Source organism: Bradyrhizobium sp. 63_E2_N1_3 (genome assembly GCF_052076005.1).
Classification (GTDB): Bacteria; Pseudomonadota; Alphaproteobacteria; order Rhizobiales; family Xanthobacteraceae; genus Bradyrhizobium; species Bradyrhizobium barranii.
This window is the reverse complement of the sequence record NZ_CP197235.1, coordinates 228,711-341,566: the sequence shown is the minus strand read 5'-3', so window position 1 is coordinate 341,566 and position 112,856 is coordinate 228,711. Positions and strand designations below refer to the sequence as shown.

At 62.7% G+C, this 112,856-nt stretch carries 105 protein-coding genes, 1 tRNA gene and 4 pseudogenes (2 of these 110 cut by a window edge); 60 read left to right on the top strand and 50 right to left on the bottom strand.

The window, feature by feature from the left end; all coding sequences use genetic code 11:
* On the top strand, positions 1-599 hold the 3' portion of the coding sequence (gene tnpC, locus AB7531_RS01570; RefSeq protein WP_441280281.1) for an IS66 family transposase. It extends 973 nt beyond the left edge of the window; the window shows 599 of its 1,572 coding nt (coding positions 974-1,572); its start codon lies beyond the left edge, outside the window; the stop codon is at positions 597-599.
* 1,577 nt (positions 600-2,176) lie between these two features.
* On the opposite strand, the gene AB7531_RS01565 is transcribed toward tnpC, so the two are convergent.
* The 3 genes from AB7531_RS01565 to AB7531_RS01555 form a co-directional block, all read right to left on the bottom strand.
* Positions 2,177-4,561, bottom strand: a complete 2,385-nt coding sequence (locus AB7531_RS01565) for a DUF5906 domain-containing protein (protein ID WP_441279863.1) — start codon at positions 4,559-4,561, stop codon at positions 2,177-2,179.
* Complete coding sequence (locus tag AB7531_RS01560; RefSeq protein WP_441279862.1) at positions 4,558-4,815, bottom strand: helix-turn-helix transcriptional regulator; 258 nt, start codon at positions 4,813-4,815, stop codon at positions 4,558-4,560. Before AB7531_RS01560 ends, AB7531_RS01565 begins: the two co-directional genes overlap by 4 nt.
* Before the next feature lie 891 nt (positions 4,816-5,706).
* The gene (locus tag AB7531_RS01555) at positions 5,707-6,570 is read right to left on the bottom strand and encodes an aldo/keto reductase (RefSeq protein WP_441279861.1); all 864 of its coding nucleotides are present in this window, start codon (positions 6,568-6,570) and stop codon (positions 5,707-5,709) included.
* A 1,071-nt stretch (positions 6,571-7,641) separates the two neighbouring features.
* Here AB7531_RS01555 and AB7531_RS01550 point away from each other — a divergent pair.
* The 3 genes from AB7531_RS01550 to AB7531_RS01540 are packed head-to-tail and all read left to right on the top strand — an operon-like array spanning position 7,642 to position 10,585.
* Positions 7,642-8,373, top strand: coding sequence for an NADPH-dependent F420 reductase (locus AB7531_RS01550; protein ID WP_441279860.1), 732 nt, complete (start codon positions 7,642-7,644; stop codon positions 8,371-8,373).
* Complete coding sequence (locus AB7531_RS01545; protein WP_441279859.1) at positions 8,370-9,680, top strand: NTP/NDP exchange transporter; 1,311 nt, start codon at positions 8,370-8,372, stop codon at positions 9,678-9,680. The genes AB7531_RS01550 and AB7531_RS01545 overlap by 4 nt, the downstream gene beginning before the upstream one ends.
* Positions 9,665-10,585: an aldo/keto reductase gene (locus tag AB7531_RS01540; RefSeq protein ID WP_441279858.1), complete on the top strand. Its 921-nt coding sequence runs from the start codon at positions 9,665-9,667 to the stop codon at positions 10,583-10,585. Before AB7531_RS01545 ends, AB7531_RS01540 begins: the two co-directional genes overlap by 16 nt.
* A 467-nt stretch (positions 10,586-11,052) precedes the next feature.
* Here AB7531_RS01540 and AB7531_RS01535 read toward each other — a convergent pair whose 3' ends face one another.
* The gene (locus tag AB7531_RS01535; RefSeq protein ID WP_441279857.1) at positions 11,053-11,427 is read right to left on the bottom strand and encodes a hypothetical protein; all 375 of its coding nucleotides are present in this window, start codon (positions 11,425-11,427) and stop codon (positions 11,053-11,055) included.
* 284 nt (positions 11,428-11,711) lie between these two features.
* On the opposite strand from AB7531_RS01535, the gene AB7531_RS01530 reads away from it, so the two are divergent.
* The gene (locus tag AB7531_RS01530) at positions 11,712-11,927 is read left to right on the top strand and encodes a hypothetical protein (RefSeq protein ID WP_441279856.1); all 216 of its coding nucleotides are present in this window, start codon (positions 11,712-11,714) and stop codon (positions 11,925-11,927) included.
* A gap of 5 nt (positions 11,928-11,932) precedes the next feature.
* A pseudogene (locus AB7531_RS01525) lies at positions 11,933-12,170 on the top strand (hypothetical protein).
* 14 nt (positions 12,171-12,184) lie between these two features.
* Here the strand turns inward: AB7531_RS01525 and AB7531_RS01520 are convergent.
* A complete protein-coding gene (locus tag AB7531_RS01520; protein ID WP_441279855.1) occupies positions 12,185-12,352 on the bottom strand; it encodes a hypothetical protein in 168 nt (55 codons plus the stop codon).
* A gap of 874 nt (positions 12,353-13,226) precedes the next feature.
* On the opposite strand from AB7531_RS01520, the gene AB7531_RS01515 reads away from it, so the two are divergent.
* Positions 13,227-13,448 carry a hypothetical protein gene (locus tag AB7531_RS01515; RefSeq protein ID WP_441279854.1) on the top strand — a complete coding sequence of 74 codons (222 nt, stop codon included), beginning with the start codon at positions 13,227-13,229 and terminating at the stop codon, positions 13,446-13,448.
* A 90-nt stretch (positions 13,449-13,538) separates the two neighbouring features.
* Here the strand turns inward: AB7531_RS01515 and AB7531_RS01510 are convergent, their stop codons facing one another.
* Together AB7531_RS01510 and AB7531_RS01505 are read right to left on the bottom strand one after the other, a co-directional pair.
* Positions 13,539-13,916 (bottom strand): response regulator, encoded by a 378-nt coding sequence (locus AB7531_RS01510; protein WP_441279853.1) that lies wholly within the window; start codon positions 13,914-13,916, stop codon positions 13,539-13,541.
* An 80-nt stretch (positions 13,917-13,996) separates the two neighbouring features.
* Complete coding sequence (locus tag AB7531_RS01505; protein WP_441279852.1) at positions 13,997-14,359, bottom strand: PRC-barrel domain-containing protein; 363 nt, start codon at positions 14,357-14,359, stop codon at positions 13,997-13,999.
* Between the two features lie 220 nt (positions 14,360-14,579).
* Between AB7531_RS01505 and AB7531_RS01500 the strand changes: the two are divergent.
* Positions 14,580-14,774: pseudogene (locus AB7531_RS01500) on the top strand (hypothetical protein).
* An 11-nt stretch (positions 14,775-14,785) separates the two neighbouring features.
* Here AB7531_RS01500 and AB7531_RS01495 read toward each other — a convergent pair.
* The 4 genes from AB7531_RS01495 to AB7531_RS01480 form a co-directional block, all read right to left on the bottom strand.
* Positions 14,786-15,007, bottom strand: coding sequence for a hypothetical protein (locus AB7531_RS01495; protein WP_211395629.1), 222 nt, complete (start codon positions 15,005-15,007; stop codon positions 14,786-14,788).
* 295 nt (positions 15,008-15,302) lie between these two features.
* On the bottom strand, positions 15,303-15,767 hold the full coding sequence (locus tag AB7531_RS01490) for a hypothetical protein (RefSeq protein WP_441279851.1): 465 nt from the start codon (positions 15,765-15,767) through the stop codon (positions 15,303-15,305).
* Positions 15,768-15,888: 121 nt separating this feature from the next.
* Positions 15,889-17,088 (bottom strand): OpgC domain-containing protein, encoded by a 1,200-nt coding sequence (locus AB7531_RS01485; RefSeq protein ID WP_441279850.1) that lies wholly within the window; start codon positions 17,086-17,088, stop codon positions 15,889-15,891.
* Positions 17,089-17,131: 43 nt separating this feature from the next.
* Positions 17,132-18,535, bottom strand: a complete 1,404-nt coding sequence (locus tag AB7531_RS01480; protein ID WP_441279849.1) for an invasion associated locus B family protein — start codon at positions 18,533-18,535, stop codon at positions 17,132-17,134.
* A 775-nt stretch (positions 18,536-19,310) separates the two neighbouring features.
* Here AB7531_RS01480 and AB7531_RS01475 point away from each other — a divergent pair.
* From AB7531_RS01475 to AB7531_RS01445, 7 genes are all read left to right on the top strand, one after another.
* The gene (locus AB7531_RS01475) at positions 19,311-22,571 is read left to right on the top strand and encodes an ABC transporter substrate-binding protein (protein ID WP_441279848.1); all 3,261 of its coding nucleotides are present in this window, start codon (positions 19,311-19,313) and stop codon (positions 22,569-22,571) included.
* A 218-nt stretch (positions 22,572-22,789) separates the two neighbouring features.
* A complete protein-coding gene (locus AB7531_RS01470) occupies positions 22,790-23,092 on the top strand; it encodes a twin-arginine translocation signal domain-containing protein (RefSeq protein WP_441279847.1) in 303 nt (100 codons plus the stop codon).
* Positions 23,093-23,237: 145 nt separating this feature from the next.
* A complete protein-coding gene (locus AB7531_RS01465) occupies positions 23,238-24,572 on the top strand; it encodes an IS5 family transposase (protein WP_441279846.1) in 1,335 nt (444 codons plus the stop codon).
* The gene (locus AB7531_RS01460; RefSeq protein ID WP_441279845.1) at positions 24,520-24,936 is read left to right on the top strand and encodes an aconitase X swivel domain-containing protein; all 417 of its coding nucleotides are present in this window, start codon (positions 24,520-24,522) and stop codon (positions 24,934-24,936) included. The genes AB7531_RS01465 and AB7531_RS01460 overlap by 53 nt, the downstream gene beginning before the upstream one ends.
* 47 nt (positions 24,937-24,983) lie before the next feature.
* Entirely contained in the window at positions 24,984-25,544 is a 561-nt protein-coding gene (locus AB7531_RS01455; protein ID WP_441279844.1) for an aconitase X, read from the top strand.
* A gap of 375 nt (positions 25,545-25,919) precedes the next feature.
* Positions 25,920-27,965 (top strand): ATP-binding protein, encoded by a 2,046-nt coding sequence (locus AB7531_RS01450; RefSeq protein WP_441279843.1) that lies wholly within the window; start codon positions 25,920-25,922, stop codon positions 27,963-27,965.
* A 74-nt stretch (positions 27,966-28,039) separates the two neighbouring features.
* Positions 28,040-30,256: a restriction endonuclease gene (locus AB7531_RS01445; RefSeq protein ID WP_441279842.1), complete on the top strand. Its 2,217-nt coding sequence runs from the start codon at positions 28,040-28,042 to the stop codon at positions 30,254-30,256.
* 80 nt (positions 30,257-30,336) lie between these two features.
* On the opposite strand, the gene AB7531_RS01440 is transcribed toward AB7531_RS01445, so the two are convergent.
* Both AB7531_RS01440 and AB7531_RS01435 read right to left on the bottom strand, forming a co-directional pair.
* Entirely contained in the window at positions 30,337-31,617 is a 1,281-nt protein-coding gene (locus AB7531_RS01440; RefSeq protein WP_441279841.1) for a hypothetical protein, read from the bottom strand.
* 354 nt (positions 31,618-31,971) lie between these two features.
* Positions 31,972-32,046 (bottom strand) — tRNA-Gly (locus tag AB7531_RS01435).
* 274 nt (positions 32,047-32,320) lie between these two features.
* Between AB7531_RS01435 and trxA the strand changes: the two genes are divergently transcribed.
* Both trxA and AB7531_RS01425 read left to right on the top strand, forming a co-directional pair.
* The gene (gene trxA / locus AB7531_RS01430; RefSeq protein WP_063980302.1) at positions 32,321-33,244 is read left to right on the top strand and encodes a thioredoxin; all 924 of its coding nucleotides are present in this window, start codon (positions 32,321-32,323) and stop codon (positions 33,242-33,244) included.
* 103 nt (positions 33,245-33,347) lie between these two features.
* On the top strand, positions 33,348-34,025 hold the full coding sequence (locus AB7531_RS01425; RefSeq protein ID WP_063980301.1) for an LON peptidase substrate-binding domain-containing protein: 678 nt from the start codon (positions 33,348-33,350) through the stop codon (positions 34,023-34,025).
* 168 nt (positions 34,026-34,193) lie between these two features.
* Here the strand turns inward: AB7531_RS01425 and AB7531_RS01420 are convergent, their stop codons facing one another.
* The 3 genes from AB7531_RS01420 to AB7531_RS01410 form a co-directional block, all read right to left on the bottom strand.
* Complete coding sequence (locus tag AB7531_RS01420) at positions 34,194-34,787, bottom strand: cytochrome b/b6 domain-containing protein (RefSeq protein WP_084794915.1); 594 nt, start codon at positions 34,785-34,787, stop codon at positions 34,194-34,196.
* A 44-nt stretch (positions 34,788-34,831) separates the two neighbouring features.
* Complete coding sequence (locus AB7531_RS01415) at positions 34,832-35,110, bottom strand: PepSY domain-containing protein (protein WP_028150199.1); 279 nt, start codon at positions 35,108-35,110, stop codon at positions 34,832-34,834.
* Positions 35,111-35,326: 216 nt separating this feature from the next.
* Complete coding sequence (locus AB7531_RS01410; protein WP_063980300.1) at positions 35,327-35,677, bottom strand: hypothetical protein; 351 nt, start codon at positions 35,675-35,677, stop codon at positions 35,327-35,329.
* Positions 35,678-35,783: 106 nt separating this feature from the next.
* Here AB7531_RS01410 and AB7531_RS01405 point away from each other — a divergent pair, with 106 nt between their 5' ends.
* Together AB7531_RS01405 and AB7531_RS01400 are read left to right on the top strand one after the other, a co-directional pair.
* The gene (locus AB7531_RS01405; protein WP_063980299.1) at positions 35,784-36,314 is read left to right on the top strand and encodes a TetR/AcrR family transcriptional regulator; all 531 of its coding nucleotides are present in this window, start codon (positions 35,784-35,786) and stop codon (positions 36,312-36,314) included.
* A gap of 122 nt (positions 36,315-36,436) precedes the next feature.
* Positions 36,437-36,634 (top strand): Trm112 family protein, encoded by a 198-nt coding sequence (locus AB7531_RS01400; protein ID WP_011083431.1) that lies wholly within the window; start codon positions 36,437-36,439, stop codon positions 36,632-36,634.
* A gap of 138 nt (positions 36,635-36,772) precedes the next feature.
* Here the strand turns inward: AB7531_RS01400 and AB7531_RS01395 are convergent, their stop codons facing one another.
* On the bottom strand, positions 36,773-37,993 hold the full coding sequence (locus tag AB7531_RS01395; RefSeq protein ID WP_063980298.1) for a ubiquinone biosynthesis hydroxylase: 1,221 nt from the start codon (positions 37,991-37,993) through the stop codon (positions 36,773-36,775).
* A 216-nt stretch (positions 37,994-38,209) separates the two neighbouring features.
* On the opposite strand from AB7531_RS01395, the gene tesB reads away from it, so the two are divergent.
* Complete coding sequence (gene tesB, locus AB7531_RS01390; protein ID WP_063985977.1) at positions 38,210-39,073, top strand: acyl-CoA thioesterase II; 864 nt, start codon at positions 38,210-38,212, stop codon at positions 39,071-39,073.
* A gap of 37 nt (positions 39,074-39,110) precedes the next feature.
* Here the strand turns inward: tesB and AB7531_RS01385 are convergent, their stop codons facing one another.
* Entirely contained in the window at positions 39,111-40,022 is a 912-nt protein-coding gene (locus AB7531_RS01385) for a DUF4339 domain-containing protein (RefSeq protein ID WP_063980297.1), read from the bottom strand.
* A gap of 239 nt (positions 40,023-40,261) precedes the next feature.
* On the opposite strand from AB7531_RS01385, the gene AB7531_RS01380 reads away from it, so the two are divergent.
* The 12 genes from AB7531_RS01380 to xth all read left to right on the top strand — a co-directional run bounded on the left by AB7531_RS01380 (position 40,262) and on the right by xth (position 52,217).
* Positions 40,262-40,600: a P-II family nitrogen regulator gene (locus AB7531_RS01380; protein WP_008142802.1), complete on the top strand. Its 339-nt coding sequence runs from the start codon at positions 40,262-40,264 to the stop codon at positions 40,598-40,600.
* Positions 40,601-40,733: 133 nt separating this feature from the next.
* Positions 40,734-42,035 (top strand): ammonium transporter, encoded by a 1,302-nt coding sequence (locus tag AB7531_RS01375; protein ID WP_063980296.1) that lies wholly within the window; start codon positions 40,734-40,736, stop codon positions 42,033-42,035.
* 43 nt (positions 42,036-42,078) lie between these two features.
* Positions 42,079-42,393 (top strand): ArsR/SmtB family transcription factor, encoded by a 315-nt coding sequence (locus AB7531_RS01370; RefSeq protein WP_014490770.1) that lies wholly within the window; start codon positions 42,079-42,081, stop codon positions 42,391-42,393.
* Positions 42,390-42,746 carry an SRPBCC family protein gene (locus tag AB7531_RS01365; protein WP_063980295.1) on the top strand — a complete coding sequence of 119 codons (357 nt, stop codon included), beginning with the start codon at positions 42,390-42,392 and terminating at the stop codon, positions 42,744-42,746. The genes AB7531_RS01370 and AB7531_RS01365 overlap by 4 nt, the downstream gene beginning before the upstream one ends.
* Positions 42,747-42,788: 42 nt before the next feature.
* Positions 42,789-43,391 (top strand): ATP-dependent Clp protease proteolytic subunit, encoded by a 603-nt coding sequence (locus AB7531_RS01360; RefSeq protein WP_038932646.1) that lies wholly within the window; start codon positions 42,789-42,791, stop codon positions 43,389-43,391.
* A gap of 392 nt (positions 43,392-43,783) precedes the next feature.
* Positions 43,784-44,122, top strand: coding sequence for a P-II family nitrogen regulator (locus tag AB7531_RS01355; RefSeq protein WP_008142813.1), 339 nt, complete (start codon positions 43,784-43,786; stop codon positions 44,120-44,122).
* 37 nt (positions 44,123-44,159) lie between these two features.
* Positions 44,160-45,608, top strand: coding sequence for an ammonium transporter (locus AB7531_RS01350; protein WP_063980294.1), 1,449 nt, complete (start codon positions 44,160-44,162; stop codon positions 45,606-45,608).
* A 216-nt stretch (positions 45,609-45,824) separates the two neighbouring features.
* Entirely contained in the window at positions 45,825-46,229 is a 405-nt protein-coding gene (locus tag AB7531_RS01345; RefSeq protein ID WP_063980293.1) for a GFA family protein, read from the top strand.
* A gap of 362 nt (positions 46,230-46,591) precedes the next feature.
* Complete coding sequence (locus tag AB7531_RS01340; protein WP_063980292.1) at positions 46,592-47,806, top strand: aminotransferase class I/II-fold pyridoxal phosphate-dependent enzyme; 1,215 nt, start codon at positions 46,592-46,594, stop codon at positions 47,804-47,806.
* A gap of 9 nt (positions 47,807-47,815) precedes the next feature.
* A complete protein-coding gene (locus AB7531_RS01335) occupies positions 47,816-50,296 on the top strand; it encodes a DNA translocase FtsK (RefSeq protein WP_063980291.1) in 2,481 nt (826 codons plus the stop codon).
* Between the two features lie 150 nt (positions 50,297-50,446).
* Entirely contained in the window at positions 50,447-51,199 is a 753-nt protein-coding gene (locus tag AB7531_RS01330; RefSeq protein WP_063980290.1) for an outer membrane lipoprotein carrier protein LolA, read from the top strand.
* A gap of 202 nt (positions 51,200-51,401) precedes the next feature.
* Entirely contained in the window at positions 51,402-52,217 is an 816-nt protein-coding gene (gene xth / locus AB7531_RS01325; RefSeq protein ID WP_014490778.1) for an exodeoxyribonuclease III, read from the top strand.
* 14 nt (positions 52,218-52,231) lie between these two features.
* On the opposite strand, the gene AB7531_RS01320 is transcribed toward xth, so the two are convergent.
* Positions 52,232-52,678, bottom strand: a complete 447-nt coding sequence (locus AB7531_RS01320) for a cyclic nucleotide-binding domain-containing protein (protein WP_063980289.1) — start codon at positions 52,676-52,678, stop codon at positions 52,232-52,234.
* Positions 52,679-52,737: 59 nt separating this feature from the next.
* Complete coding sequence (locus AB7531_RS01315; RefSeq protein WP_007598630.1) at positions 52,738-53,424, bottom strand: response regulator transcription factor; 687 nt, start codon at positions 53,422-53,424, stop codon at positions 52,738-52,740.
* 204 nt (positions 53,425-53,628) lie between these two features.
* On the opposite strand from AB7531_RS01315, the gene AB7531_RS01310 reads away from it, so the two are divergent.
* Positions 53,629-54,198, top strand: coding sequence for a L,D-transpeptidase family protein (locus AB7531_RS01310; RefSeq protein ID WP_063985976.1), 570 nt, complete (start codon positions 53,629-53,631; stop codon positions 54,196-54,198).
* Positions 54,199-54,204: 6 nt separating this feature from the next.
* Positions 54,205-54,990 carry a 2-keto-4-pentenoate hydratase gene (locus AB7531_RS01305; protein WP_063980288.1) on the top strand — a complete coding sequence of 262 codons (786 nt, stop codon included), beginning with the start codon at positions 54,205-54,207 and terminating at the stop codon, positions 54,988-54,990.
* Between the two features lie 182 nt (positions 54,991-55,172).
* Here the strand turns inward: AB7531_RS01305 and AB7531_RS01300 are convergent, their stop codons facing one another.
* Positions 55,173-55,862, bottom strand: a complete 690-nt coding sequence (locus AB7531_RS01300) for a YggS family pyridoxal phosphate-dependent enzyme (protein WP_063980287.1) — start codon at positions 55,860-55,862, stop codon at positions 55,173-55,175.
* 109 nt (positions 55,863-55,971) lie between these two features.
* Here AB7531_RS01300 and AB7531_RS01295 point away from each other — a divergent pair, with 109 nt between their 5' ends.
* Complete coding sequence (locus tag AB7531_RS01295; RefSeq protein ID WP_063980286.1) at positions 55,972-57,675, top strand: diguanylate cyclase domain-containing protein; 1,704 nt, start codon at positions 55,972-55,974, stop codon at positions 57,673-57,675.
* Here the strand turns inward: AB7531_RS01295 and AB7531_RS01290 are convergent.
* Positions 57,672-58,718 carry a GGDEF domain-containing protein gene (locus tag AB7531_RS01290; protein WP_187387855.1) on the bottom strand — a complete coding sequence of 349 codons (1,047 nt, stop codon included), beginning with the start codon at positions 58,716-58,718 and terminating at the stop codon, positions 57,672-57,674. The two genes, AB7531_RS01295 and AB7531_RS01290, sit on opposite strands and share 4 nt — an antisense overlap.
* Before the next feature lie 191 nt (positions 58,719-58,909).
* Between AB7531_RS01290 and leuS the strand changes: the two genes are divergently transcribed.
* The 3 genes from leuS (at position 58,910) to holA (ending at position 63,231) form a co-directional block, all read left to right on the top strand.
* Complete coding sequence (gene leuS / locus AB7531_RS01285) at positions 58,910-61,534, top strand: leucine--tRNA ligase (protein ID WP_063980285.1); 2,625 nt, start codon at positions 58,910-58,912, stop codon at positions 61,532-61,534.
* The gene (gene lptE / locus AB7531_RS01280; RefSeq protein ID WP_028150179.1) at positions 61,521-62,072 is read left to right on the top strand and encodes an LPS assembly lipoprotein LptE; all 552 of its coding nucleotides are present in this window, start codon (positions 61,521-61,523) and stop codon (positions 62,070-62,072) included. The genes leuS and lptE overlap by 14 nt, the downstream gene beginning before the upstream one ends.
* 130 nt (positions 62,073-62,202) lie before the next feature.
* Positions 62,203-63,231, top strand: a complete 1,029-nt coding sequence (gene holA, locus AB7531_RS01275) for a DNA polymerase III subunit delta (protein ID WP_063980284.1) — start codon at positions 62,203-62,205, stop codon at positions 63,229-63,231.
* 265 nt (positions 63,232-63,496) lie between these two features.
* Here the strand turns inward: holA and AB7531_RS01270 are convergent, their stop codons facing one another.
* From AB7531_RS01270 to hemJ, 7 genes are all read right to left on the bottom strand, one after another.
* Positions 63,497-64,384 (bottom strand): ParB/RepB/Spo0J family partition protein, encoded by an 888-nt coding sequence (locus AB7531_RS01270; protein ID WP_063980283.1) that lies wholly within the window; start codon positions 64,382-64,384, stop codon positions 63,497-63,499.
* A gap of 137 nt (positions 64,385-64,521) precedes the next feature.
* Positions 64,522-65,376, bottom strand: a complete 855-nt coding sequence (locus AB7531_RS01265) for a ParA family protein (RefSeq protein WP_063980282.1) — start codon at positions 65,374-65,376, stop codon at positions 64,522-64,524.
* A gap of 30 nt (positions 65,377-65,406) precedes the next feature.
* A complete protein-coding gene (gene rsmG / locus AB7531_RS01260) occupies positions 65,407-66,177 on the bottom strand; it encodes a 16S rRNA (guanine(527)-N(7))-methyltransferase RsmG (RefSeq protein WP_063980281.1) in 771 nt (256 codons plus the stop codon).
* 9 nt (positions 66,178-66,186) lie between these two features.
* Complete coding sequence (gene mnmG, locus AB7531_RS01255) at positions 66,187-68,067, bottom strand: tRNA uridine-5-carboxymethylaminomethyl(34) synthesis enzyme MnmG (RefSeq protein WP_063980280.1); 1,881 nt, start codon at positions 68,065-68,067, stop codon at positions 66,187-66,189.
* A gap of 703 nt (positions 68,068-68,770) precedes the next feature.
* Entirely contained in the window at positions 68,771-70,129 is a 1,359-nt protein-coding gene (mnmE, locus tag AB7531_RS01250; RefSeq protein ID WP_063980279.1) for a tRNA uridine-5-carboxymethylaminomethyl(34) synthesis GTPase MnmE, read from the bottom strand.
* A 318-nt stretch (positions 70,130-70,447) separates the two neighbouring features.
* Entirely contained in the window at positions 70,448-71,713 is a 1,266-nt protein-coding gene (rho, locus tag AB7531_RS01245; protein ID WP_045004625.1) for a transcription termination factor Rho, read from the bottom strand.
* 247 nt (positions 71,714-71,960) lie between these two features.
* Positions 71,961-72,395: a protoporphyrinogen oxidase HemJ gene (hemJ, locus tag AB7531_RS01240; RefSeq protein WP_063980278.1), complete on the bottom strand. Its 435-nt coding sequence runs from the start codon at positions 72,393-72,395 to the stop codon at positions 71,961-71,963.
* 459 nt (positions 72,396-72,854) lie between these two features.
* Between hemJ and AB7531_RS01235 the strand changes: the two genes are divergently transcribed.
* From AB7531_RS01235 to dnaQ, 4 genes are read left to right on the top strand one after another with little or no spacing between them, the layout of a single operon-like run.
* A complete protein-coding gene (locus tag AB7531_RS01235; protein WP_028150170.1) occupies positions 72,855-73,694 on the top strand; it encodes a pyruvate, water dikinase regulatory protein in 840 nt (279 codons plus the stop codon).
* Positions 73,695-73,702: 8 nt separating this feature from the next.
* The gene (locus AB7531_RS01230) at positions 73,703-74,311 is read left to right on the top strand and encodes a Maf family protein (protein ID WP_063980276.1); all 609 of its coding nucleotides are present in this window, start codon (positions 73,703-73,705) and stop codon (positions 74,309-74,311) included.
* A gap of 23 nt (positions 74,312-74,334) precedes the next feature.
* Entirely contained in the window at positions 74,335-74,934 is a 600-nt protein-coding gene (gene coaE / locus AB7531_RS01225; RefSeq protein WP_063985974.1) for a dephospho-CoA kinase, read from the top strand.
* 27 nt (positions 74,935-74,961) lie between these two features.
* On the top strand, positions 74,962-75,678 hold the full coding sequence (dnaQ, locus tag AB7531_RS01220) for a DNA polymerase III subunit epsilon (protein WP_063985973.1): 717 nt from the start codon (positions 74,962-74,964) through the stop codon (positions 75,676-75,678).
* Here dnaQ and secB read toward each other — a convergent pair.
* A complete protein-coding gene (gene secB / locus AB7531_RS01215; protein WP_028150166.1) occupies positions 75,675-76,160 on the bottom strand; it encodes a protein-export chaperone SecB in 486 nt (161 codons plus the stop codon). The two genes, dnaQ and secB, sit on opposite strands and share 4 nt — an antisense overlap.
* Positions 76,161-76,573: 413 nt before the next feature.
* On the opposite strand from secB, the gene AB7531_RS01210 reads away from it, so the two are divergent.
* Genes AB7531_RS01210 through AB7531_RS01200 form a run of 3 tightly spaced genes read left to right on the top strand, consistent with a single transcriptional unit; the run spans position 76,574 to position 79,399 of the window.
* Entirely contained in the window at positions 76,574-77,281 is a 708-nt protein-coding gene (locus tag AB7531_RS01210; RefSeq protein WP_063980275.1) for a Tim44/TimA family putative adaptor protein, read from the top strand.
* Positions 77,259-78,812, top strand: a complete 1,554-nt coding sequence (gene mltA, locus AB7531_RS01205) for a murein transglycosylase A (RefSeq protein WP_441279840.1) — start codon at positions 77,259-77,261, stop codon at positions 78,810-78,812. Before AB7531_RS01210 ends, mltA begins: the two co-directional genes overlap by 23 nt.
* Positions 78,809-79,399, top strand: coding sequence for a Smr/MutS family protein (locus AB7531_RS01200; protein WP_063980273.1), 591 nt, complete (start codon positions 78,809-78,811; stop codon positions 79,397-79,399). Before mltA ends, AB7531_RS01200 begins: the two co-directional genes overlap by 4 nt.
* On the opposite strand, the gene AB7531_RS01195 is transcribed toward AB7531_RS01200, so the two are convergent.
* The 5 genes from AB7531_RS01195 to hslV all read right to left on the bottom strand — a co-directional run bounded on the left by AB7531_RS01195 (position 79,396) and on the right by hslV (position 83,755).
* Positions 79,396-80,520, bottom strand: coding sequence for a hypothetical protein (locus AB7531_RS01195; protein WP_063980272.1), 1,125 nt, complete (start codon positions 80,518-80,520; stop codon positions 79,396-79,398). The two genes, AB7531_RS01200 and AB7531_RS01195, sit on opposite strands and share 4 nt — an antisense overlap.
* A 203-nt stretch (positions 80,521-80,723) precedes the next feature.
* Positions 80,724-82,028, bottom strand: a complete 1,305-nt coding sequence (gene hslU / locus AB7531_RS01190; RefSeq protein WP_063980271.1) for an ATP-dependent protease ATPase subunit HslU — start codon at positions 82,026-82,028, stop codon at positions 80,724-80,726.
* Positions 82,029-82,077: 49 nt separating this feature from the next.
* Entirely contained in the window at positions 82,078-82,695 is a 618-nt protein-coding gene (locus AB7531_RS01185) for a DUF2585 domain-containing protein (RefSeq protein WP_063980270.1), read from the bottom strand.
* Positions 82,692-83,177, bottom strand: coding sequence for a GNAT family N-acetyltransferase (locus AB7531_RS01180; protein WP_063980269.1), 486 nt, complete (start codon positions 83,175-83,177; stop codon positions 82,692-82,694). The genes AB7531_RS01185 and AB7531_RS01180 overlap by 4 nt, the downstream gene beginning before the upstream one ends.
* A gap of 17 nt (positions 83,178-83,194) precedes the next feature.
* Entirely contained in the window at positions 83,195-83,755 is a 561-nt protein-coding gene (gene hslV, locus AB7531_RS01175) for an ATP-dependent protease subunit HslV (RefSeq protein ID WP_028150159.1), read from the bottom strand.
* 190 nt (positions 83,756-83,945) lie between these two features.
* Here hslV and hisB point away from each other — a divergent pair, with 190 nt between their 5' ends.
* From hisB to coaA, 7 genes are all read left to right on the top strand, one after another.
* The gene (hisB, locus tag AB7531_RS01170; protein WP_028150158.1) at positions 83,946-84,539 is read left to right on the top strand and encodes an imidazoleglycerol-phosphate dehydratase HisB; all 594 of its coding nucleotides are present in this window, start codon (positions 83,946-83,948) and stop codon (positions 84,537-84,539) included.
* 65 nt (positions 84,540-84,604) lie between these two features.
* Positions 84,605-85,135, top strand: a complete 531-nt coding sequence (locus AB7531_RS01165) for a DUF2628 domain-containing protein (RefSeq protein ID WP_063980268.1) — start codon at positions 84,605-84,607, stop codon at positions 85,133-85,135.
* The gene (gene hisH / locus AB7531_RS01160) at positions 85,132-85,782 is read left to right on the top strand and encodes an imidazole glycerol phosphate synthase subunit HisH (protein ID WP_063980267.1); all 651 of its coding nucleotides are present in this window, start codon (positions 85,132-85,134) and stop codon (positions 85,780-85,782) included. Before AB7531_RS01165 ends, hisH begins: the two co-directional genes overlap by 4 nt.
* Positions 85,779-86,516, top strand: a complete 738-nt coding sequence (hisA, locus tag AB7531_RS01155; RefSeq protein ID WP_063985972.1) for a 1-(5-phosphoribosyl)-5-[(5-phosphoribosylamino)methylideneamino]imidazole-4-carboxamide isomerase — start codon at positions 85,779-85,781, stop codon at positions 86,514-86,516. The genes hisH and hisA overlap by 4 nt, the downstream gene beginning before the upstream one ends.
* A gap of 10 nt (positions 86,517-86,526) precedes the next feature.
* Positions 86,527-87,300, top strand: coding sequence for an imidazole glycerol phosphate synthase subunit HisF (gene hisF / locus AB7531_RS01150; RefSeq protein WP_063980266.1), 774 nt, complete (start codon positions 86,527-86,529; stop codon positions 87,298-87,300).
* A 79-nt stretch (positions 87,301-87,379) separates the two neighbouring features.
* Positions 87,380-87,700 (top strand): phosphoribosyl-ATP diphosphatase, encoded by a 321-nt coding sequence (locus tag AB7531_RS01145; RefSeq protein WP_028150153.1) that lies wholly within the window; start codon positions 87,380-87,382, stop codon positions 87,698-87,700.
* 25 nt (positions 87,701-87,725) lie between these two features.
* Positions 87,726-88,682 carry a type I pantothenate kinase gene (gene coaA / locus AB7531_RS01140; protein WP_028150152.1) on the top strand — a complete coding sequence of 319 codons (957 nt, stop codon included), beginning with the start codon at positions 87,726-87,728 and terminating at the stop codon, positions 88,680-88,682.
* A 273-nt stretch (positions 88,683-88,955) separates the two neighbouring features.
* On the opposite strand, the gene AB7531_RS01135 is transcribed toward coaA, so the two are convergent.
* The 3 genes and pseudogenes from AB7531_RS01135 to AB7531_RS01125 form a co-directional block, all read right to left on the bottom strand.
* Positions 88,956-91,190, bottom strand: coding sequence for an ATP-binding protein (locus AB7531_RS01135; RefSeq protein WP_084794914.1), 2,235 nt, complete (start codon positions 91,188-91,190; stop codon positions 88,956-88,958).
* A 119-nt stretch (positions 91,191-91,309) separates the two neighbouring features.
* Positions 91,310-91,783: a hypothetical protein gene (locus tag AB7531_RS01130; RefSeq protein WP_063980265.1), complete on the bottom strand. Its 474-nt coding sequence runs from the start codon at positions 91,781-91,783 to the stop codon at positions 91,310-91,312.
* A 110-nt stretch (positions 91,784-91,893) separates the two neighbouring features.
* Positions 91,894-93,345, bottom strand: a pseudogene (locus AB7531_RS01125) (YifB family Mg chelatase-like AAA ATPase); the annotation flags it as partial.
* A 249-nt stretch (positions 93,346-93,594) separates the two neighbouring features.
* Between AB7531_RS01125 and AB7531_RS01120 the strand changes: the two are divergent.
* Complete coding sequence (locus tag AB7531_RS01120; RefSeq protein WP_441279839.1) at positions 93,595-95,256, top strand: recombinase family protein; 1,662 nt, start codon at positions 93,595-93,597, stop codon at positions 95,254-95,256.
* A gap of 8 nt (positions 95,257-95,264) precedes the next feature.
* On the top strand, positions 95,265-96,200 hold the full coding sequence (locus AB7531_RS01115) for a ParB/RepB/Spo0J family partition protein (protein WP_441279838.1): 936 nt from the start codon (positions 95,265-95,267) through the stop codon (positions 96,198-96,200).
* Between the two features lie 661 nt (positions 96,201-96,861).
* Here the strand turns inward: AB7531_RS01115 and AB7531_RS01110 are convergent.
* On the bottom strand, positions 96,862-97,422 hold the full coding sequence (locus AB7531_RS01110) for a type II toxin-antitoxin system VapC family toxin (protein WP_441279837.1): 561 nt from the start codon (positions 97,420-97,422) through the stop codon (positions 96,862-96,864).
* A gap of 134 nt (positions 97,423-97,556) precedes the next feature.
* On the opposite strand from AB7531_RS01110, the gene AB7531_RS01105 reads away from it, so the two are divergent.
* On the top strand, positions 97,557-98,423 hold the full coding sequence (locus AB7531_RS01105) for a hypothetical protein (RefSeq protein WP_441279836.1): 867 nt from the start codon (positions 97,557-97,559) through the stop codon (positions 98,421-98,423).
* 179 nt (positions 98,424-98,602) lie between these two features.
* On the opposite strand, the pseudogene AB7531_RS01100 reads toward AB7531_RS01105, so the two are convergent.
* Positions 98,603-98,704: pseudogene (locus tag AB7531_RS01100) on the bottom strand (ATP-binding protein); the annotation flags it as partial.
* 226 nt (positions 98,705-98,930) lie between these two features.
* Between AB7531_RS01100 and AB7531_RS01095 the strand changes: the two are divergent.
* Both AB7531_RS01095 and AB7531_RS01090 read left to right on the top strand, forming a co-directional pair.
* Complete coding sequence (locus AB7531_RS01095) at positions 98,931-99,176, top strand: PilZ domain-containing protein (RefSeq protein WP_027534981.1); 246 nt, start codon at positions 98,931-98,933, stop codon at positions 99,174-99,176.
* A 79-nt stretch (positions 99,177-99,255) separates the two neighbouring features.
* Entirely contained in the window at positions 99,256-100,029 is a 774-nt protein-coding gene (locus tag AB7531_RS01090; protein ID WP_063980259.1) for a tetratricopeptide repeat protein, read from the top strand.
* Positions 100,030-100,059: 30 nt separating this feature from the next.
* On the opposite strand, the gene AB7531_RS01085 is transcribed toward AB7531_RS01090, so the two are convergent.
* The 7 genes from AB7531_RS01085 to rsmI all read right to left on the bottom strand — a co-directional run bounded on the left by AB7531_RS01085 (position 100,060) and on the right by rsmI (position 107,188).
* A complete protein-coding gene (locus AB7531_RS01085; protein WP_063980258.1) occupies positions 100,060-101,352 on the bottom strand; it encodes an AAA family ATPase in 1,293 nt (430 codons plus the stop codon).
* The gene (locus AB7531_RS01080) at positions 101,349-102,083 is read right to left on the bottom strand and encodes a CpaD family pilus assembly protein (protein WP_441279835.1); all 735 of its coding nucleotides are present in this window, start codon (positions 102,081-102,083) and stop codon (positions 101,349-101,351) included. Before AB7531_RS01080 ends, AB7531_RS01085 begins: the two co-directional genes overlap by 4 nt.
* A 52-nt stretch (positions 102,084-102,135) precedes the next feature.
* Positions 102,136-103,653, bottom strand: coding sequence for a type II and III secretion system protein family protein (locus tag AB7531_RS01075; protein WP_063980256.1), 1,518 nt, complete (start codon positions 103,651-103,653; stop codon positions 102,136-102,138).
* A 13-nt stretch (positions 103,654-103,666) separates the two neighbouring features.
* Positions 103,667-104,482, bottom strand: coding sequence for a Flp pilus assembly protein CpaB (gene cpaB, locus AB7531_RS01070; protein ID WP_063980255.1), 816 nt, complete (start codon positions 104,480-104,482; stop codon positions 103,667-103,669).
* 415 nt (positions 104,483-104,897) lie between these two features.
* Positions 104,898-105,842 (bottom strand): glutathione synthase, encoded by a 945-nt coding sequence (gene gshB, locus AB7531_RS01065; protein ID WP_063980254.1) that lies wholly within the window; start codon positions 105,840-105,842, stop codon positions 104,898-104,900.
* 10 nt (positions 105,843-105,852) lie between these two features.
* Positions 105,853-106,251 carry a YraN family protein gene (locus AB7531_RS01060; RefSeq protein ID WP_063980253.1) on the bottom strand — a complete coding sequence of 133 codons (399 nt, stop codon included), beginning with the start codon at positions 106,249-106,251 and terminating at the stop codon, positions 105,853-105,855.
* The gene (gene rsmI, locus AB7531_RS01055) at positions 106,238-107,188 is read right to left on the bottom strand and encodes a 16S rRNA (cytidine(1402)-2'-O)-methyltransferase (RefSeq protein ID WP_063980252.1); all 951 of its coding nucleotides are present in this window, start codon (positions 107,186-107,188) and stop codon (positions 106,238-106,240) included. Before rsmI ends, AB7531_RS01060 begins: the two co-directional genes overlap by 14 nt.
* A gap of 339 nt (positions 107,189-107,527) precedes the next feature.
* On the opposite strand from rsmI, the gene AB7531_RS01050 reads away from it, so the two are divergent.
* Positions 107,528-108,763, top strand: coding sequence for a penicillin-binding protein activator (locus tag AB7531_RS01050; RefSeq protein ID WP_063980251.1), 1,236 nt, complete (start codon positions 107,528-107,530; stop codon positions 108,761-108,763).
* Between the two features lie 101 nt (positions 108,764-108,864).
* Here the strand turns inward: AB7531_RS01050 and hemW are convergent, their stop codons facing one another.
* From hemW to rph, 3 genes are read right to left on the bottom strand one after another with little or no spacing between them, the layout of a single operon-like run.
* The gene (gene hemW, locus AB7531_RS01045; protein ID WP_063980250.1) at positions 108,865-110,019 is read right to left on the bottom strand and encodes a radical SAM family heme chaperone HemW; all 1,155 of its coding nucleotides are present in this window, start codon (positions 110,017-110,019) and stop codon (positions 108,865-108,867) included.
* Positions 110,006-110,641: an RdgB/HAM1 family non-canonical purine NTP pyrophosphatase gene (rdgB, locus tag AB7531_RS01040; protein ID WP_063980249.1), complete on the bottom strand. Its 636-nt coding sequence runs from the start codon at positions 110,639-110,641 to the stop codon at positions 110,006-110,008. The genes hemW and rdgB overlap by 14 nt, the downstream gene beginning before the upstream one ends.
* Before the next feature lie 11 nt (positions 110,642-110,652).
* Complete coding sequence (gene rph / locus AB7531_RS01035) at positions 110,653-111,366, bottom strand: ribonuclease PH (protein WP_014490830.1); 714 nt, start codon at positions 111,364-111,366, stop codon at positions 110,653-110,655.
* A gap of 168 nt (positions 111,367-111,534) precedes the next feature.
* Here rph and hrcA point away from each other — a divergent pair, with 168 nt between their 5' ends.
* Both hrcA and grpE read left to right on the top strand, forming a co-directional pair.
* Positions 111,535-112,623 (top strand): heat-inducible transcriptional repressor HrcA, encoded by a 1,089-nt coding sequence (gene hrcA / locus AB7531_RS01030; protein ID WP_063980248.1) that lies wholly within the window; start codon positions 111,535-111,537, stop codon positions 112,621-112,623.
* Positions 112,624-112,719: 96 nt separating this feature from the next.
* A protein-coding gene (grpE, locus tag AB7531_RS01025) for a nucleotide exchange factor GrpE (protein WP_063980247.1) crosses the window boundary here: on the top strand, positions 112,720-112,856 show its beginning. 469 nt of this gene lie beyond the right edge of the window; the window shows 137 of its 606 coding nt (coding positions 1-137); its start codon is at positions 112,720-112,722; the stop codon falls past the right edge of the window.

Below are 112,856 nucleotides of genomic sequence, written 5' to 3'. Positions count from 1 at the left end.
CCAATCGCAAGGGCGGCCCGATCATCGAGGCCGCGTGCTGGGCGCACGGCAGGCGCAAGTTCTTTGATCTGGCGCGGCTCAGCAAGGCGCCGATCGCGGCCGAGGCGGTCAAGCACATCGATGCCCTGTTCGCCATCGAGCGCGAGATCAACGGTCTTGCTCCGCAGGAGCGCCTGCGTGTGCGCCAGGAGCGTAGCCGCCCCCTGATCGTCGAGCTGCAGGCGTGGTTGCGCGAGCAGCGCGCCAAGCTCTCCCGGAACAACGACACGACCAAGGCGATCAACTACTGCCTCAGCCGCTGGGATGCATTTAGCCGCTTCCTGGATGACGGACGGCTTTGCATGTCGAACAATGCTGCCGAGCGTGAGCTACGGGCGGTCGCCGTGGGGCGAAAAAATTGGACCTTCGCTGGGTCCGACGAGGGCGGCCGGCGTGCGGCTGCCATCTACAGCCTCATCGCCACCGCAAAGCTCAACGACGTCGACCCGCAGGCTTGGCTTGCCGACGTGCTGGCGCGCCTACCGGATCACTCTGCCAAGCGCATTGACGAACTGCTGCCTTGGAATTGGCAGTCTCAAAGCGTCGCTCACGCAGCTTGAGCGCGATCAGCCTTCCCGAAAGCGGCCTAGCCGGGGGCCTTCGCCGGATGCGTACCCACAACAGTCTACCCAAGCGGAATCTCATAATCGACGATCTCGTGGCACTTGAGCGTAACCTCAAAAAAGATAAACGCACGGTCGATACTGTCTGATCGATGGTCGGCACGCCAGCGCGGCTCTCCGCAAGATGTCGCTGGTAGCGGCGGACGTCCTCGAAACCTACCGTAACGGGGATCGTCGGAGGAGCGCCGCGAATGGTGTTGCGTCTTCGGCGCGGACTTGCGGATCGTCATGTCTTTCGATCATGCGTCGGCGCAACGGGCTCATTGCCTCGTCGGTCATGGGGGCGCCTGTTTTGAGTGAAGGTTCTGAACCCTCATCTCAAAGCAGGACACCCCGTCGCGCTATTCTATTGGCTGTGCAGTCAACCGCAGCGCCTACCGCGCGAGCGGTTTAGTCCGTTGGTCCATCTCAGACTAATATGGCCCCCGTACCATTGGCCGGCAATCGAAGATGAAGCGGACACCGCGACTGACGTCTAATCAGCTGATCCAAAACCTTCTCACGAGGCAACGCTCGCCAGCGAGATGACCGATCCAAATCTTTGAAGGATTCGCTCCCCCCGCGCTTCCCCAATAGACCCGCGAACGCCGTAGCCTCTATGGATATCACAATATTTTTCGGTCGGGCCCAACCTTTAGAAGAGCGGGGTGCCAGCACGCCTCTATCTATCAGAGATCAATCCTCCCGCCCTGCAATGATGCTCAAGTTCTTTCAGCAGGGCGGAAAGTACGTCCGCCCTTTGCATTAGAACGCCGTCGTCTAGGCACTTATGGAGACTTTTGGCCGTGCGCCGTGCTTGCAAAATATGTTCCTGCTTCGCTCGAACCGCGGCAACATCGCTGATCAACATGTGCACTCCTTCTTTGACCTCTTGCTCTTAGCGGAAACTTTTCATCGCTTCGCGGGGGCTTATTCTTGGTGCCTACGCGCGCGCGAAGGGAGGACAAATAATTAAGATGAATCGCCGGAATCATAAACGCCGGTGGGCCCCGCGACGTTCTCCGTTGTTTGAGCAGCTAGGTAAAAAGAGGCCGAAATTGAAGCCGAAAGGACGACCGATTTCTTCTAATGAACAGGCCGATAAGCGAAATCTCGCTCGCAATGGGTGACGCGTTTAACCCCTTCTCTCAGAAATGAAGGCCGGCCCGTGTCGCGATCGCAACTAAGTCGGAGGTCGGAGACAAGTCGGATATGGCAAACACACCGTATTCTCGAAGTCTCTCCGGCTTCACCGACTCTTCCGACTCTTCGCCAATCGACGGAGTATAAGAAAATGAAACCCGAGTAATTACATGATCCAGTCTAGCAGCAGGGAAAGCCGGCAACTCGGCGAACTCGGGGTCTTTGAATCGCGCGATGCACTCTGAAGTCTAAGCGGCATCTCGGCCGTACAGTCGGACGCTATCGGAGATCCGCCGCGCGATAGGAACTATCAGCAGACGCTCCTCGCGCTGACATTCTGACGCTCAAGTGACGGCATTTCTAATGGCCGCATTCAGAGCGAGAGTTTCTCCTTAAAAAGGGCTGACATCAGGGCGAGCCCGCCCCGAGCGCGACCAAGAGGATGTGCTATCCCATCGTTCCGGCGCACGTGCTTTGTCCCATCCAATCCTAGCATCCGCCAGTTTAGGCACTTGGTAGCAGCGCGGCCTGCTGTCCTCAATTTTCTTGTAACCGAGCTCATTAAAAAGAAGCCCTATTTCGGTCGTCGTTATTCTTTCTCCCGGTAGCGCGTATTTCTGCGCATACTCCTTAAGCTCAGATGTCGAAAGCCTCGGATGCTGTTCGTCCATTTGCCTCAGCCTTGCTGACTCTGAATTTGTTGGCTCGGGCAGTTCTCCCGTCCGCAAGATATCAAGCCAGATGCGCTCGAAGCCTGTCAGGCTCGCGTTCTTTTGGTCGTTACGTGCTTGGGTCTCTACAATCCTGCGAGGATGCCAATCTCCCAACGGTCGACTCTGAAGGTCATGCAACATTGCCTGTAAACCTCCATCTGCCATTTGAGCGTACAATTTGTCGAAGTACTCTTGTTGGTTCTTATATTTGTCGGAGACATCGAAAACGGCAAACCGGCGATCACCATTCTGGACTGGAGCAACCCACTTCTCGTTAGAAGCCATGACTACTTTGACGTGATTGATTGCTTGAACAAGGTCCTTTCCTTTGCCCTCAATTTGCAACTGGGGCTCCGTGAGCAAACCTTTTATTATGGAGAGACTTTGGGGGTCGTTAGGCACCAAAGCCTCATCCGCGAACAGCAGACAGACATTTCGCAAATGCGCATTGAATTTCCCAGCAAATTGCGAGGGAGCGTTTACCTGCTTTCCGTGGCAGCCGAACAGTTGCACGAGGCTACGCGCAAAGACTCCTTTGCCTACTCCATGCCCGCCTCGGAAGACTAGCGCCGCCTCCGCCGGTTTCTCTGGGTTCTGCAGAGCCCATGCAGCCCAATTGAGAATGTAATCAGCACTGGGTTCATGCTCCCCGGCAAGCGTTTCTCGGACATGTTTCTCCATAAGAGACCAGTCACCTTCCTTCGGCTCGACCCCGAAGCCTTGCCACAGGTTATAGTAGCCGTTGAGGACTTCCTCGCGGCCAGGGCGGAAGATGACTCCAAGGTACTCCCTACGGTTCTTATGTTTTAGCCACCATTTCCCAAGCTCCATGGTGACGAGTTTCCCCTTATAAGTTCCCGTCGCAATATCGACGTTGCAGTAGCGCCCTTTAAACGCGCCGAACGTTTGATATGATAGCTGTGGGAGACCGTCACCGTTCTCACGATCAAAAACGGCAACTACGCAGTCACCGCTGTGGTTCGCAACAACGAAGTGCATTTCATTCAGCTTGCGCAGCCATGGCTCCTCGACCTCCTCCTTGGCGCGCTCGATCTGACGGATGGCGTACTTCTCAGCTGAGCCACCCTTCTCCAGGATGCTCTCGCTGATGCCGAAGTCGGGGTCCATCAGGATGCTGAAGATCATCTGATCCGGCACGCCAGCCCGAACCAGCTGGCAGCAGCAGTCGAACACCCACGTGGAGCGGCTGTTGTCACCCTCCTTGGGCTCCTCCGGATGCTTGCCCCGGACGCAGATGACCTTCACCCGGTCGGGCACGCCCCATTTGTCGAGCTCGTTGATGTCGTCGAGGCGCTCGATGTTGCCGGAGACTTCGACCTTCTTGGCCGCCTGCCCATCGGTGAAGCCCTTGACGTCAGGCGTCTGGACCGCCGGAGCAGCGGTGAACTTGCCCAGGGGGTAGGTCTCGTCGGTGAACGACACCAGCGTGGCGAGCTGCGCCGTCCGACCCTTCTTGCGCTTCTTCTCGTCCGGCACGTTGATGGTGCCCGGAAGGCGCATGATGCGGTCGATGTTGTGGCAGTTGTCACCACCAAAGATCCGCTCAAGCTGCTGGTTGTAGCGCTTGGCATCCTCCGCCAGCTGGAGGTCCCCATTGACGGGAATGGGAACCTCCAGCCGCCAGAAGGCCTGATAGCCACCGCCTGAGAACAGCACGGCAGTCGGAGCGGGGACGTTGGACTGCTTCAGCTGGATGCTGTCGCCGCTGAACAGGGCCTCAAGGCGCACCCGTTCCTCGGCTAGGTCTTCACCTGCACGAGGGTCCACGTCGACATGGAGGTACGCAACCTCCTTGATGTCCTCACGCTCGGCCTTCTTGGACAGATCACGCAGCGGCGGGTTGACGGACCAATAGATATTCCAATGGCCACCATACTTGCGTAGCCATAGTTTGCATGCCGTTTCGTTAAGAGGACCAAATGTTTGAGTGTCGATACCTTGCCGGTTAGGTCCGATCGCCGTCAGGACCCACCGTCCTGAGGGATACATCTTCCGTAAGAAATCGACTGACGCCTCAATATTGGGTGAAATAGGCTCGATCATCGCGCCGCCTTTCTCACCTGACGCGCCGCTACAGCGCTTTGAGCTCGCGATTTACGCCATTCTACTCCAACGTCCTTAGTGTCGATCTGCGCTTTCATCCACGCATCAATTTGGGACTCAATGAAAACGACCTTTTGTGGCCCAAGAGCAATCGTTCGCGGAAATGCTCCTTGCTTCATTCGTTCGTAGAGCTCCGTCCGCGACAAACAAACTCGATCTAGGACAGACTTCACGCTTAGAAATCGCTCAGTCATTAGCTGACTCCGCTAGCTGTTTTTACTAGCGAGGGCTATGCAGCATCTCTGCTCGAGATTCGTGGGGGCTTATTTCTGCTTATAGAAGCAGCGTCGAACCGACGTTGTGCTGTGGTTCATGAGAATGACGCGAGTAGTTCTCCGGGAACGGTGAAAGCGGAGAATGAGACGAAGCAGAAACCCGATGACACGAGGGACCAGCTCGACACGTGGTCCCTCGTTCATCAATCGCGGCCGTCGGTCACCTTCGCGGCCTTGCGATTAATCGAAGCCGCCGAGCTGCGCGAAGATTAACGTGCCAGCCTGGCTCAATCTGCACCATGAAACGCCGATCGAATGACCGAATGTAAGAAGTGCGTTGCTGTCTATTCTTTTCCATGAGATCCAATCCTTTTTGGTTGACGACACGGGTTGTCGTCTCCAAAGCACTCCCATGGATCGAGCATCGATTGCTCAGGGGCTTATTCAAATCCCGGACACACCATGTTGTCAAACCACGGGGGGCCTTTGCGGCAGTGACGCTCGAAACCGAAAATGCACAACCGTCGCCACCGACTTATGGCCGCGTCGGCAGATTCTTACCGGGATACGGCCGCTGGCCTGCCTTTACGAACGATTGGTGGATGTCCCGCGAACTTTCATGCCGACAGCGGCGGCTCTCGAAAGGGCGAGCAGGAGCTCAACCTCCGCAGGGTTAGGTTCGGATTCGATAAGCCCCACATTGAGCATCAGGTTTACCCATCCGGTATTCGGAAGGGGAGCCCAGGGGTATTCGTTTCCTCGGCTCCGTCTCTGATCAGCCTAACGACCGGGCCGTCCGGCCAGGAATCCTAAATCCGCGTCGATCAGGTCGAGGTCAGAGGTGGAGATGAGGGTTTGATGGGCGCCAGATCACGTTTCACTCTTTGCTGAGGCTCGGTCGATCGCGTCGAACTCGGTCTCACTCAAGCGCCAACCGAGTGAATCGAGATTGGCCCTGGCGTGATGAGGCTTGGTGGCGCCGGGGATGGGAATTACGTGACTGTCGCGCGCCAACAGCCAGTTCAGGGCGACCTGACTGATACTGGCGTCGTGCGCGCGGGCAATATCGGCCAGACGCATCAGCAACGCATCCGTGCCGAGGCTGTCCGACGACTGCGTGAGACGGCCGGACGCAAGGGGAAAATACGCGACAAGTGCCACATCGAGCTCACGGCAGGCTTCGAGCACGCCATTTGTTTCCGCTGCTCGTCGGAGCAGGCTGTAATTGACCTGATTGGCGGCGAGCGGAACGCCTGCCCTTGCGAGGTGATCGGCGATGCGGCGCATCTGGTCCGCATTGAAATTTGCCACGCCGACCGCGCGTGCCTTGCCGGACTTCACCGCTTCGACGAGGCCATCGGCGAACACTCCGACGTCGAGCAAGGGCAGCGGGTAATGGACATAGTAGAGATCGATTGTCTTGAGGCCCAGGCGCGCGAGCGAACCGTCAAGCGCGCTCATCAGGCGGCGGGAAGAGGTTCGGCCCGGAAAGGGAAGGAACTTCGATGCTATCACCGCGCGGGTGGGACCGGCACGCAAGCAGTCACCTACAACGCGCTCCGAGAAATAGATCTCAGCCGTGTCGATCATGCAAGGGCCGGCATCATGAATGGTCCTGTATGTTTCCATCACGGCCCCCCGATCGGCACGCCGCCACTTGTTTGTGCCGATGCCCAAGGGCAGCACATGGATGCCGGTTCGACCCAAGGGACGCGTATCATGATTTGCCGGCATGGCTGACCTCTCACAAGGCGTGAGCGCCGTTGGCTGGTTGGTGTGATGACGCTGCGCTCTAAGGGTACGCGATAGCGACCACGGCCGCATCATCTTCTGCGGCTACGTCCGTATCAGGACAACGCCATGGATCATGTAGGTTGCGCGGCAAGCCGGATCAGGTTTGCAGACTGAACGGGAATGTCGAGCAGACCGAGGCGTTCAGATGAGACAGAATTGATGTCCGCTTAGCCCTCAATAGCGAGGCAAAAGCGGACATGCCCGTAGGCCCGGGTTGGGCCAAAAGACATAGCAAGCGTCAGGGCGGCGGCACGAGTCATCCGATGGATTTAGCCGATCGGCAGACGGCTTGAAATTCCTCCGAGACCCACCGGGCAGGAACAGGCCCCAAGGATTCGTGTTGGTTTGTGCGGGGACAGAGATGGAACGGTTGCAGGCACTACCACGCGTTTAGAAAGGTTTTTCTAGCGAGACAAGCTGTGCCAAAGGGAGTCCAAAGATGAAGAAGCTCCGCTGTTTGGTTTACGGTGTGCTTGCTGGGATCACAATCCTACATTTCACCGCATCTGCCGAGACTGCCCAGTCAAACTCTACCACCGCCCCTGCTGCCAGCGCCGCGCCACACAATAGCCCAAGGAATATTGAGGAGGAGTGCGAAGCCGAATGGAGTGCTGATAAGGAAGCCATGATGAAACACGGTTTGACTGAAGATCGTTATGTCGAACAGTGTAGGGTGAAAGACGACGTACCGACTATTCCCTCTGAGAACGGCGCTCCCTCCGTTGCACCCAATAGACCCCCTGCTAGAGAACGATAGCAGCTCTCGCATGGGCACCATGCCTACTGGTGTTTGGTTGAGTGGAATTCTTTCGCTACGTTAGGCAACGAATTGCGCACTTGCAGCATTTGGAACAAGGGATCAACTCTGTGCGAGCGGAATTTCGAGACGCTAATTATTGCACACTTCGCGTTATAATAGGGGTCATGCAGGGGACGATTTAGAGCTGGACAGCACGACAAGATTTCGTCCTGCAATCCGCAATTGGTCTGCTGATGGTCGAGCATGTCCCCATGGATCTCCGTCGCCGCGCACTATTGAGCGCTGCGGGAGTGCTGATTATCGAAGGGGTTCTTCTGGCGACGACCGCATCGGGTCAGACCACCGCTACTCCCAAGATGAAAATAGGCGTTATCGGCGCGGGCCATATCGGCGGGGCGATCGGTGGCCTGTGGACCAAGGCAGGCCATTCGGTCTTCTTCTCATCACGTCACCCGGAAGCACTGCAGGACCTCATTGCGCTCCTTGGCCCTCTTGCACAGGCCGGCACAGTCGACCAGGCGATTGCATTTGGTGACGTTGTCTTGATCGCCGTGCCTTACGGCGCACTGCCGCAGATTGGTAGAGATTACAGCAAATCGTTGGCGGGGAAGATCGTGCTCGACGCCAATAATGCCGTGGCCAGCCGCGACGGCGCCATTGCCGAGGAAGTCGAGCGCAATGGCATCGGAGCTACTTCGCAGAAATATCTGCCCGGCGCGCGGCTGGTGCGCGCCTTCAACACGCTCAACTACATGATCTTCGAACGCGAAGCGAACCGTCCTCCCCCGCGGCTCGCTGTCCCGATTGCCGGTGATGATCAGGAAGCAGTCGAGGTCGCGGCGCGACTGGTGCGTGATGCCGGGTTTGACCCGGTGGAGGTCGGCAAACTGGCCGATGCGAGCCGCTTCCAGCGCGGCGCGCCGGGATATGGCCAGAATGTGAGCGCAGCGGAGTTCAGGCAAAAGTTGTCGCTGACACCATGACGGCTCCTGCGGCAGCTTTCGGGGGCTGGTTGCACCGCGCGGTGCCCGGCACCGCGCAAGAACGGGGGGCAGCGCTGTGGTCATTCGCGTATTTCTTCACCCTGCTTGCCGGGTATTATGTGCTGCGTCCGCTGCGCGATCAGATGGGTATTGCCGGTGGAACCAAAAACCTGCCCTGGCTCTTCACGGCTACGTTTGTCAGCCTGCTCGTCGCACAGCCGCTCTACGGCGCGCTGGTAGCGAGGCTGCCGCGGGTCAGGTTTATTCCTGTCGTTTACCACTTCTTCGTCGCCAACCTGGTCCTGTTTTGGCTGTTGCTGTTTTTCGACATCGAAAACGTGATCGTGGCGCGCGTGTTTTTCGTTTGGGTCAGCGTTTTCAATTTGTTCGCGGTCGCGGTGTTCTGGTCGTTTATGGCCGATCTGTTTACGTCAGAGCAAGGCAAGCGACTGTTCGGGTTCATCGGCGCCGGAGGAACGGCTGGCGCGCTTCTTGGTCCCGTCATCACAATCTGGCTGTCGGGGCCGATTGGTCCGGTCAACCTGCTGATCGCGGCCGCTATCTTCCTCGAATTCGCTGTGCTCTGCGTGCATCGAATTGAACAGGTGGCGGATCCACCGGCGGAAGTCGATGCTCGAGCTCAGCGCATTGGCGGCGGCGCGTTCGCGGGATTGTTCGAATTGATGCGGTCGCCTTATCTGCTCGGCGTGGCCGGCTGGGTCAGCCTGCTCTCGTTCGGCGCGACGATTGCCTATTTCGCGCAGGCCAACATCGTTTCGACGACGTTCCATAACGCGACAGCGCAAACGCGTCTGTTCGCAGGTATCGATCTCGCGGTGGGCCTGCTGAGCCTGGCGACACAGGTATTTGCCACCGCCACGTTCCTCAAGCGCTTCGGCACCGGAATCGCCGCCGCTGCTTTGCCCGCTATCTATGTCGTGGGCTTCGCAGCGCTGGCGATGGCGCCGAGCCTGTCCGTGGTGGTGACACTCCAGGTCGCGCAACGCTGGATGAACTTCGCAATCGCCAATCCGGCACGCCAGGTGTTCTTCACCGTGGTTGGGCGCGAGGAAAAATATAAGGCCAAAAACTTGATCGATGTGGTGATCTATCGCGGCTCGGACGCGTTGTATGGCTGGGTCTACGACAGCCTGCAGGCGTTGGGGTTGAAGCTTGGCGCCATCGCGCTGTGTGCGCTGCCGGTCGCGGCGGGATGGCTCTTCCTCTCAACCGCGCTGGGACGAACGCAGGAGAGCCTTGCAACAAGAAGAGATGATCAAGGAGCGCCGGAATGGCAATCCGAATGACTCGGCAATTAACTCGCCAAATCACCCGCCGCGACTTTGCCGCGCTCGCCGGCGGACTTCTGCTGTCGACCAAAGCAGCTGCCCAAACTGAGACACCGCTTCTCACCCGTCCGATTCCTGGCAGCGGCGAGCGCATTCCCGCCGTTGGTCTTGGGACCGCCTATGTTTTCGACGAGAATAACGAAACAACGCGGAGCAAGGCTGATGCAGTCGTACAGGCGCTGATCAAGAATGGCGGACGTCTCATCGACACCGCGTCGACCTATGGCGATGCGGAAAGCGTGCTGGGCGAGGTCACCGCAACTGCCGGCTTGCGCGACAAGCTCTTCATTGCCACCAAGCTCGAGTCGCTCGATTCCAAGGAACTCAAGCGATCATTGGCCCGACTGAAGACTGCAAACGTCGATCTGCTGCAGCTCCACAATGTCAGGAGCAAGCAGCAATCTCTCCAACGCTTCCAGGAGTGGAAGAAACAAGGCGTGTGCCGTTATGTCGGCATCACTTCGACCTTCCGCCGCGACTATCCCGCGGTCGAGGCCGTGCTTGAACGGGAGAAGCCTGACTTCGTGCAGATCGACTATTCACTGGATAACCGCGGGGCTGAGAAAACTATCCTGCCACTAGCCGCTGAAATCAGAGCCGGAGTGCTGACCGCCGTGCCTTTCGGCAATGGCAGATTATTCAAGGCAGTGCACGGCAAGGAATTGCCGGACTGGGCGCGGGTGTTCGCGAACTCGTGGGGGCAGTTTTTCCTGAAATATTTGCTAGGCGACCCGCGCGTGACCGCTGTGATCCCGGGGACCGGCGATCCCGGCCACATGGCGGACAATGCCGGCGCGATGCGCGGCCCATTGCCCGATCCCGATCAACGTCGTCGAATGGTCGAGTTCATCGAAGCGCTTTGATTGATGACCGATGTGCCGGCATAGCCCTTAGATTCCGGCCTGGGTCAAAATCAAATAGCCGCATTCCGTCGGCTATTGTTTGAGGTGGCTTTTCGCATTTAATTCCGACTTTGTGCCTATGAACCAGAGAGCCCGTTCGACGGGAAGTCGCCTAGACGTCGGCAGTGGCAAGGTCTTCAATGGGTGTCCAGGCTCTGACGTGTGTGATGGAAGCAGTTTCGGTCGGGTTCTGCTTCAACAGCAGACGTGTTGGAACTCAACCTGCGCAGGGTCGAGTTCGAGCACGCGACTCCACAGAAGCGCATGCAAGTGGTTCGCCCTGCAAGCTTATGAGGGGAGCTCTAGGGTATTTCAGGCGAAGCCGAAATATCTGTGAGGGGCCGAGAACACGATGTTGACGGGTCGGGCGTTGCTTAAAGGACGCCTCGAGGTGGACCGGTCAATCTTTAGGTGGTCTAAAGCTAAACCTAAACCGCAGCTAATTCCCGAGCTCTAACGCGTTCCAAAATCTTTGTTTCGATGCTAGTTTCACTCAAAATTACACCCGTCGGGATAACTCGAAATAGTCCCACGAAAGTATCGAACACGGAAGGTGCTGCGTGATCATTCTTTGCTTTGGCCAGAGCAACGATGAAAGCATTTGGATCCGCTGCACGACTCCTCAGTTCATTGGCACTTCGATACCAAACCTCCAGGAATACTTCTTGAGACGACGCCCCTTTCCGCCTTCCTTTGGTTAAAGTGACAGGAACAACGATTTTTTGATTTTCGAAGCGCAGCTCCGCTTTCCAGCTCGTTCGACTAGTGAACTTTAGCTCAAATCCATCCACGTGATGTGACATATAAGTTGCTCGCTCGTCTCTTGGGCGAAGCATCCGATGTTGCCGGGTACAGAGCCACGGGACATGTGACCAGCGAGAGTCTCAAGAAGCCTTTCCAGTTCGCGCGGGGGGCCATGGGTACGCAACGCTCCAGGGTACAGGACACGGACTCAAGACGAACAGGGCGGCGCGGTTCCGACACCCCCGGCGGCTGTCCACGAGATTCAACCCTGCCCCTGCAGCGGGCGTCAGCGAAACAGAGCGCCGACGCTTGACTCTCGTGAACAAAATGAGAACATCATCTGATGACCGCTACGCCCGAGCCCTCCAGACCGGCCACCTTCGACCTGGAGGCCGCCGCCGACCAGGCCATCGCGGCCTGCGGCGGAGACGCCCGGGAGGCGGTCAGGGCACTGCTCGTCGCCGTCGACTTTCTCGAGGCCGAGGCCGGCGAGCTCCGGACGAAGGTCTCCAAAGGCTACGCCCGGGGACGGCTCCCAGCGGCGCGAACGCAAGGATGAGGCAGATGTCTGAGGTGACCTACTATGTCGCTCTGCCGTTCGTTTTCTCCGACGACGGCATGGCCGCCGGCGAGGCCACGGAGTGCTTCAGCGCCAACGCCGCGGTCATGCGGGCCGAGGCGCTCTCCCGCAAGCCGGGCCATCGCGTTCTCGCGGACCGGGGATCCATCCAGCGGCGACTTCAGCGACGCCACCCTGATCCGGAAGTTCGGCGACGTGCCGGATGACCTCAGCTCACTGTGAGCGCTGGAGCTGGATCATTCCTCAGTCGAGGTGGCGGCGTCTCCTGGAACGAGGAGGCTGAGCGCGGTCTTGATCTGCGCAAGCTGCCTTTCGATTTCCTCGCGCTCGTTCGACCCTGGATCGCTCTCCAGTTGCGCCAGGAGCCGTTCCTTCCGCGCAAGCAACTTCGCGACGGTCGACATCGCACCCTCCCCGTATTCTGCAGCGGCAATCCTTCAAAGAAGTTGGTGCGCCGGCGACGGTCCCGCCAGTCCTGTGGCCGGCTACGGATCGCCCACCGCAGGCTGGATGGCCACAGACCCTGAATGGAAGACGGATGGACAAGCGGCCTCGGCGCCATGACCGGATTCTTCGGAGGCTACTTGGCCGGCGGGCGCAGCGGGCTGTCCGCCCATTTTTGGGCGGCGGGGTCGTGCAACGGATCCTCCTCGCAGGCGGGGCAAACGTATCGCTCGCGGCCCCGGCCCGTCGACTCGGAGACAAGCTTCATCGCTCTCCCGCAGTGCGGACACCGCTTCCGGATCAGGTGCAGCTCGGACATCTGGATTTCCCCGCCCGACCAGCTTAGTGCCGCAACGAGCGCTCGCTCAAGGGAAATCGGGGAGCGCGCCGCAGCGAACGATGCCGCTTGACGCTGCCGCCGCCGATGTCATCAACTTCATCCGTCGGTAGCGTGGCAGGAATGCTACTGGGCGATGGCCCATCGCGTGCGCGAGCTGGCCGGAAGGGCCCACCCCTTCATCAGGCGGCGATTGCTGGTGCTGGCGGAGCGATACGAAGCCAGGGGCGGCAAGCCTTCTCCGCTGTCCCGGTCCGCCGAGCGTCCGTTGCCGCCGCTGCGCATCGTCCCGCCGGCCACGGCCATACCCGTGTCTGGCGAGGCCTGAGGGACCTCCTCGACCTTGGCGGCTGAAGCGCGCCTCTCAGTTGGCCCGACGGCGGCCTTGACGCCGTCCGTCATCGTCGACACGGGCAGCCCCCTTCGTGAACCAAGCAATCGCTCTTGCCGTTGTGCCGAATCCGGGCGCCTTCGACTGCATGCGCCGAGAGACAATCATGGGGACCGATTCACGCCAGCATCTCGATTCAGGCGGCGCTTGGGACCGGACCTACCTCGAGTCCCTGATCCGCGAGGATTTCGAGCGATGTCATCCCGGCGAGACGCTGGAGGATCTCAAGCGGCGCGCGTCTTTTTCGAAGGAGGACAAAGGCCTGCTGCGGGACTGGATGGCGGTAGCGGAGGCTCGCGCTGCGGCCGCATGCAAGGCCAAGGCATAGCCGGCGCGCTCGACGATCCGCTGATCCGCCGCCCCCCCATTGCGGGCTATCGAAGGATCGGAGCCTCACAACGATCCCGGTTCGACCCGGCTAGGCTCGGGTATCCAGTAGCTGCGAGACGGCGGCAGCCAATTGCGCCGGCGCAAAGGGCTTCTCGATCAGGAGGCTGCCATCGACGCCTTGCGATTTCCAGTCTGGCGCGCTGGCGCTCGTCATGTAGACCACGGGAAAGCCAGGCGTGATTTCCCTGATCTGCCGCGCCAGCTCCCATCCGTTGATGCCAGCACCCAGGTTGACGTCCGTCAGCAGCGCCCGACACTGCTTCCGGCCGTCCCAAAAGGTGGACATCGCCGCCTCTCCCGAATGGACCGAGCAGGCCGCGAAGCCGCCGTCCGACAAGGCATCTTCGATGAAGGTGCAGATCAGAGCTTCATCCTCCACCACGAGAACACGAACGACATTGCCCATTTTCAAGTCTCCTCGGCGACCGATGCGGTCGTCTCGCGTGGCGGAGGGCGCGTCGGCCCGCGCGCGGGTGCCGTGCCGCCTCAAGCCACCGGCACACCGTAGTAAGCGTTCACGGACCGCGTGGTCGCCGGGTCGGTCCAGTTCCAACTGCTCTCGTCGGCGTATTTGGGAGCGCCGCGGAGCTGGTCCTGGGTGATGCCGGTGACGTAACCCGCGAGGTTGGTGTCGTATTTCAGCGCCTGCCAGGGCAGCGGATAGTGATCGTCGCCGATGCCGAGCAGGCCGCCGAAGCTCAGCACCGCGTACGACACCTTGCCGCTGACCTTGTCGATCATGACGCGCTCGATGTAGCCGACCTTTTCTCCGTCGGCCCCGTACACGTTCGTGCCCTCGACCTTGTCGCTTCCGATAAGGCTGAAGGTCTCGCGATCTTCCATGGCCATGTTGACCTCCCGGATGTTGTCTCCCGGAGTCAACCGGACGACGATGGCTCCGTTCCTGACTGACGCCTCGGTGACGTTGTTTCTCGCCATCGTCGTCGATGGGCGCCGCCCCGCACGACGCGGCCCGCGCTGCCCCGTAGGGCGGCAGCAGGTCCAAAGTTCCTGCGGGCGCCGGAATGGCGGCGGGGGACTGGGCCCTGCTCGACCGACGACGTCCGCTTTGCCGTTCGTCCCTTATGACGACGGCATCGCACCCGAACGCAGCCGCAGCCGTGATGAAGGCTGAAGCTTTCTCGCGGGAGCCGGGGCATGTCGGCGCGCTTGCCTTCAGCCGCAGCGGGCCACCGGCGACTTCGAACACGCGAAGCTGATCCGGAAATTCGGCGAGGTGCCGGACGACCTGAGCGCGCTGTGAAGCCGTCGGGGTCAGCTCTTCAAGTCGAACTGGCTGCGCAGCCTGTCAGCGATCGCTTCGATCATCGTGGAGCGCTCCGGGTCTTGTGGGCCGTCCGTTATGATCGCGACCTTCCAGGTGTCCTCGCAGGGCATGACCGAGATGGCTAAATCCGTCGGCAACTCGCTGATGTCTTCCATCTCCAGCCTGATCGCGGCCTCGAGTTCTTCGCGCGTTTTTGACGGCTTCTTCAAGCTGATTCTTTCACCGCTCGGAACGGGACCACCGCCTTTGGCTATCCGCGCGAGCGCGTGTTTTTGAACAGCGGGCCTTTAAGCCTTTGGCTATCCGCTACAGGCGCCGTACTCAAACGGCGGGCGATGGTCCAACGAGTTAAAGATGTCGTCGCGTTATCGTTCCGTTCGCTCGGCGCCTTCGACTGAAAACAGGGTCAGTCGGGCTGCCTCGACCGCTGAGCAAGTTTACGCCGGAACGATGTTAGGCGCAGCGTGACCCAATCGGTGAGCAGCCTGCGGCGCGGTGTTCCTACTACGCCGAAAGGCGGAGGCGGGCGCGCCAGCGGCAACCTATTGCTCTGGCGGCCGCAGCGGGCCGTCGGCCCATCGGGACGTCATCCTCCGTGAGCTTGGTCTCGAGCCGAAGGCTCCTCAGCTTGGCGCTGCGATGCCGAAACCTGGTGCCGCGCATCAGGACGAACTTGAATCTGGCCGCAATCAGCATCTGCAGGATCGGCGTCAGCGCGTCCCACGGGATGCCGATGTTGCCGTATCCGAGTCGGTTCGTGGCGGAAACTTCGGTGCCGTCGTGGGCGAGATCGGCCCGCCATTTGCCCGCGCCGGCATCTAGCATCTGCACGTCGCCCCAAAGGGAAAACCCCACCATAGGCTGATTTGGCCGGCGGCTTGGGGATTCAGGCATATTAAGCTTCGAGGAAAATGCGCTCGGAATTTTAAGGAGCAGAGCTGCTGCGCCCGAAGACGCCAAGCGGCGCATCGACGACCCCGCGCATGCCATGGACTCCTGCTGGTCGCTTCGGTGCGATCTCTCAACCGCACTGACGTCGGCTTGCCAGGTGCGAACGGTCCAAACTCGAAGTGGCTGCGGCACCCCCGGACTACTCTCTCTCGGCCGTCGGAACGTCTGCTCCGATCCGGATCACACGTGTTTCTGTCCCCAACAAGATCGGAAGGCTGCGATACAATGTAGCGATCCAAGCAACGCTCACCAGGAGAATGATGCCCAAGACGCTGACGAGCATCTGGGCAACGATGCCACCTGCAACCTGCTTCAGCATCCAATAAGCAGCGAATGACAGCAGAACACCAAAGCAGAACACGGAGAGCGAGCGTTGACCACACAGGATTAGAGGCCGCAGCCATTTTGAGGTGAGCCCCGGTAAATCTGGCGGGAGAACACGCAGCAATACGACCATCAGTGCGAGGAAATGCGTGAGCCGCAGGGGATCAAGATTGGTTTTGTCGATGGGATAAATCGCGCGAATTAGCGCTTGGGGCACGAACCGCTCCAAGGCTGGCACATGCCATGTCATCACGATGAGGAATGCAAAAACGAGCCATGCAGCCGCAACGATCGTGACCGGGCGGGACAATGCTGCTGGCCTTATTGTAGGGCCGCCACCAAAGCCACACCAAATGCCGAAGACGAACAAGAACTGCCAGGCGAAGGGATTGAAATACCATTTGCCGCCTGGAAACGAAGGCAAATTCCAATCGAAGTGTCGAGCTGCGAAGTAAAGAAGCGCAGAGAAGAGCAGCGTCCAATTCGGCCGACGCAGAAGGCCCCACAGCACTGCTGGGGCCGCAATCACCAGCACAATGTAAAGGGGCAGGACATCAAGATTGACCGGCTTATACTTGAGCAAAAGCGCCTGTCCGATCATGATATCCGTACGGTCCAAAAACTGAGCGATGTTGAACTCATCCTTGTACATTGGATTGTCGAACCGAGCTGCCGTGCGAGCAATCTGGGCCGTGAAGAACAGAAACAAGAAAATATGAGCGACGTAGAGTTGCGATGCGCGCGTCCAAAGGCGCTTGGCGCCAGCTAGAAACTGACCGGCCTTGATCGCTGGACCGTAGGAAAATCCGATCGAATAGCCTGAAATGAACACGAATATTTCGGCTGCGTCGCTGAAGCCGTAGTTGCGAAGGGTGAACCAGTTCAGGAAGTTCTCCGGGATATGGTCAAGGAAGACCATCCACTGGCCGACACCTCGCAACAGATCGAGCCGCAGGTCACGTTTGCCGGGGCCTACCAGGACAGCGGTGCGAGCGTCTCCGAACGTCTCGCGCATGATCTGGACCTTTCGCAGCAGGACATTGTCTCAGCAACGATGTTCATTCCTCATCAGACGCGAAATCGAACGTGCGGGTGGGTGACCCCTTGTGAACGTTGGCGAACTGCTCGAGCGGCAGACTTATCGCAACTGACGACGAGTTGAGGTCGGTGAGTTCAAGTTTGAGCTGTCGGCCGGCTTCCATCTGAGCAGCCAGGGTCGGTTCGATTCCTCGTGCCGCGATGCAGATGTTGGTGAGACACCAGTTGAAAGGAATCTGGGTAGGGCTGCCCTGATCTATCGTCACTTTGACACCCTGCTGCAGATTTGCCCCTTGCGGAACGAATAGCTGCAAGCGAGCCGGACCGTCAGCCCGTTGGATCAGGTCCACACGCACCACCACCTGATCGAGGTCGTCCGTGCCGGTTGAGGTCGTTCGGCATATCGTGGTCCCATCGGATGAGTCGAAACAAAGTTTTTCCCAGCTTGAGTAATGAATGTTTTCAGGTAGGCGCAGTCGCGGCGGCTTCGTCTGAAGCTCCTCCTGGGGTGAAGAGCTGCTGACTTGTCCCGACGGCGTGGCGGTTGCTGAATGCTTCTCTAGAAATTGGACGACCAAAGGCGACCAGATCGGCACAGCGTCTGCGGAATCGATCATGAAGTGTCCGTCACTTCCAAAGGGAGGCAGCATACGATATTCGACATTGCCGCCCGCTTCGACAACGGCCTGATGCATCCGCTTCGTCAATTCCGGCCCGAAATAGGTGTCGTTTTCCGCGTAAATCCAGAGCATCGGTATGCGTGCGGTGCGTCCAAACTCGCCGGTCGCGGCAACAAGCTTGTCGGGAGCACAATTATTGTTGGGTCTGCCATCAACTCGGCCGCCACGCCCCGCCGCAAAGGTAATGATGGCCTGAACTGATGACGGGTTCAGGCTCGCGAGAGCAATCGAGCCCCATCCACCGCCCGACTGGCCAACGACGATGACCTTACCAGGCTGGATCATCTTCTTCTTGCTCATGTAGTCGATGACCCACTCGTTGAGAGTGGCGATAGCGAGCCCGGGACCGCGGAAGTTCGGGTTGTCACAGCTACCGACGTGAGCAAAGACAGCTCCGTAGAGACCCTGATCCTTGTCATCGAGACTGCTGGCGCCGTACCTGATAGGCGAGATGACTACATAACCCTGACGCGCAAACCAACGTGCCGCGTCCCGATATTCGATCATGGGAAACATCGTCCGCTGATTGGCGTCGAGAGAAATTCCGTGGTTCATGATCACCAGGGGGAATGGGCCCTCTCCGACTGGCCGCACCAAGAAAGCAAGCACAGGTAGCGGAAACGGCAGCGCCCAGATTTCCTCCTGGATTTGCGGTCCCGCAGTTCGGTCATCTGCGGCGGCTGGGGAATGGACCGCCGAGAGGACAACCAGCAAAAGAAGGATGACCGGCCAACGCTTCAGCATCTTCTTTCTCCGACGATGTGGTCTGGCCCGACGCTAGGTACGGAGGGTGCGAATCTGTTGATTTGGATCAAGGATCAAACCGTGGCGTCCCTGGGCCGCGGCGCTCGGTCAGCAGCAACAAAGGCGCTGTCAAAGCGGTCCGCCGGCTCTCATGACTTCCGGCTTCTGCGGGGCTGGCTTCGTGCAACTCGACAGTATCGGCGCAGGCGGAACCGCCTACCGGAATCCTTGCGCTGGAGCCCATCCTTGGAAGGCGGAGACCTTGCCGATCCTCCTAGCGCGCAGTTTTTGCATATCGCTGCTCCGCCTGATACGCGCCTCGGCCGTCGAGGCGCTGAAATCCTTTGATCTGGGTCAAGCTAAAGCGCTCATCCAGACCCAAGCTGAACGGAGGAGTACGCTTGGATCTCAGGAAAAGGCCCATGCGTGTTCCACTATACCGGTCGACTACTCAGTCGCTGGTCGACTAACCGTCGCTACGGTCGGGAGGATGAGATGATCAGGTTGATTATGATTGCTGGATTTGCCCTGTCGGTCGCAACCTCGGCGCTTGCTCTGACGCCTGCGCCGATTGCTCAGCCGGACAGCCTGATCACGCAAGTCGCGGCCGCTTGCGGTGCAGGTAGAACACGAGTGGGAGGCGTGTGCGTGGCAAGGACAACAGTCCGTCACGCCCGCCGAGAGGTCCGCAGGTGCCTGCGGTGGAACGCAGGAGTTTGCGCTCGCTACGAGTAATCATCAGGGGAATAGCCCCGACCCGGCAGCTGACAGCGCGATGGGCAAGTCACGCAATTGCTTTGGCTTAGCCATGTCAAATCTGGCGTTGTTGAGACGGCTGATCGTGGCCGCTTCGATGGTGCTGGCGGCAGCGCATCCTGCCGCGGCCCTCGATGCCGTATCAATTCAACTCAAATGGAAGCATCAATTTCAGTTCGCGGGCTACTACCAGGCCCTTGAGCAAGGCTTCTACCGCGACACTGGTCTCGACGTTACCATTCGAGAAGGCGGCCCCGATATCGACGTCTCTGAGTTGGTTGCCGGCGGCAAGGCGGATTTCGGGGTGTGCAGCGCCAGCGTTCTGCGTGACTGGGCAGCGGGCCGCAGGCTGGTCGTGCTGGCCGCCATCTTCCAGCATTCCGCGGCCGTCATCCTGGTCGCGCGTCGGGCAGACATCAGCAGCGTAGCGGATCTGCGTGGCCGAGCGCTCATGGATACGCCGGGAAGCGATGACATCGCTGCGATGCTGAAGCGCGAGGGGATCGACTATCAATCCATGCTGCGCGTCCCGCACGAGGGAAACCCGCGCGACCTCCTGGCCGGACGGGCCGACGCGATGATCGCCTACAGCACCAACGAGCCGTTCGTTCTAGACCAGCTGGGGGCGGCCTACCGCACCTTCTCGCCTGCCGCATCCGGCATCGATTTCTACGGCGATAATTTGTGCGCTTCCGAAGCGGAAGTGAGAGCCCATCCCGATCGGGTGGCATCATTCAGGGCGGCGAGCCTGAAAGGCTGGGCCTACGCCCTCGCGCACAAGGAGGCCACAGTCGATCTGATCCTGCGCGGGTACTCGGCGAAAAAGAGTCGAGACGCCCTGCTGTTTGAGGCGGAGCAGACGGCGGCGCTGGTCGGAAGGGATCCCGCCCGGATCGGCGAGCAGGATCCTGCGCGCTGGCAACGTATCGCCGCGGTCTATCGACCACTCGGGTTGCTGACCGACGATGCGCTACCCCCTACACTGATCTGGGATCGAGATGACGATAGCCGTCGGCGCTGGCTAGTTCCTCTCCTGCTCGCCACGGCCGGATCGGCGAGTGCGGCACTGCTCGCGTACCGAAACCGCCGCACCTTGCGGGTCGCGACAGCGCGCCTGAGCGCACTGAATCCGTTGGTCGGGATGGGGCGGCCGAGACTGAGCCTGATCATGTCGCTGCTGTTCATCGGCCTTAGCATTCCGGTCCTCATTTTCATCCTGATCTATAATTACAACAAGAACTCGACCGGCATTGTCTCGATCCTGGACGAGGCGGTCGCGCAGACCAGCCAGGCCGGCGTTGAACGCACCCAGGATCTGATCGACAACACCGAAAGCTCGCTGCGCTTTATCGCCGAACTGGCTGCTGCCGATCCCGGCTATTTTCGTACCGAACAAAGCCGCGACCTTCTTTATCGCGCCCTGACCTCGGCAGCGCATATCGACGGCGTCTACGTCAGTTTCGAGGATGGTTATCATCGGGTGGTCACCCGAATCGACGACGACCGCCGGCGCGGCGACCCCCGGATTCCCGCGACTGCGAACTGGCATTCCAGCTACATCGATGCAATCACGTATGCGCTGCGGCGGGTGCGGCATCGAACATTCTTCGACATATGGCCCCACGAAGTCGGCAAATATAGTGTCGCCACCGACACCGACATTCGCACCTTGCCCGGCTATCAGTCCGCCAAGACGACGCATACCCTGGTCGTGACCGAACCTTCAATCAATCCCGATACCGGCTCTCCGATTATTTCGGTGCGCATTCCGATCTTTCGCGGCGTCGAATTTCTCGGTTGCGCATCGGCCAACATCACCGTGGACGTCCTGTCGCGCTTTCTCGACAAGCATCGGGCGAGCGCAGGGAGCACGACATTCGTCGCGGACCGCAACAACGGCAAGATCATCGCCTTTCCGGATAAGCAAAGGGCCGTTCGGATCGATAATGGAGCCCTCAGGATCGCAACCCTGGCTGACATCGACGATCCCGTGGTGCGCGAGGCTCATTGGCAACACGGTCGAACGGGCACCGACAGATTTGAGTTTCGATCGCCGGCGAACGGAGAGGATTTCGTCGCGGCGTTCGCCAATTTCCCGGGCGGCTTCGGGCAGCCTTGGCAGGTTATCACGTTGACGCCGATCGACGATTTCGTGGGGACTTTGAAAAGCGCCAATCGATTGATGATGGGGGTGATCTTTGCCCTCACGATGATCGAGTTTTTCTTCATCTACTTCGCTTCGACCAGGCTGTCGCGCCCGGTCGAAAACGTGTCCCGGCAATTGCAGGACATCGAAAGCCTCAATTTTGATGCACCCGTGCGTCCACCGTCGCATATCGAGGAGATCGCGAAGCTGGAATCGGCGGCTTCGCTGCTGCGAACGTCGCTGAAATCCTTTTCCTCCTTCGTTCCGCTCGATGTGGTCCGCCAACTGATCAAGTCGGGCATCCCCCTGACGCCCGGCGTTGAGCCGCGATTCCTTACCGTGTTCTTTTCCGATCTGGAGAATTTTTCCAGCCACGCCGAAACGCTCCCGCCTGATGACCTCCTGGTCCAGATCTCGACCTATCTGGAGGAAGTTTCTTCTGCGATCGCGGCGGAAAACGGCACCGTCGACAAATTCATCGGCGACGGCGTCATGGCGTTCTGGAACGCACCGGTCGAGCGCCCTGACCACGTTCTGCGCGGCTGCACCGCCGCATTGCGGGCTGCGCGCCGAATGGAGCGCGTCAACGATGTGTGGCAGGCGGAAGGGAGGCCGCGAATCCGCCTGAGGATCGGGCTCAACTGCGCCAACGTCCTTGTCGGCAATGTCGGTTCGTCGACCCGGCTGAACTACACGGCCTTGGGTGACGGCGTGAACGTCGCTTCCCGCCTCGAAGGCATCAACAAGCTGTTTGGCACCACGATCTGCATCAGCGACAGCGTTTACGACCAGGCAAAGGACGACATTATTGCAAGGCCGATGAAGCGGGTTCGGGTGAAGGGCCGCAAGACCAAGTTCATGATCTACGAGCTCCTCGCCCTTCGCGCGAGTGACGATCCGGAGGTCAAGGTCCGCGATCGGGAGGAACAATTGAGCGCGATGACCTGGCAAGCCTCGAAAAAATTCGAGGCCGGCGATCTTCCCGCCGCAGAGTGTGCCTATCGTGACCTCCTGAAGCAGTTTCCCGAAGACGCTCTGGCGAGGTTCATGCTCGCGGAATGCGAAGGAAAGCAAGGATTAGATCCTGCCGATGCGCCTGCGTCGCGAGGAGGAGCGGAGAAAAAGGCCGTGTGAGTTCGGGCCACATTGTCCGGAGAAAGAAAGATAGTGACGGCCGGTTCATTGATCTGCATCAACAAAGCGTAGCAAGCCTGAAATTGAATCCATCCAAGTCGGTGGCCTCGCGATGATCGCCGCAGCCGCGGTTGTTGGGGCGTCTACCACGATCAAGATCACGCGCCAGGAATAGCCGCATCTCGACTGGAAGCGCACTCCATTAAGGGGAGATAATCATGGCAATGAAGCTTACGGATTCCCGGCAAGACGAAGGCCTGATCGAATCCCAACCCGCGGATTCTGCCCGTGCGGCAGGGATCGATCGTCGTTCGTTCATCGGTGCAGCGGCGGTGATGACCGGAGCTGCCTTGACACCTGAAGTGCTCGCAGCTCAGACGCCGAAGGACACAAAGATCGTGTTGACCGGCATTGCCCGGTCGAAAGGAAAGGCTGCCGGCGAAGCGCTCATGAACAGCCAACGCATGGGGTGGGCATTTAACCACGTCGGTAACGAGTCGTCCGTGAAGAATGCGGATTGATCTGAGAAATAAGCAGAATTTGTCTTGATGTAGTATTCGATTTTGCAGGAAAGCGGGGTGTTGGACCTCGCTTTCTTGCGTTTTAGGATTTTGCTTTTGGGCGATTCGTGATTCCCTGACGGCGTCGTCGACATTGGGGAATGCGATGAGCAAGCCGAGGGATGATCGCCAGAAAGACCTGTTGCTTCCGGCGCTTGATCAGATCATCGACATGGGTCATCCGCTGGTGCGGTTGGCAGCGCTGATCGACTGGAACATCCTGAATGAGCGCTTCAGTTCAGTGTGCCAAGCAGGGTCGGGCCAGCCGGGCTTGCCGACGCGGCTAGTCGCCGGCCTGTTCATTTTGAAGCACATGCACAACCTGTCAGATGAGGTGCTGTGCGCTCGCTGGATCGAGAACCCCTATTACCAATACTTCTGCGGCGAATTGAGCTTCTGCCACCGTCTGCCGTTCGATCGATCGTCGATGACACGCTGGCGGCAGCGGCTCGGCGAGGAACAGCTCGTCGCCCTGATCCAGGAAAGTCTTTCAGTGGCGCACAAGACCGGCGCCATCGGTCCCAAGGACCTGGAACGGGTGGTCGTCGATACCACAGTGCAGCCCAAGGCGGTTGCACATCCGACCGACGCGCGGCTGCTGCATCGAGCAATCACCAAGCTGGTCGGGCTCGCCAAGTGCAACCGTGTGCCGCTACGCCAGAGCTATCTGCGCCTGGCCAAGCGCGCCGCCATCATGACCGGCCGCTATACCCACGCCCACCAGTTCAAACGCGCCCGGCGGCAGCTCAAGTTCCTGCGGACACGGCTTGGCCGGATCATCCGCGACATCCGCCGCAAGATTGATGGCGATACGGTGCTGGAAGCTCGCTTCGGCCCGTTGCTCGGTTTAGCGCAGCAGGTGCGCAGCCAGGATCAGCATCAGCGCGGTCCGAAGGTCTATGCGTTACATGCTCCGGAGGTTGAGTGCATCGGCAAAGGTAAAGCCCGCGCGCCCTACGAGTTCGGCTGCAAGGTCAGCATCGCCACCCCTGTGACGTCTCCGAAGGGCGGCCAGTTCGTGCTCCATGCCAAGGCCCTGCATGGCAATCCCTTCGATGGGCACACGCTCGGTCCCGTAATCGCCGACATGGAGAAGCTCACCGGGGTGGAGACTCGCCGTATCCACGTCGACAAAGGATATCGCGGTCACAACCACCCGCATCGGTTCAGGGTCCGGATCTCGGGTCAGGTCCGCCGCGTCACAGCTTCCATCCGTCGCGAGATGAAGCGTCGCGCGGCTGTCGAGCCTGTCATCGGCCACGTCAAGGCCGAGCACCGCATGGACAGAAATTATCTCAAGGGACGCCTCGGCGACCGCATCAACGCTGTTCTCGCCGCCGCCGGCTATAACTTCGGTCTGCTGCTGCGATGGCTCGCAGAGCTCTTGCGTGTCATCATCCGAGCCTTCTTCGAGACCGTCCCGGCTCGAAACACCGCTTGAGCCGGGCGCCGCCGCCAGTTCTTCACGAACGACTAACGAAGACGGCATCGTCCTCGTGCCGGGCGCCGACATTAAGGGCAAAAGCGTCATTGGGAAGATCGTGGTCTATCCCACGGTGTTGGGCTCCACCACTGGCGCCATTAGCATGTACTACAAGGTCAAGGTCTCACATCACGGCCCTGCGGCCATCATCTGCCGGAAAGTCCACGATATCGACATCAGCGGAACCCTTGCCGCAGAAATCCCCGCCGTGGACAGCCTGGACCGCGACCCGATCACGGAAATCAAGACCGGCGACTGGGTGGAAATCGACGCGCCGAAGGTAGGCCAGAAGGCCACGGTCACGATCACGCGCAAGGCATAGTCCGTTCCAGCGACATTGAAAATGCAATCCGTCAGCGGGAGATAACGATGGCAATGCAACTCACGAAACTCCAGCAAGAGATGCTCGACGGCAAGCATGGCGAAGCCAAGCAGTTCTGCATGGACAAGCTGAACGATTTCGGCGAAGCGGTCGAAGCCAAGCAAATGGTGGATGTCTCCCTTGTTCTCAACTTGTGTCCCATCTACTCGAAGGATCGCACGGCTGCCGAGACGAAGAAGAAACTCGAGGCGTACGATATTGGCCACAGTCCGCTTTACGATCCGATCTTTGCCATGAAGGGCGCCCACGTCGCGGACGAAACAGGCACTCAGGCTGGAAACGATCCGTACCTGCTGCAGTTCGATAAGGTCGACGAGAAGGGCTACCCTTGGATGCTGAGACGCCTGCTGCGGAGGGGTTGCGCCCTTGGTTGCGATTTTCGCCGTTTTGGATTTCTCCCGCTTCACCGCCGCTTCAAGCGTTTGCATGCGGTTGTCGAGGTCCTGCATCTTGCGGAGCAGGTCCTGCTTAGTGTTCGCGCCGTAGAAAATGCGATCATCATGGCTCAAATTACGAGCAAGGTCGTGAAGCGTCACCTGAACGCATAGCTTTACGTTGCCCTTTTCAAGCGCAGCCTTCGTCACATCGATTTTTAGCTGCTTGTGCGCATCATTCGCCATGCCATTTGGCTTGGTGTTCGTGCCCGACTTTAAGGTGTCGGTCCCTGACATCCCAGCAGCGGTGCGCAGACGCTCAACTTCAGAGTGGAGCGCCGAGATGGAATTCGAAGGCACAAATATCGCGCCATAGACAAAGAACCTCTTATCTTTTGCGGCGTCTTTATCTGCCTCGTCGCCGAACATAAGATGCATGCCCTCTCCCTCCCGAAGCGCTCGACTTCATCCCTGATAGCATGATCAGCTTCCACTGCACACGGAATCCGTGTACGTTGCCGCGCCACCCGCCAAACGAGATTCCCCAAGATGAGCGTCTTGAAGACAAACCTGAAGCATCAGGTGAAGCAGACTCCGCTTCCGAAGTGGAAGCCGCTCATCCCGCTCTTCGAGGCGGTCATGAACTCAATCCAGTCGGTGCGGGAAAATAGGCATCTTACCGTGCCAGGCCACGTCCGTATCACGGTTGAGCGAGACTCAGACTTATTGGGAGAAGAACTCTCACCAATTGGCGGCTTCATCATTGAAGACAATGGCGTTGGCCTGACGGATGAGAACTTCGATTCCTTCAACACGGCATTCTCTGACCACAAAGAAAAGGAGGGCGGGAAGGGCTTAGGGCGTTTCACTTGGCTTAAGGCGTTCGTTGCGGCGGAGATCGAAACCGTCTTCAGGCCCGCTGGCGAAGCCGCGCACCGCCGCAAGTTTATTTTTGATGAGAACTACGATCCCGACAGGGGGCTGCCGTCACAGACCGATATTGCAGTGACGGGCATGAGGGTTCGGCTGATCGGTCTTAGAGAGCCATACAAGAGCAAGTTTCCACGCTCGGCAGATCAGATCGTTCAGCGGCTCGTGGAGCACTTCCTGCTAATTTTGCTGGAGCCGAACTGCCCCAGTATAGACCTAGTAGACGGGTCGCTCAGGCACTCAGTGAATGAAGCCTTTGAGAAGGACTTCAAGGCAACAGCGAAGGTTCACTCGTTCGCGATAAGAGGGACGCCGTTTACGCTGCACGGCTTTCGTTTGACTACACCTCGAGTTTCAAACCACAAGCTTGTGTACGCCGCAAATCAGCGTGGCGTTGTGAGCGACTTTCTCAACAAGTTCATCCCGAATCTTTCGACTAGGCTGCCGGACCCCGATGGGACCACGTTTATCTACTTTGGAATCGTGCAGAGTCCCTATCTTACGCAGCACGTAAACCCGGCCCGCACCGACTTCGACATCGGGAGCAACGAAGATGCCGAGGCGGAGCAGGCTGACCTCTTTGACAGTGAGATAAGACTATCTGAGATACGAGAGAAGGCCCTAGGGCTCATTCAGGTCGATCTTTCTGAGGTTCTGACCGAACTAAACCAAACGAAGGAAGATCGAATTCGGTCATACGTGCAAACAGAGGCCCCCCAATACAAAGTGCTTCTCAAGTACCGGGACGAGTTCATCAATAAGATCTCTCCATCCGCGACGAAGACCGACATAGAGGTCGCACTCCATCGTGAGCTATACGAGCGAGAAGTCGAGATGAAGCGACAGGGCTCACGCATTATCAAGGAAGCGGAGAAGATTTCCGACTACGAGGATTATCACAAGAAGCTCTCTGCCTTCATGGATAAATACAACGAGTTAGGCACGGCCGCGCTCGCACAGTACGTCGCACACAGGAAGATACTCCTCGAATTTCTCAAGGATGCCATTTCGCGCAGCCCCGAGACGAACAAATACCCTCTTGAAGAGGTCGTACACCAACTCGTCTTTCCGATGCGCTTTACTGATGAGGACATCCCCTCACACGAGCAAAATCTCTGGATGCTCGACGAGCGTCTGACGTTTCACTCGTTCGTCGCTTCCGATAAGCGGCTTGACGGAATTTCGCACCGCCTCGACAGCGATTCCGCAATGCGCCCCGATCTATTCATTTTTGATGAGAAGATCATCTTTAGCGACACCAAACCAGACGAGCATCCGGTCAACTCCATCACCATAGTTGAATTTAAAAAGCCCGGCCGCGACAATTATTCGGCAAGCGACAATCCGGTCATGCAGTCGTTTAAATTGGTCGAACAAATTCGCGCGGGGAAGTTCATGCGCAATGGCAGACCGGTTTCGGTCGCAAATGACCACATCCCTGCCACGGTCTACGCTGTCTGCGACCTGACCGATACGTTGCGCTCAGCCCTCAGGGATATGGATGCGGATGCAACGCCGGATAACCAAGGCTACTATGGCTTCCATCGTGGATACCGTGTTTTCTACGAAGTCCTCGACTACAATAAGCTGCTTCGCGACGCTGAAAAGCGAAACAGAATTTTCTTTGATAAGCTAAACATTATAGGCGGATTCGCTCAGCAGTAGTTCGATCCACCCTACACACTTCGCCTCTGAACGAATTACTCTTGTCACCTTCCGATGTGGAATAGTTTGACCTGATGTACGACTTCCGAACTTTGTCTCCCATTGATTTCGAAGAGCTCGTTCGTGACCTATTGCAGGCTGAGCTGCGTATCCGCATAGAAAGCTTCGGTCCAGGTCGCGACCAAGGCATCGACTTCCGTTTCGCGATCGGCGTCAACACCACAATCATTCAAGCCAAACACTATGCAGACACCGGATTCTCCGGCCTTGTAACCGCGGCTAAAAATGAGAATGCAAAGATAAGGGCGCTACGTCCTCACCGCTACATCTTCGCGACGTCACTCCCGTTGACGCCTACACAGAAGAGCCGAATACAGCAGGCAATGCCCGACGCCCCCCTATCCGAACAAGACGTATTGGGCAAATTGGATCTGAACAACCTGCTCGGGCGACACAGGCACGTCGAGCGAAAGCATTTCAAGCTTTGGCTCTCAAGTACAACTGTCCTCGAGCGGATACTGCACAGTGGAGTCTACAATCGGACAGCCATCGAGATGGACTTAATCCGAAGCATCACGTCCAAATTCGTTCACAATGAAAGCGTCCCGGCCGCTGAGGCTATACTGAACAAATCCGGCACCCTCATCATTTCGGGCGATCCTGGCGTCGGCAAAACTACACTGGCGAGAATGCTCGTGTGGCTGCATGCTGAACAAGGCTGGCAAGTCACAGTCATCGACGATATCCGAGAGGCGTACGACGTTACTCTCGGCGAGAAGGAGCATATTATCTTCTTCGACGACTTCTTGGGCCAAGTAGAGCTTTCAACTGACCTCGTTCGCGGTATGGATCAACGCCTTCCTCCCTTTCTGGAGAAAGTGCGCACCCACAAGAACTTGCGCTTTGTACTCACAACGAGAGACTACATCCTTCATCAGGCGCAGTCGCACTCAAGGCGCTTAGCTGCCCCGGCCATAAACACCAATCAATTCATCCTGAATGTGGGTCACTACACTAGATCCGCTCGCGCCAAAATTCTCTACAACCACCTCTATTTTTCTGAGCTGGTCAGATCAGACTTAGAGGCACTACTTGCGGACAAGCTCTTCATTCGAATGATCGATCATAAGAACTTCAATCCACGATTGATCGAATTGCTCACCAATGCAGACTACCTTGCCATCGCTGAGAAGCCGATAAGAGAAGTTGTCGAGGCCGTTCTCGAGAATCCACGAGAGCTTTGGGAGCTTCCGTACCGAGCACATCTGACTAGCGAGGCTCGGGCTCTTATGCTCGCGATATACTTCAATTGCCCTAGCATCGAACTGAGCGCCTTGGAAAGGACCTTTGAGCGGATACTGGATGCGTTGGGGCTGCGGCTGCCTGCGTCGGACCGACCGCCAGCATTCCGACGATCTCTCAAGGAGCTAGAAGGCTCAGTACTTGCTATCGAAAAGAAGATCGTTCGCTTTTCTAATCCAGGTGTTCGCGATTTTCTTGATCGAGTCGTCGAGGATGATCGGTTGCTTCATCTCGTGGTGAAGACTCTCGAAGAATACCACGAACTAGTTCAGTGCTGGAGTATCATAGAAGAGAGTAGTGCAACGAAGCTACAAAGCGAACAATTTCAACAAGACTGGATCGATGCAGTCGGCCGCCTGGTGGCAGGAAGCAGTGGATCAGCATTAGTTCGCCTTAAGCTTACTCTTGATTCGTACGCGCATGTTCCGAGTCCGAGCCTGCTTACGCACGTAATGACGGCTGCAACCGCGCTCGAACAAGACATTGCGATTGGATCAGAACTTTCCGAATGTGAAGCAGCGCTGGAAGAACTCGTAGCTCTTGGGTTGCCATCGCCCGAGGCAGGCGTGGTCTGCAACATCATAACGGAGTTTATGATAGACGCTCTCAATGACGCTTCATGGGGAATCCCCCTCGACGAGGTCGAAAGTGCAGCCAACACGCTGCTTCAGTTTGGAAGCAAGACCTCAGCAATTCAATCTGCCGTCCACGAGGCGCTCGAAGCGCAGATTGAGCATATCGATACGATGATGGAGGGGATTGATACCATCGATGATCTTGACGACTTCGAATCAGACCTGAAAGCGGCTTTGGCTAAATATGGTTACAAGAAGAAGGGTTACGAATACGATATCGAGCAGCGGAGAGAACGCATTCTTGAAGGAGACATTAGCCCACGCTCTACAAAGTACGGATCTGTCCAGAGCCAAACCTCCACGGAAGCCACGAACGAGGAGATCGAATCGATGTTCCAGGGCCTGCTAAAGTAGGTCCGAGCCGCCGAGAAGACATTTGCGCCTCTGTGCGTTCGCATCAATTCGCTGCAAGCAAGCTCACGCCACATAGCGCGTCAATCAAACAGCATATCAGGATGCGTCGCCCGGAGATCATAGCTTCTTCTACGGCGTGTAGTAGGCCAACCTAGCAGCACCCGCGTTGACGGTTGAATGTTCTCACGCGCCCACTCATTCCCCTCGACAATATCAAGGACATACAAGAGGTCGCTCACCATACTCAGGAAGCTCGGCATGTTCGAGATGACCTCTTTCGGCATCGCGCCGCTATGCGTCAATTTGTTTCGGCGCTTCGCAAGCTCTTCCACCTCTTTGAAGAGCGGACGCAGCTTTTCCCACTCTGCGAGACCAATTCCCTTAGATGCATGGAGCTGAGGTAAGTAATCGCGCAGCATCTTTACCACTGGAGGAGCAGGAGCCTCCATCATGAGCCACTCCGTCTCTGGCGCGATCCTTGCGATGTGCATTTTCACACCAGCCTCAAGAGCGCTTGCAGCTAACAGCAACGCACTGCGAGGTGCTGAGTGGACCGCCCCTTGCGCCTCCCTGAGTAGTTCGTGACCGAGCGGCTCCTCGGCCTCGACCTTCGCCCAAAGTTCGTTGAAGTCTCGCTGATCTGCCACGCTCCACTCGATTCCGGCGGGGGACCTTCCAATCCACTCCCGCTGTCTCCTGCCAACAATTCGATAATCACCGCTTGGCGAGACCCTCCAACAGAGAATTGGCTCCCGCTCGAATACATCATGGGGCCCATCGATCTCTTGTTGCCATCTGATCAGCTTGAAGAACCTTTCCAGCGCTGAGCGCAGTTCACTAGCCACCTCATCGCAGATTGTTTGTAGGGCGGGTGGGTAAAGCTCCAATGGAAGCTCGAACCCTTTCGTTAGCTTACCATTCGCATCGATGAGCTGCTTCTTGTCGCGGACGAGGGGAAGCTTGATGGTCGCTTTGGGGTACATCCTAAAGCGACGGTTCATCACATCTGTTGCAAACGCCTGTAGTTCCGGATCGACCGTTCTGCTGCCGTAAGCGCGACATTCGAGCCCGTGGTGTAGGCCGCTCCCATCTTCGTTAGGATCGGCAGGCTTGATTGAGACGTTGACCGGAGGAATTTCCGCTTGAAAAGCTATTCCATCGGGCCGATGCGGGTTGAAGAAGAAGCCTCGCAAATTGGCCATGAGGAGGAAGTCAAGCTGATGCTTTGCTGACACACTGTGACCTTCGCGATTAACAACAGAGGAGGTGTACTTCAGGGACTGAAAAATGGGAGAACTTTCGAAAGGGTGATCGCTATCCGCCCGAGGCAGGTTTCCCCCCGGTGGGGCGGCCCGCCTCATCGAACTCTCTTTGGCCTTTTGGGTAGAAGCGCAATCGCGACAATCATTCTGCGTTCAGAACGCTGCTCTCCTCTCGCGTTGCTTTGACAAGAGGCGACGATCTCCTGAATCCATCGTCCCGACCTTAGGCCCGCGAGCGTCGGGGCAATCCCCAGTCCATTGCTCACATGGGTATGCCCTAGCGAGCACGACGACCGTAGCTGGATTAGAAAACTCTAGGTCCCTGCCGATTTCCGCCAATGCGCAAACAAATTTGGCGCGCACCGCCGCTCCCCCTCTCGCTCCCCCGATCTGATTGACCGAGGAGACACGAGGTGGACAGGCGAGCTAAGCTATTCGGCTGCCAGGAAAATTTGGAGCGGGCGAAGGGGCTCGAACCCTCGACCCCGACCTTGGCAAGGTCGTGCTCTACCACTGAGCTACACCCGCATCCTGTGTCGGTCGCATGACGCGCCGGCAACGGCTGTCGTATGCCAAAAGCGGACGGCGAATGCAACAGCTACCGGCAGCATAGATTCGCAATTGAAGGGCCATATGGACCCCGAACGCGGCCAAATCGCCCGAAAACGTCCCGGAACCGGCGAATCGGCCCTGATGGATTGAAATTCGGCCCATTCGGCCCAATCTAGGAGCCGACAACGAAGCATATGATTTGGCGACGTGCTAAAGAGCCGCCATTCCAGACATCAGACGAGGGGATCCCGTGACGATCATCGACCAGGGTAACGGAGCGGCGGGCGCGGCCGCGGCCGATTTGATCAAGGACACCACCACCCAGACCTTCGTGAAGGACGTCATCGAGGAATCGAAGCGCCAGCCGGTGCTGATCGACTTCTGGGCGGAGTGGTGCGGCCCCTGCAAGCAGCTCACGCCCGTATTGGAAAAGGCGGTCAAGGCGGCCAAGGGCAAGGTCAAGCTGGTCAAGATGAACATCGACCAGCATCCGGCGATCCCGGGCCAGATGGGCATCCAGTCGATCCCGGCCGTGATCGCCTTCGTCAACGGCCAGCCGGCCGACGGCTTCATGGGCGCAGTGCCGGAGAGCCAGGTCAACGCCTTCATCGAAAAGGTGACCAAGGGCGTGACGGCGCCGGGCGAGCCCAATATCGCCGAGATCCTGCAAGAGGCCGAGGCGGTGCTCGCCGAGGGGGACGCCGCCGCCGCGGCGCAGATCTATGCCGAGGTGCTGCAGCACGATTCGACCAACATCGCGGCCCTTGCCGGACTCGCGAAATGCTACGCCGTCTCCGGCGCGATGGAGCAGGCCAAGCAGACGCTGGCGATGGTGCCGGAATCCAAGCGCAACGACCCCGCCGTGAAGGCCGTGCAGACCGCGATCGATCTCGCCGAGCAGGCGGAGCAGCTGGGGCCGGTGGCCGAGCTGGAACAGAAAGTCGCCGCAAACCCGCTCGATCATCAGGCACGCTTCGACCTTGCGACCGCGCTGAATGCGCAAGGCAACCGGGCGGCGGCCACCGAGCAGTTGCTGGCGATCATCAAGCGCGACCGCAAGTGGAACGACGACGGCGCCCGCAAGCAGCTCGTGCAATTCTTCGAGGCGTGGGGTGGCACGGATGATGCTACCGTCGAGGGACGAAAGCGCTTGTCGACGATCCTGTTTTCGTAAGGGTTATTGTTGGAGCATGATCTTGTCGGAAAGCCGCTTCACACTTTGCGCTAACGCGGCCCTCCGGGTCCGGATCATGCTCTAGCGGTCTAGCGGGGTCCAGATGCCGATCAACATCGAATATCGCGGCCCCGCCGACCTGCCGGAGATCATTCCGGTATTTCCGCTGCCGGGCGCGCTCTTGCTCCCGCGCGGCCAGATGCCGCTCAACATCTTCGAGCCGCGTTACCTTTCGATGGTCGACGATTCCTTGCGCGACGGCCATCGCCTGATCGGCATGATCCAGCCCGACATCGCGCACTCGCCGAAGAATTCCGACAGGCCGGCGCTGTTCCGCGTCGGCTGCGTCGGCCGCATCACCCAGCTCGCCGAATCCGGCGACGGCCGCTACCTCCTCGAGCTCACCGGCGTCTCGCGCTTCAAGGTGGTCAAGGAGCTCGAAGTGCTGACCGCCTACCGCCAGTGCAAGGTGGACTTCTTCACCTTCGTCGACGACTTCACCGCGCGCATGGGCGAGGACGAGGTCGATCGCGAGGCGCTGCTGACCGTGCTGGCGGATTTCCTGAAGGCCAACAATCTCAAGGTCGACTGGGAAGGCGTCGAGAGCGCGCCTAACGAAGCGCTCGTCAACGCGCTGGCGATGATGTCGCCCTATGGCCCCGCGGAAAAGCAGGCCATGCTGGAGGCGCCGGATTTGAAGACCCGCGCCGAAATCCTGATCGCGGTGACCGAGATGGATCTCGCCAAGAAGCGCACCAGCGGCGATCCGCCATTGCAGTGAGGGGCGCGCTGCCGCGTCACGCTCCGTCATGCCCGGGCATAGCCGTCCGAAGGACGGCGTCGCTTCGCTCGCCGATGACCCGGGCATCCACGTCTGAGAGGCACAAAAGAACGTGGATGGCCGGGACAAGCCCGGCCATGACAAGGAGAGAGCGCCGCCTCAAAAACCCTATTGATGATGGCGGATGCGCTTGCGTCCGGTGAACATCGCGCGGATCAGGTTCTCGCGCTGGAGAAGCCCCATCAGCACGACGCCCAGCACGTGTACCACGGCCAGCACGATGACGGCGTCGGATGCAATCGCGTGGGTATCCTCGACCCACCACAGGCCGAAGAAGGTGACGGTCACCGACATCGCCCCCGTGATGGCCGAGATGGCGATCGCCAGCAGCAGCGCTACCAGCATCAAGGTGCCGGCTGGATTGAGGCCGATATAGCGGCCGGTCATGCCGCGGCGTAGATTCCAGAGATAGTGTGGCGCGACCCGAAGCCGGACGCCGACCATGCGGAAGCGCGAATAGCGGCTTCCCCAAAAACCCCAGACCAGGCGGAAGGCGAGAAGCCCGAGCACCGTATAGCCGACGATGCGGTGAAGGGTATCGTAGACGGAGGGCGTGAACCACGCGGCCAAGATGCTGACCGCGAGGGCCCAGTGCCAGAGGCGTAGCGGGAGGTCCCAGACTGCGACCGTCCGCGAAGCCGTTCGATCCGCGGGGGTCCCGTCGGACGCCCCGCGCGTTTCTGGCACCGCTTCGTCGATCAAGCCGTGACTATCCTCAAGCCTTGCTCAAGCCCTTGCTTGAAACCTTACTTGGCAACCGTCTTCTTCAGGCTAAGATCTTCCGGGCTGTAGAACAGCTCGTAGAGCTTGCCTTCCTTGACGCCGTAGACCTCATAGCACGAGCCTTCGATCTTGGAGCGCCGCACTTCGTAACCCAGCGCCTTGGCCTTGGCTTCGGCTTCGGCGGCCGGCTTCCACGACGCCTTGTCGAGCTTGGTGCAATCCTTGAACCCGTCGGCCATGGCCGCCGAGCTCATACCCATGCCGACCGTCAGTGCAATTGCAACAACACGAATGACCTTCACGAACGTCTCCTCCTCTGTCGTGTGCGCGCGTGGCGCGAAGCGGGAGCGAGGGAAGCAAAGGCGATGATGAAGTCAATCCGGTTTGGACGCGGATGGCTTTAGAGTTATTCTAACGATCCGGAAAAGATCAGTTGGCTCCGTAGGCAGCAGGCATTTGAGCGGCCGCTGCGGCCTTACGCCTCACGGTTTGACGGCCGGCATTCTGGGCGCGGCACCTCAATAGCCGGCAACCGCCATCGCAACGACGGCACTGAGCGCCATCCAGCCGAAATGCCGGCCGCGCGTGGCCCACGCGTTGGCGACAGCCGAGAAACCGAACACACAGACCATGGTGATGACGATCCAGCGGCGCGCCAGCTCCGAGTCCATCCAGGGCGCCGCGATCAGGAGCACACCACCACCGATCCAGGCGACGGTCGAGGCCTGCCAGACCAGGCGAATTAGGGTGCGGAGCCGTTCCGGCTCGATGCGGGCGCGGGCAAAGACCTTGGTCTCGCCGAGAACACCATGGATGAGGGCCACGGCAATGGCCACGACGCCGGAGCACTGGAGCAAGAGATCACGCATCGGCACAGCTCCCTGAAGCTTCGTCCATACAGTTGTGTATAGTGAGATAGGCGCTGGCCCGCCGCCTGTCAATACACTAGTGTATGGCCAATTTCCGGAACCGGTCATGACCGAACAACTCTCCGCCGACGACTGGATCAAACAGGGCCTGAAGGCGCTGGCCAAGAACGGCTTCACGGCCCTGAAAGCCGATCGGCTCGCAAAGGCGATGGGCGTCTCGCGCGGCAGCTTCTATTGGCATTTCGCCGATCTCGGCGCGTTCCACGCCGAAGTCCTGAAGCGCTGGCGCGAGATCGCGGCCGAACAGATCATCGCCGACGTCGAGGCCGCCGGCGACGAGCCGCTGAAGGCGCTGCTGCGGAGATCCTTTGGCGCGCGGCTCGACCTGGAGCGCGCCGTGCGCAGCTGGGCGGCGTTCGATACGGCCGCGCAAGGCGCGGTCCGCGCGATCGACCGCCGCAGGATCGACTATATCGAGACGCTGCTTGCGATGCGGGGCCTTGAGCCGGCGAAGGCGCAGGCCCGCGCGCAGATCCTGTACTGGACATTCCTGGGCTTTGCCTTGTCGGGCACGCCGGTACCGGCGGCACGGCTCCAGGGCCTGCTCGACGAGATCATGCGGATGGTCTCTGCCTAGATTCTTGTTTTGACGCGTTTTCTTTATGCGAGCCGGTACCCACTTCGCTCGAAAACGCTCTGGTGGCGCAATGGGCGGCCGCGATTTTCTGTGCTAGAGGCAAGCGATCTTCGGAGACCCCAATGAACGCGCCCACCGAACGCCCCGAAACCAGCGTCGATCCCAAATTGCTGGAGATCCTGGTCTGCCCGCTGACCAAGGGTCCGCTGGAGTTCGATTCCGCAAAGCAGGAGCTGATCTCGCGCAGCGCCAAGCTGGCCTACCCGATCCGCGACGGCATCCCGATCATGCTGCCGGAAGAGGCGCGCAAGATCGATTGATCAGGCGGCCCTCATGGTGAGGAGGCGCGATAGCGCCGTCTCGAACCATGAAAGCCCGGCTCTCTCACCTCGGCCTTCATCCTTCGAGACGCGCGCAAGCGCGCTCCTCAGGATGAGGAGTTAGAGCTTGCGCGATTGCTACAACGCCTCACCTTTCAGCAACCGCGGGATCTCACCGGTCAAACCAGCGGCCTGGCGGATGAAGAGGTTCTTCAGCGGCGGGGCGCGGTCGACGAGGCCGAGGCCGATGTCGCGCACCGTGCGCAGCAGCGTCGACTGGTTGGAGAACAGGAAGTTCAGCGAGTTGGTGGCAACGCCCATCGCCATGGTGTCGAAGCGGCGCCAGCGCTGATAACGTTCGAGCACGTCGACGCCGCCGAGATCCATGCCGAGCCGCGCGGCATCGACCACGACTTCGGCCAGTGCTGCGACATCCTTCAGCCCCATGTTGAGGCCCTGGCCCGCGATCGGATGGATGACATGCGCGGAATCGCCGACCAGCGCGAGACGCTCGGCGATGAAGGAGCGCGCCACGAAATAGGACAGCGGGAACGCACGCGGCTTGTCGAGCGCCTTGACCTCGCCGAGATGCAGGCCGAACCGGCGCTCGAGCTCGCCGTGGAACTCCTCGTCGCTCAACGCGATGATGCGCGCGGCCTCGCTGCGGCGCTCGGTCCACACCAGCGAGGATCGTTTTCCGGAGAGCGGCAGAATCGCGAAGGGACCCGCGGGCAGGAAGTGCTCCTCGGCGCGGCCGTCGTGATCGCGCTCATGGCCGACGGTGACGACGATGCCGGATTGATCGTACTCCCAGCCATGGGTGACGATACCGGCGCGCTCGCGCAGTTTCGACCGCGCGCCATCGGCGGCGACCAGCAGGCTTGCCGCAATCACGCTGCCGTCGCCAAGCGTCACGTCGACGCCTTCCGGGCGCGCGTCATAAGACGCGACCGTCGTGGCGCGGAGATCGATGCCCTCGGCTTCGGCCCGCACCACCAGCGCGTCGATCAAACGGCGGTTCTCGACCATATGCGCAAACGGTTCGCCCGGCGCGACATCGCCGGCAAAGTTCAGAAAAACCGGACGGGTGGCGTCTTCCAGCTTTGAATCGGTGACGACCATGTCGAGGATCGGCTGCGCCTCGCCCCTGACGGCGTCCCAGGCGCCGATGGCCTCGAACAGGCGGCGGCAGGCGGCCACGATCGCGGTCGCGCGCGGGTCGCGGCTCGGACGGGTCGCGAGCGCGGGGTCGGCGACGATGACGGGAATCTCGGGCCCGAGCCCCTGGCGCAGCGCCAGGGCCAGCGCGAGGCCGGCAAACGCGCCGCCACCAATGACAATGCTACCCTGTACCGGCATACCAAATTCCTGGTTCACACTTCGGCTTTTCCAGGCCTTGCTAGCAGACTTGAGGTGGGCGAAACAGTGCGGTGAAACAAGGGCGGAACTGCCTCATTCCGTCATTCCGGGGCGCGCAAAAGCGCGAACCCGGAATCCAGAGGTTATCGGCTCGGGATTCCGGGGTCATCGCTGTCGCGATGCCCGGGAATGACGAGATGCTTCGAAAGCACCATCATGTCCAAAGGCCTGATCGACCTGATCTCGATTCTCGACCTCGAACAGCTCGAGGTGAATCTGTTCCGCGGCAACAGCCCGAAGACGGGCTGGCAGCGGGTGTTCGGCGGCCAGGTGATCGGGCAGGCGATGGTTGCGGCCTGCCGCACGGTCGAGGGCCGGCTGCCGCATTCGCTGCATTGCTATTTCATCCTGCCGGGCGATCCGCAGATCCCGATCATCTACCAGGTCGAGCGCCTGCGCGACGGCAAGAGCTATTCGACCCGCCGCGTCACCGCGATCCAGCACGGCAACGCGATCTTCTCGATCATGGTGTCGTTCCACACCGACGAGGAGAGCGCGTTCGATCATCAGGACAAGATGCCCGACGTGCCGCCGCCGGAAAAGCTGACGGCGGAGGAGGTGGCGAAGCAGCCGATGTTCAAGGAGATGCCGGAGTTCATCCGCCGCTACTACGAGTCCGATCGTCCGATCGAGCTGCGCCCGGTCGAGCTCGGCCGTTATTTCGGCCAGAAGATCGAGGACGGCCGCATTCACGTCTGGATCAGGACCGCGGCAAAGCTGCCGGACGATCCGGCGCTGCACATGTGCGCGCTGGCCTATGCCTCGGATTTTTCGCTGCTCGACGCGATCATGGCGCGCTACGGCCGCACGCTGTTCGACAAGCGCATGATGCCCGCGAGCCTCGACCACGCGATGTGGTTTCATCGCCCGTTTCGCGCCGACGAATGGCTGCTCTACGCGCAGGATTCGCCGAACGCACGCGGCGGCCGCGGCTTGACCCGCGGCTCGATCTTCAAGCCCGACGGCACGCTGGTCGCCTCCGTCGCGCAGGAAGGTTCTGTGCGCGAGCGGAAGTCCTAGCGCCCAGGCGCGAGTTCGTCGCGCCTGGGATTTGCGATCAAGCTCCGAGCGACCCGCGCGGAGCGAGCTCGGTCTGCGACGCGAACCAGTTCATGATCCAGCGATACACCCACGGGATCGGGATGATGAGGCTGGACAGGATCGCGGCGACGATGCCGCGCCAGAGAATGCCGAGACCGCTGCCCTTGAACACGATCTCACGGCGCGTGCCTTCGATGCTGCGGCAGAACCAGCGCATCTGCGCCGCGGCGACCCAGGCCCAGCCGATGATCGTGATGATCGAGATCGCGAACAACAGATTCCAGCCGATATAGGCCCAAGCTGAGCCGGAGAAGCTGAGCCCGAGCGGCTGCTCGTTGGAGGCGAGGTTCGCGACCATCCATTTGATCAGCAGCCAGTAGAGCACGATCTGCGCGATGAACAGCAGATTGCTGAGCAGCGCACTGCCGATGACGCCGATCGCGATCGCCAGGACGATGAAGCCGAAGAACCAGGGCACCAGCGTCATCGCATTGCCGGTGAAGCTGAGATTGGGCCGGCCGGGCACCTTCACGCAGGACACGATCCATTTCGTGTACCAGACGAACACCCACGGCACCGGAATGATGAGGCACATGCCGATCAGCATCACGATGCTGCGCCAGGTGAACTCGAGGATGCCGAAATCGACCGACAGCGCTCCTCCGCTGCCACCGCCACCACCAGCGTAGCCGGCGCCAGCGTAACCACCGGAGCCCATCATCGGCGGACCGCCGGCCGGCATCATCGGGGGCGCACCGCCACCGCCGATCAGGCCGGGAATTTCGGCGGCCTTCTGCCAGCCGGCCATGCCCTCGGACCACACCAGCGTATCCGGGCGCACAACTCCCTGCGCGACCAGGTCGCGGAATTGCCCTTCCGGATAGGGTCCCTGTTGCTTGCCCTCGGATGCGTAGAACCAACTCGCCATGAAGCGTCCCCCTCAAACATACTTTTGTACCGGCCGGGACGCTTCGGTTCACCGCATCCATGCCAAAAACGCATTGTGAAGGATGAACGGATGCCCTGTACAGAGGCGGCGGTTCACATGGCCAAACGTTTTTCCGCTTCAGTCTGCAAGTTTTTTATGCCATTTGCCCGGAAAGATGCCAGATTGACGCTGCGCCGGGGACATACGGCGTGGCGCATCCCCGGGGAATAGGCCTGACCATGAAACTCGTCGTCGCGATCATCAAACCCTTCAAGCTCGATGAAGTCCGCCAGGCGCTGACCGCGATCGGCGTCCACGGCATGACCGTGACCGAGGTGAAAGGCTACGGCCGCCAGAAGGGTCATACCGAGATCTATCGCGGCGCGGAATATGTCGTGAACTTCCTGCCGAAGCTGCGGATCGAGATCGCGGTCGCCTCCGACGTCGCCGACAAGGCGGTCGCCGTGATCACCGCGACGGCGCGCACCGGGCAGATCGGCGACGGCAAGATCTTCGTCACGCCGATCGACCACGCGCTGCGCATCCGCACCGGCGAAACCGACAGCGACGCGCTTTAAGGCTTTTTGTTTTGACGCGTTTTCTTCACGCGAACCGGTATCCACTTCGCTCGAAAACGCTTTGATCCTTCTTCGATCGCACCGGGCAACGACGCCACAGCGTGCGACGCCAATTGATGCCGGGGGGAATGACATGGCGGGATTGTTGCGCCGCGCAGCTGCTATGGCTGCGCCGCTCGGATTTGTGACGTTCGTTGCGGCGCCCGCATACGCCGCGGGCTCTGAGATCAACACCGCCGACACCGCCTGGATGATCGTCGCCACCGCGCTGGTGCTGATGATGACGATCCCCGGCTTGGCGCTGTTCTATTCCGGCATGGTGCGCAAGAAGAACGTGCTCGCCACCATGGCGCAGAGCCTCGCCGCGGTGACGATGATCTCGATCCTCTGGGTGGCGTTCGGCTATTCGCTCTGCTTCGTCGGCGACGGGCCTTGGATCGGAACGCTCGACCGCTGGTTCCTCGCGGGCATGACGATGGACAGCGTCAACCCGGCGGCGAAGACGATCCCGGAAGCGCTGTTCATGCTGTACCAGATGACCTTTGCCATCATCACGGTGGCGCTGGTCGCGGGCTCGGTCGCCGACCGGATGCGATTCTCCGCCTATCTGGTGTTCTCGGTCGCCTGGTTCATTTTCGTCTACATTCCGCTGGCGCATTGGGTGTGGGGCGGCGGCTTCCTCGCCAGCATGGGCGTGCTGGATTTCGCCGGCGGCCTCGTCGTGCATCTGTCGGCCGGCACCGCCGGCCTCGTCGCCGCCAAGGTGATGGGCCGCCGCCACGGCTACGGCACCGAAAATCTGTCGCCGTTCGATCTGTCGCTCGCGGTGATGGGCACCGGCCTGTTGTGGGTCGGCTGGTTCGGCTTCAACGGCGGCTCGGCGGGCGCAGCCAATTCGCGCGCGGTGCTGGCGATCATCGCGACGCATCTTGCGGCCTGCTCCGGCGCGCTGACCTGGGGCGCGATCGAATGGTCGACCCGGCGCAAGCCGTCGGTGCTCGGCATGATCTCCGGCGCGGTCGCCGGGCTCGGCACGATCACGCCGGCTTCGGGCTTCGTCGCGCCCTGGCATGGCATCGTCATCGGTATTGTCGCCGGCGCCGTCTGCTACTGGGCCTGCACCTGGCTCAAGCACCGCTTCAACTATGACGATTCCCTCGACGTGTTCGGCGTCCACGGCATCGGCGGCCTGACCGGCACGCTGCTGGCCGGCGTGTTCGCGACTTCCGCGATCGGCGGCACCGCCGGCCTGATCGAGGGCCATCCGCAGCAATTGCTGATCCAGCTCTACGGGGTCGCCGTCACCTTCGTCTGGGCGGCCGGCGTGAGTTTCGTCCTGCTCAAGCTGGTCTCCCTGTTCGTGCCCTTGCGCGTATCCCGTGAGCACGAGCTGGAGGGACTGGATATTTCGCAGCACGGAGAAGCGCTTCAGTAATCGGGGGCTTGCGCGACACATAAGCACATGCTTATGTATTGGCATGATCGAAGCCGACATCTTCAAGGCACTGGCCGACCCGACGCGCCGAAAGGTCTTTGAGAAGCTCGCCGGCGGAAGCCTGAATGCCAGCGCTTTGCGCGACGGTTTGGAGATCAGCCAGCCGGCGATGTCGCAGCATCTTTCGGTGCTGCGCGCGGCAGGCCTCGTACGCGAACAGCGGCAGGGCCGCTTCGTGAACTACGAAGTCGACCCGGACGGAATCGTGGCCATCGGCACATGGCTTGCGCGCTACCGTGCCTACTGGCCGAAGCGCATGGAAGCACTCGCCGATCTCCTCAAGGACATGGATCAATGAGCGACGCAGCGAAACCTGATCCCTCCGACGCAAAACTGGTGCTCGAATATGAATTCGACGCGCCGCCAGCAAAGGTCTGGCGCGCCGTCACCATTCCGGCCTTGCGCGAGCGCTGGTTGCCGGATTGCGACCTTGCAGGCGCCGAGCCTGAATCAACGATCGCAGGCGAAGAGGTGCGCTACCGGCTTCGCGATTCAGAGCCGCCGTTTCGCGAGAGCCACGTCATCTTCCGGATCGAGCCGAACGAGGACGGCGGCACGCGCTTCCGCATCATCCAGCAAGCCTGCGAAGAGCGAACAAAGCTGCCGCAGCCGGCCAACAGCAATTGCTGCCTGATGCGCGCGGCGGCTTAAACACCAACAAGACTTCGTCACCTGCAAACATGGAGGTCGCCAATGCGCGACATGCTTCAGCTCGTCCCTATGGTTGTCGAGCAATCCGCCCGCGGCGAGCGATCCTTCGACATCTATTCGCGGCTCCTGCGCGAGCGCATCATCTTCCTCAACGGCGAGGTCAATGATGCGATGTCCGGACTGGTGTGCGCGCAATTGTTGTTCCTGGAGGCGGAGAATCCGAACAGGCCGATCAATCTCTACATCAACTCCTATGGCGGCGTGGTCACCTCTGGTCTCGCCATGTACGACACCATGCAGTTCATCAAGGCGCCGGTTCATACGCTGTGCATGGGCACCGCGCGCTCGATGGGCTCGTTCCTGCTGATGGCCGGCGAGCCAGGTCACCGCGCCGCGCTGCCCAATGCGAGCCTTCACGTGCATCAGCCGCTCGGCGGCTTCCAGGGCCAGGCGTCCGACATCCTGATCCATGCCAACGAAATGCAGGAGACCAAGCGGCGCATCACCCGGCTCTACGCGCAGCATTGCGGGCGCACCGAGGCGGAGGTGGAACGGACCCTGGACCGCGACCACTTCATGACCGCGCAGCAGGGGGTCGAGTGGGGATTGATCGACCGGGTCTTTGCGGAGCGCGAGGCCGCCTGACGATTCAGGCCGGTTGCGCGCATCCCGTGAGCACGCCGAGGGCCGGTTCGATATTTCGCAGGGCGGCGGGGCCCTTTGTCGGGCCCCTTCTGTAATAAAATACCTTCTTGCTGCCCGACACGTGAGCAGCAATTGTGTCGACAGCCTGTCGTGCCCGCTTTTTGATCAGGCGTGACCACGTTTTGAGCGCGACGTATTAGCGCACTGCACCGCAGCACGCGTCAAACGCGAAAACACCCGTTTTCATAGTCCGTTAGGCAACGCGCCCGATCTGGCACGGCATTTGATTCTAAGGGTGCTGGCTGTGCCCGCGTAGTGAACTTCTCCCTCGTGGCGAACCAGTCGAGAAACGCCCGGCCACGTCCGGACCGGGCCAAGCGGGGATAGGACCCATGAAAATTGTTATGGCGATTATCAAGCCATTCAAGCTGGAAGAAGTCCGTGACGCCCTGACCGCCATCGGCGTTCACGGTCTCACGGTGACGGAAGTCAAGGGATATGGCCGCCAGAAAGGCCATACGGAAATCTATCGCGGTGCCGAATACGCCGTGAGCTTCCTGCCCAAGATCAAGATCGAGGTCGCTGTCGCCTCCGACCAGGTCGACAAGACCATCGACGCCATCACGTCCGCCGCGAAAACCGGGCAGATCGGCGACGGCAAGATCTTCGTCATCAACCTCGACCATGCGGTTCGCATCCGCACCGGCGAGGCCGATGCCGCGGCCCTTTGATTTCGCGCTCAACCTTTACCAATCAGGAGTGAATAAAATGACGTTTAAGCGTCCCTATGGCGCGGGATTGGCGGCTCTCGCAGTCGGCATGTTCGCTGCGACCGCGGCCTATGCCGAGCCAACGGTCAACAAGGGAGACAACGCCTGGATGCTGACATCGACAGTGCTCGTGCTGTTGATGACGATCCCCGGCCTCGCGCTGTTCTACGGCGGTCTTGTCCGTTCCAAGAACATGCTCTCCGTGCTGATGCAGGTGTTCTACACCGTCTGCGTCGTCACGGTAATCTGGGCCGTGTACGGCTACAGCCTCACCTTCACCGGCGGCTCCGACTTCATCGGCGGCTTCTCCAAGGCCTTCATGATGGGCGTCACCACCGACTCGAAGGCCGCGACCTTCTCGGTCGACGCCAACATCTCGGAGCTCATCTATATGTGCTTCCAGATGACCTTCGCGGCGATCACGCCGGCCCTCATCGTCGGCGCCTTCGCCGAGCGCATGAAGTTCGCGGCAATCGCGCTCTTCATCCCGCTCTGGGTCACGCTGATCTACTTCCCGATCGCGCACATGGTCTGGTACTGGCCCGGCCCGGACATGATCCAGGACGCTGCCAAGGCACTCGCTGCTGCCACTGATGCGGCTGCGAAGACCGCGGCGCAGGCCAAGCTCGACGAGATCAACGCCGACGCCGGCTGGATCTTCAAGAAGGGCGCGATCGACTTCGCTGGCGGCACCGTGGTGCACATCAACGCCGGCATCGCAGGTCTCGTCGGCGCTCTGCTGATCGGCAAGCGCGTCGGCTACGGCAAGGAGCTGATGGCTCCGCACTCGCTGACCATGTCGATGATCGGCGCCTCGCTGCTCTGGGTCGGCTGGTTCGGCTTCAACGCCGGCTCCAACCTCGAAGCCAACGGCGGCGCAGCCCTCGCCATGACCAACTCCTTCGTCGCCACCGCGGCCGCCGCGCTGTCGTGGATGTTCGCGGAGTGGATCGTGAAGGGTCACCCGTCGGTGCTCGGCGTCATCTCCGGCGCTGTCGCGGGCCTCGTGGCCGTCACGCCTGCCGCCGGCTTCGCCGGCGTGATGGGTGCGATCGTCCTCGGCCTCGTGGTCGGCGTGGTCTGCCTGTTCTTCTGCACCGTCGTGAAGAACGCGCTCGGCTACGACGACAGCCTCGATGTGTTCGGCGTGCACTGCGTCGGCGGCATCGTCGGCGCCCTCGGCACCGGCATCCTCGTCAATCCGGCGCTGGGTGGTGCGGGCATCATCGACTACACCGCGATCCCGCCGAAGGTTGCCGATTACGACTTCGCGGCGCAGATGGTCTCCCAGCTCTGGGGCGTCTGCACCACGCTGGTGTGGTCGGGCATCGGTTCGGCGATCCTCTACAAGGTCGTCGATGTGATCGTTGGCCTCCGCGCCAATGTCGAGACCGAGCGTGAAGGCCTCGATATCACCGAGCACACCGAGCGCGCCTACAACATGTAACTCTCCTCCCGGGCGCGGCCTCCGCGGGGGCCGTGCCCACAACTACGGTTTGGGGCACATACCCGGCAATGTCCCGACCGTTGAGGGGCTCCAGCGCAAGCTGGAGCCCCTTTCTTTTTGCCTTCTTTTGTCCTGCGCGACAAAGAAAGCGATTGCCATTTCAGATTGCCGGCGCAGAAATATCGACCACAACGAAAAACAAACCGGGAGGTCGTCATGCGTTTGGAAGGCGGATGCTATTGCGGCGAAGTGCGCTACGTGGCCGAAGGTGATCCGATGATGCAGGCCCAGTGTCATTGCCGCGAGTGCCAGTACATCTCGGGCGGCGCGCCCAACACCTTCATCGCGATGCCGGCGGCCGGCTTCAGCTACATCACCGGGCAGCCCAAGCAATTCACGCGCAAGGACCTCGAACGCGCCGTCACGCGCGAATTCTGCGCCGAATGCGGCACCCATCTGGTGACCAAGGTTCCGGGCCTGCCGGCGGCGATCCTGAAGGTCGGCACCTTAGACGAGCCCGCGCAGTTCCATCCGCAGATGGCGATCTACACCTGCGACATGCAGGAGTTCCACGCGATCCCGGTGGGCATGAAGACATTCGAGAAGCTGCCGGGGCACTAGGCGCGCCCATATCCGGAAACTCGCCATGCCCGGGCTTGCCCCGCCTGCGCGGCCGAAGCCCGCTTCGGCGAGGCGAAGGCCCGGGCATGAACGTTCTTGGGTACGGTAGAATGGGCCGGGGGATGGCCGGGACAGGCCCGGCCATGACGGGACCCGGGCCCGCCATGCGTCCGCTCTATCCGGCCTCATTATTCCCGCTCCGGACGGACCGGACCTCAAATCCAGGTCACGGAAATGACTCTTGATGGCGCGGAAAGCCGATGGTTAATCGCGTCTTAACCTCGCCCTATCTATGGTGAAGTGAACCGCTTCCCGCCGGCGCCTTGGTGCGACCGGCTGTTCCAAGAGTGCTGGCGTCCAGAATGGCTATAACCGCTTCATCCCGTGCGCCGCAGGACAGTGGAAGCTCCGATAGCGAACGCTCGCCCTTCGTCCGGCTGAACGAGCTGCTGGCACCCCATCAGCCGGGTAAGCCATTGATTACGCTTGCAGTCGGCGAGCCCCAGCATCCCGTGCCTGACTTCGTCGGCCCGGTGCTGGCCAAGCACATCGCCGATTTCGGCCGTTACCCCGCGAACAAGGGCACCGACCCGTTCCGCACGGCAGCGGGCGCCTGGCTGTCGTCGCGCTTCAAGCTGCCGCGGCCGCTCGACCCCGAGAACGAGATTCTCGTCCTCAATGGCAGCCGCGAGGGGCTGTTCCTCGCCGCGATCGCGGCCGCGCGCTATGTCGGCCCGCGCCCCGGCAAGCCCGCCATCCTGATGCCGAACCCGTTCTATCCGGTCTATGGCGCCGGCGCCCGCGCCGCGGCCTGCGAGCCGGTCTACCTGCCGACCACCGTCGAAAACGGCTTTCTGCCCGATCTCGATGCCATCGACGAAGCGACGCTGGCGCGCACGGTGGCGTTCTATCTGGCCTCGCCCGCCAATCCGCAGGGCTCGGTCGCCAAACCCGACTATTTCAGGCGGTTGAAGCAGCTCGCCGACCGCTACGGCTTCGTGATCCTCAGCGACGAGTGCTATTCCGAGATCTACACCCGCGAGGCCCCGGGCAGCGCGCTCGAATGCGCCGGCCCTGATTTCACCCGCGTGGTTGCGTTCCAGTCGCTGTCGAAGCGCTCCAACCTGCCGGGCCTGCGCGTCGGTTTCGCCGCCGGCGACAAGCGATTCATCGGCATGTTCCTCGAGCTGCGCAACATCGCGGCGCCGCAGGTGCCGGTGCCGCTCCAGCATGTCGCGACCGTTGCCTATGGCGACGAGGCGCATGTCGAGGAGAACCGCAGGCTCTACCGGATCAAGTTCGATCTCGCCGACCAGATCATCGGCGATCGTTACGGCTATCGCCGACCTGACGCAGGCTTCTGCGTCTGGCTCAACACGTCCGCGCTCGGCGACGACGTGTCGATCACGCTCAGGCTCTTCAAGGAAGCAGGCGTACGCGTGGTGCCCGGCAGCTATCTGGCGCGGCTCCAGCCCGACGGCTTCAATCCGGGCGCAGGTTTCATTCGCCTTGCGCTGGTGCAGGATGGCGAGACCACGGCGCAGGCGCTGCACCGCCTGGTCGAGACTCTGGGTTAGGCGGGGCCCATGAGCATGTCGGCAATCGAACGTGTCATTCCACTGGTCGGCCATCTGCCACCGTCGATCCGCGAGGGGCTGGCGCGGCGTATGCGCGAGCTCACCGGTTTCGGCCTGATTGCATTGTCCGGCGTCGCCTCGGCCGCGCTGATGACCTGGTCGGTGCAGGATCCAAGCCTCAGCCACGCGACCTCACGGCCGATCCGCAACATTCTCGGCTATGCCGGCGCGATCGGCGCCGACCTTGCGATGCAGATCCTCGGGCTCGGCGCGATTATGCTGGTCCTGACGGTCGCGGTCTGGGGCTGGCGCATGATGACCCATCGCCCGTTCGACCGCGAGGCGCTGCGGCTCGGTTCCTGGACTCTCTGCACCGTGATCGCTGCGGGCTTTGCCAGCTGCTGGCCGCATGGCGGCGCCTGGCCGCTGCCGACCGGCCTCGGCGGCGTGGTCGGCGATGCGCTGGTGCGCGCGCCCGCGGTGATTTTCGGACCGGCGGGCACGATCTATCGCATGGTGCTGGGCACGATCCTGTTCGCCGCGATCGGCGCGACCTTCCTGATCGCCTGCGGCCTCGGCGCGCGCGCGCATGACGACGAGTTCGCGGAGATCGAGGACGACGACAAGCCGCTCGACGAAGACGAGGAGAGCGATCGCGGCTCGGTGTCGCTGGGGTGGCTGTTCCACGCATTGATGAGCACGAAGGCGCGGCTGATCTGGCTGCTCGGCACCGCTTACCGCTCGCTGGTCTCGAGCGGACCGAAGACCAAAGCCGTTGCGTTCAGCCGCCAGGAGCCGAATCTCGGCGGCGGCCGCGCCGCGCCGTCGATCTCGCCGCAGTCCGAAGACGAAATTGACGAGGACGAGCACGAAGAAGAGGAAGACGAGGAGGAGGAAGAGGAGGAGCCGGCCGCGCGCGCGCCGCGCAAGAAGGCTGCACCAAAGGCCGCCTCCAAGAAATCCTCCGACAAGTTCGAGCTTCCGTCCGTGTCCGTGCTGGCCGCGCCCAAGGCGGGCGATCGCCAGCCGCTCAGCAAGGCTGAGCTGGAAGCCAATTCGCGTTCGCTCGAAGGCGTGCTGCAGGATTTCGGCGTGCGCGGCGAGATCGTGAAAGCCAATCCGGGTCCCGTGGTCACACTGTACGAGCTGGAGCCGGCGCCCGGCATCAAGTCATCGCGCGTGATCGGTCTCGCCGACGATATCGCCCGTTCGATGAGCGCGCTGTCGGCACGCGTCGCCGTCGTGCCCGGCCGTAACGCCATCGGCATCGAGCTACCGAATGCGCATCGCGAAAAGGTCTATCTGCGCGAGCTGCTGGTCGCCAAGGAGACTGTCGATTCGGTTGCGAAGCTGCCGCTCTGCCTCGGCAAGACCATCGGCGGCGACCCCGTGATCATCGACCTCGCGCGCACGCCGCACATGCTGATCGCCGGCACCACCGGCTCCGGCAAGTCGGTCGCCATCAACACCATGATCCTCAGCCTGGTCTACCGGCTGCGCCCGGACCAGTGCCGCCTGATCATGGTCGATCCGAAAATGCTCGAACTCTCCGTCTATGACGGCATTCCCCATCTGCTCACGCCTGTTGTGACCGACCCGAAGAAGGCGGTGGTCGCGCTGAAATGGGCCGTGCGCGAGATGGAAGAGCGCTACAAGAACATGGCCAAGCTCGGTGTGCGCAACATCGACGGCTACAATACGCGCCTGCTCGAATTGAAGGCCAAGGGCGAGGAACCGACGCGCACGGTGCACACCGGCTTCGACAAGGAAACCGGCAAGGCGATCTACGAGGAAGAGAAGCTCTCGCTCGACCCGCTGCCCTACATCGTCATCATCGTCGACGAAATGGCCGACCTGATGATGGTCGCCGGCAAGGACATCGAAGGGGCGGTGCAGCGCCTCGCGCAGATGGCGCGCGCCGCCGGCCTGCACGTGATCCTCGCGACGCAGCGTCCGTCGGTCGACGTCATCACCGGCACCATCAAAGCGAACTTCCCGACCCGCATCGCCTTCCAGGTGACGTCCAAGATCGACAGCCGCACCATTTTGGGCGAGATGGGCGCCGAGCAGCTGCTCGGGCAGGGCGACATGCTCTACATGGCGGGCGGCGGCCGCATCAGCCGCGTGCACGGACCTTTCGCGTCGGACGAGGAAGTCGAGAAGGTGGTGCGTCACCTCAAGACGCAGGGCCAGCCCGAATACCTCGAGGCCGTCACGGCCGAAGAGCCGACCGAGGACGAGGACGGTGGCGCCGTGTTCGACGCCAGCGGCATGGGAGCGGATGGCGGCGGCGATCTCTTCCAACAGGCCGTGGCCATCGTCAAACGCGACCGCAAGGCCTCGACCAGCTACATCCAGCGCCGGCTCCAGATCGGCTATAACCGCGCCGCTTCGCTGATGGAGCGCATGGAACTCGAGGGCATCGTCGGACCCGCCAACCACGCCGGAAAGCGCGAGATTCTGGTCGAGGAAGAAGATAGCCATATGTGAGGCGAGCCGCCTCTGAACATAATTTCACGCAAAATCGATATCTGCAGTAGCGAAATCACGCTAAAAGGGCGCCCAGCCACACAGGACGACGCGTTGATCAGACATCCGGACATTCGATTCGCTGCCACCATCGCTGCGCGAAGCGCGCGCATGGCCGGTGTGCTTCTCGTCACCGCCGCGATGGTGACCGCGGCGTCGTTCGCGCAGACCGTGCCTGTGCCGAAGCCCGCGCCGAAGGGCCGCGATGGCGGTTCGGCCGGTGGGCCCGCCGTCACCGGCGCGACCCAGACGCCGCCGAACCCGGTCATCCCGGATCCGCGCCGCAACGTGCCGACCAGCATCTTCCAGACGTTTGACGCCAACCAGAAGGCGCAGGCGGCCAAGGTCAGCGCCTATCTGTCCTCGTTGTCGACGCTGGTTGGAAATTTCGTCCAGGTCGGCCCCGACGGCAGCAAGACGCAGGGCGACTTCTACATCCAGAAGCCCGGCAAGGTGCGCTTCGAATATGACGCGCCGAGCCCGATCGACATCGTCGCCGACGGATCCTCGCTGGTGGTGCGCGACCGCAAGCTCGCGACCCAGGACGTCTATCCGCTGTCGCAGACGCCGCTGCGCTTCCTGCTGTCCGATCGCATCGACCTGATGAAGGACACCAACGTCGTCAACGTCTCGGCCGACGACGTCTTCGTCAGCGTCACGATCGAGGAGAAGCAGGCGCTGGTCGGCACCAGCCGCCTCCTGCTGATGTTCGGCGCCAAGGACGGCCAGTTGAAGCAGTGGACCGTCACCGACCCGCAGGGCTACGACACCACGATCGCGGTCTACAATCTCGATGCGGGCAAGAAGCTTGATCCTGCCATGTTCAAGATCGATTTCACCAATTACGGCCCATCGCCGGGTTGAAAGCTCTACTGCCGTAGGGTGGGCAAAGGCGCATTAGCGCCGTGCCCACCATCTCTCCTTGCGGCAGGCATTGGTGGGCACGCTTCGCTTTGCCCACCCTACGAGGGCTCGCAACGAACCTTGCACCCACCCCCGAAAAGACGTGGGCACGGCGCTTTGCGCCTTTGCCCACCCTACGAGAGCTTGCTAAGACGCAGGCCTCATGCGTCTTTCCCTGACAACCTGGAACATCAACTCGGTGCGGCTGCGCATCGACTTGGTCGCGAAGTTTCTCAAGAGCGCGCGGCCGGACGTGCTGTGCCTCCAGGAGACCAAGTGCATCGACGATGCCTTTCCCCTGAAGCGTTTCAAGCGGCTCGGCTATGAGCATGTCGCGCTGAACGGGCAGAAGGGTTATCACGGCGTCGCCATCGTCTCGAAGATCCCGTTCGAATCGAAAGACATCCGCACCTTCTGCGACAAGGTGGATTCGCGCCACATCTCGGTCTCGTTCGGCGAGAAGGCCAGCATCGCAAAGCCGCTGGTGCTGCATAATTTCTACGTGCCCGCCGGCGGCGACATTCCCGATCCCGCGCTGAACGAGAAATTCGACCACAAGCTTCGCTTCCTCGACGAGATGAAGGCCTGCGAGCCGCTGCATCCGCGCGGGGAGGATCGCCACATCCTGGTCGGCGATCTCAACGTCGCGCCGCACGAGAACGACGTCTGGTCGCACAAGCAGCTTCTGAAAGTGGTTTCGCATACACCTGTGGAGACAGAGAAGTTGCAAGCCGCGCTGGCAGCCGGTGAGTGGGTCGACGTCGCGCGCGAGCGTTTTCCGATGTCGGAGAAGGTCTATACGTGGTGGAGCTATCGTTCCGCGGACTGGACCGTCGGTGATCGCGGCCGCAGGCTCGACCACATCTGGGTCTCGCGCGCATTGAAGGACGCGGTCAGCGATTTCAAGATCCTGCGCGACGCGCGGAGCTGGGAGCGCCCGTCGGACCACGTGCCGGTGACGGTGACGCTGGAGGTGTAGCGGCGCCGTCCGGGCTACGACGACGTCAGCTTCGCGCCCGCCATCAGGATATCGCTCGCGATCTGGCTGGAGCGCACCGCGAATTCGTCACGCAGGCGCACCGCAGCCGCGGGGTCACTCTCGAGCACACGTTGAAACAGGCTGCGCGCGACGCGGATGACGGAGGCGTGCTCCAGCGCGACCGCGCTCGATGGCCGCTTCATCGGCACCACCAGCGCGAGCTCGCCGATCAGCGCACCGGGACCTGCGATCATCTCCGCGCCGGCGCCGTCGTCGACCCGAAAGGCGCCGCGTTGAACCACGTATCCGGCATCGGCGTCGTCGCCGAGATTGAAGAGGACGTCGCCGCGAACGAAATTACGCTGCTCGGAGCCGATCGCCAGCATGCGCAACGACGCGTCTCCCAACAAGCGCAGTGTCGGGACACGCTCGAGAAGCGCTACGTCGTCGTCGATTGACATTCAGGTCCGGGGCTCAAAGGGCATGCGATCTAAAACGATTCGCACGCCCCTAAAGCGTATCACGGCACCAGCTTGTAGCCACCGGCTTCCGTGACCAGGATCTCCGGATTGGCGGCGTCCTTCTCGATCTTCTGGCGGAGGCGGTAGATGTGCGTTTCCAGCGTGTGGGTGGTGACGCCGGAATTATAGCCCCAGACCTCCTGGAGCAGGGTCTCGCGCGAGACCGGCATCTGGCCGGCCCGGTAGAGGAAGCGGAGGATGGCGGTTTCCTTCTCGGTGAGCCGGACCTTGCGGGCATTGGCCGCGGTCAGCATCTTCGAGCCCGGGCGGAAGGAGTAGGGGCCGACCGAGAACACCGCGTCCTCGCTCGCCTCGTGCTGGCGGAGCTGGGCGCGGATGCGGGCCAGCAGCACGGCGAAACGGAAGGGTTTTGCGACGTAGTCGTTGGCGCCGGATTCCAGCCCCAAAATCGTGTCGGAATCGGTGTCATGCCCGGTGAGCATGATGATCGGGGCCTTGAAGCCGCCCTTGCGCAAGGAACGAACCACCTCGCGGCCATCGGTGTCGGGCAGGCCGACATCCATCAGGACGAGATCGGGGGCATTGGCCTTCGCGGCGCTCGCGCCCTTGGCCCCGGTATCGACGGCGGAGGCCTCAAATTCTTCGTGCAGCGATAATTGCTCCACCAACGTATCGCGCAGATCGGTATCGTCATCCACGATGAGGATCTTGCGGGCATTGGCCATAGGGGGTCATCCTTTTGGAGTCCGGCTCGGCGCGCATGCATGCTGCACCCAGCCGCGAGGGAAAGTTAGGGGGGTCGCCGTTATTATTGTTGTTCGTGTTGAAGTAGTGGGCTGTTACCGATTCACAAGCCAGAAGCACTCTAACTCAAAATCTCAGGCCGTTTTGATGAATGTCCTGTAATGAATTCGACATCGCACGTTCACATGAAAAGCAAAGCGGATTCAGCTAGTTACCCAAAGAATCGAAGCTCCGGACCGCTTCAAGCGATCCGCGTTAAACCTGCTGCCGGGAATCCGCGCCGTGGCTGGCTGACGGCCGGCGCGCTGACGATCCCGGTGGCGCTGGGGCGGGGCGGAATCCTGGCAAACAAGCGCGAGGGCGATGGCGGCACCCCGCGGGGCAGCTTCCGTCCCAGGCAATTGTGGTGGCGGGGCGACCGTCACAGCCGTCCGCGGACCTTTCTTCCGGCCCGGACCATCGGCGACACGGACGCCTGGTGCGAGGACGCCGGAGATCGCCACTACAATCAGGCGATCCGGCTCGGACCGGAGCAGGGCGGTGACCGTCTCAAGCGGACCGACCATCTCTATGACTTCATCATCGAAATCGACCACAACACCAGACCGCGCGTCGCCGGCCGCGGCAGTGCGGTGTTTTTGCATCTGGCGCGCGACAATTTCGGGCCGACCGCAGGCTGCGTCTCGATGACCAAAGCGGCGATGCTGCAATTGCTGCGGCGCCTGGGACCAAGAACCAGAATCATCATCGGGTGAGGGCACATGCTCGACAAGGATCAGATCGCCGCCGCATCGCAGGTCCTGGTCAAACATTGGCGCGACGGCACCAAGTTTGACGCGCTGGAGCCGCGGTTGCGGCCGCAGAGCCGCGCTGATGGCTATGCCATCCAGGCCGCCCTCGAAAACCAATCACTTGGAACACTGTTCGGTTGGAAGATCGCGGCGACAAGCGAGGCCGGACAAAAGCACATCAACGTCGCGGGACCGCTGGCCGGCCGCATCATGAGCGACACCGTGATCGCCGACGGCGGCACGGCGTCGATGAAGGGCAACGAGATGCGCGTCGGCGAGCCGGAGTTCGCCTTCCGCATGGGCCGCGATCTGCCGCCGCGCGCGACGCCGTACAGTGTCGACGACGTGCTCGCCGCCGTCGACACCTTGCATCCCGCGATCGAGATTCCCGACTCGCGCTTTGGCGATTTCGCCGGCGCCGGCGAGGCACAGCTCATCGCCGACAATGCCTGCGCGCATCTGTTCGTGCTGGGCGCCGCGACGACTGCGAACTGGCGCGCCATGGATCTCGTCGAGGAGCGGCCGCAGATCACGCTGCGCGGCCAGCGCTATCTCGGCCACGGCAAGAACGTGCTCGGCGATCCCCGTGTTGCCTTGGCCTGGCTTGCCAACGAGCTGCGCGGGCTCGGCATCACCTTGCGGGCAGGGGAGGTGGTGACGACAGGCACGTGCCATCCGCCGCTGCCGATCCAGGCCGGCGATCATTTCGCGGTGGATTTTGGTGTGCTGGGGCAGGTGTCGGTGGGGTTTGCGTAACCACCGCACACACCGCCGTCGTCCCTGCGGACGCAGGGACCCATAACCCCAGGGAGAAGTTTGGCGAAGACTGGCAGTTACCTCACTTTCGCCGGTACGAAGACCACCCACCAATCAGAGATCACGCGGTATGGGTCCCTGCGCCCCGTGCGCAATTGCGCACTAGGCAGGGACGACAGCAACTACCGGTGCCCGAAGATCGCGCTCCCAACGCGCACATGGGTGGCGCCGAGCATGATCGCGGTGGCGAAGTCCGCGCTCATGCCCATCGAGAGATTCTTCAAGCCATTGCGCGCCGCGATCTTGGCGGTCAGCGCGAAATGCGCCGCCGGCGGCTCGTCGACCGGCGGGATGCACATCAGGCCGGAGATCGTCAGCCCATAGCTGTCGCGGCAGCTCGCGATGAAGGCATCGGCCTCGCCGGGAGCGATGCCGGCCTTCTGCGGCTCCTCGCCGATGTTGATCTGGACGAACAGCTCCGGGTGCCTGTTCTGGGATTCGATTTCCTTGGCTAACGCCTGGCAAATGCTCGGGCGGTCAACCGAATGGATGGCATCGAACAGCGCCACCGCCTCCTTCGCCTTGTTGGACTGCAGCGGCCCGATCAGATGCAGCGCGATGCCGGAATAAGCGGACGTTAACGCCGGCCACTTGCCTTTGGCCTCCTGCACCCGATTTTCGCCGAATACGCGCTGTCCGCCGTCGATGACCGGGATAATTGCATCCGCGGCGAACGTCTTGGACACCGCGATCAGCGTCACGGAGGCGCGACTGCGCCGCGCTTCCTTGCAGGCGCGGGCAATTTCGGCTTCGACCGCGGCGAGCGCGTTTGGTGAATGGCCGGTTACCGGCGCGGCGTTGGTTTCGGTCATGACGTCGGTTCGGACTGGATTGTTGCGGAGCTAGTTCTAATTTTACCGAGTTCAAGAAAGAGTTTTTGAACCCTTCGCTTTACCTTGGCCGATGGGGTGGGCAGCGAAGATGGCAAACGTCAGTTTCAACCGCAAACGAGTGAAACTCAAGCAGGTTCTCGGAATCCGGGCACGGCTTGCGTTGCTCGCGGTGATTCTGGTGACGCCTTTGATGTTCGAGCGCATCCGTTCGCTCGAGGACACGCGCGCGCGGCAGATCGCGCAGGCCGCGACCGAATTCACCACCGTTGCAAGACACAGCGCCGATGCGCAGCGCGAAGTGATCTCGTCGGTCGAAACCATCCTGAAATCTGAAGCCTTCATCCGCGCCTCCGCCGGCGGCATCAGCAAGAGCTGCGACGTGCTGCGCGCGAGCCTGCCGTCGAACCTTCCCTGGATCCGCACGCTGTTGATCGCCGGCCAGGACGGACGCATCCAGTGCGCCACCAACAACATGTATGTCGGCCTCGACCTCAGCGACCGGCCATACTTCCAGCAGGCGCAGGAAACCGGCCGCTTCGTGCTGAGCGACTTCATCCTGTCGCGGCCTGTGCCGTCGCCGACCGTCATGGCGGTTTATCCGGTGTCGGCCTTCAGCGGCGTGGCGGATGCCGTCGTGCTCGCCACCGTCAACCTCGACTGGATGTCGAAGGTCATGAGCAATCTCGGCGGCCGCGCCGGCATCACCGCCGTGCTGGTCGACAGCGCCGGCACCGTGCTCGCCGCGCCGGCTGATCAGCACAGCGCAATCGGCCGTCCGCTCGACAACATGCCGCTGATGTCGGCGATCGCCGACAGGGCGCTGCGTTCGGACCAGGACGAGGGCTCACTCTCTTTCCTCGCCGCTGACGGCTCCCGCCGCGCGGTGAGCTATATCCGCATCGCCGGCACCAACGCCCGCCTGATTGCCAGCATCGACGAGGACAAGGTGTCCGCGGCGGTCAGCCGCGACATCCGCACCGCCTATCTCCAGCTCGCGTTCGTCGTCCTGTTCGTCCTACTCGGCGCGCTGATCGCCGCCGAGAAGCTCGTGATCAAGCCGATCGAGATGCTGGCCGACATGGCCAAGCGCCTCGGCGAAGGCGACCTCTCGGCCCGCGCCGCGCGCAACCGTCTGCCGGCCGAGTTCGTGCCGCTGGCCCGCGCCTTCAACGCGATGGCCGCGCAGCTCAGCCAGCGCGAGCGCGAGCTGATCGCGAGCAACGACCGCCTGACCGTGATGGCCTCGATCGACATGCTGTCGGGGCTGGCCAATCGCCGCGGCTTCCAGAGCCGGCTCGACTTCGAATGGATGCGCGCGCAGCAGTATGACAGCGAGCTTGCGCTCCTGATGATCGACGTCGACCACTTCAAGCTGTTCAACGACACCTACGGCCATCTCGAAGGCGATTCCTGCCTGACCCGGCTCGGCGAATCCTTGTCCGGCATCGCCGCCGACACGATGGGCTTTGCGGCCCGCTATGGCGGCGAGGAGTTCTGCCTGCTGCTGCCGAACACCGATGTGAACCGCGCCGTCGAGATCGGCGAGCAGGTGCGCGCGGCCGTGCTGAAGCTGTGCCTGCCGCACATCACCTCCGCCCACATGATCGTCACCGTCTCGATCGGCGTTGCCGCAACGAAGCCGAACGAGACGCTGCGCCCCGGCGATCTCATCGAAGCCGCCGACGCCGCGCTCTACGCCGCAAAACACCGCGGCCGCAACAATGTCATGGAGCACGGCATCCAGGTGATCGAGAACAGCGCGGCCGCCATGATGCTGGCGGCGAGCGCCTAGCCCGCAGCCGCGGCGCGATCGAGCTCGACCTCCGTCACTACGCGATTGCGGCCGCCGCCCTTGGCGAGATAGAGCGCGCGGTCGCAACGCTCGATCAGATCGGTGATCGCCTCGCCCGCACGATACTGCGCTACGCCGATCGACACGCTGATGCCGGGCAGGGTCTCGCCGGTCGAGCGGCGCGTGATCGTGCATTCGGCGATCGCGCGCCTGATACGCTCGGCGATCTCGGCGCAAGTGGCGAGATCGGCATCCGGCAGCACGGCAATCAGCTCCTCGCCGCCATAGCGGGCCGACAGATCCTGCTCGCGAACTTTTTCGCGCAGCACTTTCGCAATCAGGCGCAGCACCTGGTCGCCGACGCCATGGCCGAAATTGTCGTTGAAGGTCTTGAAGTGGTCGATGTCGAGCATCAGCACGCCGAGCGGCTCGCCCCAATCCGCGGTCGTCTGTGCCTTGCGCAGGAATTCATCGAGCGCCCGCCGGTTTGCCAGCCCCGTCAGCGTATCGGTCCGGGCGCGCTCTTCGGACTTGGAGAGCGAGTCGCGGATCACGTCGAGCTCGCGGGTCTTTTCCGCAAAGCCGGCCTCGAGCCGGGTCGCCCTCGTGGCGGCCCGGGCCAACTCATTCATGAGCTGGGCGACCAGCGCCTTCGGATCGACGCCGGCCCTGCCCTGATCAGCGACTTCGCTGATCGCCTGCATCTGGGAACGATTGTCGGCCATGGCCGTCGCCAGAAACTCCTTCGCCGCCCCCATGAGGGCATGCAGCCGATCGGACGTCTCGGAGGCGACGGCGCCCGCCCGGGGCGCGACATAGGTCTCGAACAGATCCTGGTTGGTCCTGGCGTCGAAGGGACGGTTGTGGTCGATCAGGAGATCGATGGCATTGCGCAGGTCGTCATGACTGCCTGCGAAATAGTGGAACCAGACGGCAAAATTGGTCGGCGTCGGCGGAATCCGCTGCTCGGCCATGCTCCGCACCGCCCGTCCGGCGACGGACGCGGCATAGTCGTAATCGAGATCGTCGAAGCCTGATTCCATCGCCTGGCGGGGTGCTGTCGGCGGCCAACCTCGCACCGACCCCTTAATCCGATCCCAATGGGCCGTCCGTACTTTAGCGGAGCAGCCTTGCGGGGGGCCGCCGCCAGCGGCAACCCATTGACCCCCTAAGGACTTCTATGGCCTAGTCCGCCGTCTTTAGACGGCCGAATCCACGAAAACCCAACGATTCCATGACCTCCGAACGCTACAACGCCCGCGACGCCGAACCGCGCTGGCAAGCCGCCTGGGACCAGCAGGCGATCTTCGTCTCCAAGAACGACGATTCGCGGCCCAAATACTACGTGCTGGAGATGTTCCCCTACCCGTCCGGGCGCATCCATATCGGCCATGTCCGCAATTACACGCTCGGCGACGTGCTGGCCCGCTTCATGCGCGCCAAGGGGTTCAACGTGCTGCACCCGATGGGCTGGGACGCCTTCGGCCTTCCGGCCGAGAACGCCGCCATCGAGCGCAAGGTCGCGCCGAAGGCCTGGACCTACGACAACATCGCCGCGATGAAGAAGCAGCTCCGCTCGATCGGGCTGTCGCTGGACTGGTCGCGCGAATTCGCGACCTGCGACCCCAGCTACTACAAGCATCAGCAGAAGATGTTTTTGGACATGCTCGCCGCCGGCCTGGCCGAGCGTGAGAAGCGCAAGCTCAACTGGGATCCGGTCGACATGACCGTGCTCGCCAACGAGCAGGTGATCGACGGCCGCGGCTGGCGCTCGGGTGCCGTTGTCGAACAACGGGAAATGAGCCAGTGGGTCTTCAAGATCACGAAGTACTCGCAGGAACTGCTGTCCGCGCTGGATGGGCTCGACCGCTGGCCCGACAAGGTGCGGCTGATGCAGCGCAACTGGATCGGCCGCTCCGAGGGCCTGCTGGTCCGCTTCGCGCTGGATCAGGCGACGACGCCCGCCGGCGAGAGCGAGCTGAAGATCTTTACGACGCGCCCGGACACCCTGTTCGGCGCCAAATTCATGGCGATCTCGTCGGATCATCCGCTGGCTCAAGCAGCAGCCGCGAAGAACCCGAAGCTTGCCCAGTTCATCGCCGACATCAAGAAGATCGGCACCGCGCAAGAGATCATCGACACCGCGGAAAAGCAGGGTTTTGACACCGGCATCCGCGCGGTGCACCCGTTCGACCCGAGCTGGAAGCTGCCGGTCTATGTCGCGAACTTCGTGCTGATGGAATACGGCACCGGCGCGATCTTCGGCTGCCCCGCGCACGACCAGCGCGACCTCGACTTCGTCAACAAGTACAATCTCGGCAACATTCCGGTGGTGTGCCCCGAGGGTCAGGACCCGAAGACGTTCGTCATCACCGACACCGCCTATGACGGTGACGGCCGCATGATCAATTCGCGCTTCCTCGACGGCATGACCATCGAGCAGGCCAAGGACGAGGTCGCAAAGCGGCTGGAAGGCGAACTGCGCGGCAATGCGCCGGTCGGCGAGCGTCAGGTCAATTTCCGCCTGCGCGACTGGGGCATTTCGCGCCAGCGCTATTGGGGCTGCCCGATTCCGGTCATCCACTGTCCGAAGTGCGATGTGGTGCCGGTGCCGGACGCCGACCTGCCGGTGACGCTGCCTGATGACGCGACCTTCGACAGACCGGGCAACGCGCTCGATCATCACCCGACCTGGAAGCACGTCACCTGCCCCAAATGCGGCGGCAAGGCCCAGCGTGAAACCGACACCATGGACACCTTCGTGGATTCGTCCTGGTATTTTGCGCGGTTCACCGATCCCTGGAACGAGAACGCGCCGACGACGCCAGCCGTCGCCAACCGGATGCTGCCGGTCGACCAGTATATCGGCGGCGTCGAGCACGCGATCCTGCATCTGCTCTACAGCCGCTTCTTCACCCGCGCGATGAAGGCGACCGGGCACATTGCGCTGGACGAGCCGTTCGCCGGCATGTTCACCCAGGGCATGGTGGTGCACGAGACCTACCAGAAGGCCGACGGCACCTATGTGCAGCCGGCCGAGGTGAAGATCGAGGTCGGCGGCAACGGCCGGCGCGCGACGCTGCTGACGTCAGGCGAAGACATCCAGATCGGTCCGATCGAGAAGATGTCGAAGTCGAAGAAGAACACGGTCGACCCCGACGACATCATCGAGACCTACGGCGCCGATGTCGCCCGCTGGTTCATGCTGTCGGACTCCCCGCCCGACCGCGACGTGATCTGGAGCGACGAGCGCGTCCAGGGTGCCTCGCGCTTCGTGCAGCGGCTGTGGCGGCTGGTGAACGATGCAGTGGAGCTCGGCCAGGCCGCGCCGGCAGATCGTCCGGGCTCGTTCGGCCCGGATGCGACCGCCTTGCGCAAGGCCGCCCATGGCGCGCTGGACAAGGTCACCACCGGCATCGAGCGGCTGCACTTCAATGTCTGCCTTGCCCATATCCGCGAATTCGCCAATGCGTTTTCGGAGGTGCTCCAGCGCCCCGGCCAGCCCACAGCTGACCTCGCCTGGGCGGTCCGGGAGGCCAGCCAGATCCTGGTCCAGCTGTTCTCCCCGATGATGCCGCATCTGGCCGAGGAGTGTTGGCAGGTTCTGGGCAATAGCGGGCTGGTTTCCGAGGCCGATTGGCCCCAAATCGAACGCGATTTGCTGGTTGAAGACGCCGTGACCCTGGTGGTCCAGGTCAATGGCAAGAAGCGGGGTGAGGTCACAGTTGCAACAGCGGCCCAGAATCCGGAAATCGAGGCTGCCGTTTTGGCACTCGATGCGGTAAAACTGGCCTTGGACGGCAAGCCCGTCCGCAAGGTGATCATCGTCCCCAAGAGGATCGTGAATGTTGTCGGCTAGGATCCGCATCGCAGCCCGCTTGCTGGCGGTCGCCGCATTGGCGGCCCTGACGGCTGGCTGCTTCCAGCCGATGTACGCCGAGCGTGGCGACGGGACACCCGGCCTGCGCGAAAAGCTGATGGGGGTCGACCTTCCGCCGATCAACAAGGCCAATGCCTCCCGCGAGGCCCGTGTCGGCGTCGAGGTCCGCAACGCCTTGGCCTTCAAGCTCTACGGCACGGCCACCGGCATGCCGCCGACCCATCGCCTGGAAATTCGCTTCGCGAGCAGCAAAACGTCGCTGATCGTCGATCCCAATACCGGCCTGCCGAACAGTGAAAACTACGGCATCGACGCCCAGTACAATTTGATCGAGGTCGTCAGCGGCAAGTCGGTCATGACCGGCACGACGTTCGCGCGCGTGTCCTATGACATGCCCGGCTCCTACCAGCGCTTTGCCCGCAACCGGGCCCTTCGCGATGCCGAGGATCGTGCCGCCAACGAGATCGCCGAGAACATCAACACGCGCCTCGCCTCGTTCTTCATCGCCGGCACTTAAGTCATCCCCGTCATTCCGGAGCGCCCGCAGGGCGGATCCGGAATCCAGAGATTATTGATCGAGATTCTCAGGCGCGCAATTGCGCGCCGTAGTTCGCGCTTCGTGCGCCCTGGAATGACAGTCAGGTCCGATGGTCGCGCTGCGCGGAAAAGAGATCGACGCCTTCCTCGCCCGTCCCGACGGGGGCCGACCGATCATCCTGCTCTACGGTCCCGATGCCGGCCTCGTGCGCGAGCGCGCCGATGCACTGATAGCCTCGGCCGTCGACGACCCCAACGATCCCTTCTCCCTCGTCAAGCTCGACGGCGACGAACTCTCCGCCGAGCCGTCGCGGCTCGTCGATGAGGCCATGACGGTGCCGTTGTTCGGCGGCCGCCGCGCCATCCGCGTCCGCGCCGGCTCGCGCAGCTTTGCCAGCGGCATCGATACGCTGGCGGAGATGGGCGTGAAGGATTGCCGCATCGTGATCGAGGCCGGCGAGCTGCGCCCGGAATCGCCGCTGCGCAAAGCCTGCGAGCGCGCCAAGACGGCCGTGGCGATCGGCTGCTATCCCGACACCGAGCGCGACCTTGCCAAGCTGATGGACGACGAGCTCCGCATCGCCAATCTGCGCATCGCGCAGGATGCCCGCGCGGCGCTGATGTCATTCCTCGGCGGCGACCGCCAGGCCTCGCGCAATGAGCTGCGCAAGCTGACGCTCTATGCGCATGGCAAAGGCGAGATCACGCTGGATGATGTGATGTCCGTCGTTGCCGATGCGTCCGAGCTGAAACTCGATCCCATCGTCGACGGCGCCTTCGCCGGCCGGCCCGACATCGTCGAGACCGAATTTGCAAAGGCCATGATCGCCGGCACCTATCCCGGCGTGATCATCTCCGCCGCGCAGCGCCAGGCCGCGTGGCTGCACAAATCTGCGCTCGCGATCGCCGACGGCCAGCCTGCCTCCGCGGTGCTCGAGGGCGGCTATCCGCGCCTGCATTTTTCGCGAAAGCCGGCGGTGGAAACGGCGCTGCGCAATTTCAGCGTGGCGCGGCTCGCCGCAATCATCGAGCAGCTCGCGACCGCCGCGCTCGACACCCGCAAGCAATCGACGCTAGCCGCCGCCATCGCCCAGCGCACGTTGATGGCCATCGCCGTGAATGCGAAGCGGCGCAGCTGAGGCACCGCTCTCTCCACGTCATTGCGAGGAGCGCAAGCGACGAAGCAATCCAGAGTCCCTCCGCGGAAAGAATCTGGATTGCTTCGCTTCGCTCGCAATGACGATGTGGAAACAGATGCGCCCGCAAAGACGGAACGAAGCGCCTACTCCTCATCCTGAGGAGCGCGCCTTGCGCGCGTCTCGAAGGATGAAGGCCCGGGCCCTCGCCCTTCGAGACGCCGCTTTGCGGCTCCTCAGGGTGAGGGAGACAGACTGTGAATGACGTCTACAGCGCGCCCTTCGCCAGCCGCCTCATCACCTCGTCGAGCTGATCGAGGTTGCGGTAGTTGATCTGGACGGAGCCGCCGGGGTCGCGGTGATTGACCGTGACCTTGAGGCCGAGCGCATCGCTGACGCGCCTTTCGAGATCGACCGTATCAGGGTCCTTTTCCTTACCGCCGGTGCTGCGCGCCTTCTGCGGCTTGCGCTCCGGCACACCCTCTTCATGCGCGAGCGCCTCGGCCTGGCGGACGTTAAGGCCTTCCGCGACGATGCGCCTGGCTGATGCGAGCGGATCGGGCACGCCGATCAGCGCGCGGGCGTGGCCGGCGGTCAGCTCGCCGCTCGTGATCAAGGCCTGCACTTCGGCCGGCAGTTTCGTCAGCCGCATCATGTTGGCGATGTGGCTGCGGCTCTTGCCAACGACCTTTGCGATGTCGTCCTGGCTGCGTTTGAACTCGTTGGCGAGCGCGTGATAGCCGAGCGCCTCTTCCATCGGGTTGAGGTCTTCGCGCTGCACGTTCTCGACGATCGCGAACTCCAGCGCATCGCTGTCGCTGATGTCGACCGGCACGATCGGCACCTCGTGCAGGCCGGCCATCTGCGACGCGCGCCAGCGCCGTTCGCCGGCGATGATCTCGAAGCGATCCTGCGCGCCCTTCACCGGACGCACGACGATCGGCTGGATCACGCCGTGCTGTCTGATCGAATCAGAGAGCTCCTTGAGCTCTGTTTCCGAAAAGGCGCGGCGCGGGTTGCGCGGATTGGGCTTGATGAATTCGATCGGCACCTTGCGCTGCGCGCGCGGACGATCGACATGCTGAGCCTCGCCGCCGACATCACCGATCAGACTCGCAAGACCCCGGCCCAGTCGCGAACGCGCTTCGTCGGCCATCGCCAGCTCCCTTGGATTCACGGTGCAACACTCCAGAACTGAATTATCGTAGGGTGGGCAAAGCGAAGCGTGCCCACCAGTTGTGTGCAGAAGATGGTGGGCACGGCGAAGACGCCTTTGCCCACCCTACGGCAGCGTCAATGCGTGGTGCGCAGCTCGCGCTCGCGCTGGATCACTTCCGTGGCGAGCCGCAGATACGCTTCGCTGCCGACGCATTTGAGATCGTAGACCAGGACCGGCTTTCCGTAGGACGGCGCCTCCGAGATGCGCACATTGCGCGGGATCATGGTCTTGTAGACCTTCTCGCCCATGAACTGACGGACGTCGGCGACGACTTGGTTCGAGAGGTTGTTGCGCGAGTCGAACATGGTCAGCACGATGCCGTGGATCGACAGGTTCGGATTGAGCGTCGAGCGCACCTGCTCCACCGTCTGCAGCAATTGCGACAGACCCTCGAGCGCGAAGAACTCGCACTGGAGCGGCACCAGGATCGCATCGGAGGCCGCCATCGCATTCACCGTGAGCAGGTTGAGCGAGGGCGGGCAGTCGATCAGCACATAGGTGTAATCGGCGTCCGGCGAGACGTTGTTGTTGAGCGCGCCGATGGCGTCGCGCAGCTTGAACGCGCGGCCGGGCGTGGTGCCGAGCTCGAGCTCGAGGCCGGAGAGATCCATGGTCGAGGGTGCGATGTGCAGCCGCGGCACCGCGGTCGAGACCACCGCCTCGCGCAAGCTCGATTCGCCGATCAACACGTCATAGGTCGAGCAGGAGCGGTTGCGGCGATCGATGCCGAGGCCGGTCGAGGCGTTGCCCTGCGGATCGAGATCGACGATCAGGACGCGCTCGCCGATCGCAGCGAGTGCCGTGCCAAGATTGATCGCCGTGGTTGTTTTTCCCACGCCGCCCTTCTGATTCGCCAGCGCCAGGATGCGCGGGTGGCCCTGCGGGACTTCGCCGGTCTGTTGCTGCTGCGGTTCGTCAATCACGCTCATCGCAAATTCCCCACTCGACCCCTGAACGCCTCAGCCGCGCTGCTCGACGGACGTCAGCTCGACGATCCAACCGTCGCCGGTACGGCTTTGGTGAAGCTGCGGTTGAATATTCCAATATTTAGCGGCTTCGGTCAATTCAGCCTCTACATCTTGCCCCTTCGGAAACAGCGCTTTTGCACCCTGGCGCATCAGCGGCTCCGCAAAGCCGATGAGTTGATGTAGCGGAGCCAGCGCACGCGCGGTGACGCAATCCACGGGGCCGGTGATTCTATCCACATTATCCCCGATCTCCGCGAGATGTACGAGCCCCGGAGATGCGGTGACGCGAACTGCTTCGCGCAGAAAGGCCGCCTTCTTGGCGATTCGCTCGACGAGGTGGACGCTGGCGCCAGGCGTCCCGGCCATGGCACAGGCGAGGACGATTCCGGGGAAGCCGCCGCCGCTACCGAGGTCGGCCCAGCGTTTGGCCAAAGGGGCGAGATCGACGAGCTGGAGCGAGTCGGCGATGTGCCGGGTCCAGAGCTGCGGCAGGGTCGAGGGCGCGACCAGATTGGTCTTGGCCTGCCACTCCCGGAGCAGCGCGATGTAGCGATCGAGTCGTTCCTCGGTTTCACGTGAAACGGGGGCGAGCCTGAGGGCCGCGAGCTTGTCCGCGGCGATGATCGCGTCCAGCGACCGATCGTTGGCGCTGGCCTTGTCGATCTTCGGCTTGATCGGCGTCGACTCGGATCGGCGACTCGCGCCCTCGCCCGCCGATGGTTTCCCTGATGACGATCTGCCGCCCGGCCCGCGCTGTTTCACGTGAAACGCCTATGCGATCGCCTTTGAGGTCTTCCGTGCCTCGCGCCGGAGGTAGGCCGCGAGGATACCGAGAGCCGCCGGCGTCATGCCGTCGATCCGGCCAGCCTGGCCAACGGTGAACGGCCGCGCCTTCTCAAGCTTGGCCCGCACTTCATTGGAAAGACCAGGGACCTGCTGGTAATCGACGTCCGACAGCACCATCCCCTCGTCTCGCCTGAAAGCTTCGACGTCGGCGCTCTGGCGCTCGAGATAGACGTCGTACTTCGCGTCGATCTCCAGATGGGTGGCGATGACCGGGTCGATCGCCGACAGCTCCGGCCAGATGGTCCGGACCTGGCTCCAGCCGATGTCGGGATAGGCCATCAACTCGAACGCCGAACGGCGCTGGCCGTCCCGGTTCAGGGACAGGCCGTGCTTGATCGCCTCGTTCGGCGTGATGGTCAGGGACTTCGACAGCGCCCTGGCCGCATTCAGAGCGTCCATCTTGGCGCGGTGATGCTGCGTCCGGGCGCTCCCGACGCATCCGAGCTCAATCCCCTTCTCGGTGAGACGCTGATCGGCGTTGTCGGCGCGCAGGGTCAGCCGGTACTCGGCCCTGGAGGTGAACATCCGATAGGGTTCGCTGATCCCGCGGGTGACGAGGTCATCGATCATCACACCGAGATAGCCATCGGCACGGTCGAACACTGTCAGGGCGGCGCCGCTCGCGGCCAAAGCTGCGTTCAGGCCGGCCACGATGCCCTGCCCGGCAGCTTCCTCATATCCGGTGGTGCCGTTGATCTGACCCGCCAGGAAGAGGCCACGCAGACGCTTGGTCTGGAGGGTCGGATCGAGCTCGCGGGGATCGATGTGGTCGTATTCGATGGCGTAGCCCGGGCGAACCATCTTCACCTGCTCCAGGCCAGGAATGCTGGCGAGGATCGCGAGCTGGACCTCCTCCGGCAGCGAGGTCGAGATGCCGTTGGGATAGACAGTGCTATCGTCGAGCCCTTCCGGCTCCAGGAAGATCTGATGCCCGTCGCGGTCGCCAAAGCGGACGATCTTGTCCTCGATCGAGGGACAGTAGCGCGGTCCGGAACTCTTAATCTGGCCGGAGTACATCGGAGAGCGATGGACGTTCGCGCGAATCACCTCATGGGTCGCGGAGGTCGTTCGGGTGATCCCGCACTGGATCTGCGGGGTCGTGATCCGCTCGGTCATCACCGAGAACGGCTCCGGCGGCTCATCTCCGGGCTGCATCTCGACCGCTGACCAGTCGATCGTGGTGCCGTCCAGACGCGGCGGAGTTCCGGTCTTAAGCCGTCCAAGGGTGAAGCCTGCCCGCTCAAAGGAGGCGGAGAGACCCATCGCCGGGGCCTCTCCGACCCGCCCAGCCGGCCAGTTCTTCTCGCCGAGATGGATCAGACCGCGGAGGAAGGTGCCGGTGGTGACGACGACGGCCCCTGCCCGAAGCTCGCGGCCGTCTGCCAGGCGTAGGCCGGTCACCCGGCCCTCGGCCACGATCAGCTCGTCTGCCTCGCCCTCGATGACGGAAAGACCTTCGGTGTCCCGGATCGCAGCCTGCATGGCTGCGGCATAGAGCTTCCGGTCGGCCTGAGCCCGGGGGCCTCGGACAGCCGGTCCCTTGCGGCGATTGAGGACGCGGAACTGGATGCCGCCGGCATCGCCGACCCGGCCCATCAGACCATCCAGCGCGTCGACCTCGCGGACCAGATGGCCCTTGCCGAGGCCGCCGATGGCGGGGTTGCAGGACATCGCGCCGACCGTGGAGAAACGGTGCGTCACCAGAGCGGTCGTCGCACCCATCCGGGCGGAAGCAGCCGCGGCTTCACAGCCGGCATGGCCGCCGCCAATCACGATGACGTCGAAACTCTCTCGCTCTGTTCGCATGGGCGGACTTCTATCTCAGAGGTGGAGAAGCCGGAAGTAGAAACTGGGTGAGGCGGTTGTTTCACGTGAAACGGTGCGGCCAAGTAGGCGATGCGCATTTTCGCGAAAACAACCCCATGCACAGTAGAAGGGACATTGAGAGGACTGCTGTTTCACGTGAAACAGGATGGGTCTGACCGGGAGAGAACTCCTGGCGAGATCTCGCACGGTTCTGGACGGGGGTAGAGAGGGCACAAGCGATGGGTCTGCTCCGTCATTGCGAGCGGAGCGAAGCAATCCAGAATCCCTCCTTGGAGGCAGTCTGGATTGCTTCGTCGCAAGGGCTCCCCGCAATGACGGGCTTCGGGGACGACCGGCGGCCAAGACCCTCACTGCCCGTCAGGCGATCAGACCGTGCGTACGAACACTGCGACCAGGGCGGTCCAATCGTCCCGCGGTTTCACGTGAAACAGGCCGGAGCCTGCAAGGCACGTGGTCCACGTGAAACGGACCGGAACCGACCCCGCCGCTGTTTCACGTGAAACGCAAGGAGCGTGACAAGCTTGTAGCCTGGATGGAGCGCAGCGAAATCCGGGAAAGGTGTTCCGGCTGCGGAGCCGTCCCCGGATTGCGCTTCGCTTCATCCGGGCTACGAAACGAGCCCCCGTTTCACGGGAAACGCAAGGACTGGAACAAGCTCTAGTTCTACAATGAAGAACTAGTCCTATTTTCCGATGCAGAATTTCTGGAAGATGGCCCCGAGGACGTCCTCGACGTCGACCCGGCCCAACAGCCGACCCAAGGCATAGGCCGCAGCGCGCAGCTCTTCGGCGGCAAGCTCTTCGCCGTCTTCTACAAGCTCCAGGCTCCGGCGCAAGCTGTCTGAGGCCCGGCGCAACAGATCTCGCTGGCGGGCCCGGGTCACCAATGCGCCCTCGGTGGTCCCGAAAAACTCGGCGGCGAATTTCACGAGAGCGTCGATCAGGTCGGGAACGCCGTCCCCCCGGCTCGCCGAGATCCCGAACTCGCCGCGCGGCCCGACCTCCCCCGCCTCGCCCAGATCGATCTTGTTGCGGACGATCCAGACCGCGCCGCTCGATTGATCACGCCCGGGGCCGGACTTCACCAGCGATTGCATCGCGCCCGGATCGACGGCGTGGCCACCCTCGACTAGCCACAGCACGAGGTCGGCGTCTTCGGCTCGGGCTCGCGCTCGGCGCACGCCTTCCTGCTCCACGGGATCGTCGGTCTCCCGGATGCCAGCCGTGTCGATCACCGTGACCGGGTAGCCGTCGAGATCGAGCTGCACCTCGATCACGTCGCGCGTGGTGCCGGCGTAGGGCGAGACGATCGCGACCTCGCGGCGCGCGAGCTGATTGATCAGCGTCGACTTGCCGACATTCGGCTCGCCGGCGATCGCGACCACCAGGCCGTCGCGCAGGCGTTCAGAATGTCCCTGTGCCGCAAGGACTTCTGTGATTTCGTCATACAGCGCTTTGATCGCTTTCACCGCTGGCGCCCTCAACTCGGCTGGCACATCGCCCTCGTCGGAAAAATCGATGCCGGCCTCGATCAGCGCCGACGCCTCGATGATGCGCTCGCGCCAGTCGCGCGCGCGATCGCCGAGCAGGCCCTGCAACTGGCGCAGCGCCTGGCGGCGCTGACGATCGGTATCGGCATGGATGAGATCGTCGAGACCCTCGGCCTCCGTGAGATCGAGCTTGCCGTTCTCGAAGGCGCGCCGCGTGAATTCGCCGGGCTCGGCCGCGCGCGTATTCGGAATAAGGGAAACCGCGGAGAGGAGCGCCGCGAGCACCGCGCGGCCGCCATGGACGTGAAATTCGGCGACGTCCTCGCCGGTCGCGCTGGCCGGCCCCGGAAACCAGAGCACGACCGCGTCGTCGATCGCCTGGCCCGCGCCATCGCGGAGCAGCCGGCGGCTGGCCTGTCTCGGCGCCGGCTGCTTCCCCGCCAGCGTCGTGAGTGCGAGGCCGGCCTGCGGGCCCGAGACGCGCACCACGGCGATCGCGCTGGGCGCACGGCCGGACGACAGCGCAAAGATGGTCTGGTCTCGCGGATGCATGGCCTATTTGTCCGGCTGGCGGGGAAAAGGCAAACGGCCCGTTCTCGCGATGCCGACGCCCCCCCTTTTGCTGCGCTCTGGCCCGCAGCAACGGCTCTATTGCGATGCAACATAAAGCGCAGCATTTTGCTGCAGAGGCAGCCTCGCCCAAGCACCAAATGGTCAGGCAGCGTCAAGTATTATGTAAATATATCAATAACTTACGGAAGATCCGATTTTCCTTTCGTCCCATCGCCATGCTGCATTTCTTCCGCAGCAAAGCCGCACAAACGAAAAAGGGCGCCCGGAGGCGCCCTCTGATCTCATGCTGCATCGCACTCAGGTGTTCATCGAGTCGAAGAACTCTGAATTGCTCTTGGTCGAGCGCAGCTTGTCGAGCAGGAAGTCGATCCCATCCATGGTGCCCATCGGGTTCAGGATGCGGCGGAGCACGTACATTTTCTTGAGCACCTGCGGATCGGTGATGAGCTCCTCCTTGCGGGTGCCGGAGCGCGAGATGTCGATCGCCGGGAAGGTGCGCTTGTCCGAGACCTTGCGGTCCAGGATCAGTTCGGAGTTACCGGTGCCCTTGAACTCTTCGAAGATGACTTCGTCCATGCGGCTGCCAGTATCGACCAGCGCGGTTGCAATGATCGTCAGCGAACCACCCTCCTCGATATTGCGGGCGGCACCAAAGAAGCGCTTCGGGCGCTGGAGCGCGTTGGCGTCGACACCACCGGTCAAGACCTTGCCGGATGACGGCACCACGGTGTTGTAGGCGCGGCCCAGGCGCGTGATCGAATCGAGCAGGATGACGACGTCGCGGCCATGCTCGACCAGACGTTTTGCTTTTTCGATCACCATCTCGGCGACCTGGACGTGACGAACCGCCGGCTCGTCGAAGGTCGACGAAACGACCTCGCCCTTCACCGAGCGCTGCATGTCCGTGACTTCTTCCGGACGTTCGTCGATCAGCAGCACGATCAGATAGCATTCGGGGTGATTGTGCGCGATCGAATGCGCGATGTTCTGCATCAGCACGGTTTTACCCGTGCGCGGCGGCGCGACGATCAGCGCGCGCTGGCCCTTGCCGATCGGCGCGACGATGTCGATCACCCTTGCAGAAAGGTCTTTCCGCGTCGGATCGTCGATTTCCATGCGGAAGCGCTGATTCGGAAACAGCGGCGTGAGGTTGTCGAAATTGACCTTGTGCTTGGCCTTTTCCGGGTCCTCGAAATTGAGTGTGTTGACCTTCAGCAGCGCGAAATAGCGCTCGCCCTCTTTCGGGCTGCGAATGTGGCCTTCGATGGTGTCGCCGGTGCGCAGACCGAAGCGGCGGATCTGCGAGGGCGAAACGTAGATGTCGTCCGGTCCCGGCAGATAATTGGCGTCCGGCGAGCGGAGGAATCCGAAGCCGTCGGAGAGCACCTCGACGACGCCCTCGCCAACGATGTCGGTTTCAGCAATCGCGAGCTGCTTGAGGATGGCGAACAGCAGCTCCTGCTTGCGCATGGTGCTGGCATTCTCGACCCCATTCTCTTCCGCGAACGAGACAAGCTCGGCCGGCGTCTTCGACTTGAGGTCCTGGAGTTTAATTTCCCGCATTGGGGTGGTCCTGTGGGGTAACCTTGGGAGGGGGTGCGAGGAGGCTCTGAAATGCGGACGCGAGAAGGTAAGGTCCGCAGGTCTGGCAAGGAGAGCGCCGGTGAGGCTTCAAACCTGATGCGGTGTCCGGCCTCTGGAAAGCTCAGACAAAACCACATCCGCCTGCGTTGGGTGGGATGTCGCCAATATAGAAAATCGCTTTCCACTCCGCAAGCCGAAGCGCTGAGCGATTCATCGCAAGCCTTGCCTAGAACGGCTTCACGATCACCATGATGACGATCAAAATCATCAGAGCAGTCGGCACCTCATTGATAATTCGATAGAATTTCTGGCTACGCGGACGCCGGTCGGCGGCGAAATCCTTGCACCAGCGTGAAAAAAAGCCGTGGACCCCAGACATCGCCAGGACCAGTGCCAGTTTTACGTGCAGCCAGCCGAAAGAGAACCAGTGGCCGGACCAGGCGAGATAGAGCCCGGCAAGCCATGTGACGATCATGGCGGGGTTGATGATCGCCTTGAGCAGCCGGCGTTCCATCACTTTGAACGTTTCCGACTGCTTCGAGCCGATCTCGGCCTCGGAGTGATAAACGAACAGCCGCGGCAGATACAGCATGCCCCCCATCCAGGAGATGACGGCGATCACGTGCAGCGCCTTGATCCAGAGATAGACGTCTTCGAACATTTTCTGCGCCCGGCTTTCTGTCCAGCGCAGGGAACGCTGGGGATAGTAAGAACTCGTTAAGGTCTCACCCTACACACTTATCCGTCCGTAGCGCCTTCCTCTAATCTAGAATCTTAGATTCTTAAGGTTTGAGTCTATGTGACCGTGAATAGGACTCACACAATTCCGTCCGCACGTTCACGTGCGCTTGTTCACATCCATCAACATATCCCTGATGCTTCCTGCGGCCTTCGATAAGTCGGCCAGCTTCAAAGGCTTGCGCGTTTCTGTCGGCAGCTTATCAAGGGGGTTGTCCGCGCAATCCCGTTTTCCTCTCAACAGGTCGCCGGACTTGTTCCGATGGGCAGTGGTGTGAAGAAAATTGGCACTTGTCCCGCCCCTGGTGTCGCGCAACCCTTTCCGAGGGGTTAAGGTCCACAGAAATCCACAAACCACACCGCCTCCATACAAAGGGCTTTTGTGCCGACCTCGAACAATTATTTCCATCTCCACCTGGTCTCCGACTCCACCGGAGAGACGCTGATCACCGTCGCGCGCGCCGTCGCGGCGCAGTACGCCAACGTCACCCCGGTCGAGCATGTCTATCCCCTGGTGCGCAGCCAGAAGCAGCTCGATCGCGTGCTCGACGAGATCGAGGAGGCGCCGGGGATCGTGCTGTTCACGCTGCTGGAGAAGGATCTGGTCTCTCGGCTCGAGGACAAGTGCAAGCAGATCAACGTTCCGAGCCTGTCGATCATCGGGCCGGTGATGCAGTTGTTCGAAGCCTATCTCGGCGCCGCGACCACGGGCCGCGTCGGCGCCCAGCACGTCCTCAATGCGGAATATTTCAAGCGCATCGACGCGCTGAACTACACGATGATCCACGACGACGGCCAGCATGTCGAAGGCCTCGACGATGCCGACGTGGTGCTCGTCGGCGTCTCACGCACCTCCAAGACACCGACGTCGATCTATCTAGCCAATCGCGGCATCCGCACCGCCAACGTGCCATTGGTTCCGGGCATTCCGGTGCCGGCACAATTGGAGACCCTGACGCGGCCGCTGGTGGTGAGCCTGCATGCGACGCCGGAACGCCTGATCCAGGTGCGCCAGAACCGCCTGCTCTCGATGGGTGCCGATACCAGCGGCGACACCTATACCGACAGGCAGGCGGTCGCCGACGAGGTCGCGTTCGCGCGCAAGCTGAGCGCCAAGCACGACTGGCCGCTGCTCGACGTCACGCGGCGATCGATCGAGGAAACCGCCGCGGCGATCATGAAGCTCTACAGTGACCGCCAGCGCAACCGGCCTACGGGATAGTTTCGGCGATGTCTCTCTGGCGCGGCGAAACTCCGTTGATACTGGCCTCGCAGAGCAGCGCGCGAAAGATGCTGCTGGCTAGTGCCGGACTGGAGTTCAAGGCGATTGCGGCCGATATCGACGAGCGCGGCATTCAGGCCGCCTCGAAACTTTCAGGCCCGCATGACATCGCCCTGCTGCTGGCGCGTGAGAAGGCCAAGGCGGTCTCGGCCGGTCATCCGGGGAGCTATGTGATCGGTGCCGACCAGACCCTGGCTCTCGGCGAGCGTCTCTTCAACAAGCCTGCAGGCCGCGCAGAGGCGATGGCGCAATTGCTCGACCTCGCCGGCAAAAGCCACGCGCTGAATTCCGCGGTGGCCGTGGCGCGAGATGGCAAGATCGTTTTCGAGGATGTTTCGGTGGCCCGCATGACCATGCGGCCGATGACCGAGACGGAGCTTTCCGCCTATCTCGACGCCGCCGGCGATGCGGTGACGACCAGTGTCGGCGCCTATCAGCTCGAAGGTCTCGGCAGCCATCTGTTCGAGCGCATCGAGGGTGACCATTTCACCATTCTCGGGCTGCCGCTGCTGCCGTTGCTTGCGTTCCTGCGGCGCGAACGGCTAGTTGCAGTGTGAACGACAGGAACGGCTGCCTGCTGATGCGGATCCTTGGACTGACCGGCTCGATCGGGATGGGAAAATCCACCACCGCGAAATTGTTCGCGGAGGCCGGCGTTCCCGTCTATGACGCCGATGCCGCTGTCCATCAGCTCTACGAGGGCGAGGCCGCGCCCGCGATCGAGGCCGCCTTTCCCGGCACCACCTCGAACGGCAAGGTTGATCGCCCAAAACTGTCCGCGCGCGTCGTGCATGATCCGGCCGCGATCAAGCAGCTCGAACAGATCGTTCATCCGATGCTCGGCGCCTCCCGGCAAAAATTCTTCGCCGATGCGGAAGCAGCCAAGGCGCCCGTCGTGGTCCTGGATATCCCGCTGCTGTTCGAAACCGGCGGCGAGAAGCGGGTCGACGCCGTCGTCGTGGTGTCGACCTCGCCGGAACTCCAGCGCAAGCGTGTGCTGGAGCGCGGCACGATGGACGAGGCCAAGCTCGACGCGATCATCGCCAAGCAGACGCCGGATGCCGAGAAGCGCAAGCGGGCCGATTTCGTAGTGGATACGTCACACGGACTTGAACCCGTGCGCGCCCAAATCACGCACATTCTGGCCGAGGTCGTTAAGATGCCGCAGCGGCGAGCCTGATTCGCTGCCTCACACGGCCTCTTGATCATGCGTGAAATCGTTCTCGACACCGAAACCACTGGCCTCGATCCGCTCCGCGGCGATCGGTTGGTCGAAATCGGCTGCGTCGAGATTTTCAACCGTATGCCGACGGGCCAGACGTATCACGTCTATATCAATCCCGAACGGGACATGCCGGCGGAAGCCTTTGCGGTACACGGGCTGTCGGCCGAGTTCCTGTCGACCAAGCCGCTGTTCCACGAGGTCGTCGACCCGTTTCTGGAGTTCATCGGCGATGCGCCGCTGGTGATCCACAACGCTTCGTTCGACATCGGCTTCATCAACGCCGAGCTCGACAAGGTCAAGCGCGTCGCGATCCCGCGCGAGCGGCTGGTCGATACGCTGCTGTTGGCGCGGCGCAAGCATCCGGGCGTGTCGAACCGGCTCGACGATCTCTGCTCGCGCTATTCGATCGACAATTCACACCGCACCAAGCACGGCGCGCTGCTCGACGCCGAACTCTTGGCCGAAGTTTATGTCGATCTGGTCGGGGCGCGGCAATCGCAATTGCTCCTCGCTTCGGAAGGCGAGGACATTCGCGCCAATGCGGCTGGCGATGTGCCGCGGCGGCAGCGGACCGTGCCGCTCGCGCCGCGGATTTCCGATGCCGAGCGCGAGGCCCATCGGGCCTTTATCGCAACGCTCGGCGACAAGGCGATCTGGAACGAGTTCCTGCCCGCTCCAGCCGCCCCTCCGGCTGTTTAGGCCTGACCGCTCGTCTGCTGAGCGGCCATTTGCCGCTCCATGTTCTGACGATAGAGACCGACGAAGTCGACCGGATCCAGCATCAGGGGCGGGAACCCGCCGTCGCGCACGGCGGTCGCGATGATCTCGCGGGCGAACGGGAACAGCAGACGCGGGCACTCGATCATGACCAGCGGATGCAAATTCTCCTTCGGCACGTTGGTGATGCGGAACACGCCGGCATAGGCGAGCTCGAACGAGAACATGATCTTACCGGCGGTCTCGGCCTTGCCCTCGACCGACAGCGTCACCTCGAACTCGGTTTCGCTGAGATTGATGGCGCTGACATTGATCTGGATGTTGATCTGGGGCGGCTGGCCCTGCTGCTGGAGCGAGGTCGGCGCGTTCGGATTCTCGAATGAAAGGTCCTTGATATACTGCGCCAGAACGTTGAGCTGGGCAGCCTGGGCCGCCTCGGGAGGGGTGCCGTTGCCGTTGGTCATGAGAGTCTCTCCTTACCCGATTTGGGCTGAATTTCGCGGCGGTTGGCTAACATAGGGCCGCCTCACTCCACAAGGACGAACGGCCCCGGATCGGGTATCCGCGCCGCCCCCGCAATTGTGACGTTCACCCGGCCCTCCTGACGAAATCGCGCGTTAAACGATTGAAGATGCGCGATTTCCGGGCAGGATCGGGTTTCCCCTTAAGCATAAAACGCGCTACACTCGGCGCTGTGCCAAAAGGCGCCATTGGCCGGGCAAGATTTCGTGCCTACATCCCGAGGACCAGACGCGCGGACCTAAAATGGTGATGTAGACTTGCCGTTCCCGTATGGAACGGTCTACTGGCCGGATTGATTTTCCCGGCGACGACCCGAGACGGCCCCTTTCAGCGAAGACCAGAAAGCGAATACGACGTGGACATCTACACCATCATCTTCCTGGCGCTGGCGGTCTTCATCTTTCTGAGGCTGCGCAGCGTGCTGGGACAGCGGACGGGTAACGAGCGGCCGCCGTTCGACCGCACCGCCGCCCGCAATGCGCTGGGGGGTGCCCAGGACAAGAACGTCGTGACCATGCCGGGCAAGGTGATCGACCAGGCCCCGCTGGCGCCGACCGCCGAGCCGGCTCCGCCCTCCGACCGCTGGAAGGGCCTGACCGAGCCGGGCACCGCGCTCGCCCAGGGTCTCGATGCCATCGTCGACAAGGATTCCACCTTCGACCCGCGCCATTTCATCTCGGGCGCCCGCGGCGCTTATGAGATGATCGTGCTGGCCTTTGCCAATGGCGACCGCCGCGCGTTGCGCGACCTGCTGTCGTCGGAGGTCTATGATAGCTTCGACGCCGCCATCAAGGAACGCGAGAAGTATGAGCAGAAGACCGAGACGCGTTTCGTCTCGATCGACAAGGCCGAGCTCGTCGGCGCCGAGCTGCGCGACCGCACGGCTCAGCTCACCATACGATTCGTCTCGCAGATGATCTCGGCCACCCGCGACAAGAGCGGCAATATCGTCGACGGTAGTGCGGACACGGTCGCCGACATCACCGACATCTGGACCTTCGCCCGCGATATCACCTCTCGCGATCCAAACTGGAAGCTGGTTGGCACCGGAAGCGCGAATTAAGAATTTCCTGAAGAACAGCGCGACGGCGCTTTGCGCAGGTGCCGTCGTGCTGTCGTCGTTTTCGCTCGGCGCCGAGGCGGCGCGGCGTCACTATCGCAGCCATCACCATCATCTCCCGGCACTTGCCGCCGCCCCGCCGCGCGCCTTGCCCTATCCGCAGCTCCCTTTGCCGTTCGAAATCCCCGGTGCGCAATATCTGCCGCTGACCTGGACGGACGTGAAAGGCTGGAGCGACGACGACCATCTCGCCGCCTACAAGACGTTCCGCGCGAGCTGCCGGACGATCAACGCGCAGACCGGTGCGGCCGAACCGAAGGCGCTTGGCGGCTCGCTGAGCGAGCCCTGCAGGGCCGCCAAGTCGCTCGAGCTCACCGACGACGGCAAAGCCAGGACCTTCTTCGAGGAGAATTTTGCACCGCTGCGGATCTCGCGCCTCGGCGAGCCCGACGGTTTCGTCACCGGCTATTACGAACCGGTGCTGGAGGGATCGCGGACGCAGACCGACGTCTTCAACGTGCCGGTCTATCGTCGCCCGTCGAACCTGTTCGTGCGCGGCTACAAGCAGGACTCGGTCAGCTTGCCCAACAAGGGCCCGGTCTACCGCAAGATCGGCCGCCGCAAGCTGGTGCCCTATTACGATCGCGGCGAGATCGAGGACGGCAAGATCGCCGGCCGCGGGCTGGAGATCGCCTGGCTGAAGGACCCCACCGATCTGCTGTTCGCCCAGATCCAGGGCTCGGCGCGGATCAAGTTCGACGACGGCGGCACGGTCCGGCTGAATTACGACGCCTATAACGGCTATCCCTACACGGCCGTCGGCCGTGTCCTGATCGAGCGCGGCATCATTCCGAAGGAGGAGATGTCGATGCAGAAGATCAGGGAGTGGATGGCGCAGAACCCCGATGGCGCCAAGGATCTGCGCCGCCAGAACCGATCCTACATCTTCTTCCGCGAGGTCAATCTGTCCGACAAGGAAGAAGCGGTGGGTGCGCAGGGCATTCCGCTGACCGCCGGCCGTTCGATCGCGGTCGACAAGGCACTGCACGTCTACGGCACGCCGTTCTTCATCGAGGGCGAGCTGCCGATCGATTCCGAACGCTCCAAGACGCCGTTCCACCGGCTGATGATCGCGCAGGACACCGGCTCGGCCATCATCGGCCCCGCGCGCGCCGATCTCTATTTCGGCGCCGGCGCGGATGCCGGCCGTGTCTCGGGACGGCTGCGCCATCCCATGCACTTCGTCATGTTGGTACCGAAGGGCCTCGATCCCGCAGTACGCGCCGCGAAGTTGCCGGCGCCGGACCCGCGTCCCTCGGAGAAGATCGCAAGGCTGTTTCCGCAGACCGATCCTGCCAAGGATTCGCCCAAGGATCAGACCAAGCCCGCGGCTCCGGCCGCAGCCGTGGCGCAAGGTAAGGGTGAGACCGTCGCCGTTGCCAATCCGGTCCCGTTGCCGGTGCCGCGTCCCGTGATAGAGCCCGTTCAGGAGCCGCGGCGGCCAGTCAAGAATCGTCCCCATCGGCAGCAATGAAGCGATCGTCCCGTCCGCCCGTGCTGGAGCCTCGTACCTCGCCGCGCCGCCGTGCGCTGAGCGAGGAGGAGCGCGCGCTGTGGGATGCGGTCGCAAAACAGGTCAAGCCGCTGCGGAAGCATCGCGTGGCAAAGACACACGCCCCGCCGCGCACTGAGCCTTCACCGGCAGCGCCGGCTACGCGATCTGCGCCATCGCCACGGCCGATCGCTGCCGCGCCGGCGGTGCGCATGGCAAAGCCGGCCATGCCGCCGCTGGCACCGCTGGGCAAGCGCGAGCGCACAAAATTGTCGCGCGGCCGCAGCGAGATCGAGGCGCGGCTCGATCTGCACGGCATGACCCAGATACGCGCCCACCGGGCCTTGACCGGCTTCCTGCACCGCGCCCATGATGACGGCCTGACCTTCGTGCTCGTCATCACTGGCAAGGGACGGAGCGGCGGCGAAAGCGGCGTGCTCCGCCGCCAGGTGCCGGAATGGCTGAGCCTGCCGGAATTCCGCGCCTTCGTCGTCGGCTTCGAGGAGGCGCATATCGGCCATGGCGGCGAGGGCGCGCTCTATGTGCGGATACGCCGGGCGAGGTATTAGAACGGCCGGACGATTCCGACGCGCGGGATCAGCGTGAGGATCAGGCCGAAGATATTTGTCTTCCGATCCTCCGACGCGATCAGCGGTGCATTGTACTTGGCCGGCAGCATCTTCACCGCGTGCAGGATCAGGAACAGGCAGACCGCCCAGTTCGAGATCCAGCGCGAATAGTCGAACACCATCGCGAACATCACGAGATAGGCGAGACTGATGCCGATCAGCGCCGCGATGACGAGGCGCCGGTGCAGGTCGTTCGCGAGCGCGCCGATCACGCCGGCAAAATAGCGCCAGAGTGGCGTGTGCAGCCAGATCAGCAGGGCAAACACCGGCACGCCGAGGATGTTGTGCGGCAGGCGGCCCCAGGTATCCGAAACCTCCTTCGCCAGCGGCTGGTACCAGATGTAGGCGAATTGCAGCAGGTCGGTCCGCGCCGGATCAGCCATCCGGGTCTTCAGGTAGGCAACGAAATCCGCTTCCGGGATCGGCATCGTTCCCAGGAATTGCGCCGCGAAGAACAGCGCGCTCACGCCAAGCAATGCCACCAAACCAAACGCGACATTCGTCTTGGTGACGCTGTAGGCGAGGTAGTGCCTGATCACGACGATGGCGATGATCGTCGGCACATACATCAGCAGATGAATGTGGTGGATCAGCACGAGGACGATCGAGAACAGCGCGGCCATTGCGACGAACAGCAGCGAGCCCGCCGGCATCAGCAGCAGGATGATCGCCAGCGCGCAGCCATAGATGTCGAAATGGCCGAGCGTGTGCATGAAGTTCTTGAGAAAGAACGGCGAGCCCGCGATGAAGACGAACAGCGGCAGCGTTCTCGCGGTGAAGCCGAACGTTTTCTGGAATAGCCTTGCGTACAGCCCCAGCGTCACCAGCCACGTCGCTCCGCCGAGCGCGAACACCAGCCAAACCGGCACCTTGTCCGTGAACAGCGCGACGATGGCCCCGATCAGCGCGCGCTTGATGAAGCCGAAATGATAGTCGACGAGGAGGTGGATGTAGGGGACGTAAGGCGGCAGCTGGATCTTGTGGACGAACACGCCGACGATGACCGCGGCGTTGATCGCGAGCAGGAGACGCCAGGGATTTTTCTGAATCTGGGCGATCACGCCGCACCCGAACTGACGCGATCTACCTCCGCCGTCGTCCCCGACAAGCGAGCACAGCGAGCGCAGATCCGGGACCCATAACCACAGGAAGTCGTTCGAGCCGGGATCGTGGTCGCCATCTGTTTCAACAAGAGCCGCTGGTGGTTATGGGTCCCTGCTTTCGCAGGGACGACAGCGGCATCCATAGCGTGGCCGCAGCCGAATTACAAAATGAACCGGCTCAGATCGGCGTTCTTGGCGAGGTCGCCGACGTGCTTCTGCACGAAATCCGCATCGACCTTGACGGTCTCGCCGCTGCGGTCGGGGGCGGTGAAGGAGATTTCGTCCAGCACCCGTTCCATCACCGTCTGGAGCCGCCGCGCGCCGATGTTCTCGACGGTGGAATTGACGGCGACCGCGACGTCGGCCAGGGCGTCGATGGCGTCGGCGGTGATGTCGAGCGTCACGCCCTCGGTCTGCAGCAACGCGATATATTGCTTGATCAGCGAGGCCTCGGGCTCGGTCAGGATGCGCCGCATGTCGTCGCGGGTCAGTGCCTGCAGTTCGACGCGGATCGGCAGGCGGCCCTGCAATTCCGGCAACAGGTCGGACGGTTTCGCGACGTGGAAGGCGCCGGACGCGATGAACAGGATGTGATCGGTCTTCACCGCGCCGTGCTTGGTCGAGACCGTGGTGCCTTCGATCAGCGGCAACAGGTCACGCTGCACGCCCTCGCGCGAGACGTCGCCGCCGACCCGGCCGTCGCGTGCGCAGATCTTGTCGATCTCGTCCAGGAACACGATGCCGTTGTTCTCGACCGCGCTGATCGCCTCCAGCGTGAGCTGGTCGGTATCCAGCAGCTTGTCGGATTCCTCATTGACGAGGATCTCGTGCGAGTTCTCCACCGTCAGTCGCCGCGTCTTGCTGCGCCCGCCCAGCTTGCCGAAGATGTCGCCGAGCGACACCGCGCCCATCTGCGCGCCGGGCATGCCCGGGATCTCGAACATCGGCATGCCGCCGCCCGAGGACTGCGTCTCGATCTCGATTTCCTTGTCGTTGAGCTCGCCAGCGCGCAGCTTCTTGCGGAACGATTCGCGCGTTGCCTGGCTGGAATTGGCGCCGACCAGCGCGTCGAGCACGCGCTCCTCGGCGGCGAGCTGCGCGCGTGCCTGCACGTCCTTGCGCTTGCGCTCACGCACCTGGGCGATCGCGACCTCGACGAGATCGCGCACGATCTGCTCGACGTCGCGGCCGACATAGCCGACCTCGGTGAATTTCGTCGCTTCCACCTTCAGGAACGGCGCGTTCGCGAGCTTGGCGAGCCGTCGCGCGATCTCCGTCTTGCCGACGCCGGTGGGGCCGATCATCAAGATGTTCTTCGGGAGTACCTCTTCGCGCAAGGAGCCGGAGAGCTGCTGCCGGCGCCAGCGGTTGCGCAGCGCGATCGAGACCGCGCGCTTGGCATCGGCCTGGCCGACGATGAAACGGTCGAGTTCGGAGACGATTTCGCGGGGAGAGAAGTCTGTCATGGGACCTTAGCTAGGATCAGATGCGGGTCGGGACAAGCCGCATTTTACGTCAGATGATGGGCGGGCCCGATTGCCACTGTTTCACGGCGTCGATCGGATGGATCAGCATCAGGATATTGAGCGTCAGATTGTCGCGAATGTGAAGCGCGAGCATGATCTCGAAGGCGAGCCCGAGCAGGACGGTCACCGAGACTGGCAGCACGCGCGCGGCGAGGAACCCCATCATCATGGCCAGATTGTCAGAAATCGAATTGACGATGCTGTCGCCGAAATAATCCAGCGAGATCGTGCCGGCACGGTAGCGTTCGATGATGAAGGGCGAGTTCTCGACGATCTCCCAGGCGCCTTCGATCAGCATGGCGACGATCAGCCGTGCCGGCCAGGACAGTTGTAGGAAGGGCAGGCGCGCGAACAGCAGCCAGGTCAAGCCGTAGAACAGGAAGCCATGCAGGATGTGAGAGAAGGTGTACCAGTCGGCGATGTGCTGCGAATTCTCGGAGCTGTTCACCACGCCATGCCAGAGCTTTACATAGCCGCAGGTGCAGATCGGCACCCGCCCCATCGCGAACAAGATCGAGGCCTGCAGCGCCAGCAGCAGCAGTGCGATGCCGACCCAGGCCAATGGCGGTACGGCGACCTTGCTCTCGTGCGTGCTCGTCAGCGTCACGGCTCGCGCACCATCAGCAGCGCCGTCCCGTCCGGCGTCTCGACCATGCGGTCGCGGACGAAGCCGGCCTTCTCATAAGCGCGCACGGCGCGTGCGTTGAGCGGATCGGGATCGGTGACAATGCGTGGCAGGCCCTGCCGCAACTGGCCGTCGACGAACTGGCGGATGAACGCGGAGCCGTGGCCGCGCGCGATCATGTCGCTTTCGCCGATGAACTGGTCGATCCCACGGGTGCCCTCCGGTTGCGGCCCGAAGCCGGTATTCCAGGCTGTCAGGCGATAGCATTGAAGATAGCCGAACGGGTGGGTGCCAGCCAACACGATGAACTGGTCCATCGCCGGCTCATCGAGATCGCCGCTCACCAGCAAGAACTGCTCGTCCGGATCGCCCCACCACTCCCGCACATGCACCTCGCCCAGCCACCGCCGGATCAGCGGCAAATCGGCCGGGCTCATCGGGCGGAAGGTGTAGGCGGGCGCCATGTCCTGTTCGGTCTGGCCTAGCCGGTCGCCAGGCTTTCGATGGTCAGATTGCGGTTGGTGTAGACGCAGATGTCGGCGGCGATATCGAGGGAGCGGCGGACGATGGTCTCGGCATCCTTGTCGGTGTCGATCAAGGCCCGCGCAGCGGCCAGGGCGTAATTGCCGCCAGAGCCGATCGCCATGACCCCGGCCTCGGGCTCCAGCACGTCGCCGGTGCCCGTCAGGACCAGGGAGACGTCCTTGTCGGCCACGATCATCATAGCCTCCAGGCGGCGCAGATAGCGGTCTGTCCGCCAGTCCTTGGCGAGCTCCACCGCAGCCCGGGTCAGCTGCCCCGGATACTGCTCGAGCTTGGATTCGAGCCGCTCGAAGAGCGTGAAGGCGTCAGCCGTGGCGCCGGCAAAGCCGCCGATGACGTCGCCCTTGCCGAGTTTTCGCACCTTCTTGGCGTTGGACTTGATCACGGTCTGGCCGATCGAGACCTGGCCGTCGCCGCCGATCACCACCTTGCCGCCCTTGCGGACCGTCAAAATCGTGGTGCCGTGCCAGCCCGGTGCGCTGTTCTGGGAATCCTGCATCAAATACCTCGTTGTCGGACCTGATTTAGGCGGTCGGGACCGACCGTACAACGGGCCGCTCCGGGCCCATTTCGCTCACCATAGGCAGAAGTAGAGGCCCGGCCAGCCGTTCCCGCAGTAGCGAAGGCGTCATTTGACTGTTAAAAGACCGCCGTTTTCGGTCCAAAACCAGAATGGAAACCGCTTTTCAATGCGCACCGCGACGATCAAGCGCAAGACCAAGGAAACCGACATCGAGGTCACCGTGAACCTCGATGGCACCGGCGTGTCCAATATCGCGACCGGCATCGGCTTTTTCGACCATATGCTCGATCTCCTCGCCCGCCATTCCCGCATCGACCTCACGGTCAAGGCGGTTGGCGATTTGCACATTGATCATCACCATACCACCGAGGACACCGGCATCGCGCTGGGCCAGGCGGTCAAGCAGGCGCTCGGCAACATGGCGGGCATCACCCGCTATGCCGGCGTGCACATGCCCATGGACGAGACGCTGTCGCGCGTGGTCATCGACATCTCGGGCCGTCCGTTCCTGGTGTTCAAGGCCGACTTCCCCCGCGACAAGATCGGCGAGTTCGATACCGAGCTGGTGCGCGAGTGGTTCCAGGCCTTCGCCATGAACGCCGGCGTGACTCTCCACGTCGAGACCCTATATGGCGATAACAGCCACCATATCGCCGAGTCCTGCTTCAAGGGCCTGGCGCGGGCGCTGCGCACTGCCGTCGCGATCGATCCGAAGGCCGTGGGCGAAATCCCGTCCACCAAGGGTTCGCTCGGCGGCTGACGTCTTTCGGCCCGCGGCACGCGCCGCTTGCGGTATCACTGAATTCCTAGGAACGGGGCATCACCATGCCTGTCTACACAGTTCATGCTCCCTCCCCTGCCGGAGCCGATCTGCGCGCGACCGACAAGTTCGTCTTCGTGCGCGACGGTTTTCATTTCTGGGCGATGGTTTTGGGTCCGTTCTGGCTGCTCTGGAACAGGCTCTGGCTGGCGCTGATCGGCTGGGTGATTTTCCTGGCTGCATTCGATGCAGGGCTGCATAGCCTCGGCGTTGGCCGCAGCTCGATCTTCCTGGCCAATATGATCATCGCGGTGCTGATGGGTTTCGAGGCCTCGAGCCTGCGCCGCTGGACACTGTCGCGCGGCAAGTGGCGCCAGCTTGACGTCGTCATCTCCGACGACGAGGACACCGCCGAGCGGCGTTTCTTCGAGCGCTGGAGCCTGAAGCAGCGCGGCATCGTCAACGATCAATGGGCCGTCGATCGCGGCGGCCCGCCGCCAACCCGCAACGTGCCGGGTCAGCAATTCTCAAATCCGCCACCGCTGCCGTCGGGCGGCATCATTGGATTGTTTCCGGAACCGGGAGGGTCAAGATGAGCGTCGCGATCATCGATTACGGTTCAGGCAATCTGCATTCCGCCGCCAAGGCGTTCGAGCGCGCCGCGCGCAGCCTGGAGATTCCGCAAAAGGTCTTCGTCACCAGCGATCCGGATCAGGCCTACGGCGCCGACCGTCTGGTGCTGCCGGGCGTCGGCGCCTTCGCCGATTGCCGGCGCGGGCTCGATGCCGTCAACGGCATGGTCGAGGCGATCACCGAAGCGGTCCGCGTCAAGGCGCGGCCCTTCTTTGGTATTTGCGTCGGCATGCAGCTGATGGCGAGCCGCGGCAAGGAACACGTCATCACCGAGGGCCTGAACTGGGTCGGCGGCGACGTCGAGAAGATCATGCCGCGCGACGAGAGCCTGAAGATCCCGCACATGGGCTGGAACACGCTCGACCTGCTGCAGGAGCATCCGGTGCTGGACAGGCTGCCGCTCGGCCCCAAGGGCCAGCACGCCTATTTCGTGCACTCCTACCACCTCAACGCCGCCAACGAGGCGGACGTGCTCGCGCGCGCCGATTACGGTGGACCGGTCACCGCGATCGTCGCGAAGGACACCGCCATCGGCACCCAATTCCACCCCGAGAAGAGCCAGCGTTTCGGCCTGGCCCTGATCTCGAACTTTTTGCGATGGAAACCGTGATTCTCTTTCCCGCGATCGACCTCAAGAACGGCCAGTGCGTGCGCCTCGAGCAAGGCGACATGGCGCGCGCGACCGTGTTCAACCTCAATCCCGCGGCCCAGGCGCAGAGCTTTGTCGAACAGGGCTTCGAGTATCTCCACGTCGTCGATCTCGACGGCGCCTTTGCCGGCAAGCCGGTGAATGCGCAGGCGGTAGAGGCGATGCTCAAGACGATCAAGATCCCGGTGCAGCTCGGCGGCGGCATTCGCGATCTCGCGACCGTCGAAGCCTGGCTCGACAAGGGCATCACCCGCGTCATCATCGGCACCGCCGCGGTGCGCGACCCTGAACTGGTGAAGGCGGCTGCAAGGAAATTCCCCGGCCGCGTTGCGGTCGGGCTCGATGCCCGTGACGGCAAGGTCGCCGTCGAAGGCTGGGCCGAGACCTCGCAGGTGACGGTGCTGGAAATCGCGCAGCGTTTCGAGGATGCCGGCGTCGCCGCCATCATCTTCACCGACATCGCGCGCGATGGCCTGCTCAAGGGCCTCAACCACGATGCGACCATTGCGCTGGCAGATGCGATCTCGATTCCCGTGATCGCCTCCGGCGGCCTCGCCTCGATCGAGGACGTCAAGGCGATGCTGACGCCGCGCGCCAGGAAGCTCGCCGGCGCGATCGCCGGCCGTGCGCTTTACGACGGCCGGCTCGATCCCGCCGCCGCCCTCACCTTGATCCGCAACGCGCGCACCGCCTAGGAGCCGACACATGTTCAAGGTGCGCGTGATCCCCTGCCTCGACGTCAAGGACGGCCGGGTCGTCAAGGGCGTCAACTTCGTCGACCTGCGCGATGCCGGCGATCCCGTCGAAGCCGCGATCGCCTATGACGCCGCCGGTGCCGACGAGCTCACCTTCCTCGACATCACCGCGACCCACGAGAACCGCGGCATCATGCTGGACGTGGTCCGGCGTACGGCGGAGGCCTGCTTCATGCCCGTGACCGTCGGTGGCGGCGTGCGCAAGGTTGACGACATCAAGACGCTTCTGCGCGCCGGCGCCGACAAGGTCTCGATCAACAGCGCCGCGGTGTCGCGGCGCGAGTTCGTCAAGGAAGCTGCCGAGAAATTCGGCGAACAATGCGTGGTGGTCGCGATCGACGCCAAGCGGGTCAAGCGTCCGGGCGGCGACCGCTGGGAGATCTTCACCCATGGTGGCCGCAACTCGACCGGCATCGATGCCATCGAATATGCCCAGGAAGTGGTCTCGCTCGGTGCTGGTGAAATCCTGCTCACCTCCATGGACCGCGACGGCACCCGGCAGGGCTTCGACATCCCGCTGACCCGGGCGATCGCCGACAGCGTTCCCGTTCCCGTGATAGCCTCGGGCGGCGTCGGCAATCTCGATCATCTCGTCGACGGTATCCGCAACGGCCACGCCACAGCTGTGCTGGCCGCCTCGATCTTCCATTTCGGGGAATTCACCATTCGCGAAGCCAAGGAGCACATGGCCCGGCGCGGACTGGCCATGCGCCTCGATGCCTGACGACTCCCGATCATAAAAATGCTACATAGGCCTACGGGGAATGGCCTCCGTGGCCTTGTGTGTTGTTCGAGTAATTCCGATGTCGCGTTTCACGATCCACGATCTGGCCGACACCATCGACGCCCGCGCGGCGGCCGGCGGCGAGGCGTCCTATACCCGTAAGCTCCTGGACAAGGGCGCCGAGCATTGCGCCAAGAAGTTCGGCGAGGAGGCAGTCGAAACCGTAATCGCAGCAGTCGAAAACGATCGCGCGCATCTGATCGCTGAAAGTGCCGACCTGCTCTATCACTTCCTTGTGCTGCTCAAGGCCCGCGGCGTAAAGCTGGAGGAGGTCGAGGCCGCGCTGGACAAGCGGACGAATATGTCCGGATTGGAAGAAAAGGCGTCCCGCAAGGGTTAGTAGATCCCAACGGAAAGGTCGCGTCATGGATATCCGCGCACCCGAGCAGCAGTATAATCCGTACCGCGTCTATACGCGCGAGCAGTGGTCGCGACTGCGCGACGACACGCCGATGACGCTGGAGCCCGGCGAGTTCGACCGGCTGCGCTCGCTGCACGATCGCCTGGACTTGCAGGAGGTCGAGGACATCTACCTGCCGCTGTCGCGCCTCTTGTCGATCTATGTCGATGCGATGCAGCGCCTGTACTACGCAGAGCGCCAGTTTCTCAACATCCGCGACCGCAAGATGCCCTACATCATCGGCGTCGCTGGTTCGGTCGCGGTCGGAAAATCCACCACGGCCCGCGTGCTTCAGGCACTGCTGGCGCGCTGGTCGCCGCGTCCGAAGGTCGAACTGATCACCACCGACGGATTTCTGTATCCCAACGCCGTGCTGGAGCGGCAGGGCATCATGCAGAAGAAGGGTTTTCCGGAGAGCTACGACCTGCCGCTGCTGCTCAGCTTCCTCTCCGACATCAAGGCAGGCCGCCGCCACGTGCGCGCGCCGGTCTATTCGCATCTGACCTACGACATCGTGCCGAACCAGTGGGCCGAGATCGACCAGCCGGACATCCTGATCGTCGAGGGCGTCAACGTGCTGCAAACCGGCAAGCTGCCGCGCGACGGCAAGGCGGTGCCCGTCGTCTCCGACTTCTTCGACTTTTCGGTCTATATCGACGCCGACGAGGCGGCGCTGCGGCAATGGTACATCAAGCGCTTCCTGGCGCTGCGTGACACCGCGTTCACCAATCCGAAATCCTACTTCAATCGCTACGCGCTGTTGTCGGACGAGGAAGCCACCGCCACCGCGATCGCGATCTGGGAACGCACCAACCTCGCCAATCTCGAGGATAACATCCTGCCGACCCGCCCCCGCGCGACGCTGATCCTGAAGAAGGGCGCCGACCACACCGTGGCAAGCGTGGCGCTGCGACGGCTATAGGCCGCGGTATCGTAGGGTGGGCAAAGGCGCGAAGCGCCGTGCCCACCGTCTATCTGCATTGTCGAATGTGAATAGTGGGCACGCGGAGCCTGTCATTGGGCGCGCATTCGCGCGACCCGTTGGCTTTGCCCACCCTACGGCATCGGTGATTGGCGCACGCCTGCAGCCACATCGTCATTGCGAGCGCAGCGAAGCAATCCAGAATCTTTCCGCGGAGGGATTCTGGATTGCTTCGTCGCAAGGGCTCCTCGCAATGACGGAGGAGAGACCTTCCTACACCGCCAGATGCCGCGCCGCCGCCAGCCCGGCCAGCGCCTCGTCCAGCTTGTCGCGGTCGAGCGGCTTGATCAGAAATCCGTTCATGCCCGCCTCGAAACAGGCATAGCGATCCTCCACCAGCGTATTGGCGGTGAGCGCGAGGATCGGCGTGTGGTGGCCGCCTTTGGCCGCCTCATGCGTGCGGATGCGTTTCGTCGCCTCGATGCCGTCGAGCTGCGGCATCTGGATGTCCATCAGCACGAGATCGTAGGGCGTGCCGGCGGATGACGCGGCGAGCCAGGATTCCAGCGCCGCCTCGCCATGAACCGCGATGACGACGCGGTGGCCGAGCTTGGTCAGCAGCGAGCGCATCAGCAGCGCGTTGATCTCGTTGTCCTCGGCGACGAGGATCGACAGACCCTTTGCCGTTACGACGCCGGCGGGGGAGGCGGCCGGCGGCTCCGGCGCCAGTTCGGGCGAGGCGACCTCCGGCGTCAGCGCGAGACGTGCCGCGAGCGAAGCTGCGCGCAGCGGCTTGATCAGAAAGCCGGTGAAGGAAGCTGAAAATTTCTCGTGACGCGAGCTCGACGTCAGCAGCACCAGCCGCTGCGTCGCATGCTTGCGCGCGACCTCGCCGAGATGGTCGGCGATGGCGGCGCCGATCGCACGATCGACCAGCACCGCATGCCATGAGCGCTCCGGCAGCAGCGCCTCTGCGACGGCTCCATCCGAGACGAGGCAGATCTGTCCGCCCCAGCGCTCCAGCCGCCGCGCGATCAGCGAGGCCTCGATGCCGTCGGCGATCAGGAGGATCGACTTGCCGGTGAGATCAGGGCTCGGGAACGCCGTCTGCCCCGCGCCGGATTGCGATGGCGCAAGCGGGATCGCGACGTCGAAGGTCGAGCCCTTGCCCGGCTCGCTCTCCAGGGTGATGCGGCCGCCCATGCGCTTGACGATGCGTTCGCTGATGGCAAGGCCGAGCCCGGTGCCGCCATAGGTGCGGGCGACGCGCTCGTCGGCCTGCTCGAACTCGCGGAAGATGCGCGTTCGCGCCTCGGGCGCGATGCCGATGCCGGTGTCGCGCACCAGAAAGCTGATCTCGTTCGGCCAGATGCCGGGTTCGACGATCAGCGCGACGCCGCCGGTCGCGGTGAACTTGATGGCGTTGCCGGCGAGGTTGAGCAGCACCTGGCGCAACCGCGCGGCATCGCCGACGACCTCGAGCGGCAGGCGCTCGTCGACATAGGCGGCGATCTCGAGCGTCTTTGCCTGCGCGCGCGGCGCGAGCAGCTCGGTGATCTCCTCGATCATGGTCGAGAGCGCGAACGGGCGTTGGTCGAGATCGAGCTTGCCGGCCTCGATCTTGGAATAGTCGAGCAGCTCCTCGATCAGCGCCATCAGCGCTTCGCCGGAGGTTTTCACCGCCCTGGCATAGGTCGTCTGCTCCGGCGTCAGCGTGGTGTCGAGCAACAGGCCGCCCATGCCGATCATGCCGTTGAGCGGCGTGCGGATCTCATGCGAGGCCATCGCCAGGAAGCGCGACTTGGCGCGGTTGGCGGCATCGGCCTGGTCGCGCGCGTCCGACAGCGCGCGCTCGGTCTCGGTGCGGTCGGTGACGTCGCGTCCGACGCTCTGCAATTCGGCGGGCTGGCCGGCATCGAGACGGACATAGCCCTCGCGCCAGGCGATCCAGCGCGCGCCGTGCGGGGTGGTGATCCTCTGGTCGTGAATGCGCGTGCCGTTGCTTTCGCGGGCGCTGTCGCCCTGCTCGAGGACGTCGAAATCGAAACGCGTGCCGACCAGCGCGTTGCGCCCCTGTCCTGCGAGTGCGCAATAGGCGTCGTTGGCGAAGGAGATGCGGCCCTGGTGGTCGCGCAGCACGATCAGATCGCCCTGCTGTTCGAACAGGCTGCGCGCGCGCTCCTCCGCTTCCTTCAGTTCCCAATTGCGGTCGATCAGCGTCTCGTTGTGGGCGGCGAGCTTACGCATCCGCTTGTTGACGAAGCGCAGCCGCATGCTGAGCGTGGCGAGGCCGAGGCAGGCGAGCGCGAACAGGAAGCTCGCGCCGACCGCAAACGTATTGGGATCGTAGCCGGAGTTCTCGGAGCGGCTGCCGGAGACGAAGCCATAGGCGCCGCCGAACGTCGCCGAGAAAATCATGAAGGAGCGGATCGCGAACGCGATGCGGGGATGCTGTCGCCTGAAGCGGCGCATGCGCACCTTGATCCGGAACGTCCGATCCATCGCCATCGACCCCGACTCTTGCTCCGAAACCCCGCGTCGCCAATTGCGACGATGTCTCGCCGACCTTGCGAACAGCTTGAGGCTTTGGTTCGGCCTCCAAACAGGGTTGACGAGGTGTTAACGCTTCAGAGCGAGGCGGCCTGGAGCGGGAGCGGGCGGTGGCCGCCATTGGCACCGACGATCAGCGCCGCGGCCTCGCGCTGCGAAAAGGTCTTCGAGCGCACATAGATGCGGTAATCGGCCGGCCCGTCGGTGGACAGGTAAATCACCGGACCGCCGTCGACCGGCTCCGCGGCAATCGTGATGAGGCGCGTCGCCGGATTGGCCTGACAGGAATCCGTTTCGGAGCCGAGACCGTCGTCCACGACCGCGAAGTCCGCCGCGTCCGGATCGTCGGTGATCTGAACCCGCACCGTGGCCCGCGACAGATCGTCGGTGAAGGCGACATGGACGCCGGCCGTCCAGAACAGGGATGTCAGCTCGACTGAAGTCTCGCCCAGCGCGATGCAGGGATGCGAGACCGATCCGATCTCGCCGCGGGCGAACACCGCGGCCGCCAGCAGGGGAACAACCGAGGCCAGGATCTTGAAACGCAACATGACACTCTACTCGCCCGGGCCCTGTGTGGAACTCATAGGGGAACGCTTGGGCCTTATGGTTTGCAGAGCGTAAAGGAAACTCGTTACCGCCGGGTTGATGCGCGGAAGGATCAGGCCATCTGCCGCACATCCTCCGCGAGTGCGCGGTAGGACAGCGCCTCGGCGAGATGCAGCCGGCCGATCTTGTCGGCGCCGTCGAGATCGGCGAGCGTGCGCGCCACCCGCAGGACGCGGTGATAGCCGCGAGCCGACAGCCGCATGGTCTCGGCGGCGTCGCGCAGTAATTTGGCGCCTTGCGCATCCGGCTTGGCGACGTCCTCCAACACCGAGGCCGGCGCCTCGGCATTGGTGCGAACATGCGGCAGGCCCGCATCCGCGTAACGCGCGAGCTGGATGTCGCGCGCGGCTGCCACGCGCGCGGCGACTTCCGCCGAGCCCTCCGCCGCCGGCGGCAGGATCAGATCGGCTGCGGTCACCGCGGGAACCTCGATGCGCAAATCGATGCGGTCCATCAGCGGACCGGAGATGCGCGCCTGGTAGTCGCCGGTGCAGCGATCGATGCGGCCGCGCTTGCAGGCATAGCCGGGCTCGAACGCATGGCCGCAGCGGCACGGATTCATCGCCGCGACCAGCATGAAGCGCGCAGGATAAGTCACGCGATGATTGGCGCGGGAGACGGAGACCTCGCCGTTCTCCAGCGGCTGGCGCAGCGAATCCAGCACCCGAGGATCGAACTCGGGCAGCTCGTCGAGGAACAGCACGCCCTGATGCGCAAGCGAGATCTCGCCGGGTTTTGCGCGGATGCCGCCGCCGGTGAGTGCGGCCATGCTGGCGGAATGATGCGGCGAACGGAACGGCCGCCGCGCGGTCAACGCGCCGCCCTCGATCTCGCCGGCGACGGAGGCGATCATGGAGACTTCGAGCAATTCGCCCGGCGACAGCGGTGGCAGGATCGAGGGCAGGCGCGCCGCCAGCATCGACTTGCCGGCGCCGGGCGCGCCGATCATGAGCAGGTGATGTCCGCCGGCGGCCGCGATCTCCAGCGCGCGCTTGGCGCTCTCCTGGCCCTTGATGTCACGCAGGTCGAGCGGGGATGCGGCGACCTCGTGCACGCGCGGCGTGGGCCGCGACAGCACCTGCGTGCCTTTGAAATGGTTGGCGATCTGGATCAGCGATTGTGCCGCGATGATCTGGATGTCCGGGCTCGCCCACGCCGCTTCCGAGCCGCAGGCCGCCGGACAGATCAAGCCTTCCTCGCGCACATTGGCGCCGATCGCGGCGGGAAGCACGCCGGCCACCGGCGCGATCGAGCCGTCGAGACCGAGTTCGCCGAGAACGGTAAAACCGGTCAGCGCATCCGGCGGGATCGCGCCGATTGCGGCCATCAGCCCGAGCGCGATCGGCAGGTCGTAATGGCTGCCCTCCTTGGGCAGGTCGGCGGGCGCCAGATTGACGATGATCCGCCGCGCCGGCAGCGCCAGCCCCGAGGCAATCAGCGCCGAGCGGACGCGCTCCCGTGCCTCCGACACCGCCTTGTCGGGCAGGCCGACGATGGCCATTGCAGAGTGTGAATGCCAACAGTATACGGCAGCATCACACGGAGATTGCAATGGAATTGCGGAACTACGCTATCGCCCTTCGTAGCACCCTTCGGCTCGCTTGGGCCATGGCACGGGTTGCAAGGGCACTGGGGGACCTTGGGGAGGCCATTGAGCGCGTTGTGGACAATCAAGCTCGCAGGAGGCGGGTGGACATCGCCGACGTCTTAGAGCCCCTGATTGCCGAAGCAGGCCTCTAAGGTAGGCCATCCCATGAGTACCCCTGTGCGCTCCTCGCAGTCCGAAGAGACCCGCGCGTATTCCTACGTCCGCTTCTCGACACCCGCGCAGCAAGAGGGAGCGAGCTTCGCGCGGCAGATGGAAAAGGCAACCAAGTTCGCGCTCGACCACGGGCTGACCTTGGACACCGAGCTGAGCATGACGGACATCGGTGTGTCCGCCTACCGGGGCAAGAATGCCCGCACAGGGGCGCTCGCGGGGTTCCTTGAGGCCGTCCATAAGGGATACGTCCCCGAGGGCAGCTACCTCCTCGTTGAGAACATCGACCGGCTGTCGCGTGATGACTTCTTTGAAGCGCAGACGCTGTTCCAGCAATTGATCGTCAGCGGGATCAACATCGCCGTGCTGTCTACGGGCGAGGTGTATTCGCATGAGCGGCTGAAAAAGCAGCCCTACGACATCATGTACATTGTCGCGGAGCAGATCAGGGCTAACCAAGAGAGCGCGAGGAAGTCCCAGCTTATCGGTGACGCTAAGGCCCGAAAGAAGAAGCGGCTGAGCGAGCACGGTCTTGAGGGCAAACCATACACCCGCCAGACACCCGCGTGGATCACGTGGTCTGAGGAGAACAAGCGTTATGAGCTGATCCCCGACAGAGCAGCCATCGTGAGGGAGATGTTCGAGCGCATGGCAGCGGGCGACGGGCTTACTCGCATCGCGTGGGACCTCAATCAGCGAGCCGTGCCCACATGGAGCAGGAGCGGCAGGCAGAAGACGGCCGACCATTGGCGCACCAGCTACATCCGCAAGGTCCTAACCAGCACAGCGCCAATTGGGACCTTCACACCGCACACCACGGCCCACGACGAGACCACAAGGGTGCGACGGGATGAGCCGATGGAGCCCGTGGAGAACCTGTTCCCCCCTGCGGTGGATGCAGAGACGTATTGGGCGGTGAACCGCAAGCTGAGCACCAAGGCGCCCCGAGGGCGGAACGCCAAACAGGCGCCAAAGTCCATCGTATCGGGCATCGCGTTCTGCGCCAACTGCGGCCACTCGATGACCCGAGTTTCCAAGGGAGGCTACGTATACCTCGTGTGCTCCCGAGCGAACATGCGGGCTGAGGGCTGTCGCTACTTGGCTGTGCGGTATGAGGCCGTGGACGCAGCGCTGCGAAGCAACGTGAACCGGCTCATCAAGGAAGCCCCAAGGGGCAAGAGCACAACCGACATTGAGCGGGAGATTGAGAAGCTGCAGGCTAACGCTGACGCAGCAGAACAGATGACATTCGACTTGGCGGAACTCGCCGCACAGGAGAGAAGCCCGGCAGCAAGGCGAGCCCTGCGCGACATGGAGCAACAGCTCAAGGACCTTCAAAAGCAGCTACGGGAACTGCGGAGCCAACGGGACACCTTAACGACCGCGAGCGTTAGAGACCGGCTGAAGGCCGTGCAGCAAGCCCTCAGCGGCAAAGCAGATGTAGTGGAGGTCAACAAGGTCCTGCGAGACGCCATTCGCCGCATCGTGATCGATCCGGTGCAGGGACATCTGTGGATACGCTGGCATCATTCCGAGGACGTGCAGGACATCCTTCTCGTCACGCGGCACATGGACTTCACCGAGATGAGGGAGACGACACCCCCAATGGGCGCGCTGTTTCCCGAGAAAGCAAACGGCATCGATAAAGCGCAGTAGCAAGAAGAATGAAGCATCAACTCAGCAAGATCACTGCTCTCGAAACAATCAAGTCACTCAAGGAAGCAGAGGCCGACCTCACGAGGGTCGAGGGAAACGGGGGAAGCCCGGTGTACGTCCAGGTCCGGCCGCAGGACATTGTGGAGCGCTTGGAGCTGTTTCAGCCGCGACGGCCCGGCTACGGGCTGCGCAAGGTAGATACCCAGCACGTCAACAGGCTCGCGACGCGGATCACACGGAAGGGTGAGTTAGACCCCGTGTTGGTCGTGAAGATTGGCGGGAAATGGGTGGTGGTTGACGGGCATCACCGGTTAGCCGCCTACCTGAAGCTCAAATACAAATCCCCGATCAAGTGTGAATGGTTCGCGGGGACCGTGCGGGAGGCAATGGATGAGAGCCTGCTTCGCAATGAGAAGACCCATCTGCAGGTGGAGCAGGCGGACAAGGCTGAGGCCGCATGGACGCGCACATTGATGGATTGGAACGGTAAGGGCTGGAGCACCAGCAAGGCCCAAGTCGTGACGCTAACCGGCGCGAGCGATGGCACCGTTGCTCAGATGAGGAGAGCGCTGAAGTGGCACACGAACTACAAGACTGGAGCGGAAAAGCACCCCACCGGTGAGAAGCTCTTCACGGCGCTTGGGTCTGACCTCCGCAGACATTCTTGGAACAAGGTCAAGTCGGTGCTTTTGGACCTTGCGCCCAAGGAATGGGACATGAACGATGCGGCGGCTAAGCTCGCTCGCAACCTCGTCACAAGGATGACTACAAAGCTGTCCGACGACCCCGAGGTGACCGCGCGGGCCCTGTGGCTCTACAACCGAGACCTGTGCCCCGACCTCGTTAAGGCCCTGCAGAAGGTCATGAAGAGCGAGCGGGAGGCCGAGGGGGACGAGGAGTTCTGGGAGCCCTACAAGCGCGCTGGCGTCGTGAGTGATGATTGATAATCATCCTCCTAAGTCGCTCTGGGCTCCACAGGGAACCCACGCCTTTCCTCGGGTGCATTTAGGACCTGCAGGTATGCAGATGCATAGGCAGGCCGCATTCAAGTAATTTGTCTTTTGTCTATCGATTTCAATAGCTTGGATTAATGCAGGGAGCTCCGGGCCGAGGTGTAAAAGTTTATGACCAAATGGCGGCTTGGTGGGCGTATCACGTCGGCCCCTTCCAGTTTATGACCAGTGGGGGGCCGAGCCCCCTACGGACCAAGGCTCACACGACAAAATAAAGTTACAAAGCGGGAGCGAGAGGCGGCCCTGCTTCTTTGCACCCGGCTCGGGCAATCCTCGACACCGAAGGCCCATCTGGTATCGTTAAGGACCCCACGGGCCGCCGTAAGCGGCACTGTGCAGCAGACCGCCACGACGGGACACGGGCCAATCAGCCAAGGCGCATCTGCGCCACATCGTCTCGAACACGGTGCTCTTGCCGTTGCTGGCGGCGTTGCTGGTGATTTCTTCCTTTAAGGTTTGGCGCCACCAATGAAGAACCGAAGGCCCCAGCGCTGCATCCAACGCTCGGCGGCGGTCGCCCCTTTGAACCGAGAACGTTAGAAAGGGTGACGGCCAAAGTGACCCATAGGGGCCCCAGTCGGCCCTGAGAGGCTCATTGCTGAGCAGGAGCAGCCGCTACAGGAGGGGCGCCCGGCATAACGAGGGGAAGTTCTGGAGCGGGGTATACGGGCTTGCAGCGCTCGATATGAATGACCTTTTTAGCAAAAATGAATTGCTCCGGTGAGAAGCCCTCACACCACGTTTCATAACCGAGGAGGGGAACGGACCGATTGCCATCGAGGTCCTTCTTACCGCCCCCATCGAAGGTATGGATACAGTCCAGCCGCACGCCGTACCCTTCGACCAAATGCACGGCGGTAGCAAGCATTATGGCATCGGGTGTAGAGAGCCGACGATTGGTGGAAGCGCCCTTTCGATAAGGAAGGTCTCGCAAGCGACCTGACAGGGTCATAACGTTGGGGTTAGGCTCAATGGGAACGATGGCTCCTTCAAAATCTGCCATGAAATCTTCGAAAGTCGCCGCAGCTTTCATCTGGCTAGGCAGCACTTCAGCCGATGAAATTGTCGAAGCGTAAATCTTCAGACGCCCCTGCTTAGCGTCCTCAAGGAAGCTCTCAATGCTGGGGATGTCATACGCTGCCTGCTCATCCATGAGGTATGCAGAGAAAACGCAACTGTCCCAGAAGACATTTTGAAAGGACACTACCAGTCCCCCCTCTCGGAGGGAGTACGAAAGGCCCCACGCCAGCGCTTAAGGTCCGCATCTGTCTTGACTGGACGGACGCTGTGGACGTCAAGCCGCACCGGCAACTGCGTCAAGCCGTTGTAATGCGCGGTGCCCTCTACGCGAACCCGGACGTCGAAGTAGTTACGTATTTCGGGGATGCGAACCTTGTTTATGACGCAGTCAATCTCAACGCGCCCGGCCGTTGTGACGAGTTTGGCCAGCAGGGCGTCGCCGCGAGCGTCCATAACTCTCAGGACGCCATCAAAACTCCCTACGACCAAGCCTTTGTACAGACGGCTGCTTTGAGCGCGTATGTCCTCGGAGACGGACAGGGCACGCTCCGCTTGCGTCAGCAGGAACTGATCCACCCGGATTACGTCGCAGTCCTGGAAGCGAACCTCGGCATGAGAAAACTGCGAGCCGACGCCGACACCAAGCTGTTTGATGCTCCGAAGCAGTGGGCGGGGCAATGTGGCGGTAGACCGATCACCATTGTAGACCGCACGGAGGGCTTTCTCGTAGGTGACGATACCGGAGGCCACAGCGGGGCGCGTAAAACGCCTACGCTCGCCTATCTGAACCTGAGCGCTACCCTTCCGAAGGTCCTCTATCATGAACCGATGGAGAGACTTCCCGTTTGCGACCTTATCGGCCACGCCAAGACCCGCGAGGAGAGCCCGGAGCTTCCGCGTGAAAACGTCCGCGCGAACGGCTTTGTTGTCTCCATCCAGACCGTGCACAGTGAGCGTTGTTTGACCGTCGAAAGCCATTGCCAACCTAAGTCGGAAGAAACCTGCAGGACCGACCCTATCATCGATCCTTTAAGCATTAAGCCACAATGCCTTTTTGATGCCACCGACCCCACGGACAGGGCTATGAGATGGAGAACGCCGCTGCGGGAAGCTCGGCGGCGGCCGTCCCTTTAAGCCAAACAGTTTGAAGTGGAGGGGCGGGGGTCGGCTAAAATGGGGCCCGGTACTTCAAAGGGGACCCGTTGATTTAACTCAAGCTCCGATGAGCCGGATCATCGAGCAAAACGTCGCGGGCTGGAAGGAAATCACCCGGAAAGTGGGGCGAAAGCACAATTGAATTGTCATTGACGCTCCACCTTTGCGAAAGCCGGCAGCCCGGGCGCGACCTGCACCTGCACGTCGACCGCGCGGGCCTCAATCCCCTCAAAGGCGACGGTAGAAACCCGCTGAACCATGCCCGAACCAGCCTGCCCTCTCGTACAATTAGGGGTAGCAGAGCCCGATCTTTCTTGCAAGAACAATACGAGAACAGCCCGAGGGCCCGGAAAACCCTAACCGGTCGTAAACATCACGCAGACACTACGCCTCGAATGCGAGCGGCTCTCATCAGCACATCCCAACGAATGTTCGCTACTCCTAGAGCTGCGGGATGGGCCGTGATCTAACGGGTGAACAATTCAAATGCTTGCAAATCGCCGCAGAAGCGAACGACGGGTGTGCACTCGGCTCGCCAAGATTCACTTTGGCGCGGGCTCGCTGCCGAGGGATTGCACGATCACGGATATCTCGGATGGGGGCGTGAAAGTGGTGGCGGAGTTTCTGGAAGTGCCGCCGCAATTCACCATCATCTTCGCGCCCGATTATTCCCGCCAATGCCGCCTGCGCTGGCGCATCGGCTGCGAATTCGGCGCCGAGTTCACCGATTGAGCCGGACGGGCCAGGTTCCTTAACTGGACTTTAGGGTTAATCGGTAAGCATCGCTGATCAGTCGCCGAGTGATCAGAGTATGCCCAAGCGTTCGTCCCTTGCCTCTCCGCCGGCGAGATTCCTGCTTTCCGCGCTCGTGATGCTTGCCCTCGGCGGCTGCCAGACCACGAGTCTGGAGGACATCACCGGCGCGCTCGGTGGCAAGTCGGAAACCGCTGGCAGGGCCGACCCGAAGCCGGACATGGACGCGCTTCGCGAGCGCTATCGCGCCAAGCCTTCCGATCCCAACGTCGCGCTCGAATATGGCATGGCGCTGCGCGAGACCGGCCAGCGCGCCCAGGCCGTTGCGGTGATGGAGCAGGCCGTGCTCGCCCATCCCAGCAACAAGGCGCTGCTCGCCGGCTACGGCCGCGCGCTCGCCGACAGCGGCAATTTCCAGCAGGCTTTCGATGTGCTCAGCCGCGCGCATACGCCTGAGGATCCCGACTGGCGCATCCTGTCGGCGCAAGGCGCGGCGCTCGATCAGCTCGGCCGCAACGAAGAGGCGCAGCAATATTATTCGGCAGCGCTGAAGATCGTGCCCGAGGAGCCGCAGGTTCTGTCCAATCTCGGCCTGTCCTACATGCTCCAGAACAATCTGCCGCGGGCCGAGGAAACGCTGCGCCGCGCCTATGAGCACAATCGCGCCGATTCCCGCGTGCGCGCCAATCTGGCGCTCGTCGTGGGACTGCAGGGAAAGCAGGCCGAGGCCGAGACCATCGTGAAGGCCGACCTGCCGCCGGATCAGGCCGCGGCAAAGGTCACGGCGCTACGGCAGTTGCTGGCGAAGAAGCAGCAGCGGGCGGACAAGTAGCCCGCCCTCGTTTCTCGTTCGCGTTGGTGCTTACGACACCTTGCGATGCGGGGCTGACCCGCGACCCGCCCTGCCCTTGAGCCTCTTCAGGAGCGGCCCGAGCAGCGAGCGCTTCGGCTTCTTCACCTCGCCACGCCCGGCGAGGCGGTTCGCCATGTTCTGGAACAGAAGGGTGGTGCGGTGGTTCTTGGAGACTTCCGCGATCATCTGGCCGTTATTGGCCGCGGTCGAGAACAGTTTCGAGTCGAACGGGATCGCCGCGATCGGCTGGCTCTCCATGGTCTTGGCGAACGCCTTGACGTCGATCTCCGCGCGCTTGTGCATGCCGACCTGGTTGATGCAGTACAGCGGCGGACGGTCGTTGGGCCGTGCCGCCTTGAGCACGCTCAGCATGTTCCTGGTGTTGCGCAAATTGGCCAGATCGGGTTCGGCCACGATCACGATATCGTCGGCATTGACGAGCGCGCGGCGCGTCCAGCCCGACCATTGGTGGGGAACGTCGAGCACGATGCAGGGTGTGGTCATGCGCAGCGTGTCGAAGATCGCATCAAAAGCTTCGGCGCCGAAATCGTAGACGCGGTCGAGCGTTGCGGGCGCCGCGAGGAGACTGAGGCGCTCGGTGCATTTGGCGAGCAGGCGCTCCATCAGCGCCGTGTCCGGCCGGTCCTGCGAGAGCACCGCGTTGGCGATGCCCTGCGCCGGGTCCTGGTTGTAGTCGAGGCCGGCGGTGCCGAAGGCGAGGTCGAGATCGATCACGACGGAATCAAGTGCGAGGTCGCGCGCGATGGTCCAGGCCACGTTGTGCGCGACCGTGGACGCACCGACGCCGCCCTTGGCGCCGACCACCGCGATGACGCGGCCGGTGATGATGGCTTCCGACGCCGAGAACAGGCTGCAGATGGAGCGGACGACGTCGAGGGTTTCGACCGGTCCCACCACGTAGTCGTTGACGCCGCGGCGGACCAGCTCGCGATAGGGCGCGGTGTCGTTGGGGTTGCCGATCACGACCACGCGTGTGCCGGGATCGCAGACGCCGGCGAGATCGTCGAGGCCCTCGAGGATATCGCGTGTGCCGTCGGATTCGATCACGATGACGTTCGGCGTCGGCATCGTGTCATAGACTTCGATGGCCGCGGCAAGGCCGCCGCCCTTGGCGGTGAGATGCGCCTTGGCGAGACGGCGATCCTGCCCGGCCGCGGTGATCGCGGCGAGCGTCTGCTCGGTCTCGCAAAAGGCCTGCACCGAGATGCGAGGAACCGGCGCAATGTGGTCCTCGGGGTGCCGCGGGTCGTCCGCTTCCTCGTCGTCGTGAAAACTTGTCATTTGCCGGTGTCGCTGAGTTTGGCCTTTTCGGCCTCGGGATACATGGTCGTGGTCGCCATGCCTTTGCGGTAGCGCTCGAAGGCGATCTCGCGCCGTGCGGTGTAGGCAGGCGTCTCCGCCCTCGGCTGCTCGAGGTCGGCGGGGTTGTCGATCATGGCCGCGAGGTTGCGCTGGCTGGCGCAGCCCAGATTGAAGTACGGCCGGTTCTCGTTGTAGCCGGGGTCGAGGATGTTCGGACCGACGTCTTCCGGCCACAGCCCGCAGGGGCCGGCGACCGCGGCGATCTTCGAATAGCTCAGGCGGATGGTCGGCAGCAGTCCGGGATCCTCGGGGCGATAGGGATGCTGGACGATGGCGCGCGACGGCACGCCGCCGGATGCGAGCACCGACCGGATTTCGTGATAGGTCGCCGCCGCGGCGCGTGAATTCGCAGCGTCGCTCGGCACGTCGACGACGACGGAACCGGTGCCTCCGCGCACCCAGTCCCTGGCAATGCCCGCGACGTCCGCGTGCTGCGCGGTGGAGAGGCCGCCGCGCGCCTTGCCGACGAAGATCACGATCGACTTCTTGGCTTCCTGCACCGCGATCGGGTGGCGCTGGCGATAGTCGGTCGGCACCGTCTGGGTGACGATGTCACCGGTGGTGTTGCAGGCGCCGAGCATGACGGAAAGCCCCGTCAGCGCCAGCGCGATCCGCAGGTTGCGACGTCGATCGGCGATCGTCTTCGTCATCGCTTTGTCCCCTCTTGCCCCATTTCTTGCCCCGGTCCCCAAACCGTCCGTCTCAGTCGATGATGAAGCCGAAATCGCCGCGGGTGCCTTCGATCGGATCGACGCTGCGCGCGATGCCATAGAGCCGGTTCATGCGGCCGAGCAGCGCCGTCTGCGCGTCCGAGGCCGGCGCAAAGCCGTCGTCGGGCCGCGACAATTCCTTCTGGGCGACCGCCCGCACCACATAGGGCGTCACGATCACCATCAGCTCGGTCTCGTTGTTGACGAAGTCCTGGCTGCGGAAGAGCGCGCCGATGATCGGCACCTGGTCGACGCCGGGCAGGCCGTTGATCGCCTGCTTGGTCTTCTGCTGGATCAGGCCGGCCATCGCCATCGAGCCACCGGAAGGAATCTCCAGCGTGGTCTCGGCGCGGCGGGTCTGGACCGAGGGGATGGTGATCGAGTTGCTCGAGGTCGAGGACACCGCCTGCGTCAGCGTGATCGCGTTCGTGTTCGACAGCTCCGAGACCTCGGTCATCACGCGCAGGCTGATACGGCCTTCGCTGAGCACGAGCGGGGTGAAGTTCAGGGAGATGCCGAACTTCTTGTAGGTGACCTGGGTGGTACAGACGTGGGTGACCGGATCGCAGGAATAGCCTGCAGGGATCGGGAATTCACCGCCGGCGATGAAGGTGGCGGATTCGCCCGAGATCGCGGTCAGGCTCGGTTCGGCGAGCGTGCGCATGACGCCGGCGCTTTCCATCGCGCGCATCGTGGCGCTGACGGTGGCGACACCCTTGGCGAGGCCGGCCACGCCGAGCCCGTTGCTGCCGACGATCGGTCCGCCAGAGACCGAGAACGGGTTGGAATTGTTGAAGTTCACGACCGCCGTGCCGGCATTCAGGCTGGCGCTGAGGTCGACGCCCAGCTGCTTGACGATGTCGCGGCGGACTTCGCCGACGACGACCTTGAGCATCACCTGGTCGCGGCCGCGCACGACGATGTTGTTGACGACCTTGTCAGCGCCGCCAACGAGTTTTGCGGCGACGTCGCCGGCCTGCTGGGCCTCGATCGGGCTCGACACCGAGCCGGTCAGCATCACGCTGTCGCCTACGCCTTCGATCTGCACGCCCGGCAGCGACTGGCGCAGCGCCGTGCGCATGCCGTTGAGATCGCGCTTTACCGCGATGTCGTAAGAGGCAACCTGCTGGCCGTCGGCGGTGAAGAACACGACGTTGGTCTGGCCGACCTGGCCGCCGATGATATAGGCGCGCTGCGACGAGCGGATCACTGCATTGGCGATCTTGGGATCGGCCACCAGCACGTCCTTGACCTCGCGCGGCAGATCGATGACGACGGACTTGCCGACGCCGAGCGACAGCGAGCGCGTGCGTGTAGGCGCGATGGTCGAAACCGGCGACACGCCGAGATCCGGCGCCTGCATCGGCGCCTGGTCGCCGACCGGCGCATCCGCCGCGCTGACGAAGTCGGGGGCTGCGATCAGCCCCAGCATCAGCACCGCCCCCGTCCAGAACGAGCGTGCGCGCTTCCCCCGAATGCGCAGGCCCGTCCGATCATCCCCGTAGTTCATGGTGTCCCCATCATCACTTCTGTGACGTCAGTTGCCGTGCCTGCACCCCGTAGCGGATCACGTTCACGCCGCCGGGCCGCTTGGCCGTCAGGTCTTCGATCGAAATCTCCGACGCGTTGGCATCGGCGATGCTTCGCAACGCGAGCGTCAGCGTGCCGCCCTGGCGCGAGGCCGACAGCGTCGCGACCTGGTCCGGCTTGAGCTCGAGCGTGACGGTCTTGCCGAGTACGGCGTTCTGGCCGTCTTTTTCTTTCGGCGCCTGGTCGATCGCGAGCACGCGGATGTTGCTCAGGATGACCTCCGACAGGATCAGGTCGTTGCCGCCGGTCGCGCCGTTGGCGCCATCGGGGTTCTTCAGGCGCCGCGTTAGAACGATGTCGACGCGGTCGTTCGGCAGGATGAAGCCGCCGGCGCCGGTCTCGGCTGAAATCTCGGTAGAGACGGCCCGCATGCCGGAGGGCAGGATCGCGGCCATGAAGCCCGAGCCCTCGGCCCGCACCAGCTTCTGCTCGCGGATCGGCTCGCCCTGCATCAACGGCACGCGCGCGATCGAGCCTGCGATCTGGGTCTGGGCGTCGGGCCTGCTGTCGCGGCGGATGAAGGCGCTGCTCGCGGTCGCCGCCGGCCAGGACTGCCATTGCAGATCCTCGGGCTTCACGGCCTGGCCGAGCTGGATGTCGTTCTTCGCGATCAGCACCTCGACCGTCGGCAGCTTCTCGGCGACGGGAAGGGCGGGTGCTGGCTTGTTGTCAAAGCCGCTCGCCAGATACGCAGCGACGCCGCCGGCGCCCAGCGCGATGACGAGAACGACAATGCGTGCGGTGTTCATGCGCTTCTACTCTTACGCGGGGCACTCGAACCGCACGTGGCGGGTTCCCCTGCGTCGATGAGTAGGGAGTAAAGGTATAAGGGGTGTTGCGAGGCCGAGTGTGATGGCCCGTGACGATGCGCGTTCTGGGCAGATGGTGAACGTCGCGTTATCCGCTCGGCCAATGGCCCCGTAGATTCACGCAGGGCGGGACGTTCGTTCGAACGATGCGCGCGGCGTCATGGTGAATGGGTGGTTTAGCCATGGGCGCTTCGCGCAGCGTGCGCGGTCGTCGCTCCTCTGGGTGAGGAGCGTACTTCCTCGTGTTTCAATTGATGTCCGTAGCCCGGATGGAGCGAAGCGCAATCCGGGCTCGTGCAGCGCGTTGTGAGATCCCGGATTTCGCTGCGCTCCATCCGGGCTACGAGTGAGCGCCCTACTTCGCCCGCTTCTGCTCGATCGTGTCCCAGACCTTCGCCGCGACGTCCGGGCCGCCGAGCCGCGCGATGGCGCGGATGCCCGTCGGCGATGTCACGTTGATCTCGGTGAGGTTGCCGTTGATGACGTCGATGCCGACGAACAGCAGGCCGCGCTCGCGCAGCGCCGGGCCGACGGTGGCGCAGATCTCGCGCTCGCGTGGCGTGAGCTCGGTCTCCTGCGCGGCGCCGCCACGCACCATGTTGGAGCGGAGGTCGTCGGCGGCCGGCACGCGGTTGACCGCGCCGGCGAACTCGCCGTTGACCAGGATGATGCGCTTGTCGCCGTGCTTCACCTCGGGGATGAACTGCTGGATCACCCACGGCTCCTTGAAGGTCACCGAGAACATGTCGAACAGCGAGCCGAAATTCATGTCCTGCGGCATCACGCGGAACACCGCCGCGCCGCCATGGCCGTGCAGCGGCTTCATGACGACGGCGCCGTGCTTATCCCGGAACGCGTTGATCTCGTCGAGGTCGCGCGAGATCAGCGTCGGCGGCATCAGCTGCGGAAAGTTCATCACGAACAGTTTTTCCGGCGCGTTGCGCACTGAGGCGGGGTTGTTGACGACCAGCGTCTTCGGATGGATGCGCTCCAGGAAATGCGTCGAGGTGATGTAGGCGAGATCGAACGGCGGATCCTGGCGCAGCAGCACGACGTCGAAGCCGTTGAGCGCTTCGCGCCTGGGCTCGCCCAGCGTGAAGTGATTGCCGGGCTCGTCGCGCACGGTCAGGAGCTGGATGGGCGCGACGATCTCCTCGCCGACCATCGAGAGCTTGTCGGGCGTGTAATAGGACAGGCCGTGGCCGCGCTTCTGCGCCTCCAGGAGCAGTGCAAAGGTGGAATCGCCCTTGATGTTGATACGGGCGATGGGGTCCATCTGGACGGCGACGTTCAGTTTCATGGTCTGCCTTTCAGGTCGAGGCGTCGAATGCCGCCAACACATGGCGCGGAAGTGAGCGCGGCGCAATCAGCATGGCGTCGAATCGCAGTTCGAATTCGGCATGCTCGGGATGCGCCACGAGCCAGCCTTGCGCGGCGTCGATGATGCGCTGCTGTTGGCGCGGGGTCACGGCGAAGGCGGCGTCATCTAGCGTCGCGCGGGCCTTGACCTCGACGAAGGCGATCAGGTTGCGGCGGCGCGCCACGATGTCGATCTCGCCATGTGGGGTGCGGTAGCGCCTGGCGAGGATGCGGTAGCCCTTGGCCATGAGATAGGCGGCGGCGCGGCTCTCCGCGGAGATGCCGGTGCGGAACGCGGCGACGCGCTCGGGCGAGGCGACCTTCGGTTCCGCGCCCTTAGTCTTCGCCATCGCCGTCCCTCAGGTCCTTTGCGAGCTCGAGCGCGCGGGCATAGACCTCGCGGCGCGGTCGGCCCGAGAGCGCGACCGCATGCGCGACGGCATCCTTGACGCTGTGCGCGGCGAGCTGCTCGCGCAGCAGGCCGTCGAGCGCATCCGAGGTCAGCAGCTCCGCGTCCGCCGCAGGCGGCGCGATCACCAGCACGAATTCGCCGCGCGTCTCCAGCGTGTCCGCTCCGCGTGCCAGCTCCTGCAGCGGGGCGCGCGAAATTTCCTCGTGCAGTTTCGTCAATTCGCGGCAGATCGCGGCTTCGCGCGTCCCCATGATCTCGGCAAGCTCGGCGAGCGTGTCCTGGACGCGGTTGCCGGAGTCGAACATCACGAGCGTCGCATCGATGCGGGCGAGCTCTGCAAGGCGCGACTTTCGCGCGGCGGATTTCGCCGGCAGAAAGCCCTCGAAGAAGAAGCGGTCGGTCGGCAATGCGGCGACCGACAGCGCCGCCAGCACCGAGGACGGGCCGGGCAGCGCGTAGACCGCATGGCCGGCTGCGCAGACCTCGCGCACCAGCTTGAAACCGGGGTCGGAGATCAGCGGCGTGCCGGCATCCGACACCAGCGCGATCGAGCCGCCCTGCCCCAGCGCCTCCAGGATCCTCGGACGCGCCGCTTCCGCGTTGTGCTCGTGATATTGCTTGAGCTGCGCCGTGATCGCGTAGCGCTCGGTCAGGCGCCGCGTGATGCGGGTGTCCTCGCAGGCGATGACGTCGACGCCGGCGAGCGTCTGAAGCGCGCGCAGCGTGATGTCGCCGAGATTGCCGATGGGGGTGGCGACCAGATGGAGGCCCGGCGCCGCCTTCGGCGCCGTCAGCCGATGGGCGTCGATGGAGAAACCGCGCGAGGCGGGATCCGTCGCTTCAGGTGTATTTATCGGGCTCGGCTTTACGCGCATAATGAATCGAACTTAGGCATGATCCCGGGGGCTGGGAACCGGTCCTCGGAAAAAGATCGCGCCAGGTCAGGGGTGAGGAAGGACTGGAATGTGATCCATCCGGCATCACATTGCAGAGGGAATGAAGCGTCGGCGCCACATTCGCGGCGGAAACGCCGCCTTGATGCGGGTGACGGATGGTGGACAGCTAGCCAGGGCTTGAGGTGTGGCCGCGTTAAGTGGTCATTATCCTTTTGTTTTAGTTAACTATTTGCCGACAATATGCCTGAATCCGCGGCTTGTGTCGTGGAAAGAATGTTGTGACCGGCCGGCCGACGGTCGGTCAGAAGAGAAGTTGTGATGCTGGGCCCGCGCGATCCTAAATCTCCCGTTCAGGGCTCCCGATTATCGGGGGCGACCCGGCGGAGCGCACTCGGCCTGTTACTCGGCGCCCCCTTGCTGTCGGCCTGCGCCGGCGTGCAGCAGAGTCTCAGCCAGTTCTCCAACCCGTTCAGCAGCTCCTCCCCGGCCCCGGCTCAGCCGGCCGGACCGCCGCAACAGGCCACCACCGCCGGCAGCGGCGGGGTGAAGGTTGCCGTGATCCTGCCGCTCTCGGCCGCCGGCAATGCCGGCCTTGCCGCGCAGTCGATGCGCAACGCCGCCGAGATGGCGCTGGCCGAGTTCCAGAATCCCAACATCCAGCTCCTGATCAAGGACGACAACGGCAGCCCGCAAGGCGCCCAGGCGGGCGCGCAGCAGGCGGTCGACGAGGGCGCCGAGATCATCCTGGGCCCGCTGTTCGCGCAGTCGGTGCCGGCGGTGGCGCAGGTCGCGCGTACGCGCGGCATCTCGGTGATCGCGTTCTCGACCGATTCCAGCATCGCCGGCCGCGGCGTCTTTCTGCTGAGCTTCCTGCCGGAGTCCGACGTCAACCGCATAGTCGAATATTCCGCCAGCATCGGAAAACGTTCCGTCGCCGTGCTCGTGCCCGACAATGCCTATGGCAATGTCGTCGAGGCCGCGGTGAAGGCGGCGGTGCCGCGGCGCGGCGGCCGCATTGTCGCCTTCGAGAAATACGGCGCCGATCGCGCGACGCCGGCACGCACCGTGGCGCAGCAGCTCGGCAGCGCGGATGCGCTGTTCATCGCCGATGACGGCGATGCCGTCGTCGCGGTGGCCGATGCGATGACGGCCGCAGGCGCGAATTTGCGCAACATCCAGCTGCTCGGCACCGGCCTGTGGGACAATCCGCGCGTCTATGCCAATGCAAACTTGCAAGGCGGTCTCTACGCCGCGCCGGACCCGGCCGGCTTCCGCGCCTTCTCCGGCCGCTATCGCACCAAATACGGTGCCGAGCCGATCCGCACCGCGACGCTCGCCTATGACGCGGTCGCCCTCGTCGCCGCGCTCGCGCGCACGCAGGGCCCGACGCGCTTCTCGCCGGATGTGCTCACCAACCCTTCCGGCTTCGCCGGCATCGACGGCCTGTTCCGCTTCCGCGCCGATGGCACGAATGAGCGTGGGTTAGCGGTGATGAAGGTGACGACAGGTGGTGGCGTGGCGGTCGCGGGCTCGCCGAAGAGTTTTGGGGCTTGATGGCTTCGTAGTCCGGATGGAGCGCAGCGCAATCCGGGTTCTATCCGAGTGGCGAAAGCGTCCCGGATTACGCTGCGCTCCATCCGGGCTACGGCAGCTCGCTATGCCGCCAGATCCGCGACCACTGCATCAAGCACCGGAAATCCGCTGCTCGTGACCCGCAAGCGCCCCGTCGCATCCACGATGATCGCGCCCTCCTCGCGCAACAGCGCGATGCGCTTGGGATCAAGCGGGCGGCCCGACAGCGCGCTGTAGCGCTCGGGGTCGATGCCCTCGGCGAGGCGGAGCCCCATCAGCAGAAATTCGTCGGCGCGCTCCTCGCTGTTGAGGAGATCGTCGGTGACGTTGCCGTGGCCGTTGGTTTCGACCCGCATCAGCCAGGCTTCGGGGCGCTTCTCGGTGGCGGTGGCGTGCCTGATCCCGTCGATGTCGAGGCGGCCATGGGCACCGGGGCCGATGCCGGCATATTCATCGCCGCGCCAATACACCAGATTGTGCCGGCACTCGGCGCCGCGCCGCGCGTGATTTGAAATCTCGTAAGCGGGCAGGCCGAGCTTGTCGCAGGTCTCCTGCGTGACGTCATAGAGCGCGCGCGCGACGGCTTCGTCCGGCGTCTTCAATTTGCCGGCCTGGTGCAGGCCGAAGAACGGCGTGCCTTCCTCGATCGTCAATTGATAGAGCGACAGATGCTCCGCGGCTTCATCGATCGCGAGACGCAGCTCGTCGGCCCACATCGCCGGTGTCTGGTCGGGGCGTGCGTAGATCAGGTCGAAGGAGTAGCGGTCGAACGAGCGGCGCGCGATGGCGACAGCGTCGAGCGCTTCGCGGGCGCTGTGCATCCGGCCCAGCGCTTTCAGCGAGGCATCGTCGAGTGCCTGCACGCCGAGCGAGACGCGGTTGACGCCGGCGGCGCGATAGCCGGCAAAACGCGTGGCTTCGACGCTGGTCGGGTTTGCCTCGAGCGTGACCTCGACATCGCTGGCGACGTGCCAGTGCTTGCCGATGGCATCGAGCACCGCGCCGACGGTCGCGGGCTGCATCAGTGAAGGCGTGCCGCCGCCGAGGAAGATCGAGGTGACTTCACGCCCGGGCGCACGCTGTGCGGTCGTTTCGATTTCGCGCGCGAAAGCTGAAGCGAAGCGCGTCTCGTCGATCGCGGCGTGGCGGACGTGGCTGTTGAAGTCGCAATAGGGGCACTTCGACAGGCAGAACGGCCAGTGTACATAGACGCCGAAAGCTTGCTTAGCGCGGCTCAAGGCAGATCTCCGCCAGTTTCACGAAGGCGCGGGCGCGATGCGACAGGCCGAGGCCAAGCGGCGGCAGGCCGTGCTTCTCGATACTGGTCATCTCGCCGAACGTGCGATCGTGGCCATTGGGCAGGAACATCGGATCATAGCCGAAGCCGGCGGTGCCGCGCGGCGGCCAGGCCAAGGTGCCGTCGACGCGCGCCTCGACCTCTTCGAGATGATCGTCGGGCCAGGCGACGCAGAGCGCGGATACGAAATGCGCGGTGCGCTTGTCGGGCGTGGTGGCGCCGCGCTCCTGCAACAGGCGCTCGATCTGCGCCATCGCGGCGGTAAAATCCTTTGCTGGACCGGCCCAGCGCGCGCTGTAGATGCCGGGCGCGCCATCGAGCGCGTCGACCACTATGCCGGAATCGTCGGCGAAGGAGGGAAGCTTGGTCGCCTGCGCCGCCGCGATCGCCTTGATCGCGGCATTGCTGCGGAAATCGTTGCCGGTCTCGTCGGGCTCGGGCAGGCCGAGCTCACCGGCCGACACCGCCTCGATGCCGTGAGGCGCGAGCAGCTCCTTCATCTCGGCGAGCTTGCCGGGATTGTGGGTCGCGATGACGAGCTTTTCGGTGATTCGGCGGTGCATGGGCCTATTGACTACGCGACGGCCAGTTTCTGCAAGTCCACGAGACGGGCAATGCCCTTCTGGGCCAGCGCCATCAGCGCGAGGAATTCGTCTTGTGTGAACGGTTCGCGTTCCGCGGTGCCCTGCACCTCGATGATGCGGCCATCGCCGGTCAGGACGAAATTGGCGTCGGTCTGGGCTTCCGAATCCTCGGCATAGTCGAGGTCGAGCACGGGCGTGCCGTTGTAGATGCCGCAGGAGATCGCGGCGACGTTGTCGCGCAGCACCTTGGCCTTGATCATGTTGCGCGCCTTCATCCAGTTGATGCAATCGGCGAGCGCGACCCAGGCACCGGTGATCGAGGCCGTGCGCGTGCCGCCGTCGGCCTGGAGCACGTCGCAATCGACCGTGATCTGGCGCTCACCGAGCGCTTCGAGATCGACGATGGTACGAAGCGAGCGGCCGATCAGGCGCTGAATCTCGACGGTACGGCCGCTTTGTTTACCCGCGGAGGCCTCGCGGCGGGTGCGTTCGGAGGTCGCGCGTGGTAGCATGCCGTATTCGGCGGTGACCCAGCCGCGGCCTTGGCCCTTCAGCCACGGCGGCAGGCGGTCTTCCAGCGTGGCGGTGACCAGCACATGGGTGTCGCCGAATTTCACCAGGCAGGAGCCTTCCGCATATTTGACCACGCCGCGCTCCAGCGTCACGGGGCGCAATTCGTCGGGCGCACGGCGGCTTGGCCGCATGGGAAATCCTCCAAAACTCTCGGAAAAGGGCTATTCGCGGTGCTTGTAGGTGGGGTGAGGGTGGGCGGCAAGGCTTTTTCACCCCCAGTTTTCCACCCCGCAAACGCCACGCTTGTCAGAACCCTCCGGGATGGACAAATTATAAGCGTCTGAGAGGAGTTACCGTCCGTGGCCCATCACGATCCGATCCATCTGATCGCGCCGCGCGCAGGCCTCGCCCAGCTCAACGAGCGTTCCCGCGACATCTTTCGTCAAATTGTCGAAAGCTATCTCGCGACCGGCGAGCCGGTCGGGTCGCGCAATATTTCGCGGCTGATCGCGATGCCGCTGTCGCCGGCCTCGGTCCGCAACGTCATGGCCGACCTGGAACAGCTCGGCCTGATCTATGCGCCCCACACCTCCGCCGGCCGATTGCCGACGGAACTGGGCTTACGCTTCTTCGTCGACGCCCTGATGCAGGTCGGCGACCTCAATGACGCCGAGCGGCAGTCGATCCAGAGCCAGTTGACGTCGGTGGGTCACGCCCAATCGGTCGAGGCGGCGCTGTCGGAGGCGCTGACGCGGCTGTCCGGTCTCACCCGCGCCGCAGCGGTCGTGTTGACCCCGAAATCCAATGCGCGGCTGAAACACATCGAATTCGTCCGGCTGGAACCCGAAAAGGCGCTGGTGATCCTGGTCGGCGAGGACGGTCAGGTCGAAAACCGCGTGTTGTCGCTGCCGCCGGGAGTTCCCTCCTCGGCGCTCACGGAAGCCGGTAATTTCCTCAATGCGCGGATTCGCGGCCGCACGCTGGCCGAGGCGCGGCTCGAGCTCGAAACCGCGCTCGGCGAAGCCCGCGCCGAACTCGACCAACTGACGCAGAAGGTGATTTCGGCCGGTATTGCGAGCTGGTCCGGCGGCGAGAACGAGGACCGCCAGCTGATCGTTCGCGGCCACGCCAACCTGCTCGAGGATCTGCACGCGCTGGAGGATCTGGAGCGCGTTCGCCTGCTGTTCGACGATCTCGAGACCAAGCGCGGCGTGATCGACCTTCTGGGACGCGCCGAGACCGCCGAGGGCGTGCGGATCTTCATCGGCTCGGAGAACAAACTGTTTTCCTTGTCAGGCTCCTCCACCATCATCTCACCCTATCGGGATGCCGCCGGCCACATCGTCGGCGTTTTGGGCGTGATCGGGCCGACGCGGCTGAATTATGCCCGCGTAATCCCGACCGTGGACTACGCCGCGCGCATCGTCAGCCGCCTCCTGGGGGGCTGACCGGCGTTTCCTCCGATCACGGGCGCTTGATTTTCGTGAGCTTAGGCACGATATCCGGGCCAACAATCCCTTGAGACGAGTTCGAGAAGAGAGCCGATGACCGATCGAGACCGGCAGCCCGACGACACTACCCCACCGACCGACGAGCCCGTGGTGTCAAAACCCTACATCATGCCCGACGATCCGGAGCCCGGCTCGGTCGAGCTGTTGCAGAAGGAAGCCGCCGAGGCGCG

Bases quoted from the DNA above. Each gene is read 5' to 3' on its own strand.
- AB7531_RS01565 (WP_441279863.1), bottom strand. From the start codon at position 4,561: ATGATCGAGCCTATTTCACCCAATATTGAGGCGTCAGTCGATTTCTTA.
- AB7531_RS01560 (WP_441279862.1), bottom strand. From the start codon at position 4,815: ATGACTGAGCGATTTCTAAGCGTGAAGTCTGTCCTAGATCGAGTTTGT.
- AB7531_RS01555 (WP_441279861.1), bottom strand. From the start codon at position 6,570: ATGCCGGCAAATCATGATACGCGTCCCTTGGGTCGAACCGGCATCCAT.
- AB7531_RS01550 (WP_441279860.1), top strand. From the start codon at position 7,642: ATGGATCTCCGTCGCCGCGCACTATTGAGCGCTGCGGGAGTGCTGATT.
- AB7531_RS01545 (WP_441279859.1), top strand. From the start codon at position 8,370: ATGACGGCTCCTGCGGCAGCTTTCGGGGGCTGGTTGCACCGCGCGGTG.
- AB7531_RS01540 (WP_441279858.1), top strand. From the start codon at position 9,665: ATGGCAATCCGAATGACTCGGCAATTAACTCGCCAAATCACCCGCCGC.
- AB7531_RS01535 (WP_441279857.1), bottom strand. From the start codon at position 11,427: ATGTCACATCACGTGGATGGATTTGAGCTAAAGTTCACTAGTCGAACG.
- AB7531_RS01530 (WP_441279856.1), top strand. From the start codon at position 11,712: ATGACCGCTACGCCCGAGCCCTCCAGACCGGCCACCTTCGACCTGGAG.
- AB7531_RS01520 (WP_441279855.1), bottom strand. From the start codon at position 12,352: ATGTCGACCGTCGCGAAGTTGCTTGCGCGGAAGGAACGGCTCCTGGCG.
- AB7531_RS01515 (WP_441279854.1), top strand. From the start codon at position 13,227: ATGGGGACCGATTCACGCCAGCATCTCGATTCAGGCGGCGCTTGGGAC.
- AB7531_RS01510 (WP_441279853.1), bottom strand. From the start codon at position 13,916: ATGGGCAATGTCGTTCGTGTTCTCGTGGTGGAGGATGAAGCTCTGATC.
- AB7531_RS01505 (WP_441279852.1), bottom strand. From the start codon at position 14,359: ATGGCCATGGAAGATCGCGAGACCTTCAGCCTTATCGGAAGCGACAAG.
- AB7531_RS01490 (WP_441279851.1), bottom strand. From the start codon at position 15,767: ATGCGCCGCTTGGCGTCTTCGGGCGCAGCAGCTCTGCTCCTTAAAATT.
- AB7531_RS01485 (WP_441279850.1), bottom strand. From the start codon at position 17,088: ATGCGCGAGACGTTCGGAGACGCTCGCACCGCTGTCCTGGTAGGCCCC.
- AB7531_RS01480 (WP_441279849.1), bottom strand. From the start codon at position 18,535: ATGCTGAAGCGTTGGCCGGTCATCCTTCTTTTGCTGGTTGTCCTCTCG.
- AB7531_RS01475 (WP_441279848.1), top strand. From the start codon at position 19,311: ATGGGCAAGTCACGCAATTGCTTTGGCTTAGCCATGTCAAATCTGGCG.
- AB7531_RS01470 (WP_441279847.1), top strand. From the start codon at position 22,790: ATGGCAATGAAGCTTACGGATTCCCGGCAAGACGAAGGCCTGATCGAA.
- AB7531_RS01465 (WP_441279846.1), top strand. From the start codon at position 23,238: ATGAGCAAGCCGAGGGATGATCGCCAGAAAGACCTGTTGCTTCCGGCG.
- AB7531_RS01455 (WP_441279844.1), top strand. From the start codon at position 24,984: ATGGCAATGCAACTCACGAAACTCCAGCAAGAGATGCTCGACGGCAAG.
- AB7531_RS01450 (WP_441279843.1), top strand. From the start codon at position 25,920: ATGAGCGTCTTGAAGACAAACCTGAAGCATCAGGTGAAGCAGACTCCG.
- AB7531_RS01445 (WP_441279842.1), top strand. From the start codon at position 28,040: ATGTACGACTTCCGAACTTTGTCTCCCATTGATTTCGAAGAGCTCGTT.
- AB7531_RS01440 (WP_441279841.1), bottom strand. From the start codon at position 31,617: ATGAGGCGGGCCGCCCCACCGGGGGGAAACCTGCCTCGGGCGGATAGC.
- AB7531_RS01425 (WP_063980301.1), top strand. From the start codon at position 33,348: ATGCCGATCAACATCGAATATCGCGGCCCCGCCGACCTGCCGGAGATC.
- AB7531_RS01410 (WP_063980300.1), bottom strand. From the start codon at position 35,677: ATGCGTGATCTCTTGCTCCAGTGCTCCGGCGTCGTGGCCATTGCCGTG.
- AB7531_RS01405 (WP_063980299.1), top strand. From the start codon at position 35,784: ATGACCGAACAACTCTCCGCCGACGACTGGATCAAACAGGGCCTGAAG.
- AB7531_RS01400 (WP_011083431.1), top strand. From the start codon at position 36,437: ATGAACGCGCCCACCGAACGCCCCGAAACCAGCGTCGATCCCAAATTG.
- AB7531_RS01395 (WP_063980298.1), bottom strand. From the start codon at position 37,993: ATGCCGGTACAGGGTAGCATTGTCATTGGTGGCGGCGCGTTTGCCGGC.
- tesB (WP_063985977.1), top strand. From the start codon at position 38,210: ATGTCCAAAGGCCTGATCGACCTGATCTCGATTCTCGACCTCGAACAG.
- AB7531_RS01385 (WP_063980297.1), bottom strand. From the start codon at position 40,022: ATGGCGAGTTGGTTCTACGCATCCGAGGGCAAGCAACAGGGACCCTAT.
- AB7531_RS01380 (WP_008142802.1), top strand. From the start codon at position 40,262: ATGAAACTCGTCGTCGCGATCATCAAACCCTTCAAGCTCGATGAAGTC.
- AB7531_RS01375 (WP_063980296.1), top strand. From the start codon at position 40,734: ATGGCGGGATTGTTGCGCCGCGCAGCTGCTATGGCTGCGCCGCTCGGA.
- AB7531_RS01370 (WP_014490770.1), top strand. From the start codon at position 42,079: ATGATCGAAGCCGACATCTTCAAGGCACTGGCCGACCCGACGCGCCGA.
- AB7531_RS01365 (WP_063980295.1), top strand. From the start codon at position 42,390: ATGAGCGACGCAGCGAAACCTGATCCCTCCGACGCAAAACTGGTGCTC.
- AB7531_RS01360 (WP_038932646.1), top strand. From the start codon at position 42,789: ATGCGCGACATGCTTCAGCTCGTCCCTATGGTTGTCGAGCAATCCGCC.
- AB7531_RS01355 (WP_008142813.1), top strand. From the start codon at position 43,784: ATGAAAATTGTTATGGCGATTATCAAGCCATTCAAGCTGGAAGAAGTC.
- AB7531_RS01350 (WP_063980294.1), top strand. From the start codon at position 44,160: ATGACGTTTAAGCGTCCCTATGGCGCGGGATTGGCGGCTCTCGCAGTC.
- AB7531_RS01345 (WP_063980293.1), top strand. From the start codon at position 45,825: ATGCGTTTGGAAGGCGGATGCTATTGCGGCGAAGTGCGCTACGTGGCC.
- AB7531_RS01340 (WP_063980292.1), top strand. From the start codon at position 46,592: ATGGCTATAACCGCTTCATCCCGTGCGCCGCAGGACAGTGGAAGCTCC.
- AB7531_RS01335 (WP_063980291.1), top strand. From the start codon at position 47,816: ATGAGCATGTCGGCAATCGAACGTGTCATTCCACTGGTCGGCCATCTG.
- AB7531_RS01330 (WP_063980290.1), top strand. From the start codon at position 50,447: ATGGCCGGTGTGCTTCTCGTCACCGCCGCGATGGTGACCGCGGCGTCG.
- xth (WP_014490778.1), top strand. From the start codon at position 51,402: ATGCGTCTTTCCCTGACAACCTGGAACATCAACTCGGTGCGGCTGCGC.
- AB7531_RS01320 (WP_063980289.1), bottom strand. From the start codon at position 52,678: ATGTCAATCGACGACGACGTAGCGCTTCTCGAGCGTGTCCCGACACTG.
- AB7531_RS01315 (WP_007598630.1), bottom strand. From the start codon at position 53,424: ATGGCCAATGCCCGCAAGATCCTCATCGTGGATGACGATACCGATCTG.
- AB7531_RS01310 (WP_063985976.1), top strand. From the start codon at position 53,629: ATGAAAAGCAAAGCGGATTCAGCTAGTTACCCAAAGAATCGAAGCTCC.
- AB7531_RS01305 (WP_063980288.1), top strand. From the start codon at position 54,205: ATGCTCGACAAGGATCAGATCGCCGCCGCATCGCAGGTCCTGGTCAAA.
- AB7531_RS01300 (WP_063980287.1), bottom strand. From the start codon at position 55,862: ATGACCGAAACCAACGCCGCGCCGGTAACCGGCCATTCACCAAACGCG.
- AB7531_RS01295 (WP_063980286.1), top strand. From the start codon at position 55,972: ATGGCAAACGTCAGTTTCAACCGCAAACGAGTGAAACTCAAGCAGGTT.
- AB7531_RS01290 (WP_187387855.1), bottom strand. From the start codon at position 58,718: ATGGAATCAGGCTTCGACGATCTCGATTACGACTATGCCGCGTCCGTC.
- leuS (WP_063980285.1), top strand. From the start codon at position 58,910: ATGACCTCCGAACGCTACAACGCCCGCGACGCCGAACCGCGCTGGCAA.
- lptE (WP_028150179.1), top strand. From the start codon at position 61,521: ATGTTGTCGGCTAGGATCCGCATCGCAGCCCGCTTGCTGGCGGTCGCC.
- holA (WP_063980284.1), top strand. From the start codon at position 62,203: ATGGTCGCGCTGCGCGGAAAAGAGATCGACGCCTTCCTCGCCCGTCCC.
- AB7531_RS01270 (WP_063980283.1), bottom strand. From the start codon at position 64,384: ATGGCCGACGAAGCGCGTTCGCGACTGGGCCGGGGTCTTGCGAGTCTG.
- AB7531_RS01265 (WP_063980282.1), bottom strand. From the start codon at position 65,376: ATGAGCGTGATTGACGAACCGCAGCAGCAACAGACCGGCGAAGTCCCG.
- mnmG (WP_063980280.1), bottom strand. From the start codon at position 68,067: ATGCGAACAGAGCGAGAGAGTTTCGACGTCATCGTGATTGGCGGCGGC.
- mnmE (WP_063980279.1), bottom strand. From the start codon at position 70,129: ATGCATCCGCGAGACCAGACCATCTTTGCGCTGTCGTCCGGCCGTGCG.
- rho (WP_045004625.1), bottom strand. From the start codon at position 71,713: ATGCGGGAAATTAAACTCCAGGACCTCAAGTCGAAGACGCCGGCCGAG.
- hemJ (WP_063980278.1), bottom strand. From the start codon at position 72,395: ATGTTCGAAGACGTCTATCTCTGGATCAAGGCGCTGCACGTGATCGCC.
- AB7531_RS01230 (WP_063980276.1), top strand. From the start codon at position 73,703: ATGTCTCTCTGGCGCGGCGAAACTCCGTTGATACTGGCCTCGCAGAGC.
- coaE (WP_063985974.1), top strand. From the start codon at position 74,335: ATGCGGATCCTTGGACTGACCGGCTCGATCGGGATGGGAAAATCCACC.
- dnaQ (WP_063985973.1), top strand. From the start codon at position 74,962: ATGCGTGAAATCGTTCTCGACACCGAAACCACTGGCCTCGATCCGCTC.
- secB (WP_028150166.1), bottom strand. From the start codon at position 76,160: ATGACCAACGGCAACGGCACCCCTCCCGAGGCGGCCCAGGCTGCCCAG.
- AB7531_RS01200 (WP_063980273.1), top strand. From the start codon at position 78,809: ATGAAGCGATCGTCCCGTCCGCCCGTGCTGGAGCCTCGTACCTCGCCG.
- hslU (WP_063980271.1), bottom strand. From the start codon at position 82,028: ATGACAGACTTCTCTCCCCGCGAAATCGTCTCCGAACTCGACCGTTTC.
- AB7531_RS01180 (WP_063980269.1), bottom strand. From the start codon at position 83,177: ATGGCGCCCGCCTACACCTTCCGCCCGATGAGCCCGGCCGATTTGCCG.
- hslV (WP_028150159.1), bottom strand. From the start codon at position 83,755: ATGCAGGATTCCCAGAACAGCGCACCGGGCTGGCACGGCACCACGATT.
- hisB (WP_028150158.1), top strand. From the start codon at position 83,946: ATGCGCACCGCGACGATCAAGCGCAAGACCAAGGAAACCGACATCGAG.
- AB7531_RS01165 (WP_063980268.1), top strand. From the start codon at position 84,605: ATGCCTGTCTACACAGTTCATGCTCCCTCCCCTGCCGGAGCCGATCTG.
- hisH (WP_063980267.1), top strand. From the start codon at position 85,132: ATGAGCGTCGCGATCATCGATTACGGTTCAGGCAATCTGCATTCCGCC.
- hisF (WP_063980266.1), top strand. From the start codon at position 86,527: ATGTTCAAGGTGCGCGTGATCCCCTGCCTCGACGTCAAGGACGGCCGG.
- AB7531_RS01145 (WP_028150153.1), top strand. From the start codon at position 87,380: ATGTCGCGTTTCACGATCCACGATCTGGCCGACACCATCGACGCCCGC.
- coaA (WP_028150152.1), top strand. From the start codon at position 87,726: ATGGATATCCGCGCACCCGAGCAGCAGTATAATCCGTACCGCGTCTAT.
- AB7531_RS01135 (WP_084794914.1), bottom strand. From the start codon at position 91,190: ATGGCGATGGATCGGACGTTCCGGATCAAGGTGCGCATGCGCCGCTTC.
- AB7531_RS01130 (WP_063980265.1), bottom strand. From the start codon at position 91,783: ATGTTGCGTTTCAAGATCCTGGCCTCGGTTGTTCCCCTGCTGGCGGCC.
- AB7531_RS01120 (WP_441279839.1), top strand. From the start codon at position 93,595: ATGAGTACCCCTGTGCGCTCCTCGCAGTCCGAAGAGACCCGCGCGTAT.
- AB7531_RS01115 (WP_441279838.1), top strand. From the start codon at position 95,265: ATGAAGCATCAACTCAGCAAGATCACTGCTCTCGAAACAATCAAGTCA.
- AB7531_RS01110 (WP_441279837.1), bottom strand. From the start codon at position 97,422: ATGGATGAGCAGGCAGCGTATGACATCCCCAGCATTGAGAGCTTCCTT.
- AB7531_RS01095 (WP_027534981.1), top strand. From the start codon at position 98,931: ATGCTTGCAAATCGCCGCAGAAGCGAACGACGGGTGTGCACTCGGCTC.
- AB7531_RS01090 (WP_063980259.1), top strand. From the start codon at position 99,256: ATGCCCAAGCGTTCGTCCCTTGCCTCTCCGCCGGCGAGATTCCTGCTT.
- AB7531_RS01085 (WP_063980258.1), bottom strand. From the start codon at position 101,352: ATGACAAGTTTTCACGACGACGAGGAAGCGGACGACCCGCGGCACCCC.
- AB7531_RS01080 (WP_441279835.1), bottom strand. From the start codon at position 102,083: ATGACGAAGACGATCGCCGATCGACGTCGCAACCTGCGGATCGCGCTG.
- AB7531_RS01075 (WP_063980256.1), bottom strand. From the start codon at position 103,653: ATGAACTACGGGGATGATCGGACGGGCCTGCGCATTCGGGGGAAGCGC.
- cpaB (WP_063980255.1), bottom strand. From the start codon at position 104,482: ATGAACACCGCACGCATTGTCGTTCTCGTCATCGCGCTGGGCGCCGGC.
- gshB (WP_063980254.1), bottom strand. From the start codon at position 105,842: ATGAAACTGAACGTCGCCGTCCAGATGGACCCCATCGCCCGTATCAAC.
- AB7531_RS01060 (WP_063980253.1), bottom strand. From the start codon at position 106,251: ATGGCGAAGACTAAGGGCGCGGAACCGAAGGTCGCCTCGCCCGAGCGC.
- rsmI (WP_063980252.1), bottom strand. From the start codon at position 107,188: ATGCGCGTAAAGCCGAGCCCGATAAATACACCTGAAGCGACGGATCCC.
- AB7531_RS01050 (WP_063980251.1), top strand. From the start codon at position 107,528: ATGCTGGGCCCGCGCGATCCTAAATCTCCCGTTCAGGGCTCCCGATTA.
- rdgB (WP_063980249.1), bottom strand. From the start codon at position 110,641: ATGCACCGCCGAATCACCGAAAAGCTCGTCATCGCGACCCACAATCCC.
- rph (WP_014490830.1), bottom strand. From the start codon at position 111,366: ATGCGGCCAAGCCGCCGTGCGCCCGACGAATTGCGCCCCGTGACGCTG.